Source organism: Bdellovibrionota bacterium (assembly GCA_040386775.1).
Classification (GTDB): Bacteria; Bdellovibrionota; Bdellovibrionia; order Bdellovibrionales; family JAEYZS01; genus JAEYZS01.
On the sequence record JAZKEU010000011.1, the window covers coordinates 18,556 to 133,898 of the forward strand.

Here is a 115,343-nt window from a genome sequence, read left to right on the forward strand (position 1 = left end):
CCTGGTCTAATTGAATTGGGAAAATGGAAAATCCCTGCGATCTTTGCTGTCTGCGCCTTTATGTTCGTAGGATTTATTTTACCTTTGGGTGGGATTTTAATTTCGGCTTTAAGCAAAGTCCAAGGTGAATTTGGTTTAGCTAATTTTACATTAGAAAATTTCCGTAGAACTTTATTTGATGTCCAAGAAACAGGAAGAGCTTTTTCTAATTCTTTAATCCTGGGAATCAGCGCTGCGACCATTGCATGTTTACTTGGAGTTTTCCTGTCCTACATCCAAACAAAAACAAAATTAAAAGGAAGAAATCTTTTAGATGTGATTGCTTCCGTTCCTTACGCAACTCCTGGAACAGTTGTGGCTCTCGCGTTAATCTTGGCTTTTAGCAATGGCATTATGGGAGTCGGCCCAAGCTTATACAACACTCTCGGCATGCTCGCTCTTGCCTATATTGTTAAGTACTTAAGCTTTGCCATGAAGACCACGGCCGATGGCTATAGACAAATTGATGATGTCTTAGATGAGGCCGCAAGAGTTTCTGGTGCAGGCTGGGGCAAGACTATGACCACCATTTGGCTTCCTCTTATGAAAGCACCTATGGTAGCGGCATGGTTTTTAATTTTTATGCCGGTAGTGAGTGAGTTAACAATGACGATTCTTCTTACAGGTCCTGGGTTAGAAACAATAGGGACAGTAATTTTCCAGTTGCAAGAATACGCGGATGCAAGTGGCGGTGGCGCTTCGGTGCTAGCGATCATGGTTGTAGTGATGGTGATTTTAATTAATTGGATCGTAAAGAAAATATCTAAGGGAAGGTATAGTTTATGAGTCAGGTAAAATTTGAAGGTATTCAAAAACAATATGATAACAACGTCACCGTGGTTGAAGATTTTAATCTCATCATCCAAGACGGAGAATTTGTTTCTTTCTTAGGCCCATCAGGCTGCGGAAAGACTACAACTCTGAGAATGCTTGCAGGCTTAGAAAAAAATACCGGCGGAAAAATCTACCTCGGAGATGATCTTGTTTCGGACCCACAGAATGGGTTCTTTCTTCCCCCAGAAAAACGTCACATCGGAATGGTTTTTCAATCCTACGCTGTTTGGCCACACATGAATGTTTTTGATAACGTCGCCTACCCACTTAAGATTCAGAAAAAATCAAAAGCCGAAATCGAAGAGCGCACTTTAAAAATGCTAGAGCTTGTGGAAATGAAAGGCCTAGAAAAAAGAATGCCCAACCAATTGAGCGGTGGTCAGCAACAGCGCGTAGCCTTGGCGCGCGGCTTGGTGATGCAACCCAAAGTATTATTGTTGGATGAGCCACTTTCGAATTTGGATGCAAAATTAAGAGAAAAAATGAGAAAAGACATCCGTGATATTCAAAAAAAATTAAAACTCACCGTTGTTTATGTGACTCACGATCAAATCGAAGCCAACACCATGAGCGATAGAATCGTCATTATGAAATCAGGAAAAATCCTACAAGTAGGAACCCCCGCCGAGATCAAATCAAAGCCTGCCAATGATTTTGTGAGAGAGTTCATTCAGTAGATCAGTTCGCTGATAGTAGTTAACGGCCATTTTTCACTGATTATCAAGTCAGCGTCTATTTGAAAATATCTTGATTGTAAAAGCAGGGTTTAAGGGGCAATATAGCTATGCCCTTCTAGGGCAAGTCCGTTTTCAATTCCTTCAAAATACAGCGGGAGCGTCTTTCTCGTTGGTGATCGATACAATTCGCTCTCAGAATTATAGATTCCAAAATGGAGTTGAGGGCGACATAGAAATCCATTATTAGCAGTTCTTGCTATAACCTGACCACGTTTTACATTCTGGTTTTGTTTTATAATTGCTTCAACGTGCACGTATTGAGCGACAGTTCCGTCGCTAGATTTGATTTTGATATTATGGGCTAACTCAGAGTATTTACTATTGCAACCTCCGCCTTTATTGGGCGCCCATATTTCTATTACTTTTCCATCTTCAACCGAAATGACGTCGCTACCAAAAGGGACATCAAAATCCCAAGAGTATTCATTTCCAGGTTCTGAATGCGAGGCTTTTCCAAAAGTACCTTGAGACACAAAGAAAGCTGTTCCTGAGTTTAAAGGAATTGAAATTTTTTTGTAAGCGCTGCTATCTGTATTCAAATAAGGATTCACGGTTGAACAACCCGTCAATAGAATCAGAGCCGAGTAAAGGAGCTTCATAATTCAATCTTTACGCTGAGAACCAGATTTGTCCATCAAAAGGAATAATTTTAAGCAAATAAATAGCTCAAAAATCATGACTTCATGACGGAGTTCCAAATACTCGCTCTGTAACAAGTTTATGATGTTGAAAGCACAAAAGTCTTAAATTCTGAACAGTGGTTTCACCATTAAATGCCATAGGCTTTATGTGATCGTATTGGATTAAATGCTTTGAATTGCATCTTCTCTTTGTTTTCTGATCAGTGAAAGTACAACAGCCTTTATCTCTCATGTATACTTCTTGCTTGATAGTTCCTGGAATATAACGATTAACTGGTTTACATATTTTTCGATTCTTGGAATCTGAAATTTCTTTGGATAAAGTTCCAACAACATTTTTATTTATCTTTTGAGCTTCCACTTCTTTTTTTAATTCCACTTGTTGCGAGGTAGAAGCTCTGCGTTGTGATGGGTCTTTCTTCTTAATTACCATATCGCACATAAGTTCTAAGAGTTTGTTCAAGTCTCCTTCTGGGTTTTGATGAGAGAGTAAATTTTTAACTTGGTCTATTTTATCTTTAAGATCCTTTTTTATAGTGAGTTTAAGCTCCGTATATTCTTCGCTGATTATTCTCTCCTTTGATCTTGTGATTATAGGCTCAGGTGAGAGCTTGATAAGTTCTAACTCACATTCTCTCGTCGATTTATTCTCTATCTTTTGTACGAGCTCTTTCTTTTCTGAAAGATTTAAGGGCTTTTCATCTTTATAAGCTTGTCTGATAAAGCTTTGAATCTTGGCTGCATTGGAAAGGCTCAAAGAACCTTCTTTGATTTTAGCTTCAACTTCAGGAAGATCACGAATTAATCTCATAGCACATATTCTTCTTTGGGCTTGGGACTCAGAGTATTTGAGTTCTCTTAAACAATATTCAAAAATACTTGAAAAACCCATTTCCAAATGAAGTTTTCTATTTTCTATCTCCCTTAAATGATGGAGTATCTCGGTAGTTATTTTTCTTTCTTCACTAGAAAGTCTTTTGGCATTTTCTAGTAAATTTTGATTTGAAAAATGTTTTAAGTTCATGTGTATCTCCTTTAATGAAAAGAACATACCACGATATTTAAAACTTAAAGATTTGAGAAATTTAAAAATTGAAAAGCATATTCATAAAACGATATTAGACACACATAAAGGCTTTCTATTAATCACAACGAAGATAACATTAAAAACAGAAGAAAATATAAAAATAACTAAATGCAATTCATTTAATCCATCAATAAACTCGTCAACTTTATTCTAAAAAAATGTTTTTAAATAACGCACAAGCGACACATAAAGGTGCAGGGTACTTTTTGGGTTTTGACGCAGCGACAGTACGAAAAACTAAGGGGTACTTTTTCTTTTAGCACTTGCGAAACACAAGTAGGTGGCGCTTTTAACACTTTTAACGACTTTCTCAAATCTTGCGAAGACTAATTTTTTGCATACTTTTAGAATAATTTGTCTCAATTTGAGACTGATGCTTTTCTCCATTAAAAACCTACCGATAAGAAAGTATGTCTCAAAATCAAACTACAAAAAATATTAAGAAGAAAAATGTTTTAATTATTTTTTTACTATCAAGCGCAGCCTTTGCTCAGATTGCTCTTTTTCAGAACTGCGGGAATATGAAAACAGCAACCAGTAGCGTAGGCTCTTCCGGCACCCCTGATCCTGTAACTACATATGCCTGGCAACTGAGTGCATGGACTTCTTGCTCTTCACCGTCATGCGTACAACAAACAAGAACAGCAACATGTATGAAGACCGAGGACGGCATAACTTCTGTTGAACCTAATTCATTGCTTTGCGGAACTCAAAACCAATCCTTATCACAATCTTGTGGAGTTACAGTTGCTGCTTGTAATACAACACCAGGAACTTGCACAAATTCTGGTTCACCGGTCTGTGTGAATGGAAGGTTAATGCAAGCGAGAACATGTTCTCCTGTAGGATCTATTTGTTCTGGCGGTTGTCCAACTTTAGATACCGGATCCTGCGGAACTCCGACAACCAACGGAAACTTATTTGTTCCCGCCGTCACAGCAGGAACTACGGATATCACTTTACACCCGCAAAGCTCTACAATTTTAAATCAACCAACCAATGTTGTATTCGGTATACCTTTCCCTAAAGGGTTTGTGGCAAGCACGGCAAATATTCGCGTACTCAATTCTGCAAACTCAGAAGTTCCATCTTTTGTGACGGCAATTAATTATTGGAGAAATTTCCAGACGCCTGCTACAACGATTTCATTAAAATCAGTGCAAATTGGTATCACTTACACATTCACAGATAGAAATCCTGTAACGATGAGAGTCCAATGGGGAACCGCCAGAGCAAACACCATCACTTCGACTTTCTCTGCAGCCAGCACGTGGGTTCCAATTTCAAATGGCGTAAATCCATCGGAATACCCTGCCTCAGGAAACGTTCAAGAACCAAGGGTGTACGTTACGCATTCACCAAGTTGGTTGAGCCAATCATTATTGAAAACCAGAACTACTGCTTTGAACGAAGTTTCCTCTTACAATTGGTTTGATACAGAATTTTCAGACTTCTCTACGCAAGCAGCAAATGCCACCGCTCATCAAACAACTTCTGAACCATGGCTGTATGATAGAGCTCAAACACTTTACTTTATGTATTTCAGAAGCGGAAGTGTTGACTGGTTAAGACGCGGTCATAGAGCTTCGCAATTCTATAAAGCCAATATCAATTCCAGTGGTGGCTTTGTCTTGGGCGGTGATTCTAAATACGTTTACGGACAATCCATGCTCTACGATATGATGATCACAGGAGACACCAGTTTAATTCCCGTGATCGAGAGAACCAGATTGCCACACAACGGTTGGCCAACGACATTCTCTGCAAGCACAGGATTTTGGACAGAGAGAAACCAAGCCTATGCAATGTTAGCAGCGCTTGCAGCATTCGATGCGACAGGTTTGGCAACAGATGCCACAAGAGCAACAGCACTTTTCAATAACGTTTTCAACATGCAACAAAATCCTGGAAATGGCTGGACAAGAATCGGTTGCCCTTTGCACACCAGAAATCAGCACGATCCTAGTGAACCCATTCCTGATGTGATGTGCTCTCCTTGGATGGGCGCATTGATCGCTGATGCTGTGTGGAGATACTACATTTTGTCTCTTGATAATAACGCTCTTATTTATTTAGCCGACTACGGCGATTATATCCACAACTACGGCCTCGTGACGGAAGGTGGATTAAGAATTCCATACTATGCATCTTCATATCTAGGTAACACTGGCTCCGGAGAAATTGATCACGCCTGCGATGTTATGGGTGCAACAGTGAAGGCTTACTGGGCGAAAGAAGCCTTGGGTAGAAACTCTGCGACAATGGCCACCGACGCCTCAGCTCTTCTGACATCTTGCCAAGCAAACTTAAGCTCATCTAGCATTAGTCCTGCCAGAAAATACAGCTGGTGGTTTGGTACAAATTCGGACTTTGGCTGGTTATTATCTAATCTTCCATAATTGTCTTTGGCAGCCTCGGGATTATTCGATATGAGTAATTCCAATGTCTTTTACACTCACAGAATGCCAACAAAATGCAATGGAACTTTTAAATAAGTCAGAGAATATTTTTCTCACTGGCGTAGCTGGTTCAGGAAAATCTTTTTTGCTTCAGCATTTTCTAAAAGACAAAAATTCTAAAACTCATCCCGTCGTTGCCAGCACCGGGGCCGCCGCAGTCCTCGTTAAAGGCGTTACCTTTCATAGTTTCTTTGGTCTTGGCATTTTAGAAGGCGGCCCAGAAAAAACAATCCAGCGAGCTTTAAAAGACGGAAGACTTAAGAAAAGAATCAACACCGTCGACACCATTATCATTGATGAAATCAGCATGATTCCTGGCGTAGCATTCGAGGTGGCAGAAAATATCTGCAGAGAAGTTAGAAAATCTCAAGTTCCTTGGGGTGGAATCAGAATCATTGCTGTCGGAGACTTTGGACAACTCCCGCCCGTCAGCATTGGTGGAAAAGAAAAAGACTGGGCTTTTCAGAATCACACTTGGGAAAATAGCAACTTTCAAGTGGCCTATCTCAAAACTATCATGAGATCGACAGATGAAAAATTCTTGAGAGTTTTAAACTTTATTAGAAATGGCCAAGTGAATTTTGAAGTGAATGAATTCTTAAATTCTAAAATCAAAAAACCTACAGATGATTTTACCGGAACAATTTTATTCTCTCACCGAAACTCTGTAGAAGATTATAACCTCACAAAACTTTCAAACTTAAAGGGTGATCTTCTGACTTTCAAGACTGCATACTCTGGCTCTTCAAAGTTTTTGGAAGCCATCAAGAAAGCCTCTCCCGTACCGGAAGTTCTCCAATTGAAAATCGGCGCCCTAGTCATGATCAGAAAAAATGATCCTCAAGGGGCATACGTGAATGGAACTCTAGGTACGGTAAAATCCGCAAAAGAGGGCGAACTCCGTGTAGAAATGCTCAATGGAAATACCGCAAAACTCGAACCCGAAACATTTTCTTATATGAACGCCGAAGGCGAAGTGGTTGCCGCTGCCGAAAATTTTCCAGTGAACCTTGCCTGGGCGACGACAATCCATAAATCTCAAGGAATTACACTCGACGCAGCAACAATTGATTTATCAAGGGTCTTCGAGGCCGGCCAGGCCTACGTGGCTCTTTCAAGAGTCAAATCCTCCGACGCGCTCTTTTTGTCCGGATGGAATCCAAATGCCATCAGGGCGAGCGCCGAAGTAAAAAACTTCCACTCTCAAATTCTAAAAGATCTTTAATTGTACTTTTTAATTATACTTTGAAAAACAATCCAAATCAGAAACCTGATTCACATAAGAATTTATACTGGCTGCATTTGTAAATCCTGTATCTGAGAATATACAAATTAAGGTCGGAGTTTTAAAAGCATAGATCATTTCTTGAACAGATCCGCTCGGGGCAGTCCATGTGCCTCTAAAAAACTTTCTAGTTCCATAGGTTACAGTGCTATCAAACTCAACATTTCCAAAATTTGTAGCGCCCATATGGGAACCTGGAGATGCACAGCTGTTGTTTGAGTACATAAGTTGGTTACTGACATGTGAAATTCTTGTTTCACTCGTTTGAGTAAATTGATAAAAATGTCTCAAGGAAGCTGCTGCTGCGTAAACAGAACATCTTCCCATGATCCATCCGCCTTCAAGCACCGACAGGTCTTCAAGACTCACATCCCCATCACCACCAGTGTCATTCCCCGTACCATTGTTAGAAGAATTGTTTGAGGTTCTCGCTGCTCCACCGCAGTTTACAAAGAGTAAGTTTGTCGTGAGCATCATACTAAAAATCACAAATAAACCAATATGCTTATAACTCAACTTCTTCAAACCAACCTCCTCAATATATACAGTGTCTCAGATATATACATATCGGGTGAAAAGTGAACGAACTTGATACTAAAAATACGAGCCAAATACCTATGCAGTGTTGTCAAATTACTGCACTCTGCTGTTGATTATTAATTGATTGGCAAGACATCTAAATCTTTAGGTCGAATTTTTCTGACTTCTTCTGGAATGCTTTTAACGATGGCTTCACCTAGAGCCTCAATAAGATTATTCTTATAGTGTTCGCGTCGATATATTAACCCCACCTCCCTTGCAGGGATCGGACGCTCAAAAGGAATGAGTTGTGTGTGATCTCCGATCGTATTCGATGCAAGCTCTGGCAGAAGCGTATACCCACCATAAGATTCCACAAGATTCTTGAGAGTTTCCAAACTCCCACTTTCAAATTTAAATTTCCGATTTTCATCTTTAAAATTTTTAGAGGAGCAAATATCTAGAACTTGATGTCTCATGCAATGTCCCTCTGCCAAGAGCCAAATGTCTTCCCGTCTTAAAGCAGAGTATTTGATCTTTTTAGATTGAGCATAAGGATGAGATTTCTTACAGAGAAGCGAAAAGGTCTCGTAGTACAGAGGCAACTCAAACATTTTTGGTGTTTTAGTTGGTGTTGCTAAAATTCCTACGTCAATTTCATCATTGTCTAGCGCTGCTATAATTTGATCTGTTTGCAGCTCCATGATTTTCAAATTGAGCTGAGGAAATTTCTTTTCTAAAACTGGTAAAAGCTTTGGAAGTAAATAAGGAGCAATTGTGGGAATCACTCCTAAAAGCAATTCCCCTTTGATTACGCCTTTTTCATTGGTTTGAATTATTCCTTCGATTTTTTTGACTTCAAAAAGAATGGATTGGATTTGTTCTACTAATTTTTCTCCGACCTCGGTGAGTAGAATCGGTTTCTTGGAGCGATCAAATATTATAATACCCAAATCCTCTTCCATTTTTTGGATCTGCATACTGAGTGTCGGTTGAGTCACAAAACAGGCTTCGGCGGCCTTAGCAAAATGCCCAAATTTGTGCACCGCCATCACATATTCCATCTGCGTTATAGAGAAGGTCAATTTGGTATTCATAAGTCCTCCGAATCACTAGTAATTTTGACACTCTATCATAATAGATAAAATCTATCAACTTTAATTAATTATCGATTTCACAATGCCAGGCAGATACCGTAAAGTAAGTACTTATACAAAGGACTTTCCTAAAAGTCTTAACCAACACCCGGAGGAATACATGTCTACAATTATCAATAGCCAAATCCCAGCGTTTAAAGCTCAAGCTTATCACAAAGGTGATTTCGTAACTGTTACAGAAAAAGATTTAAAAGGAAAATGGTCTATCTTTTTCTTCTACCCTGCTGACTTCACATTCGTTTGCCCAACTGAATTGGGTGACATGGCAGATAAATACGCTGAATTCCAAAAGATGGGCGTAGAAATTTACAGCGTAAGTACAGACACTCATTTCACGCACAAAGCATGGCATGACACTTCAGAAACAATCAAAAAAATTAAATACCCAATGCTAGCAGATCCAACAGCTCACTTAGCAAAAGCTTTCGGCGTGTACATTGAGGACGCAGGTTTGGCTTATCGCGGAACATTCCTTGTAAACCCAGAAGGACAAATTAAAGTTGCAGAACTTCATGACAACGGAATCGGAAGAAATGCGGATGAATTACTTCGCAAGACCCAAGCGGCACAATTCATTGCAAAGAACCCAAGTGAAGTTTGCCCAGCAAAATGGACTCCAGGAGCAAAAACACTGAAGCCAGGATTAGACCTAGTAGGCAAAATTTAAACAGCCGATAACAAGGCCGACCGAAATCATTTTAAAAATGAATTTCATCGGCCTCGTTAGCTAGGAAATCAGGCCAACTTTAGAACCGTCTCTTTAAATTTTCGGCTGTTTATATTAACTATTTTCGCGGAGGCTCTTATGTTAGACCAAGATTTAAAAGACCAACTCAAAACAGTATTTGCTCCGCTAGAAAATAACGTAGAACTTGTTTACAGTGAGTCCGAAGCGGATCAAAATGAATTGGTAGAAATGCTTAACGGCATTGCAGAAACCAATGCTAAAATTATCGCAAAATCATCTGGTCAAAAAACAAAGTCTCCAGAATTTCATATTGAATACAAAAATAAGCATACAGGAATTACTTTTAAAGCAATCCCCGGTGGACATGAATTCACCTCTCTTATCCTTGCGATCTTAAATGCAGACGGTAAAGGAAAGTTGCCGGAAGAATTTATCGCCAACAGAATCAAGAGATTAAAAAAACCAATTCACATAAAAACCTATATGTCACTGGAGTGCGAGAACTGCCCCGATGTGGTTCAAACTCTGAATCAAATTGCACTTATTCATGGTGATTTTAAACATGACATTATCGATGGTGGATACCACCAAGACGAAGTGAAATCCCTCAGCATTCAAGGTGTGCCTAGCTTGATCGTCGACGGAAATTTAATTCACTCAGGTAGAATTAAACTTATCGATTTATTAGAAAAATTAGAAGAAACCTTTGGCGTGGATGAATCCAAAGCCAAAAGCGAAGTCTTGAAAAAAGATTTAGGAAAATTCGATGTTGTTGTTATCGGCGGTGGCCCCGCAGGTGCTTCAGCCGCGATCTACACCGTTAGAAAAGGTCTCAAGACTGCCATGATCACCGAGAAAATCGGCGGTCAAGTTTCCGAGACAAAAGGAATCGAAAACCTAACTTCTGTCATATACACCGAGGGACCTCAACTTGCCGCTCAACTCACTCAGCACGTCGCTGCATATCCAATTGAACTTTTAGAAAACAGAAGAGTAAAAAGTATCGGACAAGGTGCTGATAAAAAAATTGAACTAGAGAGTGGCGAATACTTAACCGCAAATTCCATCATCGTTACAACAGGAGCAAAGTGGCGCGAGCTCGGTGTTCCTGGTGAGAAAGAATTCATGGGCAAAGGCGTCGCCTACTGCCCGCATTGCGATGGACCATTCTACAAAGGTAAAAAAGTTGCCGTTGTGGGCGGAGGAAATTCTGGTGTGGAAGCTGCAATAGATTTAGCCGGAATCGTGAAAGAGGTGGTGCTCTTTGAATACAACGATACATTAAAAGCAGATCAAATTTTGGTAGATAAGTTAAAATCACTTCCCAATGTTTCAATCATCACCAGTGCTCAAACAAAAGAGATCGCCGGCGACGGAAAAAAAGTAACATCGCTGAATTATATAAATAGGAAAACAGAAAAATTAGAAGAAATGCCTTTAGACGGGGTGTTCATTCAAATCGGGCTAGTGCCGAACAGCCAATTTTTGAAAGATACTGTGGAACTTACCAAGTTTGGTGAAATTGTAGTGGATGGAAAAGGAAGAACCTCTGTCAAAGGCATCTATGCCGCAGGAGACGTAACAACGACTCCATACAAACAAATCATCATCGCCATGGGCGAAGGTGCAAAAGCTGCCCTCGCCGCATTCGAAGACAGAATGTATGCTCATTGATTTAGTTTAAATCCACCTTTTGATTATCGCCAGCAGAATAGCTTTTGCCGGTGATCACAGATTTTGCAAGATTTAAAACATAAGCAACCGCAGATGGTGTATCCCAATATTGCGCATGATGAGCATCTACTTTGAGTAAAGTTAATTTAGGATCATCTAAACCTTCAACAAACCAAGCTTTGTAAGCAGGCTTCCAAAATTTTTCTTTGATAGCTTTATCATCTACAAAGCTCCCGGTTCCACAAATCGAAACATAGCTATGCCCATTGGGATTTGCATACGCCAGATTCACTTCACTGCTGGAATCCAAATCATTTTTGATTCCTGAATCTTTACTTGTAAAAAACCAAAGCGTGCCATCAAATTCATCTTCTTGAGTCGTCATAGGCCTTGAATGCAAATGTCCTTCTGGATTTGTAGTACAGAGCATAGCAAACTTAATGTCTTTGATGAGTTCTCCAACTTTTTTGATCGATTGTTCTGGCGATAAATCAGTATTCTTCATAGGTACTCCTTTAAAGCACCATTATCTTTTCAATTGGTATGATTTTCTATAACAATGAGAGAAAGTGACTAAATCTACAAAGTAGCTTTAAACAAAAGCAAAAAAGTGCATAAGATATTTATTGAACTGGACCTAAATCCCTAAGAGACCAGGAACTGCCTGCATTTTACCTGCATTTAAAAAAGAGAACTTTAACTATATTTATTAATATTTCAAATGGCCGATAAGAAAAGCATGGACGCTTTCAAAAAATTATCCAGTCACAATTCCCTAAATATTAATGAGCTCATAAAATATGCTCGTCAATATTCTAATTTTTATAAGGAACTCCATAAAAATCTTCCCGATATCGCTCCCCTCGAAATATTTCCACTCACACCAAGTGAAAAGTTTTGGGAATCGAACAAGTCCACCAAAAATACGTTACTCACGGGTCCACAGGATGATGGAATTTTACTTCGCAGTGGAGGCACGACTGGCAATCCAAAATTTTCTGTATATTCCAAACTCGAATGGGAAATATGCACGCAACTCGCCGGTGAAAAATTTGGCTTAAGCCATATTGAGAGCAAGGACCGTGTGGCCAATCTATTTTTTGCTGGCGGTCTATACGGCTCATATCTTTTTGCTACTAGAATTTTAGAGCTATGTCCTATTGACGTGGTTCATTTGCCTATCGCCGGACACACTTCGAATCAAGAAATGGGTGAAATTCTAGAACAATTTAAACCCAATGTTTTAATGGGAGTACCTGGTACGATCATTGGTTTGGCTGATCACCTTCGAAAAAACAAAATGGATGGTTCCTACATCAAAAAAATATTTTTTGCCGGAGATTTTTTCTTTAGTGATCAAGAAAATTTGGTTAAATCTATTTTTAAAAATGCAGCAATTTATCCGATCAGTTATGCAAGCTCTGACGCCGGACTGATTGGTTATCATGATAAAACTTGCGGTAAAGACGAATACAGATCCATTGATGATTACATTCACGTCGAAATACTGGATGAGCATACCCTAAAAAATATTGATGTCCCTGGCAAAGAAGGAATTATCGTCATTACCAATTTATTCAGAAAATTGATGCCTATCATTCGTTATCCAGCTGGGGACCGTGGGATGTGGGTGGAAAACACCACAGGCAAAGACCGCAAATTTAAGCTGCTAGGTCGCAGTGATGAAGCGGCAAGAGCAGGTGGCATAAAATTTTATGTCAGTGAAGTTCGAAACCTTTTAAATACATATAAAAATAAAATTCAATTCGTCGATTTTCAGATGATCCTCGAACACAAAAATCTTAAAGACCACCTCACGATAAAGATAGCGACACTTTCCGCACCAAAGACTCATGAAAAATATGAAAAAGAAATCATCAGTCAACTCATAAACTCAAGGCCAAAAACAGAAATATTAGAGGCCCAAAATATTTGTATTCTTATAGAGTGGGTGCTGCCTGAGCATTTAATTACCAGCCTAAAAACCGGTAAAATTAAACGAGTCATTGATCAGAGAGAATAGTATTTATGAATAAAAAACTGGAACAATTAAAATATATTATTCTTCCTGGGAAATTTCCGAATGATCCTATTGCACAGGATTTGCACAATAAATCTTTTTTGTACTGGAAAAATTTTTGGAATAAAATTTTTGAAGAAAAAAAATTAAATCACCAAGTACTCGCAGACAATCTTTGGCGCCAAGACCTTATTGGGCTTATTATTAACGACAATGAAATTGTAGGACAGATTTTTTATTCTTTTTTTAATCTCAAAAGCCTCACCTCTAACAATCACTCCTACTTGATCAATAACTATACGGAAGATTTTTTTGCCAGGCTCAAAGAACAAGGCATTACTAATTTTATGACTATGGAATCCATCGGAATAGCTCCGCACTGGCGCAAAAACCAATCTGGAGTTCCTATGTCGGCAGTCATATTCAGTTTAGCCTGTGAACACTTGAAGCAATTTGAGAATGAAGTTTTAATTGGTGCTGCAAGAAAAAATTCTGTGGTACCCTCCGTACTCAAACAGCTGGGTGCAGAGGCATTGATCACCGATATTGATCTCTATGACGAGCCAGCCGAACTTATTGCTATTTTTAGAAAGAATATCAAAGTTTACCCTGATTCGGCAGTACCACTTCTCTCCAAAAAACTATGGAATCAAAGACAAGATTTATCTCAAGACACGCCAATGCTAAAAGTGAAGAAAAAGAGTGCGGCTTAAATTTTTTGTATCGAGTTTAATATTTGAGTATAGAGCATTGCACTTTGCCTTAAGCTATCGCGAAAAGCTTGTAACTCTTCTCTCGTGAGTCCCATTAACAATTTGAGACCTTCTTCATAGTGCCCGACATCTTCTTCTGAATGAATTCTCAAGAATCTTCCAGCTTGTTCCCCATGGGTTTCTGCCACGATCTTATAAGCTCTCGCTGCTTCTTGAGAAGCAATGCCTTCCAACAAAAATGCATAACCCAATTGAGCTGCCGGACTAACGTGCTCTATAAAGTAATATTGATTTTGATAAAATACTTTTGTTTCTGGAAGTTCTACAAAACTCTTAATAGATAGACCCATGTGCTTTAAATCATCTAAAGCCAATAAATCATGTGCAGATTCACCATTAAGAAACCCTAAGGCTTGATACTGCCTTTCTCGATTTTTCACTCCCCAATGCGCAGCCATTAAAGCAATAAAACACGTAGTGTGTCTCACATAATAGTATGTTTGAGCTAGCCATTGACTGTAGTGGTTCTTATCATTCCAGGGGAATTGATGAAATATCTTGCCTACGGCTTTTACCGTTTGGCCCAGTTCATTTATAGTCGATTGCAAGTCGTTTTCTACTGACTTCATGGATATTATGTTTTAACTAAGGAACCGTGTTCTGGAATTTTAAAAGTATGTAAAAATCCACCAACAGAACCATCGATACGATACAAACGACACATTAGCGCCGATTGCATTTTGATCCATATTTTTTTGTTCGAAAAAATTTCTTCTGCGTAATGAACAGGGAAATTTGGCGTGTATACACCGCTGATTTCTCCTGAAAGAATTTGAGACACGGTTTCAGAAATTCTTTTAAAAACGAAACTATCTCTCGTAAACAGATCCATCCACGTAAAGCAAAAAATTTCGCTAAACGAGTAACTCATATATCTATACAATTCCAGAGATCTGAATATCTGAATAGAGGCAGCATCGTAGACCTCAATCATATCTTTTTCATCAATTTTATCAAAAAGATCATCAGGAGGTAGCAATCCCATACTTCTCATGGAGAACCATGCATACTTACGGTTGTCGCCGATGAGATCAATTTTACTTGCAGAGGCTTCCATCAGCTGGGTGGAGTAAGTTTTCATAACCGTTAGAATCTCGAGTTGTTTCTCTAGACTCAATGAAAGAAACTTTTCAACACCGATGGTATTATAAGATTCAATTTGTATATTGTATGCCGAAACCATATTCGAAAGTTCTACACAGTAATTTAGAAAAATCGGAAGAGTTTCTGTAGATACTCTTCCTTTTGGTACCTTTATAGACATATTGATTTCCATAAAGTTTCTCCTTCAAGTGAAATATTTATTTAGTTTTTTTACTAAAAATACTTCTTTTAAAAAAATCTAAATGTATCGCAGTCATTACGCTGTAAAATTCCTTAGGTGAAATTTTATAAATTTCAACGATTTTCCTAAGTGCTTCCAAAGGCGGAGATGATACTCCTCTTTCCCAATTTGCGACAAATTGCGAACTGTAATCTAGCTCTTTGGCAACTTGAACTTGGGTTAATTTACGTTGAATACGTTTCTGGCGCAAAAAAATTCCTAACTCTGTAAATGATATATTATCCATGGGCCAATATTACCACGATTCTAATATTTATCAATTGTCATAATTCTAACATGGAAGAAATACCTTATATGTACTCTACAAGATAGAAATAGCATTTTTGTTTAAATCTGAGTATTTTTAATATTATACAAATTTTATTAAAACAAAACTGTCCATTATTTTTACAGTTCTAAATACATCCTTCGTGCCAGAGAGTTAATTTTTAATTAATCTACATAATCTAAGTTCTTATGAAAGGATTCTTTTAGATAAAAAAGTGGACCGATAGAAAGAACTATTGTCAAAATACCAACAAAAAGCCCTGCCATCATTATTCCCTGATTTGCCTTGAGATAAACAAACAACATGGAAAGTGGAATGAGTGTGGCTCTACCAAAATTAGTAATTGCCGTCGTGGCTGTAGCGCGAATGTTTGTGCCAAATTGCTCTGCTGCAACTTGAACAAATATTGCCCAGTAGCCACTCGCAATTCCCATGTAGACACAAAAAATATAAAACATACGACTAGAAATATCTTTTAAGAAAAAATAACCAATAATTCCAGAAGAAGAGAGTATCATAAAAATAATTAAGGCTTTTATTCTGCTTTTTAAAACCTGACTGACCAATGCACTCAAGAATCCACCAACTATAACTCCAATATAACAATAAAAAATAGATTCTCCAGCAACTATATCTTTACTGATACCTAAACTCGAAGTGAATTCCGGGGATAACGTTATCAATATTCCCATGATGTACCAGAGCTGAATTGCCACAAGAATGCAGGCCAAAAATTTATAGAATCTTTCTTTGTGCGTAAAGAGAGACAAAATATCTCCACGCCGAGCTGGTGATTGCTCTACTTTTTTAAAAAGCTCTGATTCTAAAATTTTTACTCTGAGTAAGAGCAAGGAAATCCCCATCACCCCACCAATAATATACGCCGTACGCCAATCAAAATGCTTTGCAATCGGCCACGCCAAAAGAGCGCCAGACATTCCAATCGTCGCAATTGCCATAGTACCATAACTTCTTTTTTCTTTAGGTAAGAGTTCTGAAACAAGCGTAATACCAATTCCCAATTCTCCAGCAAGCCCAAACCCTGCGATAAATCGTAAAATCGCGTAAGAAGTTACGTCCTGAACAAAAGCATTTAAAAACGTTGCCAGAGAGTACATCAAGATAGAACCTAACAATACTTTGAGACGCCCTTTTTTATCGGCCCAAACTCCAAAAAAAACTCCACCCAGTAACATTCCTGCCATCTGAATATTCAAAAGCAAAAGACCTTGATCTAAAATCTCTGCTTCATTTAAGCCTAAGTCTTTTAAACTGGGCACTCTCACGACACTGAATAATATTAGATCGTATATGTCGACAAAGTAACCCAAGGCCGCCACAGCAATTGTTAAAATAACTTTATAATCTTTTTTTGTTTCCATAATATTATGCTAAATTTGATTGCATCCTATGTCTAGCTACAAAATGAATTTAAATTTAACAATTGTTATTGAATATCCGATAAAATAAACATGAGTAAGGCTTTAAAAATTCAACCTCCACAGGTGTCGTCTTCAATCGAAGGAATACTATCTCCCCAAGAACTTATCCACTTTGTACGAAAGCATTCTCCGTTCTATAAAAGTTTGTATCAAGATCTTCCTGACATTCTCCAACTCAAAGATCTTCCTCTTACCCCACAAGATGCTTTTTGGACTGCTAATACTCTGCCCAATAGCAAAGTTCTGACCTCAAACCTGACCAATGGACTAGTTCTCCGCAGTGGTGGGACGACAGGAAATCCTAAATTCTCCGCCTTCACACACGCAGAGTGGAAAATCTATACTGAAACAACGGGAGAAGGATTTGCGAAAGGCGCAATTGATTCCGGAGACGTCCTTGCGAATCTCTTTCCTGTTGGAAATATGTATGGATCATTTATCTTCACGACAAGATATCTAGAATCCTGCCCTACAAATGTTGTTCAACTCCCTATTGCATCCCACATAGAGCTTTCAGAAATTCCACAAATTCTCCAAGAATTCCAAGCCAATGCAATTGCAAGTGTTCCAACCACACTTATGAATTTTGCAGAGCATATTAAGAAAAATTCTCTGGACTTCAATTTCCATCAAATTAAAAAAATATTTTTTGCAGGCGAGCCTCTTTTTGAGGATCAGAGAAAAAGATTAAAAGAAATTTTTCCTGATGCTCAAGTATTTTCTATAGGCTATGCCAGTGTCGATGCCGGAATGTTAGGCTACGCGGATCGTACATGCAAAGTTAATGAGCACCGTGTTTTCAGTCAACATACTGTCATAGAAATTATTGATGAAAAGACTCATGAAGTTATAGAAAAAGAAAATCAAGAAGGCTTAATTGTTGTCACCAACCTTTATAGAAAACTTATGCCTATTGTTCGATACCCTGTTGGAGACAGAGGAATGTGGGTCGAGAAAAAAGGAAATCCAGACCGAAAATTCAAATTGCTAGGAAGATCCGAAGAGGCCGCTTGCGTTGGGGGCGTTAAATTTTATGTTCATGATGTGAGAACTTTATTAGAAGCTTACCGGGAAAAACTTCAGATTGTTGATTTCCAACTGCTGACGCTACATCAGAGCAAGAGAGATTGTCTTGTTATCAAAATAGCAAGCCGCCTGCCCTCTCAAAAGCTGCACCAACATTCTCAAGAAATTATAAATGAACTCATACGCGTCCGCCCACTTTATACTGAAATAATTCAAGAAGGAGGGATCGAACCTCTCCAAATAGAATGGATTACTCCAGATCAATTAGAGATTAATCCAAGAACAGGAAAGTTGCGTAGAGTATCTGACAAACGAATTTAAATTAAGGACAAGGTTACGGCCATGATTAAAAATACAAATCATTTGAAATACATTATAATTTCAGGAAAATTTCCAGAGGATCAGAGCTTGCACGCTTTACACAATAAAGCTTTTCTCTATTGGAAAAATTTTTGGAACAATATTTTTAAAGAAAATGGAACGGATGACACCGTTAATGCTGATCATTTCTGGAGACAAGATCTCGTCACACTTCTTATGGATGGAGACGAGATCGCAGGACAACATCTTTACAGTTTCTTCCATCTCAAAAGCCTTGCTTCCAAAAATCATAGCTACTTTGTCGAAGGTTTTAACGAAGAATACTTTGTACAACTCAATCAGCGCAAAGGATCTACGGTGATGTCTGTAGAATATCTTGCTGTAGCTCCTGACTGGAGAAAAAAGAACTGCGGAGTCTCTCTGGGTACAGTGCTGATTGGATTGGCTTGCCAGCATCAGAAGCTTCATAATATAAGCGTATTAACGGCTCCTTCCCGTGTCGATGTCAAGGTAGACAGGATGGTGGCAGAACATGGTGGCGAAGTGATTGTAGGTGGCTTAGAAATGCACAATACACCTGTTAGTCTAATGGCTATCTTCAGAGAAAAAACTAAGGTTCATGATGATTTGAGTATCAGCTCATTAATTGATAGGCTCTGGAATGAACGCACAGATTATACTTCTGTCAAAGAAAAGCAAAAAATTGCAGCTTAAGCCTAGTGATAAGGAATTATGGATATAAAAACTGAACTCCACATGTTGATAGAAAAAGTTGGAAATGAATTTGAAAATTTCCCTTGGGAAGATAAAAAGGCTTATGGTCATTGGCTGGCTCAAACTTATTATTTTGTAAGGCACACAACTTGTTTTTTAGCTTTGACCGCCAGTCGCTGGGGAGTTAAAAATCGGACTCAGCAGTATCGAGCCCTTAAACATTTAAAAGAAGAATCTTCCCATGACTTGTTACTTTTGAATGATCTTGAAGCAATAAAAGACTCTATCAATAACCATACGGAAAGACCAGAAACCCAAGCCTTCTATCAAACACAATATTATTGGATCGAGCACGAAACTCCTGCCGCACACTGGGGATACGCTTATCTCTTAGAGGGTTTGGCTTCCAAAAAAGCTCTGATGGCATACAATAGAATCATTAAAGCACACGGAAACAGTACGGCTTCATTCTTAAAGACCCACGCTGAAGAAGACTCAACCCATTTTGAGGAAGGCCTAAAGAATTTGGAGCATCTTAATAAATATGAAATGGATTGTTTTAGAGATTGTCTGAGGCAGGCGGCAATGCTTTATCTCCAGATTTTATCTGGATACAAAACGAAATCTTAAGTACTAGATTTTTCTGAACCGTAATTTACAATTTCAAAAACGTTTATAAAACCTGCTCGAGAGCCGTCTGCTCTATTCAATGGAGCCATAAGTCTGTGCTTCATTTCTATCCAGTGCTTAGAAACTGAGAATTTTTCTTTTACGATATGATTAGGCATATTCGTCAGATAGACGTCGTTACCTTTTCCAGATAATACCTCATTTGAAGCGTTCAGCATTCTTTGCCCAACAAAACTATCTCTTTCAAAGAGTTCCATCCACGGAAAACAAAACAATTCGCTAAACGAATAGCTAATGTGATTGTACAATTCAAAGCTACGAAACAGCTGAAGCGAGCTCACATCATAAATTTCAATGATATCTGTAGGAGAAATTTTATCGAATAAATCTTTTGAAGGAACAAATCCCAATCCAGTCAAGGAGGACCATGCATGAAGACGACCATCGCTGCGCATTTCTATTTTTTTCAAAGAAGCTTCGGTAAGTTGCTGGAGATAACTCTTTAAAGAATTTAGAATTTCGAATTGTTGGCTTAAATCTAAAGAAATGAATTTATTAATTCCAACTGAATTGTATGGTACCATCTTGATGTTGTAAGCGGTTGTGATAAGCGCCAATTCTTCGCAGAATCTCATGAATATTGGCAAGGTTTGTTCGAAAAGATAGAGTCCGTTTTTCTTATGATTTAAATCTAATTCCATTTTATTTAAATTCCTTTTAAGCTAGTCATATTACTTGTTTTTATTTTTAGACTTTTTAGAAAAAATATTTCTCTTCCAATAATCTTGTTGAATCTCATTTATCGTATGAGAGAAATCTCTTAAATTAATGCTATACATGTCTATAACTTGTCTTAGAACTTCCAATGGCGGCGAAGACACCCCTCGCTCCCAATTCGCAATAAATTGAGACGTATAGCCCAAGGACTTTGCCACTTGAACTTGAGTTAACTTCTTACTCAATCTCTTTTCTCTAAGATACTTACCTAATTCTAAAAATGATGTTTGATCCATCCGGCCAATATACAGAAACCTTAGATCTTATAGCAAATGTCAGTATTTAGACATGAAATAAATACCCAAAAATCACTAAATATAGACAAAAACTTCGAAGGATTTCCTTTGCTGGTTAAAACAACATCACAACTCACCGTAACAGAGGATGCGGTAGCAGCATCTTGAGCAAAAATAACTCGGCGGAAAGTCGTCGAGAAGAACCGCCGAATCGAAATCTTTACAACTATAACTATTTATTCAATAGTTTCGATGGAAGCCTCTAAAACCATTTTTGCGGAATCTTTACTGCAATTATCTGAAGATTTTCTAGGCTTACATTGAGCGCTGACAATAATTCCTTGAATAGAAAAACCATCTAATGATTTTTGCATGGATTCACAATAATTATCACTTGTCCATGTTTTGCTAGTACACAATCTCTTTGGAGTAGATTTAAAATGTGCCGAAGTATTTTTCTGTACCGCTAACGAGTATAGCAAACTATAAAGAGAACCATCTGAAGTGTAAGAAGTTAATATTTGTACTTGAGGAGATGATAGTGCTCTCAGTGCATTGCTATGGCGTCCAATTTCATGTGGAAGCTCTTCATACTTTACAGTTGAAGCTACACCTTCAACTCGAGTTGAGGTTTTGCAAGTAAGATAGCCGGGCTTAGAAGTTAAATCAGGTTCCCCTACAATAAATGAATCAACAACTCTACATAAAGTGTACCCCGATTCTTTGCATAACTTCAGAGCTTCCTTAATAGAGAGGGCAAAGCCTCTTTGGCAACGCGAAACATGAGGCATAGATGGTACAGGAAGTATATAAGACGAGACAGAAGCATCGAAATATTTATTTTTACTAGAATCTACTTTGAGTAAGTTGGAGATATTGTAACTAGAATCATCAAAAAGTCTTGAATAGTTATTTGGCCCAAAAGCTTTCAACTCTTCCTTATAAAAACCAAATGCAACTCCTAAAAGTTCATGAATGGCTAAAGCTTGCCTATCGAATTTTGACAAATTATCCCAAGCAGCTTCATTGACACGAATCAAAAACTTTGAAGGATCATTTACAGCCTCTTTACTAACCCCTTTGATATAGAGCGGTTGATCTGTGAATTCTATAACAATTTTTTTGATAACTTCTTCAACCTCGCCATCCGCGATAGTAGTTAATTTGTTCACTGTACTTGAACCATCTTCTGCTCTACCAATTATATTCAGGCGTGCCCATCCCAAATGAACTGCCTCTGCGAATTCTTGTTCTTTTGTATCTCCCCCACCTCTATCTTTTTCTGCAAAGGCAGAAAATCCTGTGCATGCAATTAAAATTGCAGTTATTAAATTTTTCATTTTGTTCTCCTTTTATTTTTTTTAATAATTTTATTTGTTGTTTCTAATTTAGTAATTGGAAATAGCGATACGGAAATTTGATATACATGTTCGGAGGCAATATTTTTTCTTTGGAAAAATGCCGCTAAATTGTGTCGAAATTCAGTTATAAGTTCTTTTGCTTTCTTAAGGTCTTTGGCATTTCCACAGACCATCATGGAAGTATGATCTCGTTCGGTCCTTGGAAGATCTTCTAAGGCTTTCATGGATTTTTCTAGAATTTGCATTTGATATTTTCTCATGGCAGCCGAAGAAAAATCGGAATCGAGAGTATTGGAGTTAAATCTTGATTTATCTAACCACTGTCCGTTGGGCGCAATTTCTAAAAGTTCCAATCTACATAATCTTTCCGCGGCCGCGCGCACTTGATTTACGCTAATATCTAAAGTTTTAGCGATCCAAGTGAAATCTGGATTGAAATTTTTAATTCGCGTGAGCTCCAGAATAGCATCATGATACCAATCAGAAGTGGCTGCAAATAGATCTTGAGTAAATTCTGCATACAACTCGTTAGTGGATTTTTGAGATATGTAATTCTGCAATTCATCAGGTGAGAGACTGAGTTTAGTTCCTAATTTTTTGATTGTTTTTTCGGTTATAGGTCGTTTTTGAGAAATTATGGAAGAAAGGGTCGCGGGATCAATATCAAGTTGTTTTGCGAAAGATCTTAATGAATAGCTCGGGTTTCTCTCGCATCTCTTAATGAGTTCTGATTGTAGCATTAACCGAAAATTGATTTTGTTTTCCATATGGGCGAGAAGATAATGGAAGAGAAGAATTTATTAAAGAAAATTTGCAACAAGGTGTTGCAAATTGAAGTGCAACGGTCATTTTTACAGTATTTTAGAAGAAATATTCCTTTAGATCATCATCAGTACTGTAGATGTAATGGGCCGATACTTTGAACACGCTTTTTTTAAAGGATTAATTCTGTTTTGTAACGCAAGTTACTTTGGAAAAAACAAAGAAGTGTTTGATGATCAGAACAATTTCAATTTTCTATTTTAACTACCTGAGATTATATGCGATTTAACGAATTAAACCTTCGAATCAGCTTTGATATTTAACAAAAATCCGGCTTATATCTAGCGAGTTCTGAAGCCAAAAATTTTAATTTTGAATTGGCTTTCGATGCAAAACGAATTTTTCAAATCGCCACATTAAGCGAGATTTCTTTGCCATCAAAAAAACAAGAATTCCATATGGTTTTGATAAAGCAAAGCCACGAACAGAAATTCTGCTCTATTGAAAAATTTCACTTGCGGCAAATTCTCTTTACATCAACTCAGTAAATTTATAAACAAACAATCAGTGGACCGTGAAATAAAAGCATCGGGTACTCGCCCGAAAGAGAGACGACACTCGCCGGGGCTCATCGGTAAATTTTAAGGAAGAGACGGATATTCATCGAACGGCCACTCGAGAAACGAAGGCCAGAAGACTCGAGCGGAACGCCACGACTTGATAGCGTGAGGTTATCTACCATAGAGCTGTGCAAAAGTGATAAGTCCCTATATGGGCAGAAGTAGCGCAGTGGGCACTTGGCGGCAGACAAGTAAAAAAATTAGTAAAAGATTTCGTTGGGATTTGTACCGAAGAAAAAACAGATTTGCACTGCAAACCTGTCCAGATATTTTGTTATGCTAAGCATGCAATGTCGAGCATGCTTTTTTCGTCAAACAAGGGATATGGGGTGAGCCCCTCACATTAGACAGTGCCTTAAATAGTTATTGAACAAGACGGTTGGCCTAACTGCGGAACCTTGATAGAAGGATTTCCGTTATGAAGGACAATTATGGAAATATTTACGCCACCACAAGTTAAAGAGAAAAGACCACCAGGAAGGCAACCAAAGCACTCGCAAGAGTTTATGATAATGGTTGCTAGGAAATGCATTGATGAGGGAATGACTTATCGAGAAGCCTCCACAATATTTGGAGTATCTCACGGATCGGTCTATCAATTTATTCAAAAATATAAGCACGATAAATTCAAAACCAAAAGAAATGCTAGAACGAGTAAGTATAAAAAGGAAGTTGAAGAATATCGTCATACGGCTCAAGTGAAGGAATTAAAGCATGAGATAGCAGAGCTTTATTTAGAAAACTTGATGTTAAAAAAAGCTCTGAAACACTCTCTGTCAGCATCCAAACGAAATAAATCTTTAAAGACGTTGTTCCAAAGAAAAAATTTAAAGTTGAAATAAGTAAGAAGAGAGCCAGAAGATCAGGAACCTCAAATCCAAAGATCATAAGTTTTTTATCTAGACTCTTACTTACCGAAGTACTTTTTAACTCCATTTTCAATTCACCATACTTCTTAAGAAGCTCACTAAACTTGGCGCTAAAAATCCGATAATTGCTCCAATGATTGCCAAAGTGAGATGTCCTTTGGCGTTTGGAGATCCCGCAACAAATGATAAGCCCGCAAACACTAGACCTATTGTGTGAAATTCCACCACGAATATAAGCTTTGGCGGCTTTGTCTTTCATAAAGACAGTTGCATCTAATAAAGTGCCAGCCATTCCTAGGGCAATGGCAAACCATATAATTGCAAATATAAACTTAATAACTCCGATCATAAAGCTCTCCTCATAGATAAATTTAGTTCTATGAAGACAGGTCAAAAGCGAGTGGCTTTGCCAGTTTCTTCTAAGCTGGCAATTTCAGATTGAAAATGCCATTTCAAAAGAAGCATTTGAGAAGCAAAAAAGAAGCAAACTCACGAAATTTGCTGAAATTTCAGGAAATAATTGAAGCTTATCTGCTTTGCTCGGTTATGTGTTTTCAAGTGTTTAGACTGCTTAGTCTTTTTGATTTCGCTTGCAATATCAGGTCAGAAAAATGGGGCGATCGACGGGGCTCGAACCCGCGACAACCGGAATCACAATCCGGGGCTCTACCAACTGAGCTACGACCGCCACAAAAGAAAATTTACCAGTTTGGTGAATTGGTAATCTTACTGCGCAATAAGCGCAATGAATACGGAGACAAAATAAATATAGCTTTTAAGGTTTCTTTTCAACCTCTTTTTAAGCCACGAGAGGACCTATAGATAGCTTACAAAGCCTTTAAATGCCCAAAGATCAGTCATTACCTTATTTTATTCCCGGCTCAGGTCTTCTGATTCTTGAATCTATTGTTCCCTTTAATATTCCAGAAGCATGCTTTCAGCTATACGCTGCTTGCTACAAACTCATTTAAAATAAAAGTTTTGTAGCTTCTGGTACTTTTTTTGTATAGCTCTCTTAAATTCTTAAGATATTCTTCTTTTAGCCTGACCTTTTTAACTAAATTCATCTCTCTTTCGGGTACTTTTAATTTGAAGCAGTTCGCGTAAATTTTCCAAGCGCAATTGAAATATATCTTTAAAAAAGACTTTTTTTGTAAGCAGTGAGGATGATTCTTACGCCAAAACAGCGTAATGATTTTTTAATGCAATAAAATTAGTTTTAACAACGGCATGCCGATTGCACTAAAAAAATAAAATAATTTCAAAAAAGAAGATATTTTTTTGCGATAAACTTAAAAAAAGGTAAATTTCACATGTGCAAAGTCAATTACTATAAGTCATTACTTTTAACTGCCCTAACAGTTTTTGGATATTCTAAATCTCATGCGCAGAGCGCTTGTTTGAAAATTTTTAGTGATAATCAAGTATCGAGTACGGCAAAAACCGGAAAGTTGGATAGTATTTTTTCTTCTTCGGATATTCGTATGTTGGGGCGACTGTCAACGGTGTCAAATAATGATAGAAGATTAGATAACTATTGGATTCATCGCCTAGAGACTGTTAATGCAATGGATCGTGTGTTACTTGACCCTAAACCCTGGTTTAAGCTCGGCCATCAGTCTGTTGTTGTGTCTAGGTTAGAAAAATTAATTGAAGCAGACCCCAGTTTTTTAAAGCTTATTGAAGAGAGTGGATCTTACGTGCTTTCTTATTTAAAACTAGAAGAGGGAAAGAAAGGAAACGATCAATTATTTTCGGAAGGGAAAGAAATTTTATTATTTCTTTCGGAGGTAGCTGGAGCTCTTGATTTCACAAAGCCCACCATCCAAGATGATTTAAATAGGGCCTATGGTTTGGCTAATGCTTTAAGAAACGAGTCTCGTAATTTTTCACATCCTACGGATAGGGAACTCGCTATATTGAATTTCTTCGAAAATATTAAAAGCAAAAAAGATGACCTTATTCTGAGAGAGACTGACATGAAGTTAGTCCTAAGAGCACAACTTTATTATAAAGAATCGTCATTGGGTCAATATATTGAGAGACTTGTTGATCGCAGGCAAAGCAGGAAGTGGGTTTCATTAAGAGACAATAACTCCAAGTCCCTCGAGCAAAGAGTTAAGGATTTAGTTATCAATATTGGATGGAAATGGAGTTCTGAGTCTAATATTTTATACGCTTTTTACAAAGGAGACCATGGAATTGGTATACCTGTAGTTTTTAGCAAATCTTCTTCGCTGCAATATAAAGACTTTATACCTCTAATGCAAACAAGAGATCTCTTTGGAGGAGGTTTCAAGTCCTTGCCTGGAAATTATGCTTACACTGCTATTGAGCTTACTTTAGAATCAAGGTTTTTTGATTTACCAATAAGTGTTTCCGGAGTTATCCGCCACAAAAAAGGTAGAGATGCTAAAGGTAGATTTACATCTATTCCTTACTTAGAAATAGAATCTGTTGGCAAATCCGCTGTATCAACACTATCCGCTCACCAGGCTATTGCGGAATATGGTAAATGGTATCAAAAGGAATTGATTAAGGAAATGAATAGGAAGGCGGATAGAGAAAAAGACAGAGAATCCCATCGGCTTGCAATGATTGTTACTGAAGCTATAATTCGCAGTATGGGGCCACCCGTACAAGCCCGTAGTAGGACTCCTGAAGATAGAGCAGTAAATGATTTCCTTGTAGAAGCCGCTAGAAAATACCCAGCTGCCACAGTAGATGAAATTGCAGATTATCAAGCAAGAAATGAAGCAGCTAATGCCGAGAGAAGACGAGCCAAAATAGAAAGTGAGCAGCAAAGAGCAGAAGCTTCTCATTCAGGAAGAGAAAGTAACTCAAACTCTATGTACAGAGGTGTAGTTTCAGATCCAGATGTAATGAATGCTCATGATGCTGCTCTGCAAAGGGCAAACGAAAGCAATAGAGATATGAGTATTCTAGATTCTGATATTGATTAGTAAGCACTTGCTAATCACTGTATAGGTAAGGTCAAAAAACCTTCCCTTTTTTTATTCCAGTTTAGAAGACATCAAGACAACATGAATGGCGGATACCACCCCTCACCTTAGACAAAGTAACACCATAATTTCTGTATATGCGAGGGAGCCCCTATTCTTCTAACTCTGTATGCTTCAAAGTCAAATCAATAGACTCAAGCTTTATATGCTCTTCCCGATCCTGGAACCCAAGTTCCTTGAGCTTTCTGACCGACGGGAGCACCCTTGTATCCAATGAACTCATAGAATCATTGTAGGACTTTACGGCACCCTCAAGGTTGGCGCCCAGTTTTGATAAATGCTTAAGCCATGGAGTCAATCGATCGTAGAATTCCTTTGCCTGATTGATCATCCCTTGCGCATTTTCTGTAATTTGATTTTGGCTCCAACCGTAAGCAATCGCCTTAAGCAATGCCACAAGAGTCGTTGGAGTTGCGATGATGATTTTTTCTTTTAGCGCATCTTCTATAATTGATTTATCGATTTCAACCGCTGCGCCCAAAAGTGCTTCGTTAGGAATAAACAATACCGCAAATTCTGCAGAATGTTCGAATTGTTCCCAATAACTTTTCTTGGAAAGGTCTTGAACTCTTGTTCTTAGGTTTCTAGCGTGTCTTTCTAGAGCCTTCTTTTTTTCTTCTGGAGTTGGAGCATCTACAGCATCAAGGAATGCATCGAGAACTGCCTTGGAATCCACCACCACCACACGATTATTAGGAAGTCTAACGATCAGATCAGGCTTCTGCAAATTCTTTTCCCCGTCTCTTACAGCCACTTGTTCGTCAAAATCACAGAACTGATTCATGCCCGCAAGTTCCACCACACGTTTCAACTGGATCTCACCCCAACTGCCACGAACTTCGGGACGTCTTAGTGCTTTTGAAAGTGAGCTCGCCTCTTCTTTTAATTTTTCACTCGTGATTGTCACTTGAGTCAATTGTTGAGCGATCTTTCCAAACTGCTCGTTTCTTTCTTTTTCTACCGTCGTTAAATCTGTTTGAAGTTTCGAGAGCGTGTCCTTCATTGGGTTTAAAAGTTTTTGAAATTCCAAAACCTTTTCATTCAATGTCCCATTGGCTTCCGTAGTCTTTTTGTCCAATCTCTCTGTCGCTAGATTTAAAAAGTTTTTGGACTGGCTCTCTAAGGTTTCAGATGCTAGCCCTTTAAAAATCTTTTCCATTTGGTTTTGTGTATCCTGGAAGAAAGATTTTTGCTCTGCCAAACGCTTGTCCGTTTCTTGAACTCGGAGCTCTTTCTCAGTTTTTTCCCTAGCCAATTCCGACTTCACTTTAAAAAGATAAGCGCCAAGAGCAAAACTCACTACCCACCCTAATAGTCCAATAATGCTTTCCATGTTTTACCTATTCCGTCTTTTTTGCGTCATCGGATTCTTTGCCGCGAGTTTTCAAAGCTTCTTTTTGGATTTGGATCTTTGCCAATAACCCTTTTAGATTTGCCACGTATCTGTGAGATCTAATCTGAGTCGTGGATGGCAAATATACTTTTTCTAAAGTTTTTGTAAGCGTGCTTTCCGCAATGTTCAGTTTCTTTTGTTCTAATTCAATTTGCGCCTTCAATACGGCAGCTCTGATCATATTGTCGCCATAAGAACCTTCAAGCGCGCTCTTCGCATAAATGTAAGCCTTATCCACGCTCCCAGTATCAAAAAGTGCCTTTGCATAGTAATAGTTGAACGCAAACTCTGTTCTGTAAATTTTTACGAGATCACCAAAGATTTTTAACGCTTCTTCGTTCATTCCCGCCTTCACCAAACAAAAACCTCTCTCCATCTGAGCACCACGAGGAGTCTTGAGAGGAGATTTTTCTGAAATCTTTTTGTAGTCTTCTGCACAAGACGCAAAGTTTTGGCGAGATGATGTGCCCTCCTCTAGATTCTCAAAAGCACTTCCCAAATTGTAGTAGAGTTCAGCTCTAGTAAACTCAGAAGAATCAATCTCGGTCCCTGCGGCCCAAGTGGCAACGCTTTCTTTTACCTTCTCAATTCTCTTCTTAAGTGCTTCTGGATCTTTTTCTGAAAGAGCCATCGCCCATTGGCTAGCTAAAATATCTTTTGGATTTTCATCGATAAGTTTTGCGAGAACTTCCGCGGCTTCTTTTGGCTTATTGTCATTTTCAAAAATTTTATAATCTGCAATCAAAGAAAGTTTCTTGGCCTCAGGACTTGTTTGCTTTAAGAGCGTGATCTTGGTGTTGGCAGGTTCGTCTCTATCGAGTTGCCATTGAGCAAGTCTAAGGACGTCTTTTTCTAGCGCCATACCTTTTTCAACTTTAGACACCACCATCTCGATTGGATTGTCTTTTTGTGCTAGCTGTGCACCTAACCAATTTGAAACTGCCGTTTCGGTTCTATAACCTACAAATCTTCCAATCTCATTCAATGTCGAGGTTGTTAGAACTGTCGTTGGGTATCCACCGATTTTGAATTTTTCTTTTAGGTCCCAAGAAATATCTGAATCCACATCCAAGATCAATTTCACAACGCCCTTGGCCTGATCTTGGAACTTTTTGTTTTGCCATACGTTTTCATCTAGCATGTTGCATGCTGGGCACCACTGAGCCGAGAACACAATCAGCAGAGGCTGGTTTTTCTTTTTCGCTTCAGCAATTGCAAATTGATCACGGTTTTTCACAAATCCCGGAGGAGCACTGAGTTCTGCCTTAGGAACATACAAAATATTTGAAGAAACTCTTTTCTTCATGGCCTTCTTGTAACCTCTCGGCGCGCTCACTAGCACATCTAATTTTTCAAACTTACAGAAACTTTCTTTATCATCACAGATGTAAGCATTGATTTTATACATCCCCGACTCTTCAAACTGACATTGCATGAATTCTGGCTTAAGAGTTTGAGGCTTAACAAGGTTGCAATTGTTGTTGGCCTTAAGGTTGAAGTGATGACCTTCTATGGGACGAATATCAATCATCTCGTTCACTACATATTTATTGAGCATGGGTTTTAAGAGCGACTCCCCTGGAGCTTTTCCCCACATGGTTTTTTTGTCTGTCACTACGGCTCCTGATGCTTTTTCTAAGCTATTTTGCTCCTGCGCATATGTCTGTGAGTTTATTAAAGTCATCCCAACTAACAATACCATTAAAACTAAAATTCTCATGTCATCCCCAATTCGATTGATCGAACATCTTTTTCTTGTTGTTCTTTTCTCTTAACTACTTGTTGAAGTTCTTTTAATTTCGAAAACTTCAAAAATACCGAATACGCTGCTCCCACCGAAATAATAAATCCCGGAAGGCCATCTAAAAATCCTAATTTCCAAACATAAGTCTCTAAAAATTTTGAAATCGGCTTCAAAAGAAGTTTCACTAGAGAAAATTTCTTTCCACGATCATACAAATCCTGCGCACCCAAAGAGGAATAGCGATTGTTCGCATCCACTTGGTGTTTTAAATCTCTAAATACATAATGCAAAAGATTGTTCTGAAATGTGCCGATATTTTCACATTCAATTTTTTCGTGAACGTGACCGCCGCCCCATTTTGCTTTCTTGCGATTAAAAAATCTCAATTGCCTGTCAGGGTACCAACCACCGTGCTTGATCCATCTGCCCAGATGAAAGCTGAGTCTTGGCATTCTGTAGCCGTCTTGGATGGGAGTTGTATCAAATGTTTGCAAAATTTCTTGGGAGAGTCCGAGGGAGAGGGCTTCGTCTGCATCCAACGCCAATATCCAATCGTTTTTTGCAATATCCGTAGCTCTTTGTTTTTGATCTCTGAATCCTAAGAACTTTTGCACGTGAACTTTTGCCCCTAGGGAAGATGCGATCTCTCTTGTTTTGTCCTTGCTCTCCGAATCTAAAACAATGACTTCATCGGCCCACGGAACGCTCTCTATGCAACGAGCAATATTTTCTTCTTCGTTGAGAGTGATAATCACAAGAGTTATTGGTCTTTTTTCCATCTGCTCGGAGCTTACGAACCTTAGGTTATTTTGTCCATCATGGAAGGCTATTTCGCATCGCCCAATTTAAAGGTTTGTTTCGTAAAAGCTATGGCCTTTTCGTATAGCTTGAAGTTAAATCTTGAAAGTGTCTGCTCAATTGGATTTCGCAGCTGCGAAACAAAAGTAGACTAACATCTTTCGACTTGTTTCGACCTTTTGGAGGCCCTTATGAAATTACTGGTTTTTCGCGCTATTTTTGCCGTTGCTTTAATGTTCTCTTTTTCTACTGCGAATGCTTACTACTCAACTATGGATACTGGGAAAATCGTTCCTACAGGAAAATATAGAGCCATCGTAGGTCCGCAATTCATCACCACTGGTGGGAACGAAGGCACTAATCTGTCTGGTAGATTCGATGCCGGAATCGGTGAAAGCACAACGATGAGAGGCTTAATCGGCGTGGGCGAAGATGAATTCCTTTATGGCGGTCTTTTTGCGAAATGGATTCCATATCCTGATTTTGAAAATCAACCAGCGCTGGGCTTTATTTTTGGTGGAACTTATGCGAGAGAAGAAGTTGCCGATGAGACCGAAGATGTACTCAGCCTAAGATTCGCTCCTCTAGTGAGTAAAGAATTTGAAACTGACATTGGTGTGCTTACACCTTACGCTTCTTTACCGATCAGCGTGGCTTTTGTGGATGGAGACACCATCTATCCAGTACAACTTGCCGGTGGAACAGAATTTAAACCTTATAACTGGGAAAACGTAAGCTTCATGGGCGAAGTTGGACTGAAACTCAATAAAGCTTTTTCTTATATTTCACTCGCAGTTGTATTTGAATTTGCGGACGATTAAGAATGACGAAATCAGTAATGAAGTTTTTTATTCTTGCAACCTTAATACTCACCTCCTCTATCAGCTTTGCCATTCCTAAAACTGGCGCAAAGTATGCCATCCTCTGCCGTAAAGCCGAAAGCTTTGATCAGGCCGTTGCAAAAATCAATACGATCACTACAGATCCTCAATGGCCCATTGATTTAGCCGTCGAAAAAACTGGCGGAACTGCGCACAACATTTCGGTGAACCCAAAGCAAGTAAAGTACGACATGGCAAACTTCAAAATTTCGGAATCAGAAGAAGATGTGAAAGTTGGAAAGACTTCAAAGAAGACAAAGTTTTATCAGGCTTGCGTACCGATTGAGTTTGATTGAAGACTTGTAGAGAGACTGTCGCCCATCGTGGTTGACAGTCTCAGTGCGATAGCTCTTAGGATTAATTCACATCTTTGTAGTCAGCGTCGATGACATCATCGCCATCCTTCTTCGCTGCTGCAGGCTCTTGTTGTCCGCCACCCGTTGGGTCTCCGCCGCCTTGACCTGAAGAACCTTTATAGATTTCTCCAGAAATTTGGTGAGACACTTGCGTGAGTTTTTCGTACTCCGAAGTTAAGGCCGCAACATCGTCTGACTCTAAGGCTGTCTTCGCTTGAGTAATCGCATCATTGCCAGTTTTTGCTAAGTCTGCATTGAGTTTATCTTTGTTGTCCTTAAGCATCTTTTCTGTTTGATAAATTAAAGAATCCAAATTGTTTCTTAGAGTGACAACTTCTTTTCTCTTTTTATCTTCCTCAGCATTGGCTTCCGCATCGTCTACCATTTTCTTGATATCCGCTTCTGAAAGATTTGATTTTGCAGTGATCTTGATGGCTTGTTCTTTTCCCGTTCCAAGATCTTTTGCTGTCACGTGCATGATACCGTTGGCATCAATGTCGAAGGCCACTTCAATTTGTGGAGTTCCACGTGGAGCCGGCGGGATTCCCACGAGCTCAAAGCGCCCGAGGGCTTTATTGTCTTTTGCAAATTCTCTTTCACCTTGCAGAACATGGATATCAACCGATGGTTGGCTATCAGCAGCTGTTGAGAACACCTGAGATTTCTTAGTTGGGATTGTTGTGTTTCTTTCGATGAGTTTTGTCATTACGCCACCCATTGTTTCAATACCCAATGAAAGTGGAGTTACGTCGAGCAACAACACATCTTTCACATCACCAGCTAATACTCCACCTTGAACTGCTGCGCCTACGGCAACAACTTCATCGGGGTTTACTGAGCGGTTTGGTTCACGTTTGAAGAAATCTTTTACTGCTTTTTGGATTGCTGGAATTCTTGTTGAACCACCCACCAATACAACTTCATCAATTTGTTCTACGGATAGACCAGAATCTTTTACCGCTTTTTTGCACGGCTCGATTGATCTTCTCACAAGGTCTTCTGTCATTTGGTCAAATTTTGCACGTGTAAGCTTCACTTGTAAATGCTTTGGACCTGTTTGATCTGCCGTGATGAACGGGAGATTGATTTCTGTTTCTTGAGTTGTTGAAAGTTCGATCTTTGCTTTTTCTGCGCCTTCTTTTAGACGTTGAAGTGCCATTTTATCTTTGGATAAATCAACACCGTTGGTTTTTTTGAAGTCTTCCACCAACCAATCTAAGATAACGTTATCGAAGTCATCGCCACCAAGGTGCGTGTCCCCGTTTGTTGATTTTACTTCTACGACATTATCGCCAACTTCAAGGATGGAAATATCGAACGTCCCACCACCGAAGTCATAGACTGCGATTTTTTGGTCTTTCTTTTTATCCATTCCGTAAGCAAGTGCCGCAGCAGTTGGTTCGTTGATAATACGTTTCACATCAAGGCCCGCAATTCTGCCGGCATCTTTTGTGGCTTGTCTTTGAGAATCGTTAAAGTAAGCAGGAACCGTGATCACCGCCTCTGTCACTTCGTGACCGAGATAATTTTCTGCAGTTTGCTTTAGTTTTTGCAAAATAAAGGCACCGATCTGTTCGGGCGAATATTCTTCACCGCGAATGTCGAATGCGACGCCGCCGCCTTTTTCTTTTACTTTATAAGGAATTCTTTTTTGCTCGTGAGTTGTTTCGCCAAAAATTCTACCAATGAATCTTTTTGAAGAGAAAATTGTATTTTCTGGATTCGTGACAGCTTGTCTTTTTGCAACCTGACCGACCAGTTTTTCGCCGTCCTTTGTGAAGGCCACGATGGAAGGAGTTGTTCTTCCGCCCTCTTCGTTTGTTAGAACTTTGGCTTCACCGTTTTCCATGACGGCAACACAAGAGTTTGTTGTACCTAAATCTATACCAATAATTTTTCCCATTCTATCCTCCGAAAATTCGCTTCCTGTTTTTTTCTCTGTTAGAGTTGCTGGAAGCGGTCATTATTTTAATCATTATTTACTTCAGTAACTACATTCATAATTTGAGTTGCTTTAAGTTTCCGTCAAGGGCACTCAAATCAGGAGAAAAACCCCTTCTTTTTGTCAAAGATCTTTTCTCCGCGTATCTCAGCGATTTCCCTTAGCTTTTGTTCTTCTTCGGGTTTTAGCTTTTTTGGAATATCAATTTTAACTTCATAATATATATGGCCACGAGCTGCTGATCTGAGTGATGGAAGGCCTTTTTTTGAAAGCTCAATTTGAGATCCTCCTTGAGTTCCCGGTGGAATTTTCAAGGGTTCTTTGCCCTCGAGAGTTTTGACTTCCACTTCGGTTCCGAGGATGGCTTGGCTGTAAGAGATTTTGATTTCTGAATATAAGTTTTGGGCTTCGCGCTCAAAGTTTGCGTGATTTGCTACGCGGATTTCGACATAGAGATCGCCTTGGGGACCGCTTCCGTAACCGCCTTCACCTTCGCCGCTGACTCTGAGGCGAGTTCCGTTATCGACGCCGGCTGGGACTTTGACTTTGAGTTTTCGGCGAGCCATTACGCGGCCTTGACTGTTACAAGATGCGCAGGGCTTTTTGATTTTTTTGCCCGAGCCTCTGCAAGTTGGGCAGGTCGTTGCCATCTGGAAGAACCCTTGGGATCTCACCACCTGACCTCGGCCAGCGCAGGTGCCGCAAGTTTCCATGCCGAACTTGGGATCGGCGCCCGTGCCTGAACAAGGTTTGCAATTGTCTTCTGTTTCGAAGGTGATTTCTTTTTCTATGCCTTCTAGAACATCTTCAAGTTTTACTTCAAGTAAATATCGTAAGTCCGAGCCCCTGCGATTGGAACTCTTTTGACCTTGTCTTTGCTGACCACCGAAGAAGTCGCCAAAGATATCACCAAAACTTTCAAAGATATCGTTGATGTCCGTAAAGCCTTGGCCACCGAAACCACCGCCGCCTCCACCTTGGAAAGCTCGGTGTCCGTAGGTATCGTACTGTTGTCTTTTTTGTGGGTTCGAGAGAATTTCGTAAGCACTTGCCGCTTCTTTGAATTTGTCTTCAGCTTCTTTGTTTCCAGGGTTTTTGTCAGGATGATATTGCATCGCGAGCTTGCGATAAGCTTTCTTAATAACGTCCTGGTCGGCGCTTTTCTCCACGCCTAATACTTCGTAAAAATCTCTCATATGATGCGCCTAATTTGGGGGGTGACATCAATTTCGTCAAGCCCGGAGATGAAGATAGATAAAGAATATTTGCCGTGTTTTTAGGCAGATTGATTTTTGAGCGCCTTCTCCAAATCAAAAGTCACCTGAAGATTCATCCAAAGCTTTGAGAGTATCAGCTGACTTTGAATTTACTTTTTCTATTTTGAACATCTTTAAACTCTGGTTCTTTTTCAAAACCATTTGGATAGAGAATGATGTCTGGAGCAATTCCCATAAAGGAAGCCAGTCTTAAGGCAACCCTAGAGCCGACATCTCGGCGATCATTTTCGATGGCACTTAAATTTGCCTGAGATATGCCACAGGTAAAAGCCATAATATCTTGAGGCACATTAAAGTTAGCTCTCCAAGATTTAATTAATTGCCCCGTCGTCATCTTAACGTCAAAGACTTCTAAAGGTTTTTTATTTTTTTTATTCATTTGTCTCTCGATGGTCATCTAACCATACCTTTCAATTATGACATATCATTTTTGATATGTCAATTTCATTATTTGTTAATTGGGTATAGAAGCAATTTAGAAGCGAGGCTCAATTAAGATTAAACCTAATACAGCTAATGATTAATCCGAATAACGAATTAATTGTCTAAATTTCGTCAGAATTTTGATTTACAGCAGATGGCAACCCTGCTTTCCGTGCGCCGCCTGTGATTAATTTATGATGTTGAAAACAGAGTAATCGCAAATTCTGCACCGAGGTCTCTCCGCCCAATGACAGCGGATACTTATGATCATACTGGAGTAAATGTTGAGAGGTGCATTTCCGCTTGGACTTGGGATCCGTAAACGTGCAACAGCCTTTGTCCCGCACATAGACTTCTCGCTTGACGATCGCTGGGATTGAGCGAGATTTTTTTGATGCAACTACTCTTGTCTGACAAGAATCGGTGCGTTGATTTTTCGACTCTGCCTTTTGATTCTTTATTTTATTTTCAGGGTCTAACTTTTGCAATCCTAATTGAGTGAGATACTTTAGCAATTCATTGTAGCTCATATTGGGATTCTTATGAGATAGAAAGTTTTTTAGACGATCTAGTTGATTTTTAAGGTCTTCATCTATTACTAATTTCAATTCAATTTTTTCTTCATTAATTTGTCGAATTTTTTCTTGAGGAATAGATTCTGGATTTAGCTTAACCATGGCCTTCTCAATTTCGAATAAAGATTTATTTTCCATGGATTCAACAAAAGTTAGCTTCTCTTCTTTGGTTTTAATTTTAGGAGAAGAATTGTGCTGTGATTTATTTTGTGTAGGTACAGGACTCTGCACTTTGTTTTGAGCATTGAGAAATCTTTGAATTTTCGCTGCGCCGGCCAGGCTTAAGGAGCCCTTTAAAATTTTATTTTCAACCTCAGGAACAGATTTTAGCAACCTCATCGCGTTGATTCTTCTGTAGGCGGCATCCTCACCATAACTCAATTCCTTAACTGTATATTCAAACAAGCTCGAATACCCGATTTCAAGATGCAACTTGCGGTTTTCAATTTCCTTGAGATGATGAAGAATTTCAGTAGTTATTTTTCTTTCTTCAAGAGATAATTTTTTGATATTTTGAAGCAAATTGTCGTTAGAAACATTTTTTAGATTCACCAAATTTCTCCTTACATTTTGATGTTCACATCAAGCGATTAAGCTGGATATTATGTATCGAAAAAAATGATTTTTGTCTCTGAAAATGAGAAATAATTTTTGTTTTTGGTGGGGAGAATCAATTCGAAATTCGGATTAAATTAGAATGTGACTACTATCGCATTTATGAAACTGAATGTATAATCAAGAACCAAACCAACTTTAATTATTAACGTTATTTTTTCCTGGCTTTAAGAATAATAGGTAAAGTGCGAAATACAAATTGATGATGGGTATTAATGCAAGAAAGTAAAACCAGCTAGGAGAACCTGTATCTTTATAACGTTTCGTTGCAGGAATATACAATAAGATCAAATTTATCATCATCATAATCGCTACAATTACTTTATCTAACTGTGGTAAAATTAATTTAAAAAGAAAAATGATAATAAGCTGGACGATCATCAATATGACAGTTGCCTTTAGATAATCCTATCGTCCAATTATTCTTTCTTTAGAAAAAAATATTTTTTTAGTTTCATAGCCAGGCCCTTTAAGATTAAAAGTTGTCCAATATATTTTTTCTTGTTTTCATAGTTTAAGTTTTTTATTACTTCTCTTCTAGAGAGAAATGAAATTAAAGCAAAGGTAATAGGCAATATCACATGCCATAAAGCCTATTTTGTTAAATCTAAATAAAGTCTATACGTAGTAATTAAAAACATCACTACAGCTAAATATGAGACGATAGTGAATAGAATATTCTGTCCTTTTTTAGAAGGATCATCAGAGTATTTCTTAACCTCTCGTCTCAAATAAAAAAATGCAAAGAGAGAGAATATTTCGACAATTATGACACTCGCATCCAATTACTGCCCTCCGCATGTAACAGATTGCCCTGCAAAGTCTAGTAAAGCACCACTTACACCACCGATTCCAGAAGAAATTATATCATTTGATAGATTATTTAAAGTTGCTGCTCCCGGCGCTCTCCCTATTACTCCAAACGGTACCTGTAAATAATTTGCTGCTCCAATTCCTAGCGCTCCTCCACCAGCTCCTGCCATAGCTGATGCTATTATACTAGAGTAATTTAATTGAGCAACGCTTGACCCAGATGCAATTTGGTTAGCAGCGCTTGATACCGCACCGATTATTGCTCCAGCAGCAATTCCCGCACCCATTGTAGTACCAGAAACTGCGCCAGCACCTGCCCCAATAGCAGCACCTTGCCATGTACCGCTAACAGCATAGCCAGACGCACCTCCAATTAAGGCACCTATTACGGCTCCAGCAAATTTTCCATCGGGATCAATAAAATTCACAGGGTCGTTAAAAGTATATCCCATCAAGTTCGTATCGCCGCCGCTGAATCTAATTGGATCCTTACTTGTCCATCTTCCTATTTCTGGATCATACGTTCTCGCGCCGAACTTCACTAGTCTTGTGTCTTCGTCGTAGATTCCGCCGGCGAAGCCGAAGGGTTGGTAGCCGGGGTTTGTGTCGGTGATTACTCTTCCGAATTCATCGTGTTCCATTTTTTGCATCACTGTTCCGTCGGATTCTCGCAGGACTAATCTCACTGATCCTAGGTGATCTGTGACAATTCGGTATTTCACGTTCGCATTGTCTACAAAATAATCTGGAGAGTGAGCTTTGCTTGCATATACGAATCTCTTTGTGACTATGCCTGATGTATTGATTTCTCCAATCAATCTATTATTCACGTCGTAAGCAAATCTTTTTTGCAAGACGCTATTCACTTTTCTTCCAATTCTTCTACCGAGAGCATCCATCTCGTAATTGATTGTCTTTGTCGGAGTCACAGCGCCCGTCATATTCCCGTATACATCATAACTGTATGACGTTGTTGCGATTCCAGTTCTGGATAACATTTCGCCATTCGCATTGTATGTGTAAGTTAAACTTTTGTACGCCAGCAATCTATCCTGATCATCATAGACTGCTGTGATGGGCGATCCATCAGCTCCGCCATTTCTGTTGGAGTTTTCATCATAACTGTATGTAGAGGCTACGATACCGTTCTTCTTTGTAAGCTCAAGCCTTCCGGTATTGTCGTACTCATATTCAAAAACCGTAGTCACTCCATCTAGAGTTTCTGTTTTCTTTGTGATTCTACCAAGTAAATCTCTTTCAAATGAGAGGCTGTAGACTGCATTAGAATTTCTATTGAGACTGTATGCAGAAAGCTCTCCGTATGTTGGATCGTATGTTCTCTCATCATTAATACTTCCAAGTGTTGTCGTAGACAATTGGCCATTTGGAGCACTGTAAGTTAAAGACAAATCTCCGGCTTGCGATAGATACTCATCGTTATCGTAGGTGTAGTTGATATTGATGGAGTTTGATGCGCTTAAGTACTCAGCGTTGAGTTGTGAGTTTTGTGATGTTCCTAGAGAGAAATTATAAATGGTGCTTGTCGGAGAAATTCTAACACTTTGTCCTGACAAAACTCCACCACTGTAACTCAACTCCACTCTAGAATTATCTGGAGCAATTACTTTTGTTGGTAAACTTATGTTATTTGAAAGTTGCCCATACTCGTAAGTATATACACCATTCGGAGCAGTGACACTCTCAAGCCGTCCAGAAGATGCACCATAATTATAATCGAGAGCTTGCCCATCAGGTCTTGTCACCGAAGTTAATTGATTATCGATATTATAACCATACAATGTGCTCACCTGAGGAATTGATGAAAGCACTGGAGGATTGTAATGAGAGACTTTTTCATTAGCACCGATTGTCATAGTGTGAGCGGGTCTTGATGGCGGCGTGATTGATGTTAAATTCCTATTGCCATCATAGGTGTAGTTGATCTCTCTTAAATCCGGCAGTCTGATTTTGATAAGTCTTTCGGTGGCATCATAGACGTAATTTGTAGATTGATTGAGAGCGTTTGTTACGGTCTTTAGAACCTTCGTAATCATGTTGTAAGTGAAAGTTGTCGTACGAGTGCCTTGAGTGATTTGCGTGAGCTTTTCGTCTGTATAAGTCATCTCGACAGGATTGAGATTTCCCTGCCTGATGCTGATAGGACGTTGATAATCGTCGATTACTGATTCTGTTGTTTTGCCGAGTTGTGTTGTTGTTACCGTGGTTTTGGTTGAGCCTGTGTATACTGATGTTACAGGAAATTGAGACTGGTATCCTACGGTTTGAGTTCTCGTCCATGTATTGATTGAGAATGGATCGCTAGGATTAGTGAGAGTAATGTTGTTATTGAAATTTTTTACTCTTTGACCCAACATTTGCTCAACTGTACTAGACACATGGTTTGAAGTACCACCAAATCTTGTGTTGTTGATCGTATAGTTTACCAATTGGCTTGATCCATTATGTGAGTATTTCTGAGATGTATTGCCAGAATATTCTGACAAATATTTTGATCCGTCGGCTCTTAATTCTTCTTGCTTAGAGTAATTATCATAGCTATCGACAGACATAAGATCTTGGCGATTCATCCCTGTTGCTGACGACACAACAAAAGACCCATTTGGATTAGATGTCTTTGCTAGATTTATTTGCCTTCCACCAGAGTGAGCATCATTAGTAAGGTTTCCGTAATTATCATATGTAAAAGAACTTAAAAAATTCCCAGGTTTTTTGAAACTTGCAAGAAGGCCACCAGCTCCGTAATAAGTCATCGTTTGGACCTGGAACTTTGGATCTCTGACCGTTGCGAGATAGCCATCAGAGTTCAAAGTTACGTTCGTGACTCTACCATTTGGTGATACTATAAAACTAAATTTATCGAAAGTTCTATGGAAGGTTGTGGTTCTTTGGAATGGCTCTACAATGTAAGCCAGACGTTCTTGAGAATCATAGTAGAAAGAATAAAGATTCTGTCCTGTAAGACCAAGTTTTATTTCAACGATTTTTCCTGTAGAATCAAAGATATAAACTCTTGATCCGTCTTCTTCTGCGACTCGATAAAAATTTCCAGGAAGAGTTTCTGCCGTTACAGATCGCTCGGTTCCATTGGGTTTATAAAGAGTTTTCGAACTTGCATCGTAAAAATACCAAATTGACGGAACCCAAGCTCCAAGACCCAGTTTTTTGTTTTTGAGAGAGCCTATGTGTAATTCTGTGGTTGTATCATATGAAAAATCAGATCCAACTTCTGTAACTACTGTCTTATAGGGCACAGTAGTCCAAACCTCATTCCCAAAGCTGCTTAGACCATTAGTGAGATAAGTTGCAACTTGATTTAACCCTGTACCATACGTAGAAGTATGGATGACACTATTTTGATCATTCATTATCTTTAGCGTATAACCAGTTACACTAGAATGGATTTGTGAGCGAGTAATTGGAACTTTTATTTTATAATCTTCTAATCTACCAGGTACTCTATTTGAAAAATAATTTAACTTGAATGAAGATCCAACAATATTAATTTCTTCTCCTAAGGTTTCACTACCTACCTGAATAATTGAACCACATTTATTTACAGGCTGCTGAATAGCCGGTGCACTTTTAGTAGAAGTAAAATTTGCTCCACATCCGCTTGTTACAGCTACCCCTAGAGCATGTGTTACAGTCGAACTACCACAATATATAGCTGCTCTGCTATTTGAATTACATACACCTGCTTGAACATGATTTGAAACAATAAAACTAAAAGAAAATACAATTGCCCATTTAAGCATCAATAACTCCTTAATCAAAAATATGAATCCGTTTATTTAACGGACAAAGCTTACTTTTATTGAATTTATAAAAATTAAAATAAACAAATTTAGTTGAAAGTCGTGAGAAATATCTTTAACGCAAGACGAACATGATGCATTTATTGTTTAAATAGTAAACACATCAAAATAATTATGTATTTTTTGATAAATTTAGCTTTAGTTTTACTCTTTAATATTAAGTTCTTTTTTTAATTCTTCGAGGCGAGTTTTTGCGCGACTTATATGAGGACTATCTGGATTGTTTTCTATAAATGATTTGAGCGTAGTATAGCCTAGAGTTGCTCTACCGACTCGGGACCATAACCTTGATGCAAGAGTGGGAAGAAAGTCAGGACCTCCATTCTTATAAGCTGCCATAAGTAGGTCTGCTGCCCGTCCTGGCTTCTGTAATTCCATGAGATAGTGATAAGACGCTCGATAATTTAAGATCCAATTATTGGGGAATTGCTCTAGGCCTTTATCATAAATAATTTTAGCACCTTCTCTATCGTCAACAACTACACTTAAAACTGTTGCCCCAACTTCATATACCGCTTCAAATCTTGGTGAAATATCCGTAATAAAATCCATCATCTGAAAAACCCATCCCTTGTGACAGCGCGATGGTTTTAATTTAGCAGATAACGCCTCATCAACTCCGATTCCAGGATTATAAGATCGCTCCATATTTTCATTTTCACAATAATCCATATTCTGAATAGTATTAAGCCAAAAAGTATCTGCCATAGTATTCTTATGACCAAAATGAAAACTCTGTACTATTTTTATTGGATATATTTTAAATCCAGCTTTTCGTTCTACCTGAAATCCATTACCAATAATAATAAAGATTATTCCTAAAAATATAAGAAAAGCGCCTCTCATATTTTTATTATGATCTTTTTATAAAGTTAATGTCAAAGAAAGGTACTTAAAAAATAAAAAGCCCATCTATGAGAAGATGGGCTTTTTATTTATTTCATATCTTAAAGATATTAGATACCAGAAGTATCGTTTAATAATTGTTTGTTTTGAGTAATAGACCAAGTATCTACTGCTTGACCACCAATGTCCGCCGAAGCACATGTTGTGTAAGAACTCGTTGCACCAGCTGTGCTTGAGTTAGCAGCAGCACATCCAACAGGAGCAGCCACAAATGTAGCATTTTCAAACCAGCCACCAGTTGTATCGTTACCTGTTTCAAGAGGTTTATTACCAAATCCGTTAACACCACCGCAAGCAGCTATTGCAACGTTGGTTGTAATACAAGCATCTGCATTTGGAACGTTGTTAAAGTTAACTAACTGAGCTCCTTGATATACAGCTAATGCATTATCTGCAGCTGTTATTCTATAAGTTAATCTACCAGTTGGTCTAAATCCGATGGCAACGAAATTTCCTAAATGGCCATTGAACTCTGAAGATGAAGATGAAGATGATTGGTAATAAGCGCCCAAAATTGATCTTGCTTCACTCTGTCTCGACTTCCTTTGGAAAGATTGATAGTTCGGGATTGCAATTGCCGCTAAGATACCGATGATCGCGACGACGATCATTAGTTCGATTAGCGAGAAACCACTTTGGTTTGACTTTTTCATGTGACGTTCTCCTTGTTATTTGTTGTTTTTTTGTAAAACAGCCTGAAGCTCTCGTTAATTCAAGAGCTAAAATATTTTTTTCCTTAACAATATCTTAATTCTAGAGACACTATTGGTTTTCCGCAATTGAATTTTAAATGGGTCCTAAGTTGATTCGCACCATATTAAGACCAGACCTTCGTCTGGCTTTTTTATGTTTCATAATGATACAGAATTTATTTAATATTTTCTGTGGCAAAAAAGAACTTGTTCCACATCTAGAGTTTTGATTCCATCAATTTTTTGATTATCCATAGAAATCAAACAAGGTTCAAATGACGGAGTGGTTTTACAAAAATCAATCAAAGATTTCAAATCGGAAATTTTTGTCTTCGCAGACTTGACCTCAATGGCATACTTCTCACCGCCAGGCCCAAGAGCTACAAAATCCACTTCTTTATCTCTGTCTTTCCAATAATAAAGTTCCCACCCTGCTTCAATAAGCCGTGCACCAATCGTATTCTCAAAATATCGCCCAAATTTCTCACTAGAAATTCTTTCTGTGATTGGCCTCTCAAAACATCTCATCAATGCATTATCATGAACGATAATTTTGGGAGGTGTTTTCTTTGTACGTAAGATTTTAGTAGAATACTTTTGAATGCCTGTAACCAAGAACGCATCCTCTAAAAGTTTTAAATAGTGCTGAAGCGTTACAACGCTGCCCTTACCCTCGAGCTGACCTTGCAACTTTGTTAAACTGATAATCTCAGAAGGGTGCCCCACGGCAACTCTAAAAACCTGTCTCAGCAATGCTGGCTGATCGACCGGATGCAATTGCAAAAGATCTCTACCAATAGCAGGCTCTATAATAGAATCTCTAACGTACGAACCCCATCTCTCTACATCAGAAATAAATTTCATCGACCCCGGATAACAGCCATACTCAACGTAGTCTTTCAACGACATATCAAATACTTTATTAGCTTCTTGATAATTCCAATGTTCCGCGCGAATTAATTCGAAGCGGCCGGCCAAAGTTTCCTTCAAACCTTTTTCCATAAGCAAAGCTGATGAACCTGTGACGATAACTTTGAGTTGGTATTTGTCTCGATCCCAGAGTTTTTTTAAAACCTCGCTCCAGTTAAAGATTTTCTGAATCTCATCTATGGCTAGAATTTTTGATTTTGTTTTATTCGCCTTCTCCCACCACTCCTCAATGACAGTTGCATTCATGGGAGTTGGAGAATCGGCAGATTCATAAATTGCATCGGCCTTCAATGAAGCCTTTAAAGCCGTTGTTTTGCCTATCTGCCTTGGGCCGATAACAACTTGAATTAACGGAGCTTTTTCAGCAAGTCGGGATGAAATAACGCTTTTCAGGTACCTATTTTCGTTCATATATCAATATGTTAGGTCATTTTTTACAATTTGTAAAGTACATTTAACAAATTGTAAAATCCTTATCACTCATCGTCCGCAGCTTCTTCGTCACCTGGAGCACTTAACCCATACTTATCACATCGATATCTCATCGATCTAAACGTAATTCCAAGGAGCTTCGAGGCTTTTTTCTTTACGCCGTTCGCCTTGTGAATGGCCTTTACCAATAATTCTTTTTCCATTTGGCCGATGATTTTTTCTAACTCAATACCTTCATCGCTGATTTCGATCTCGTAGCTGGATGCTAATTTTCTTCCTGATGGTGTGTTCACAAATGGTGGCAAGCTCTCGGGCAAGATCGTTGAACCTGCTTCTAGAGCAACCGTTCTCTCAATGATGTTTTCTAATTCTCTTACGTTACCTGGGTAATCGTATTTTTTTAAAACCTTCATTGCCTCATCTGAAATTCCGCTCACCGGTTTTCCAAAACGTGTCGAGTACTTTTGCAAGAAGTGCTTTGCGAGCAACGTAACGTCATCCGTTCTCTCTCTCAAAGGAGGTACGCGGAGTAAAATAACATTCAATCTATAATAAAGATCTTCTCTGAAGGCGCCGATTTTGATCATGTCCTCTAAATCTCTATTTGTCGCGGCGATGATTCTCACCTCGATCTTTTGATCATCAGTAGCCCCCACACGTCTGATCACTCTTTCCTGAATCGCTCTCAAAAGTTTTACCTGAATGGTCAGCGGCAACTCACCCACCTCATCCAAGAACAGCGTTCCACCATCGGCAACTTCAAATAAACCTACCTTATCTTGAATCGCTCCCGTGAAGGATCCTTTTTTGTGACCGAACATTTCGGATTCCATTAAGTTCTCAGGTATCGCTCCGCAGTTGATCGTCACAAAAGGTTTGTTCTTCAGTGGACCGTTCACGTGAATGGCCTTGGCGACCATCTCTTTACCCGTACCACTTTCCCCCGTGATCAAAACGTTTGTTGGAGTTTGTGATACACGCTTGATCAATTCATAGATGTGATGCATTTTTTCGGAATTCCCTACCAAACTCTGGAAGGAATATTCTTTCTGCATTTCTTTTTTTAAAGTTCTGTTTTCTACCTCTAAGTTTTTAGATCTTAGAGCGTTACTAATAACAATTCTAACTTCATCAATTTTGAAGGGCTTTGTGATGTAGTCATAGGCTCCGAGCTTCATCGCCTCAACAGCGCTCTCTGTAGTTCCGAAAGCCGTGATGATCATGAATACGAGGTCAGGATAGTTGTCCTTTACGTGCTTCAGTAATTCCATCCCTGTCACATTGGGCATTTGCATATCTGAAATGACCATGTCGAAGGATTTCTTTTTTAGAAGCTCAATTGCTTTTGCTCCGTCCTCTGCAGTAGTTACTTCATAGCCTTCTTTCTTGAGCATGATCTCAAGAAATTCTCTTATAGACTCTTCGTCATCTACTGCTAATATTCTAGGTTTCATATCTATGACTCCCGTGCTTCAAATTTGGTAGCGATTTCTCGCTACAGCTAAAGTTTAAATCTTATAATAAATTCTGTTCCGCCGTCATTTCCGTTTTGGCTCACTTTGGATTCTACATCCACTTGCGCATTGTGAGATTCTAAAATCTTATGCACAATCGCCAAACCCAATCCTGTTCCTCTGGGTTTTGTTGTAAAGAATGGCTCAAACATTTTTATTCGAATCTTTTCTTCCATCCCTACGCCGTTGTCTTTTATTCTCACCTCAATAAAATTTTCTTTCAATTCCACTGATACCTTAAGTTGTGGAGATTCTACTTTTTCCATCGCGTGACAAGCGTTTATCATTATATTTAAAAACACTTGTTTTAGTTTGTCACGATTAGCTTGAATGGGCTTTGTAGATTGAATGTTAAGGTCTAGTAGAGGCGTCACTATGGCCTTATTCAGCTGCAAGAGTTCTAAGCAATCCTTCACAAGCTTCGAAATATCGACCTTATCGTCCATAGGAAGGTTGGGTCTCACGAACTCTAAAAATTCTGAGATCAGGTTATTGAGGCGATCCGTTTCTTTTAAAGTAATGGCGATAAGCTTTTTTTGTTCATCGTCGATCTGTTCAAAACTCGTAGCGAGCAATTGTACACTGCCGCTCATGCTTGCTAAAGGATTTCTGATCTCATGAGCGATACCCGCTGCCAATTGGCCGACGGCTGCTAATTTTTCTTGGTTCTTTAGGCGGTCTTCGATTTTTCTTCTTTCAGTGACGTCTTGGATGAGAAGCAAGTAACCCGCCTCTAACTCTGCCAAATTTAATCTTGAAATTAGAATCTCCAAGTGCCTTCGGTCATCACCGATATCGTATTGGATTTCTTTTGTGATCACTTGTTTTTTTGAAAGATCCTCTTTCAATGAATGCAGATCCACCACGGAATGAATATCAAACTTTGTATCTATGCTTTTACCTAATATATCGTGGCCCAAGATATCCTTGAGGGCTTGGTTGGATTGAATCACCGTAAAGTTTTGATCTAAAGTCATTAAACCTGTTTTTATATTGTCCACAATCAAGTTATTGATATTTTTTAACTCTTTAAGATCTTTTTCTTTAGCCTTCAATTGCGTCGCTAAACCACCACTTAGCAAGGCCACCACAAAGAACGCCAAGTTGTTCATCAGAAACATAAAAATTTTAGAATTACTTCCCATAGATGTGTCTACAAACAACACCGCACTAAATAAGAACGCGCAGAACACAGAAATAGTAAGGGCGCCTCTCAATTGGAAAGACAAAGCCGTTATAAAAATTAAATATAAATAGAAAAATAAATAAAGAGAATTTTGTAAACTGGTTTTATAAAGAATCAAAGAAATGATCACCGCATCGAGTGGGAGCAGAACCCTGAGGGCCTTCTCATTTAGTTTTTCCTTGTCCACTCCGATGTATAAAAAAATCGCACTCACCATAAGAGCCAAAGACAACAAACAATAAAGTGGTATTAAAAAATCAAAATTAATAAATAACGGATATCTCAGTTGGTAAATAACCGTGAATACCAAAAGGAAAAAGTACAATGCTAATCTTGAAAGTTGAGGCAAGCTAATCATTATGCCCCCGCCGCGCCAGCAAGATTGAAGATCGGAAGATACATCGCAACCACGATGACCGCGATGATACCACCAAGCACAACCATCATGACTGGCTCAATCATACTTGTTAAAGCCGTTACCGCATAATCCACTTCTTCCTCGTAGAAATCTGCAATCTTACCCAGCATTGTATCGAGGGCACCGGTTTGCTCTCCCACACCAATCATTTGCACCATCATATCCGGAACAAAAGGATCTTGAGCTAGAGGAATAACAATACTTTTACCTTGGGCAATAACTTCTTTGGCTCTCAAGAATGTGGCTTCAAGAACGGCATTGCCCACAACTTTTGCGGAAATATCCAAACCATCCAAAATAGGAACACCACAAGAAATCATTGTAGAAAAAGTTCTGGTAAATCTAGCAATGGCATTTTTTTGGATAAGAGAACCTACCAGTGGCATGCGAATAAAAATCGCATCACAAGTTGCGCGTCCCTTTTCCGAGCGATAATAAACAAAGAAAGAATAAATTGTTCCAAACAACGTACCAAAAACGAGATACCAGTAATCCACCAAAAAGTGACTGAGGTTTACGACCTGTTGAGTAAGCCATGGAATGTCTTGGCCAGAACTTTTAAATAATTCTTCAAATTTAGGAATAACAAACGCTAAAATCACATAAATCACCAGCGCAGCGACGCCCAAAATCCCTGCTGGATAAAAAAGAGCTCCCGTGACCTTACCTCTAATTTTTATTGATTTTTCAATGTAGGCTGCAAGTCTTTCTAAAATAACATCAAGAGAACCGGATTCTTCGCCGGCTTTGAGTAAGTTCACGTAAAGCTTATCGAATATTCTCGAATGCTGAGCTATGGAATCTCCAAGTTTTTTACCACCTTCGATGTCTTCTTTGATTTTTTTTAAGCTGGCTCCCAAATAAACATTGCTCGTGGAATTGGATAGAATTTCTAAGCTCTGAACAATGGGAATCCCGGAGTTGACCAGCGTAGCAAATTGTCTGGTAAAAATTTGAAGGTCCTTGCCGCTCACTCTGGTTTTTAGATTATCTAATCCACTAAAGTAATTTTTTTTACTGTTTGCCATGCTCATCTTGGTAGGAATCAGACGTTGAGCTCTTAACTTAATACGTGCTTCTGTATCGGAGGCTGCTTCGATTGAGCCTCTCGTAATTCTGCCATCTACAGATTTTGCCTGATACACGTATTTTGGCACTGAACCTTCCTAAAGAGCCTATAGCCCAGCTTTTCTTAGCATGTTGTTTAAGTCATCAGGATCAGGACTCGCTTCAAATCCCACTTTCATATCAATTTTACGACGAATCATTAAATTCATCAGACATTGATTCATGGTAATCATGCCGGAGGTTGCTTGCCCCACTTGCATCATCCCGTGAAGTTGATAATACTTCCCTTCACGAATCAAAGCTTTAATACCGGAAGTTGGAATCAATAATTCATAAGCCAAAACCAATTTTCCATCTAGGCCCGGAAGCAATTGCTGACTGAGAATACATTGCAAGACGGAACTCAATTGGTTCAGCGTGATTTCTCTTCGGCCTTCATCAAACATCGCCACGATACGACTGATGGTATCGGGCGCAGAATTCGTATGAAGAGTCGCAAACACCAAGTGACCCGTCTCTGAAACCTTCAACGCCATCTCGGCAGTTTCTCGATCTCTCATCTCACCCACTAGACAGTAATCAGGATCTTGACGAAGAACATACTTCATAGCGGTTTCAAAATTTTCTGTATCCAAACCCACTTCTCTTTGGTTTACGATACACTTTTTGTGATTGTGAACATATTCGATAGGATCTTCGATGGTGACAATGTGCGATTGTTTTTCTTCGTTCACTTTATCCAGAAGTGATGCAATCGTTGTCGACTTACCAGAACCTGTTGCGCCCGTAACCAAAATCAATCCGTTTGCCTTATTGGTAATCTCTTGAATGATATTGGGTAATCCTAGCTTTGAGAAATGCGGAATCTCCTCTGGAATTCTTCTCACCGCAGCCGAAACCACACCACGCTGTCTAAAAACGTTCACACGGAAACGGCCCAGTCCCGTCACACCAAAACCAAAATCCACTTCGTTTCTATTTTCGAATAACTTTCTATGTTTTTCAGTCATCAGCGAGAGACAAATGTTACTCGCTTGCTGTGGAGTTAATGGCTCTGAAGATCTCTGAAATAAATTTCCATTGATTCTCACCATCGGAGGCGAACCTGCCACAATGTGCAAGTCTGTTGCGTTGTCTTTTACGACCATTTCCAATAGTTCTTTTATGCTCTTCATGTTAGCTCTACTTCTGGGCGCCTTGTGGACGCCACTGCTGTTCAAGTTTTCCGTTTAGTCCTTGGCAGTTACTCCCAAGACCTCATCAATTGTTGTAATTCCAGCTTTAACTTTATTCAGTGCGGCTCTCCTCAATGATTTCATTCCGTTTCTAATGGCGCATTCTTTTAAAAGTAACGGATCTACTTTTTTGAAGATTAAAGATTTTAATTCATCATTGAATTGCAAAATTTCATAGATCGAAATACGACCCGAGTAACCGGTTTCGTTACAGCGCTCGCATCCATCACCCTTCATCACTTGGAAAGTTCCAAGCTCGTCCTCTCTGAATCCCATATCCAAAAGTGCTTGGTTATCGACGTGAATTGAATTTTTGCAATACGTACAAATCTTTTTCACGAGTCTTTGTGCAACGACAAGATTCACCGCCGATGTGACCAGAAAAGGTTCGATTCCCATATTGATCAAACGGTTGATGGTAGCAGGAGCATCGTTGGTGTGTAGAGTGCTGACCACCAAGTGACCCGTAAGCGCGGCCTTGAAGGCTATCTCTGCTGTTTCGTAGTCACGAATCTCCCCCACCATAATGATATCCGGGTCTTGACGAAGGAAAGATCTCAATGTGGTTGCAAATGTTAAATCAATATCTTTGTTCATTTGAACTTGGTTGATACCTTCCAAGTTGAATTCCACCGGGTCTTCGGCTGTAGAAATATTTACGTCCGGTTGATTCAATTCGGCAAGAGCAGAATAAATTGTTGTGGTCTTACCTGAACCCGTTGGACCCGTGATCAAAAGAATTCCGTTGGGTTGGTAAAGTGCTTTTTGGAATTTGACCAAATCATCATCCTCAAATCCTAATTTTTTAAGATCGAGCTGAAGGTTGGATTTATCTAAAATCCTCATCACCACTTTTTCACCGAAGAGTGTAGGTAGAATGCTCACCCGAAAATCGACTTCTTTATTGTCTTTAGTTTTGATTTTTAAACGACCATCTTGCGGACGTCTTTTTTCCGAAATATCAAGCTTACTCATCACCTTGATACGAGAAGCAATCGCACCGGCCATCCCTGACGGTGGTTGGATTTGCTCATAGAGAGATCCATCGATTCTCATTCTGACTCTGAAGTTTTTTTCGTAAGGTTCAATGTGAATATCTGAGGCTTTTCTTTTTACGGCTTCGGCTAAAATTACGTTTACAAATTTCACAACCGGAGACTCATCCGCATCCCCGTCGATAATTACGGATTTTGTTCCCACTTCGATATCTACCGAAGTTGTTTCTTTTTCCATGTCGGTCATGATGGATTCAAATTTTGTTTTTGAACTGTAATACCGATCGATGGCCAATTCAATAGAGTGCTCTGGTGCAACCACTGCTGTGATTTTGCATCTAGTGATATGGAATAAGTCGTCTTTGATGTACACGTTGCTAGGATCTGCCATGGCCAATACGAGAGTGTCTCCAGATTTGTTTACCGGAATGACTTTGTATTTTTCGCAAATCTTTTTTGGAACAAGTTTAATGGCGTCGGGATCAATTTGGAATGCATCAAGATCAACAGAAGGAATGTTGTACTGTCTCGCCAAAAAATCTGCGAGCTGTTTGTCATCGATGTATCCAAGCTTAACCAGTGAAGACGAAAGTCTTCCGCCGTTACTCTTTTGTTCTTTCTTAGCTTTTTCCAATTGATCGATGCCGATCAAATTTTCATTAACTAAAAGTTCACCAAGTCCCTTTGCCAAGTGTCCCCCACCCAATTCTCTAAAGACCTAAAAAGTTATCTTTTTTGGGTCATATCAATAGATTACAGTGGTGTGACGATTTTTGTAACTAGGCTGACGTCCAGATTGTATATATAGAGAGCCGGAATTTTTTTTGGGTTACATTTGGAATTCATCGAGAATGGTTTGAATTTTATTTTTGTCATATGCGACTTGATCCAAATTGGTTTTCAAAAGCTGCTTGTACTCATCAAAATCAGTCTTTAGTCCAGTCACCTTAAGTACCCAATTCAGATCATAAAAGCCAAAGGCCTCATAACCGCGCACGACTCTCGCCCCAATGTCTTGCGCGATTCTCAAGAACGGAGTCTCTGGCGGCACATCAACGAGGTCGATAACCAAGCCACCTTTTTTTAAAAAATTAAAATAGTAAATTTCATTCGGAAAATCTTCAGAGTCCAAAACCGAAAAAGTATTGATCACCAGTCCGTGGGTTCCCGGAAGGATAGTTACATCTACTCTTTTGGTGTATTCAAATTGAACATTATAAAAAATTTCCTTAAAATCTTTGATTAAATTTAGCGCACTTTCATCATCCTTGCTGGTGATGTTGATTTTTGAGAATCCAAGTTTTATCAAAGCTGCAATGGAGGCTCTCGCCAAACCACAAGTCCCTATAACAAAACCTTTATCCATGACATCGAGATTTTTTACGGTGTGAGTGAGGAATTCAAAAAGAGAATCTCTAAACAAAATTTCTGGCCAGTAGCCTTTTTTTTCATCAAACATAAGACTGTCGACGGCTTTTAGATTTTCTAATTCTCTTAGATTATTTTTAATATTCAAAGAAACTTGATCAATATTTTTCGGATGAAACCTTATGGAGAGTTTTTGAGCTGTGGCCTCCGCGATTTTTTCTTTGAGGTTAGCATCTGTGGCCTCGATAAAAGTGAATTGATTTTGAATTCCTTTAGAATTGAGATATTGGCTCAAAACTTCCAACCTTGGAGTTTTTAAAGGACCAATTTCACACCATTTCAATTCTTCCATCTTTTCCCCTTTTTAGGTGCGCTGTCGCTTTAGCAATTCATTGGTTCTAAGAAATCTAATGTTGTTGCTATATCGTGTTTGATTTGTGCCTTGAGTGCATCAATGTTTGGAAATTTGATTTCTGCACGGATGAATTGTTCAAAATAAATTTCGATCTCTTCACCATAAATATCTTTGTTGAAATTCAGGATATGAGTTTCAACTTTTAAAGGTCTATTTTTCCCATCACTGTCCACAAAAGTAGGATTGTAGCCCACGTTCGTCACTGACTTATAGATTTCACCTCTCACACTTGTGTAGGTCGCATAAACTCCAGCCTTTGGAAAGACTTCGGCCTTCGTAGATAAATTTGCCGTTGGAAATCCCAGGAGTCTCCCTCTCTGATCTCCTTTTTCCACTAATCCTGAAACATAAAAAGATCTGCCTAACATTTTGCGAGCCACATCGACATGACCTTCTTTGATCGACTTTCTAATTTCTGAACTCGAAATAACAAGGCCATCCATTTTGACTGGATGAACAATTTCCAAATCCAGTCCATGCATCTCACAGAGTCTTTCTAAGATCGAAAGTGTTCCCTGTCTATTTGCACCAAAAGCAAAATCATATCCCACCACCAAGGCAATTGGTGAAAGAGGTTTAATGATATAATCGCTTAAAAATTTTTCTGGTGTGAGTTGCGAAAGATCTCTAGAAAAAGGTTCCAATATCAAAAGGTTCACGCCCATTTTTGCGAGTTCCCTTTCTTGATCTTTGTGCTCAAAAAGTTGCACGTGGTGGAGTTCGGGTCTAAGAATTCTGCGCGGATGAGGATTGAAAGTTACGACTACAGATTGCGCTTTCAACTCACGCGCTTTACTCGTGGCCTTTGAAATAATTTCACGATGGCCAAAATGAAGCCCATCAAAATTCCCAATGGTAACGACTGACTTGGTAACCTGTGCCTTAAGCCTTGCAATTCCGTGTGCGACTTCCATAAAACTCCATTGATAGAACCATTGATTTAAATCATATAAGATAGTATATCATTACGCCTAGTGTCTATTATCAAAATACTAAAGAAAATCGAGCATTTCCTCACCACTTACCTAAAGTGGGCATGGGGCGCAAGAGCCTTTTGGTTAAGGGCACTCCTTTGCTGGGCGATTGGCTTAGCTTTTCTATGGACGGACTACGGTTCAAACTTTGATTATAGATTCCAAGTTCGCGGAAATGTCTCCAAGCCCAATGACATCGCGTTAATCTTGATCAACGAAATGGATTGGAAAAAATTAAGGAATGTCCAGGTCGACACTTTCGAATCTTTACGCTCCCTTTACGTGAACGAAACTCTCACCGATAATTACTATTGGGATGAAGAACTCTGGGCTCACCTCCTAAGAAAAATTCTAGAGTACGAACCCAACAAAATTGGCGTTACATTTTTCTTTGGTAGCAACCTTGGAAACGTAAAGATCTCTAAAAAAAATTCTGAATTATTTGAAAATCCAAAAATTTATTGGCCCGCAAGAATTTCTTCTGAAGGACAAATTCAATTTCCGATTTTCACCAGACATCGTGAAACAGGTTTAATCAACCTCTATCCTGATATGGATGGTATTGTTAGAACCTTTGAAACCTCAATTGCCGAAATTCCAAGCTTTGGTTACGTACTTTCAGATCAAAAAAGAGACATCAAAACCTATTCAAAAAAATATTTTATAAATTATCAGGCAGCACCCGAGAAAACTCCATCCTACAAAGCCATTGATCTGCTGACTGGAAAAATAAAATTGGAAGATTTGAGAGGGAAAACCATAATTATTGGTACAAAAGACTCGAAAGAACATCTTTACCCAACGCCAATGGGTTTTATGACAAAATCCGAATTGTTTGCGCAAGTTGTAGATAATTTTAACAATGAACGCTTTCCCAGAAAATTCCCAATTCAGTTCTATGCCTTTTATCTCGCGATCATTTTAATTTTAACTTTATTGATCATCTTTGAGTATCCCCAAAACTATGCCCTGGCATTCTTGATTTCTTTGGGCGCCATCATTGCCGGATTTTCGACATGGCTATTTGATACTTACTATGTATGGGCACCCATATTTGCAGCCTTGATTCAGATTGTTGGAACCTACATTATCTTTATTGGTTTCAAACTTGCACAAAACGAAAGAAAAACTTGGAGACTCGAGCAGGAAAAGAGCTATCTCTTTGAGCTTGAGCAACTCAAAAACAATTTCATCAGCCTGATCAGTCATGATTTAAAAACTCCGATTGCAAAGATCCAAGGCATTACAACAAGACTCATGCAATCCAATGGCCCTTTCAATAAAGATCTTGAGACCATTCAAAACTCAAGTCAGGATCTCTATAGATACATTCAATCGATTTTACAGATCACTCGAGTAGAATCTTCGGATTTTAAGATTAGAAAAGAGGCGGCCGATATCAACCTGATCATCGAAAAGGCCGTAGAACAATTAAAGCCTTTAGCTTTTGAAAAGAACATCAAACTGAATGTTCAACTCGAACCTATGTTCTCTATTGAAATTGATACAGCGCTAATTCACGAAGTGATTGCGAATTTGATAGAAAATGCTATTAAATATACTCCAAAAGACGGAACCGTAGAGATTTCTTCAGTCGAAGCCGATGATTACGTGAGATTTTCAGTTCGTGACAACGGCGCTGGAATTCCAAAAGAAGAATTAGATTCTGTTTGGGAAAAGTTTTACCGCGGAAGAAATCATAATCTCACGACGCAGGGAACCGGTCTTGGGCTTTACTTGGTGAAATACTTTATAGAACTTCACAGAGGAAAGGTTTTTTTGGAAAGCCAAACTTCTACAAATGAGCTTGGTCAAGGAACAGGAACAAATATTGGATTCATTCTTCCTTTTTCTGCGAATGAAAAAATTTGAATTTTACGGAGCAAATAATGGAAAATTTGAAATTAAAAGTATTGATCGTAGATGACGAAGTTGAACTTCGAAAATCTGTGCGAGCTTTTCTAGAAAACATGTCGGAGTTCCAATTCGAACTCGATGAAGCCGAGAACGGAAAGATCGCGCTTGACAAAATCTTAGCCGACACTTGGGACATTGTTCTGATGGACGTAAGAATGCCAGAGATGAATGGCATCGAAGCGCTGAAAGCCATCAAAGAACACGATCCAAGAATTTTTGTACTCCTAATGACTGCACACAGTAACTTGGCCGACGCGGTGGAAGCTATTAAGCACGGGGCTTACGATTACGTTCCAAAGCCAGTTCATCCTGAAAAACTAAAAGAAGTTATCACCAAAGCAATTGATGCAAGAGAGATGGTATCTACACTTGCGATTTCAAATCCTATTTTTGACGATGATATCGATAGCGAATTCGTAGGTAGAAATCAAAAGATGAAAGAGATCTTTGATCTGATCTATAGACTTTGCAAAGTAGACACTACGGTTCTTGTCCGCGGCGAAAATGGAACGGGGAAAGAGCTTGTGGCTAGAGCGATTCATTACAATTCTCCTCGCAAAGAAGGTCCTTTTGTTGCAATCAACTGCGGAGCTATTCCTGAAAACTTAATGGAATCAGAATTATTCGGTCATGAAAAAGGTGCCTTCACCGGTGCAAGTGAAAGAAAAATTGGCAAATTCCAATTGGCAAACCAAGGAACAATATTTTTGGATGAGATCGCAGAGCTGAGACCTGACATGCAAGTCAAACTCTTGAGAGTTCTTCAGGAGAGAAGTTTTGTTCCCGTCGGTAGCAACAGAGAAGTCAAAACCAACGCTAGAATCATTGCCGCTACGAATAGAAACCTAGAAAAGATGATCGAAGAAGGAACATTCAGAGAGGATTTATTCTATCGCCTGAATGTTATGCCAATCTTCTTGCCACCTCTCAGAGAACGTATTGATGACATTCCGGAGCTTGTAGAAAGTTTTATCAAAAAATTTGATAGACAACACAAGAGAGAAATCCGAGCGATTTCTAATCAAGCTTTACAAATTCTAAGAAACTACCCATGGCCTGGAAATATCCGTGAGCTTGAAAACGTGATTGAACATGCTTTCGTCATCGAAAATACAGAGACCATTCAGTCACCGAGTCTTCCGCAACATGTGCGAGATAGATCTCAAGCTATGGTGAAAGTGGATTTCAATAAAGAATATTCTGCTCCAATGGATTTTGAAATTTTCAAAGAAAAAATGGAAAAAGAATTTATCGAAAGCGCCCTCAAAGCCAACCACGGTAAAATCAATCAAACCGTGGCCCACGCTAACATCCCGAAGAACACCCTTCTTCGCAAAATTAAAAAATACGGCATCAATGTAAAAGATTTCTCTGACTAACCGCGGATGGGCGACAGTCTTTCCGCTGCCTCGATAACTGCCTGGCTTGAAATGGACTTCATGCACTCGTGAGTTCCGATGGGGCATTTCTGGTGACCGTGCTTTCCGCAAGGTCTGCATTTTAACTCTTTATTCTCTACCACAATTGCTTTTTCCTGCCAGGGTTCATAACCTAATGACAAAACTGTTGGACCAAACACTGCAACCGTAGGAAGTTCTGCGACACTTCCCATATGCATTGATCCACTATCATTAGAGAGCAAAAGTTTTCCGGTACTCATCAGTGTTAGCAACTCAAAAAGTGAAGTGTTCCCTGCTAGATTAATGGATCCCGGAACTTCATTTGAGATTTCTGTGCAAAGATCTCTCTCGTCCGGAGAGCCAATAAAAACAATGGGATTTTTGGCAGACAAATTCTGAGCCGCTTTTTTAAAACCGTCCGGCGTCCATCTCTTCGTATTCCAAACCGAACCTGGAGCGATGAAGATAGCTTTATTGAGAATATTGAATTTTTTAATGGTGTTACTGTATTTAGGATGACCGAGGATTCTATTCCTTAATCCCATCTGAGCTATATCTGGAATCTTTTTGCTACTTAAGTAATTAGCAATGGCTGCTTTTGAACCCGCATCAATGACTGCGAGTAAACTCAGCTGCCTCAATGCATCTGGAAGATCCATGTTTCTTTGGGTAAATTTTGTAAATAAAAATGGATTCCACCAATCCTTAAAACCAATTTTCTCTTTGGCTTTAATTTGCATCGTCATAAATGCAGATCTGTAAGATTCGTGCGGACAAAGCAGCAAATCGTAGGAATTCTTTTTTAAACTTTTAAAAGTCTCAGAAAATTCTTCTTTGTTCTTTTTATTGAGCTCTATCACGATGTCAGCAAGCTTGAGTTCTCTAAAAATCTCGCCCACACCTTTACGGCAAAGCAATGTCACTTCAGAATTTTGATAAAGTGATTTCAATCTCAATAACGTTGGTATTGAGAGCAATACATCACCTAAAAATGCAGTCTGAATAACTAAAATTTTCATTTTTTACCAAGGTACCGGGTTGCCTTTTTATGGAACAATTTCTTTTAGGGAGCCTATGATTGTTCCTATTTTAATTTTTGATTCTATGCGAACTACAAATTTTCTGTCGTCGTCAGTCAGCCAGAAAAATACATCTCCCATGGGCTTAAAGACGCCATCAATAGCAAGCTCAGGCTTTACAACTACAGTTTTGATTTCGCCCAGGTCTGTTTTGATCGTTTCACGTCTCAAAACATGACCTTTAATTACCATATTCTTTTTATTATCAGCCATTCTAAACTGAATGACTTTTCCAGGAGTTAGAGTGAAAGTTCTTAAATAAAAAATAGAACTGAATATATTCTGAGCGTAAGGCTCAATAGCCCACTCTAAGTTTTTTTCCTCAACCCCATGCTTCTTTGTGATTTTCTTTTCCCAAAAGAACGCTTTCATTTTTTTCCAGTCAAAATAAGATCTCACTGTACGAAGTTGTTTTGTCTCTTTCACATCGATAGCCATGTTGTAGGGAAGTAGCGTTTCATAGTCTAAGAATGTCTCTGCTTTATCGTCTACGGCATAAACATTAGAAAAAAAGCTATTGGACTTACCAGAGACCTTAAAATGATAGCTCTTCCTACCATTTACTTCCTTGAATGGAAGAACCTCAACCGTCATATCACCAGCGACCACATTGAAATAAGAAAGCTTAATTGTAACTTTCTCTCCCGGTCTAAATGGATCTACGACGGGACGTCTCCCGTCAAAACCTTCACTGTCTTCGATCGCTGGTAATTTCTTTTTTAATTTTTTAGGTTTTTCAGCTTTTTCAGTTTTCTTAGACTCTTCTTTTTTGACTTCTGGTTCAACTGGCTTTGGAGTTCCCAGCTTTGCAAACATATCGTCTTTTTTGACTTCAGGCTTTTTTTCAACAATGGATTTTAAAACTGGTGCCGTTGTTGGCTCTGGGGGCTGCTCTGCTTCTTTGACTTGCAAAGTTTTATCGTAGTCCTCAATTTTTAAAAGATTGTCTGAATTATCAACTTCTAAAACTTTTGAAGCACAAGAATTCAAAAGAGTAAGAGAAACTATGGAGGCCAATGTAAATTTAGAGAAATTTAAAAAGTTCATCTAGTCTTTCCATCTCCTGTGAACCCACAGCCACTGCTCCGGATGCAAGCGAATGATTTTTTCGAGGGCATCGTTATACTTTTGAGTCATGACCTTTATATTCTGCTCTCTATCTACATTAACTTCAAGTTCAATTGGGTCGAGCACATCTATGGCAATCTTCCCGTCATCTCGACGAAAGTTATAGAGAGGAATCACGGGCATTTGCGTTTTCATTGCAAAAGCTGCAAGTCCGGCCGCAGTCCATGCCTTTTTACCAAAAAAATCCACCTGAATGCCGTGAGGTCTTCCCATGTGCTGATCCATCACAAAAACCACGGCCTCGTTGTTCTTTAATGCCCTAAAGATATCAAAAGGATTTTTTCTATCAGCAATGAATTTGATTCCATTTTTGTCTCTAAGATCATTTACAAATTTGTCGATATGCACATCTTTAATGCGCTTAAGAGTAGCATTCACCTTGTAACCAAAACCCGTAAATCCCACAAGAGCAAAATCAATGGCACCCATGTGCAAAGTCATGAGGAGAGCGCCCTTACCTTTTTGCAGTTGGTTACGGATGATGTGCTCGTTATGGATATCAAAATACTTTGAATGCATCTCTGGCTTGTAATTGTAGATAATCATGTATTCAAAAAAAGAAAGACAAAGGTGTTGAACGCTCTGTCTGCCCACAGAAATTTTCTTTTCCATTGCCCAATCCGGAAAGGCCACCGAAATGTTCTGGATCACAAGCTTTCTTCTCAGGCGAATAACATCAAACCAAATTATGCCGAGAATTTGGGCGCAAAAAAATTGCGATCTTTTTGAAAGACCAGAAAAAACTCCACTCAACGGAATCAAAATAAAATTAATGAAGTACTTCATAAAAAAACTTATCCATTGAACGTTGGTTAACGAATTTTAACTTCGCCACTAAAAAGTTAAGTTGCTCTGAAAACTTTTGAAGCTTTACGGCATCTTTTTCTGTGGTGAGTAAAATTCCATTTTCAGACTCTGCTTTAATTCTTAAAATATCAGATTCCTTATAAGCATGATGATCTTTAAAGGCATAGTGTTTTTTTATTGAGAGATTTGGATAATTCTTTTTGATCAAATCTTCAAAGGTTTTAGGTTTTCCAATTCCTGAAACCAAGGTGACATCTCTAAATTGAGTCTGAATTTTTTGATTCGACTTTAAATCGTAAAAGCTATCGATTTGAGATTCAAACTCTGCTACGGGATATTTCTTTAGAACTTCCCTGATTTTATTTAATTCTTCAGTTGAGCAAAGATTAGTTTTCGTTAGAAAAACAAAATCTGCTCGCTTTAAGTAAGAAAAAGAATTTCTTGCTCGTCCTACGGGTGGGTAATTGTAATTTTGAAATTTTTCCGTGGCATCTATCACCACCACGTCGATATCTTTCTTGAGTTTTAAGTGTTGGAAAGCATCGTCTGCAATAATAAGATCAAATATTGCTTCTTTCTCTATTTGCTCGCATCCTTCAACTCTATTCTCGCACACATACACTGGAACTTCAGGATGATTTTTAGCAAGTAGTACCGGCTCATCACCAAACACACTTGCTGCCTTTGGATCTGCTGGATTGACCTTAAAGAATCCTGAAGTTGTGCGCCCATAACCGCGACTCAATACCGCAATTTTTTTATCTTTCTTTAAATTTTCTAAAAGAAAATCTACCGTTGGAGTTTTACCGGTGCCTCCAAATGTCAGGTTCCCTACAGATAAAACTTTCGTTTTCACTTTATAAGAAGGTAAAATTTTATATTTGTAGAGTGTTTCTCTTATGTATACAAAAAATCCATACAAAAGAGATAGCGGATAAAACACCATCATATTTCTTTTCCTAAGAACTTCAGCACGCTCTCGGCGACTCTTTTATTGGCGCCTTTTGAACCTAATTTTGTTTTGAGTTCTTTGAGATTTGCCACTTCCGCATCATAGACAGCTGGATTTGAAAGAACTCGGTACGCTTCCGCGGCGATATTTTGACCTGTAGCTTCTTCTTGAAAAAATTCTTTGGAAATCATTTTGTCTGGAATCAAATTCGACATGCCAAAAAACTTAGGCCTCTTCATAATGAACTGGCCAAAGAACACCGTGAGTTTCTTCATGATGTACATAATCACCATGGGCTTTTCCATCAAACCCACCGTCAATGTTGCAGTCCCCGATGCACAGATCACATAATCGGCCATGGAAACCATTTCAAAAGGATCTCTTTGAACAAAGATCAAAGGAATACTGAGTTTAGGAATTTTTTCTTTCACTTGATCAATGGTTTTATTGGGAGCCACAAAAAGCATAACCGAAAGATTCGGAATTTTTTGTCTTAAGATCTCTGCTGCCTCTAACTGCACAGGTAAATGATGATTCAATTCAAAGTTCCGACTTCCAGGCATTAGTCCCAAAACTTTTTGATCTGCCTTGATTCCATAGCGCTGCTTTAAATCTGTTTGATATTTTTTATCGAAGAGTTCAGGACGAATATCATCCAAAAGAGGATGGCCCACAAACTCCACATCAACACCATATTTTTTGTAGAAATCCACTTCAAATGGAAAAAGAACCAAAACTTTATCGATATATTTTTTAATAAAATGAACTCGGCCCGTTCTCCATGCCCAAATTTGCGGAGAGATGTAGTAGAATATTTTAAATCCCGCTTTTTTTAATTTCTTTGCAATACGCAAATTGAAGTCTGGATAATCTAAAAGCAAAACACAATCTGGTTTTCTCTTTTTTGCTTCATCAATCAGTTTGTGAAATACGTACCAAATTTTATCAAAAACTCCCAAAACCTCTTGGATTCCCATCACTGCAAGCTCTTCGGACTTTCCGAAACGCTCAAAACCCATCTCTTCCATTTTTTGACTGCCAATACCAAAAGCATTGACCTCATAGCCCATATCTTTCCAGGATTTTAATAATTTTTCTGCATAGTGAGTACTTGATGCCTCAGCAGCAATGATCAGGATGTTTAGCTTCTTTGACTGGTCATTTTTTTGGACCATTAGATGGCAATCCCTCTTTCTGACTTTTTGATGAAGTTTACAAAGTAATCTATTTCAAGACACTTCTCGCATTCAGTTTCAATTCTCTTCACGCGATCCTCTACTGTTCCCTCACCTTTCGTAATGATACGAATGGCCTTGTTGATTTCTGTGATGGATTTATCTGTAATGCCTTTTCTTTCTAATCCGATTTTATTTGTCGCCCTTACGACGGCAAAATTGCCTTGAGCAATACAGTAGGGAACAATGTCTTTGTTGATAGAGCTAAAGCCTGCGATGAAAGCATGGCTTCCGATTACAGCAAATTGGCTCACTCCACTCATTCCGCCAATAGTTACGTGATCTTGAATCGTCACGTGACCCGCAAGTTGACAGCAATTCGCAAGAACGTTGTCATTTCCAACAATGCAATCATGTCCAAAGTGTGCATAAGCCATGACAAGGTTTCTATCTCCGAGCTTTGTTACGCCACCACCTTGAACTGTACCTAGATTTAATGTTGTGTACTCTCTGATATGATTGTTGTTTCCAATAACAAGTTTTGTTTTTTCGTTTTTATATTTTTTATCTTGAGGAACTCCACCTAGGACTGCGCCTGTGTAAATGTGGTTACCTTCGCCGATTTCTACAACACCGAATTCACAGCCGATGACGACGTTATTTTCGAGAATTGTATTCTTACCTATTTTTACTTGTCCATTGATAATGCAATAAGGTCCCACCGTTACCGAAGGATCAATGATTGCTTCTTTTGAAATTATACTTGTTGGGTGAAACATAGCTCTTGGTCCTTTACGGCATCATCTGCGCAAAAATTTCTGCTTCAGCCTTGAGCTCCCCATCACAATAAACCTTGCAGTCGAACGTGTAAAATACGCTCTTTACTTTTATACATTTACATTTCAATTCCAGAACATCACCAGGAACAATCGGTTTTCGAAATCTCGCCCCATCGATTCCTAGAATGAAGAACTTCCACTTTTCTGCAGTGCCACTAGGATGAGGTCTATAAGCCATCATCCCGCAAGCCTGAGCCATGGATTCGATAACAAGCACACCTGGCATAATCGGCATCTCAGGAAAATGTCCTTGAAAATATGGTTCATTGAACGTTACGTTCTTTTGCGCCACGATTTCATCGCCAAGTCCCCTAGCATCGCCTCTTTTTAAATCCAATACTTTATCCACCAACAGAAATGGAAATCTGTGGGGTAAAGTATTGAATACATCTTTATAGCTGAGCTGTTTTTTATTGATATCAAACATCCTTAGTCGTCCTTAGAAATTATTTTTCAAAAGCCTTTACGACTTGCTCTGTAATATCCAATTCTTTCTGAGCCCAAAGAACACCGTTCTCTCTTTTTTCTAAGATCACTGTGTAATTGTCTTTTTTAGCCATGTCTTCGATTACTGTTTGAAGTTTCTTTAAAATTGGCTCTGTCAGTTTTCTCTCTTGATCTTGAATTTCTTTTTGATTCTTTTGCACTGTCTGTTGGAATTCCATCATGCTGGTTTGGAATTCTTTTTGCTTCTTAGCTCTTACGTCTTCAGAAAGAACCATGGCTTTTTTCTCAAGCTCTTCACCCATTTTTTTAAGATCCGCTTCTTTGGATTGAAGGCTTTTCTTTCTTTTTTCAAACTCAGCTTCTAGGTCTTTCTTTGCTTTTTGACCAGCTTTAGTTGTTTGAATTGCTTTTTGCATATCTACGTAACCGATTTTTACATCGGCATTTGCTTTAGCACCAACTAGTGCAACAGCGATGACCGCTAATAATACTTTCATATAAATACTCCTTTTTAAGTTAATCATATACTCAAATTTATTTAGAAAGGCGCTCCGATAGAGAATTCAAAGTTGGTTGCTCTATCATCATCTCTACGATCGATTGGGAAACCCCATTCAAATCTTAGAGGACCAATTGGCGAGAACCATCTAAATCCAAAACCATAATCACTCAAGAAATCTGCAGGATTTAAACTGTCTTGAGCATCCCCGATATCGTAGAAAACAACACCTTTAATGCCGGCTTCTGAAATCAATGGAAATTCGATCTCTGTATTGAGGAAAAGCTGTTGCTCACCACCAAATGGAACATCCTTATTATTGATATCTTTAACTCTCTTACCTACTCTTGAATACTGATAACCTCTTAAGTTATTCGCACCACCCAGTAAGAACAATTCCGTATATGGAATCTTGCGACCCTCAGGTGCAGTGATGATTCCGTAAGAAATATTATTTCTCCAGACTAGATCCCAGATTACTTTCTTATAATATCTAAATGTTGTCGTCGTCAGCGTGTACTCTTTGTCACCGCCAACGCCTGCGTATTCCACGGAAGCATTCGAGTAAATACCATCTGTTGGTGACAATCTATCATCACGCTTATCGTATTCTATAGTGAATGTGAGAGAGCTTGTTCTACCGTTCACAGTGTCTACTGGATAAATAGTAGCATCTGTCGAAGGATCCAATTCCACATCTGTAACGTCGTTCTTATATCTTAAGAATCCACGTAAGTATGGCGCAAGCGGGTGACCCAATCTAATTGCGCCACCTTTTTTTGTTTGTTTGTAAACATCCGTTACTGTTCTTTGAAGTCTATATAAATCACCACCCACGCTCCAATCCGAATCTAAGAAATGTGGTTCCGTGAAGTTCACGTTGAAGATCGATTCCTTGTCCGAGTATCTCACATCAAATCCAAGTCTTTGACCACGACCGAACAAATTCGATTGTTGAACGTTACCTTGAAAGGTTGTCTTAGAATAAGAGCTATAGCCCGCACCGATTTGAATGCTGCCCGTATTTCTCTCTGTTACGTTGATCTCAAGGTCCATCACATCGGGATTGTTTTCCGGAGTTTTTGGATTGAGCGTGATTTCATCGAAGAATCCTAAACGACGAATGTTCGCAAGCGATTCTCTCTTCTTCGTTTCGTTATACAATTCACCTTCGAGGACTTCTAATTCTCTACGAACAACTTTATCGCGCGTTCTAGAGTTCCCCACCACGTTGAAGTTCCCAAAATAGACTTTGTTCCCTTTTTCGAATCTGAAAATGATATCTACTTTACGTTCTTTTTCTCTGACTGTCGTTAACGGAATGATATTTGCGTAAGCGTACCCAAGATCGCCATACTTAGCTTGAAGTTTATTGATATCTTCTTGAAGAGTTTGTGCTACGAAAGTAGTTTCTTCATCGATCTTGATGGTTTCTGAAAGCTCAATATTGGTGTAAAGAAGATCGCCTTGGAATTCAATATCCCCGACATCAAATTGCTCACCCTCTTCAATACGAATGGTAATGTAGATTCCTTTTTTATCCGGGCTCACCGTCACTTGAGGTTTTGAAATCTTAACTTGCACGTAGCCTTTGTTGAAATATAAGAAGCTTAATATCTGTTGGTCACGATCAAAGATTTCTTGTTTATAGGCGCCAGAACCGCTCATAAAACTAAAAAGACCTTGCTCCTTCGTCTGAAGCATATTTTTAAGCTCAGTATCAGATAGTTTTCTGTTGCCGATGAAGTTGATTCTCTTTACTTTTACTTTATCATTTTCTTCGATATCAAAAACGAGTCTTACACGGTCTTCATCTTTGCCGATTTGCTCAAACTTGTAAGAAACCTTTGCTAAGAAAAAACCTTTGTCCTCATAAAGCTTATTTAGTTTTTCTTGAGCCTTTTGAATCGTCGAGATATCTAGAATTTGATAAGGCTTAAGTTCTACTGCTTCTTTAAGGTCCGTCTCTTCGAGCTCATCATTCCCACGATAAATGATTTCTACAACGGATGGTTTTTCAACGATTTTATATGTGAGCTTGATGCCCGCGCCCGTATCCTGTCTATCCACTTGAACATCATAAAAATAGCCGAGCTTAAAGATCGAGGTGATGTCTTCTCTGACAACCTCATCTGAGAATCCATCTCCGATTTTTGATTTCAAACGGTTTAAGATAGCATCTTTTTCTATCTTCTTATTTCCGACGATAACGATTTCTGAGATTCTACGGCCGCTTGTTACCGGAGTTTTTACGGCTTTAGTTTTTTTAGATACCGTTTTTTTTGCGGTCGGCTCTTTTGTCGTAACTTTTTCTGTAGGTTTAGTTGTAGCTGGAGCATTGGAAATAGGAGGGGTTGTTGCCGGAGTAGCAGGAGATTCCGCAGCAGAGTTTTGAGCCCAACTCAAATCAGCTAGTGACAGCGAAAATGACAACAAAGCGATGCTGAAAATAATTGTGGCTTTATAATAGTTGTGTAGTCTCATTATATTTTAATTTGCCCTTATAATTCAAAGCGTTAGACTCCCTTGAATCTTTAGATATGTCAACTATGAACAGCTAGACCAATGCTTCTCTATTTGGCGCGGTCTATCAAATCCATTGACCATCTTTCAGCTGAACTATTTTTGGAAATCTACGAGCGAAATCTCTATCATGACTGACAACTATTAGTGTGAGGCCAAGTTTTTCTTTTAATTCAAAAAATAATTCCTGAATTTTCAAGCCATTCACAGAATCTAAGTTGCCCGTGGGCTCATCTGCTAATAAAAGCGCAGGGCTCATTACAAGTGCGCGCGCTGTCGCAACTCTTTGCTGCTCCCCGCCGCTCATTTCATGAGGATAGTGACTCATTCTGTGGCTCAAGCCTAAAAATGTGAGTAATTTTTTAGCAAGATTTTCGCTTTCTTTTTGTGAGAGGCCTGCAATTTGACACGGCATCATAATGTTTTCAAGTGCTGTGAACTCATTCATCAGATGATGGAATTGAAAAACAAATCCCATACTTTTATTTCTAAAAGAGCTCAATTCATCATCAGATCTATCGAGTAAAGATTTTCCATCAAAAAATAATGAACCTGATGTTGGACGATCCAAAGTTCCCAAGATCTGTAGCAGCGTGCTCTTTCCTGCGCCTGAAGAACCCATAATGCACATGGCATCGCCTTTATAAACTTTAAGGTCAACGCCCTTAAGAACTTCTAAGCTTCTTCCACCTTGAATGAAAGTTTTCGTTAGGCCCTTGGCCTCCAAAAGAGGAAGTGTACTTGTAGGTTTTAATAATCTATTCATATTTAAGTCCTTCGACAGGCTTAAGTTTTGCGCCTCTTAATGCAGGCAAAATTGAGGATACAAAACATATCAGCACAGTCACAATAAAAATCGCACTTAAATCACCAATTCTAATATCGATAGGCAGATGATCAAATTTGTAAACATCACCTGGAACGTCCACGAGATCTGTGTAGCGCACAATCATAGCCAAAATAATTCCAAATATAATTCCTAAGAATGAACTCACAATTCCCATAAGAGTTCCCTGCAAGACAAAGAGTTGTACCAAGAAACTTGGGGATGCACCCAGAGTTTTGAGAATAGAAATATCTCCAAATTTTCTTAAGACACTGACAAAAACCGAACTGCTCACATTGAAGCTTGCAACGATCACGATGAATAAGACCACGATAAAGATAACTACTTTTTCTAATTCAACTGCCGAGAAGAAATTGTAATTCAATTCTCTCCAGTCTCTGACGCGGTAATCGGCTCCTAACTCCTGAGCAACTTTTTTAGAAAGCTTTGGAACTTCGTTAACGTCTTTGAATTTTAAATAGGCGCCAACGTATTCATCGCCAGTTTTTAAAAGGGTTTGTACCGCTTTATCAGAGGTCAGAATTACTTTTTCATTATAATCGTACTTTCCAAAATCCAAAATTCCAGTCAGCACAAATTTTTGCACAACAGGATTGAAGCTTTGAATTTTTTCGGTGGAAGGCTTGGGCACAACCACTTGAAAGGTATCGCCCACTTTGATCTTTAATTTTTTTGCGATCTCTTTTCCGACCACCGCTTCATAGAGGTCATCTTTTTTGCCTATGCTGAATTTTCCTTCGATCACACGTTTATCTGGATGGATGACTCCAAGAGCTGTGGACTTTTGAATTCCGTGGATTACAATTCCTAAAATTTCACCTTTGTTAACGATGATTCCCTGAGGACTGATGAAAGGTGTCAGTTTTTGGTATGCCGGGGTGATCTTTTTCATTTTGGCGTCGAGTTCTTCGGGATCAAAATTCTTTTCACGATAGATCACAAGCATATGGCCCGTGAGATCCGTAATAGAATCTTGAATGAGCTTTTGCACTCCGCTCACCACAGACATTGTAAGGACAAGGCAGGTCACACCCAAAATCACTCCAAGACTTGATAAGTACACCGTCATTCTCAAAGTTTTATTTTGAGCTTTCATGTATCTTAATAGAATTTGAAGTTTCAGTTTCATTCTTAAGCTTTCACGACTTTGGTTTGCTATCTATGGTTTTAAGAACTTGAGACTTCAATTGTTCCTCAATAAAAGGCTGGATGTCACCATCCATTACATCGGCCACCTGACTGGTCTCGTGACCGGTGCGGTGATCCTTGGCCAATTGATACGGGTGCATCACGTAGGACCTGATCTGGCTTCCCCACTCGTTGGCTTTCTTTACGGAGTTCATTTTGTTTTTCTCTGCTTCTCGCTTTTGCATTTCGAGCTCATAAAGTGCGGCCTTTAACATCTTCATGGCTTTCTCACGGTTTTGAAGCTGAGATCGCTGATTCTGACACTGAACCACCGCGCCCGTCGGAATGTGCGTCAGTCTTACCGCTGAATCTGTTTTGTTCACGTGCTGTCCACCAGCACCGCCCGCTCTGTAGGTTTCAATTCTTAAATCTTCAGTTTTAATTTCAATGTTGATATCATCGTCCACTTCGGGCCAAGCAAATACCGCGGCAAAGCTTGTGTGTCTGCGAGCATTCGAATCAAATGGACTGATGCGCACAAGTCTATGCACGCCCGCTTCTGCTTTTAAAAAGCCAAAGGCATAAGGACCTTCAATATGCAGAGTAACAGATTTGATTCCCGCTCCATCACCATCGGTTTGTTCCAAGATATCTGTTTTGAAACCTTGTTTATCCGCGTACATCAAATACATTCTCATCAGCATCGAGGCCCAATCGCAAGCCTCCGTTCCGCCAGCGCCTGAGTTGATGGATAAGAATGTTGAATTTGCATCCATCGGATCTTTCAACATCGTTTTGATTTCCATTTCCTTTGAAATTGGAACGAGATTTTGCGCTTCAGTCTTCACTTCATTGTAAGTGTCATCATCACCGGCTTCTACGGCCATCTCTAACATCACAAGTGCATCTTGGATTCGCTGATCCAAAGCTTTCCAATCACCAACAGTTTTGGTGACGACGCTTTTTTCTTTATTGATTTTTTGAAGTTCGGAAGGTTTTTCCCAAACGGAAGGATCTTGAGATTTGGCCTCTAGTTCAATGAGGCGTTTTTCTTTAATACTGATTTCAAAGATACCTCCAGAGATCTTTATTCTTCTCTGCGAGTTCGTTCAATTGTTTGCGTACTTCATGTGCATCGAATGCCATAGCTGTCTCCGTATGGCCTAAGACTGCTCTAATTAAGTAAGTTTGTCAAAAAAAGTATCTTCATACTCATGTTATTTGATTTCGCCAAATTACGATTTAAAAACATCGAAAAGACGGCTAAAGCAGCTGCATTAAGGATTCTTCAAGCTCCTGTACCAAAAAGCGGAATTATTGTTTAAAAACTATTTGAACTATTTTAATGCTGCCATCAGTGAATTTTCCAATTCAAGACTTTTTTGATCTATCTTTTCAATAAGCTTCTTTAAGTCGTTATAAAGAGCCGCACGTTCTTCATCCGAAGAATTTTGCAACACTTTGTAGAATTCACTATCGGGTAGAGAAGCAATTAAGAATGATCCTGAATAAATAGCCGCAACTCCAGAAAGTACATAAGATACGGCAGCAGAGTAACCAATAAAATCATTTTTATGTCTACTTACAGAATATCTAAATGCAATAATGGAAATAATAGCTAATGCAGCGACTCCCACGAAGTGGTTTGGACGAGCTATAAAACCTCCGGTTTTATAGAATTTTTCAATCAATACGACTTTGTTATTAGCCTTCTCTCTTACATTTTGCAGCTGGCTTAACCGCTTTTGTTTTTCACCCACAGACATGGATTCAATCGGCTTTTCCATACTTTTACTAAATTCTTCTAAATTTTGGTTCAACTGAGAGCCTGCTATTGCAAAATTATTATTTGCATATGCTAAATTGCCCATCAGCATGGATACTACCAGCATTGCACTAAACACTTTTTTCATAAAAATCTCCATAGATTAAACGTTCAAGATTTGATCTGCATCAATCGGAGTTGCAAATTTGTTGCCAAAAATTGCACTTTGACCTGGATACAATTAGGATGCCTGGATTTGACCTGTAAGAATCAATTGATTTTGAATAAAACAAAAATAGTATAAAAAATTCGGCTATTGGCTATTTAAAGAGATCACCAAGATTAAAACATTTCAGTATAATCAACATATTTATCAGAATGCTAAAACGCATGTAGTGACAATTTTTGTTATGCAGGTTGGTTTAAGTTGGCGATGTTCTCGCTGATGAATAATATTCACTCTGTGATCAATAGTTCTACTACCTTTTGATTGTTTCAATCTAGGATTTCAAAAGCTTCTCAAAAAGAATATCTTGAAGATCAAACATAATTTTGGCTTCGCGCTCATTAGTCTCATGGTCATAACCCAATAGGTGCAGAATCCCATGAATTAACATATAACCAATTTCATGATTAAGGCTCAACTTATGTTCTTTGGCCTGCTTCTTTAAGACAGGTAAACACAACACAAGTTCTCCTAAAGAACTTTCTTCGATGGGTTCAAAGCTCAAAATATCAGTATGTTTATTTTTGCCACGAAATTGTGAGTTGAGTTTCTTCATTTTCGCAGAAGTCACAAACACAACGATAAGATCTTTTTCTAGTTGAGAAATTTTTCGACCAAGAATTTTTTGAGATTTTAAATTCTTAATGACCAGCTTTGTCCAATCCTGAACAAACTTCTTAGGAATTTTATCTTTAGTGTAATTGATAATTTCAATTTGCATAATTATTTCTTTTTAATCTTTTCAAAACTGGTATTTCTAGGATGGAACGGTAACTAACTACCAAGAAACCAGTTCTCGGAACAATATCCGATTTTCGTTATAATTACAAACTCTATGGCAATTAAACCAACTCTTCCATGGCCCGTCTTTTTGCATAATTATCCTAAAAAACAATTTTAACATTGAGGATGTCGTAAGGAATAAAAACTCAACTTAAAGTTAATCTTTAACACTTACATTCTATTACACTATACCGTATAGTGTAATAGATAAAGGCTTATATGATCCGCAGTTTTGAAAATAAGATAGCTAGGGATATTTGGGAAACAGACCAATCCAAATCACTCCCTAGAGAGCTTTGGCTTAGAGCTAAGGCCCTATTAACTATAATGCACGCGACTTCACAGCTTGATGATTTAATAATTAGAGGGCAACCCCCTAATATTCGCTTGCATAAACTAAAAGGGGATAAGAAGGACCTCTGGAGTGTTACTATCAAACTCCCTTGGTGCATTACCTTTAAATTTAAAAATGGAGAGTTTTCAAATATAAAAATTGAAAATTATCACAGAGGATTAAGATATGATTAAAAATCCAAAACCAATGCATCCTGGACAAGTTTTAAATGAAGTTTACTTACGCGAGTTAGGATTCAATCAGTCCGAGTTTGCTTTAAAATGTAAATGCTCACCTAGAAAAATCAATGAAATTGTAAATGGCAAACGCGCAATCTCTCCAGAATTTGCCCTCACTTTAGAAAAAATTCTAGGCACAACTGCTGAAATGTGGGTACGAATTCAGGCAGAATACGATCTGTGGCTGGCTCGCCAAAAAGCTGCTTAATCCTTACCGATGCCGCCGAGATTTTTGGGATAATCAACGCGCTGATGATGGATGCCCATTAAAACTCTGACGAAGCAGTTTTCAATGATCGATAGATCTCTTAGAGTCAAATTACATTCATCTAGCTGTCCATCCATAAACTTTCTTTGAATGATGGTTTTTACAAGATTTCTGATTCTCATCGGATGAGGTTCATCGAGAACTCTCGCCGCCGCTTCAATACTGTCTGCTAACATACAGAGTGCCGATTCTTTAAACTGAGGCTTTGGACCCGGATATCTGAATTCCTCTTCAGAAACCTCGTGGAGATTTTCATCTTGATTCTCAATAGCGCGATTATAAAAAAACGAAATCAGCGTTGTCCCATGATGCTGTTGAATCACATCAATGATGGGCTTACCCAGCTTGTGTTTAAAACCCAATTCCACTCCGTCCTTAACGTGCGCAATCAAAATCGTCTTACTCATATGCGGAGACAAGTGATCGTGGGGATTGTGGCCAGGTCTTTGATTTTCAATAAAGTAGTTTGAGTGCTCAGTCTTTCCGATATCGTGATAGTATGCTGCCACTCTACAAAGGAGTGCATTTGAGCCGATGGTTTCAGCCGCTGTCTCAACCATGCTCCCTACCACGAGAGAGTGATGGTAAGTTCCGAGTGCATTCACGCTCATGTCTTTTAAAAGAGGATGATTTAAATTTGAAAGTTCCAAAAGCTTAACGTCTGTGGTGCAATTGAAAACCGTTTCTAGCAATGGAACCAACGTCATCGCCACAAAGGCTGAGAATACACCAGAAACAAATCCCGCTAGAGCATTCCAGAAAACTTGTTGTCCAATGGGAATGCCTTGATCAAGCTGGGAAGATAAGAATGTTACCAATATCGTCACAACCATGTTCACAAGGCCAACTCTTAGCCCCGCCATGTAGATATCGTTTCTCTTTTTACAAGAGTAAACACCTCGTGCTGCCGCGATACCACCTACAGACACAAAAATAAAATACGGGAAGCTCATATCCATCATAAACCCAAGAGCCGCACTCAAGAACACCGTGAAAAGCCAAACCACCTCTCCAGAATATACAAGTAAGCCTACAAGCATCGGACCCGCTGCTACTGGAAGAAGGTATTTGTAAGCAGAAGTTGGAATCGATCCAAATTTATCCTGCATCGTCTCAACAAATAAGAACAGTACAAATTTTGCTATGATCACAATTACAAGAGCGACCGTCCCCATGATAGAAAGATCTTTAGGGGAAACTTTAATTTTATTGAGAGAAAATCTTCTTACATAAGAAAAGAATACCAAAATAATACTCACAAAGAACAATGCCAGAATTACCGCTTCAAAATCTTGCTGCCCCTCGGAATCTCTCTTAGAAATCTCATCAAGCACCCGAACATGGGAAGGCTGAAGCACAGCTCCCTCACTCACCACCGTTTGATTTTTTGCAATGCTCACGACCACCGCAGGAATTGCTTCCCTTGCTTTTTGTTTTCTATTAGCACTTTCTTGTTTGTTCGGAGTTAAATTGGGAACCACAAGTTTTTGTGTAAGCTTTATGATATTGTCTTTATCGCGATCATTTAGGAACTGGCTACCACGAATGTTATCTATAGTGATCGAATTTTTTGCTTCAAAAAGCTGCTTCAGATCTTTTAATTGGACAGGAAACTCCTCGCCTCCACCGCCACTTTCCACAACGCGAACAATAATTTGTTTAAGCTCGGTTTCTTCAAATTGATTCAGGTCGTGAATGATTTTTTGAGAAGCGATTCTATCAAGCAAACGAATAATGACATTTTCGTAGAGGACGCTGAATCTCTTCTCAGCCAACCCTTCAAAAAGCTTTAAGGGAACTTCATTTGTTCCTAACAACTGATCAAAACGATCTTTATAAACTAAGAATTCTTTAATTCTTTCGTCTTTTTTAATTTCATCTTGGGGCCATGCCTGGCTGCCGAGGATCTTTCTCATTTCACGGAAAGACTTATAAACACCTTGAATCACCGGCTCGTAAGAATTGAGATCGTAATCATAAACTGGGGGAACTGCATCTTCAGCGTTCTTCTTGCGAATCGTGGTTTCAACTTCATCTACAAACTCAAAAGAGAGTGGAGATTTGATATCACTACTGGCAACATCGTTTTGCTTATACCCAGTGTATGCAAAATCAAAATTGGAAGTGATTAAAAGTGAAAGTAAAAGAGAAAAAACAATAACTAAAAATAATCTTCTTAAACGAAATTTTTCCTCAATGATAAAAAGCACACGTCCAATCCAAGTCTTTTCGATTCCAAGAGAATTCACATAGTCCAAAAATTTATTGGAGTGATCCTCATACTGAGAACGAATACTAGAATTTTCGTTTTTAGAATTTTTCAAAAGAGGCACTGATATTCCCTTAAGTTGCTTATTTTAGAATGTTTTTTCTAGAGCTATATTTAACCTAATCTTACCTCATTCTCAATACGCACAACACATATAAGACGTAGAGCGTTGTTCTCTATTGACAATAGTCCTACAAACATCGACAAAGGTTTGTCGTTAAAACCGACACAAAGTCTGCTAGAGGTAACCGCCATGAATACACCACCAACTGAACTCAAAACCTTCGAGGCCATAGTCCAAGTCATGAAAACTCTCAGATCCCCCACAGGCTGTCCCTGGGATCAAGAGCAAACGCACAAAAGTATCGCACCTTGCGCCCTCGAAGAAGTTTGTGAGCTAATCGAAGCCATCGAAACTGAGAACGAAGAAAATTTAATCGAAGAATTGGGCGACGTTTTGCTCCAGGTTGTTTTCCATGCAGAGATGGCAAGACAAGAAAAAAGATTTGATATCTACGATGTCATCGAAAAACTGAATCAAAAATTAATCTCCCGACATCCACATGTTTTTTCGGACAAAGCCGTAAAGTCTACCGAAGACGCTCTTAAAAGCTGGAACGATATAAAAGCGAAAGAGAAGAAAACCACTCCTGAAACCGATGGGTTTGGCGTCCCCATTCATCTCCCCGCTTTACAGCGAGCTGATAAAATCGGAAAGAAAACTAAAAAATTAAAATTCGATTGGGAAAAAGTCGGCCAAGTCATGGCCAGCGTAGAAAGCGAAGTTCAAGAATTTAAAGAAGCCATTGAATCTGGGAAAATCGAAAACATGCAAGATGAATTTGGCGATGTTCTCTTCACGCTGGTGCAAGTCGCAAGACACTTAGGGATCGACTCCGAGCAAGCTCTTCGCGGTACCAACCAGAAGGTCGAAAATCGCTGGATCCGCATGAAACAAGCTGCAAAAAAACAAGGCCAAGACTTTGAAAAATTAGAGCAGCGTGATCTAGAAAAACTTTGGAAAGAGGTCAAAAAAGATGAAAAATAGTATTTTACTCCTAATTTTATTATCATTCACCGCTTGCGCAACATATGAAAAAGACAGTGATGCCATTTCCTGGAAAAAAAGTGAACGTTGTGACGGACTAAGAACCGAGTTTGCCAATCTTGAGCTTTATTTGATGAATTTGACCAACAAAGGAAACGACTACACCGTGAATTGCATGGTGAAAAAAGATTCCTCTTCAATCAAAAAGTATAAAAAGGAACTTGAAAAGTTTAGAGAATTCCAAGGCACAGATGCCATGACATCTTGGGGGTACAACCTCCATCACTGCACCGAAACCAGATATGATTCAAGTCAAGCCTTCGCAAAACTTTATACTCGTGGAAGCGGTGACGTTTTGGAGAATATCTACAAAATGTATTATACTTGTTCTGGGAAAGAACCAGCTTCTAAAGAGGACATACTTGCCGGAAGATTTCCTCCGGAACTTGAAGAGATGGCCCGTTTTCAAAGTAAAAGAATTCAGTATTTTAAATAGTTTGGGTTAACAGCCGGCTAGTATACCTAATTATTTTAGATATCGACTCTCTTCGCAGGATGGGATTCTATCCAATCACTCAGATCTTTAAAAAAACCATTGTACTCCGCTCGAAGCATTTCTTTTTTATTATAAGCACCTGAAATGGGCAAAAATTTGACTGGATCTGCCACATAGATTCGAATTTTTGGATGCTTTGCACTCAGGGCAATTTTTAGTAATTGTGGATACCATTCTTTGAGTTCTAAAGCTTTACCAAAGAGCCCATCTAGAACCCACCAGCCACCATCAGCCTTTTTTACAACAGTCGCCACATGAAGCTCCCATATTTCTTTTTGATATTGCATTTCGCCCAATACAAAAATCTTACGAATATCTTTCGGGGAAACACCTCGACGTAATAATTCAAGATGCGCCAGGGTAGCTCTGCCAAAACAAAACCCTAGCATACTATTCTTTCCAGAATATTTTCTAATTCCCTGATCGCCTGCGATAGGATGTTGAATCAAAAAACCATTCAAATCTTGAGCCTGAGATTCTGTTAGGCCACTCTTAGATCTTTTTGATACTTTTTGAAGATCCGACAAAAGCTCTTCATTTTTACGTCGGAATACCTTATCCCTAGTGGCGGTAGATTTGAGCTTCCCAAGCTCAACCTCAAACTCTTTGAGCAAATTTGTATGTAAATTCTGTCCACCCGACTCAGGGATTTGCGGATAACTAGAGAGATCGGCCCCAATCGAAAAACAACTCCAAAACATAAATAAAACAAAGATATAACGTTTCGTGTTCATGAAATCTTTATAATTCTAAGCTTAGAGTTTGAAAAGAATTTTGTATAAGAATTAATAAACCCTGCAATAGTAACAATGCTAAACTAAGGAGTATTAGAATGAAAAAAACAATTGCCGCAATAGCGATCCTTGCATCAACTCAAGCTCATGCACTTGCCCCACCGGGACCAACCATACCAAAACAAAAGGTTTGTCTGAAGTCTTACAAACTAGATGATAAGTCTGTCCAAGTAGGAAGCTGCGATAGTTCTTACAATAACCAAAGTGAGAATTTACCATTAAAAGAAAACGGATGTGCTAAAAATCAAGTTGCCTTAACTGTAGATGAAAATACTATCCAAGCTTGCTTGCCTGCTGGTGCAGTTCAATTGTAAAAAGAGTTTATGTTTATGGGTGATCAATCTATTTTTTGGCCATACGATGAAGTCCGAATGAAGGGCGACACCCAAGACTTAAATAAATTCTATCTGACTTGTCCTTGGTTGAGTTTTCAATTCAAAATCGAAAGCCCATTAAATCTCGAGCTTAGATCTGTCATAAAAAAATTAGAATCTGAAATGATCGACCAAGAATGTTTCCAGGTTTTGAATCAGGTATTTTCACAAATTTCAGATTATCCTGTGGCTTACTGTCTACCCCGAAAAGAAAATTTCGGTACCGACACTCACGAACTTCAAGAAAAAAAATTAAACCTAGAAAACCCGCAAAAATCGTTTGAGGATTTATTTCCACACTACAAATCATTTGCTCAAAACCAACTTCCAGCCGAATGGTCCTGGGATGTCGAACAGACTCTCGAGTTCACGAAAACGAAGGGAGGCTATGATCCTCTCAGTTTATTTTCCGTATTGAGACGTTTTCATCTATTGAATGACTTAGAATTCAATGAAACAGGAAAACTTTTCCAACACTTAACAGATTTATCCAATGATCCTGAAAAATTAAAAAAATCCACAGCTCTTGTATTGCGGCAAAATCACTATGTCACAACAAGATGCAAAGAGGTTTTATCCGCCGCAATTCCTATCGCCCAATCAGTAAAAAAAGAAATTGAAGAATTCATCGAAGCGGAGGCTGGGCACGATAGAATCATCATGAAAGGTCTAAAGACTCTCAACCCAAATCCTGAGAACATCGCCGTTTTAGAAGCGTCTACGGTCTTAATGGATTTATTTAAATTTATCGCTCAAAGAAATCTCTTGGCCTTCAGCGCAGTGGTGGATGTTTTTGAACGCACCTCTTATCGAGAAGAAGATCCACTGGCCTCCATTCTAAAAAAAGAAGGAATGCACGAAGCCAGCCGAATGGTGGATATCCACCGAGAAATTAATGATAAAGGCGATCACGAAAACGTCGCGCTAAAATTTTTATCTGCCATGAAACCAGTAAGTAGAGAATATGCAATAGAGACCCTGCGAGTCGCAGAATTGAATACACTGGTCGTACACCAAAATTCAAAAATGATCTTGGAAGCTATAAAAAAATAGCCTGTATTATAAGTAGTTTAGGCAGGCAGCTTGAACACAGATTAGACACCCCGAGGAATAATTTCCAACCTCACTTTAATCTCGGCATTTTTGGTATAATGATGCCAATGAAAACAGTGCTCTTTACTATTCTCATTTTAATTCTAGCCTTATCAAGCCAGTCCTATGCTGACGGTTCTAAGTCTTGCGCTTCACTCTTTCAAGAAGATCTTATAATGGCAAAAGAATCTCAAGTTTTTGCTTTTGCCACAAATTATAGAATGGAGGACATCGAGCCTAATTTGCATAAATTAGAATTGTATGAAGGTGGCTCTAAAAAAGAAGTCCACGTGGGCGATTTTGTCTCCATTACCTTTAAAGAATCTATTGTTGCAGATATGCCCACCACGACAGGTTCCGTAGAAGGCTACATGTTGGGAACAAGAAAAATGATTGATCCCGAGTCCGGAGAAGCTCAGCTTTATTATTTTATTCTAAACCCTAAATTCAACAAGGGTGGAATTAAATCTGCGGATGCCATCTTCGCCTTCACCCTGGAAAATGTCGAACCCTTTGATTCTAAAGTCAGAAAAGATATGAATTATAGATCTAGAAGCAAGATCAACTAAGACTTAGATTTAATTCCAAGACGACCCAAGATTTTCTTCTGAAGATTTGCAAATACCAATTCGTATTCTTCTGTCTTAAGCATAGACGTCATTCCAAAATAAACTGCTACACTCGCACCGATGGTGATCATTAGAGAAATCAATTTTACAGCAAAAGTCTCTCCAAAGTACGCAAGCAAGAGATCATAGCCTTGGATCACAACCATCATGACAACTCCCGCCGCTGAAAATTTCATGACACTTTTGATTAACTTCCAAAGCATCAAATCACCGATCAACATTTTAAAGCCAATCAAGAGCAAGATAAAATTCAATCCAGATGAAATCATACTGGAGGCAGCAAGGCCATTGATCCCGTAGGACTCCATTAAGTATTGAGCCGCAAAGTAATGCACCACCAAACAAATCGATGAAACGATTGCGGGATAGTAAGTATTTTTAATCGCATAAAAACTCGGCGCAATCACGCGGATCCCCCCGAAAGACAAAATCCCCACGGAATAAATCATAAGAATGCTCGAAGTGTTCATCAAATCATAAGTCGTGAACTTCCCTCTAAAAAAAAGCACATCAACAATTGGACGAGCCAAACACCAAACGCCAATGGCACAGGGAACGCTCACGTAGAAAATCATGCGCAGATACTTGTTCGCAGTCTCTACCATCTCTTTCTTCTCATCCTTGCTCCAGTGAGTCGCAAGTGTTGGAAGCAGAGCTGTCCCCAAACTCACCGCAAAAAGCGACAGAGGTAGCTCCAATACGCGGTCAGCCCAGTAGATCCAAGAGTTCGCCCCTTCCTCAAGAGAAGATGCAAATCTCGTATTGATGATAAGCCCAATCTGCATCACTCCAAGACCCAATAAGCCTGGAAGCATGTTCCTAAAAACTTTTAAAACATCAGAATCAAAAATATTTATTGAAAACTTAGGAAGACATTTTAACTTTATCAATTCAGGAATCAGAATCGCCATCTGCAAAAATCCACCAATACTCACACCCCACGCCAGCGATGTGCTCGAAAAATGCAATGGCATATAGGCTGGAAGCAAGGTCGAAATGATCATAGCTACGTTGAATAGGACCGGAGCAAAAGCCGCTAGGGCAAATTTCTTAAAGGCATTAAGAATCGCCATGTAGTACGCGTACACACAAATAAAAAAGCAGAACACAAACATGATCTGAGCCATTTGAACAGTGAGCTCAAACTTTCCTTCGATCGCTAAATAAGCTTCTTCGCCAGCGATGAAATGCACTAGTTGTTCTGAAAAAATAATCCCAAGAGCCGTCAACACAATCAAAATCAAACTCAAAAGGGAGAAGACCCCGCAGGCGAGCTTAAAATCCTTTCCTTCAGCTTTGGATTTGGGATTGGTCATGAGTTCGATAAAGATAGGTATAAAGCTTACAGAGAGGGCACCTTCCCCAAAAAGCCGTCTCAGCATGTTAGGAATTCTAAAGGCCACAAGCCACGCATCAGTCACCGTCCGTGAGAAAAAAGCGCCTAATATCGCATCCCTAAGAAGCCCTAGCAGCCTACTCGAAAAGGTCCCTAAAGCCATATAACTGGCCGATCTGACTATGGTTCTTTCGACCCGGGCCTCTGTAATGGTATTGTGCTTCTGATTATCTTGCATGGCGTATAGAGCTATGGTAGAAACTTTCCTTCGATAAAGCAAGACACTATTTGGAGGTTTCACAGTGGCTACGCATAAGTCATCAGAAAAAAGAGCTCGTCAGGACATTAAAAAATCAGCTAACAACCAAAAGACGTTAAGCAGTGTTCGTACAGCAGAAAAAAAACTTAGAACAGCAATCGCTTCTAAAGACGCTAAAACTGCCGCAGAACTTTTAAAGAAATTTTCTAGCACAATTGATAAAGCTTCTTCAAAAGGCGTTATTCCTGCTAAGACTGCTTCAAGAAAAATATCAAGAGTTTCTACTCAGATTTCTTCACTCTCTTCTAAGTAGTAAGTAGATCAAAGTTTTAAGATTCGAAATAAAGAGCCGACCACAAGGCTGATTTCGAATCTTAAAACTTTTCGAATAATTTCTGAGCAATGTCATCTTTTCTTTGTGAAATAAAGTCTCTTACTTTTCTTCTATCTTCAAAAGTAATATTTGTGAACTCAACACCCACTCGGGCTGTCTTACCTTTTTTGATTTGGTATCTGACTTGAGCCCGAGTCATCACTACGTGACCACCGGGAATAACAAACGAGATAACCATATTGGCTAAACTTTTAAGAGCCACCGAGGTTTCAAAGAGCATCCCTCTTTCACCCAATTCAAAAGAAGCTTCGACAAAATAATTCCCCTGAATCATCACGCCCACTTGAGCCTCAAATGTTCTTCTGGGATATTTTCTATTTTCGATTCCGCCGACTCTTGTTTTTAGCATATTTGATCTATCGGAAGGTATAGACATGCAGACAAGTCCTGTATCGTCTTGATACAGGACTCTTAGAAATCAATTAGATACAGTTGGCAATAAAATTTGATTGTTTAAAATTCCTTGAAAATCCAACCATTTTTTTGAACTGGAAATTTCACCGGAATTCATATCGGGCTTTGTGCAATAGCGGGTATAAAAAACGCGATGACTGATATTTGCATAATCATAATCTTTTCCGTTACCAATAAAGAAACTGATGCAAGCGATGGCGTTCTTACCGTTATCCCATTCAATTTCTAAGTCTTCTAGGAGAAAACTATCTTTATCTAGTTTGTTAATTTCAAATCTATTAGTATCAACCTCTTTACCGCCATATTTGACCTTCAAATTATAACACGGCTTAGACTCATGACCCATCGGTCCTTCAGATATTGATTCAAGAATTGTAAGATCTCGGTGACATGTCGCATCCATCGATACAAAAGACACTTCATGACCTGTGGTAGTCCCTATTTTTAGTACTCTACCATCTAAAGACAACAGCTGGGATCCAGCCATAGCAAATTGAGGGATTATAAATAAAACAGTAAGAAGGATTATACTTTTAAATTTCATTTTCTAGTTCCTTTCTTCACATGAGATAGGTAAATCTGTTTTAGCGTTAGTCATAGAATAGACAGCAAAAGTCTTAGCAGTTCCATGTATAGTTCTAGATTGAATTGATGAAATTTCGATAGCAGTACCAAAAGCATTTAGAGTAACAGTCGGCTGAAGAACTTTTGTTTTATCGGGGTTAAAACAACGAGGTCTAGAAACAACAAGACTTCCTTTTGATTTTTGGCCATTGTAATTACAGCTCAAATTTTTGTTTATCAAAGAGTTTGCAAGCTCCACATCACCTGCGTAAGTCCCTTGCTGGCAGGCCCATACTGGCGTGGATGCCATAATTATTGCGATTAAAAATGTTTTCATAGATTCTTCTCCTTCTTTAAAGCCTTTGCTTATATTATAGGTTTTTATAATTATCATATTTATTATTAATTTTAATAAATTTTAATTAAGGATCATACATTGAAATTATTATTTATACTGTAAGATATTGAAATTGCTTAATAATAATTTGATTTATTATTTTTACAATCGATGTTATTATTAATAAATAATGCATTCAAAAAAAATTTTGAAAGATAGATGAAAAAAAATACTTCTACCGTAAAAATTCAAAATCCTTCCGTAGAAATTCAAATTCTAGAAGCATATTCTCGCCTCCAATACAAAAAAGGAGCAAACGATGTTGTTCTGCAAGACTTAGCAGATGAAGTCGGCGTGGCCTTTGGAACAGTAAGATATCATTTTAATGAAAATGGAAAAGATGTAGGACAAGAAGCTGTGCTGCACGTACTTAAAACAGCCTATGCTTATATTGATGAACATTTATTTAAGGCTCGCTCGACAAAAAACTTTAATCCCATAAAATCTTACATCCAAATCATGTTCAATTGGGTTCGAGAATTTCCTGCCGAAAGCAGTTTGATAATACACTACTATTATCTTTGCTCTACCCAGTTAGAGCAAATCATTCCAAATCAAATTTTTTTGGAAAGAGCACGCCTGAGAATCGAAGCACTTATCCACGAATCCGTTGGTCGAAAAATATATACTTCTCCAAATGATGTTTCATCTCTTGCCTTACAAATTCACATGACACTATTGGGCGCCTGTATGGTAGTAGGCACCCAAAGAAATGATAAAGAATTCGACCTTCAAGTTAAGCTTTGCCAAGACATCATAGATCAAATTTTAATGAAGGTTTAATCGGAATTGGCCAAACCCAGCCTACGCTCCAATGATTTTTTAAACTGCACACCATTCAAGATTAAGATGTATTCAGTATTATTAGTTTCCGGTACATATATAGATTCTTGAAGACTAAATCCGTATCGCTTTTGGTAAAGCTTTAAATGTGCCTGACTAGTTGCGTGCACAATAAAAGTAGCATCTGGATACCGAGTTAAATAATAATCATAGAGAAAGAGCTCAATCGCCTTTAATGAACGATCTCGAACCTGTGAAGAACCTTCTAAAGATAACTTTCCAAGCTCGAATACGGGAGCATAAGGATCTACTTTTCTCATTTGCTTAATAGTATCGATAAACTTTACAAAAATTCCTCTCGAATTAAAAATGGCTTCAAAAGGTAAAGTGGGCGAGATCTCTGTATACCAAGGCATAAAGAAAAAATCATCGACTCTTTTAGGAGTTCCATCGAAAACTCGTATGGTACCTACAACTTCATTCAATCTCGATTGCGAGTAATCCGCAAAAACCAATCCATATGACTGTCTCCACTCTGACAACCCTTCTTCAACTTTCTTTCCTTGGTTTATAGTTTCTCTTTTTATTTTGCCTTCATAATTTTTGTAAACATTTGCAAAGAAGCGCTGATCTGCCCCCGGCAACCCCATTGTTTTGTTAACAGCAAAATACGGGAGATCATTAAAAGGATTAATCTGAAAGGTTGTGGCCTTACCTAATGCTCGCAATCTCCAATAAGTTTTTTCGAAGCTAGAAATATTTTCTGGTCTATCGACCACCCAAGCTATGTGTAAATCAGGCTTTGAAACACCATCCCCCATCAATAAATTTCTGAATATATTACTTCTCTCCTCTGTGGTTAGAGCTTCTTTGCTGCTGATCCTTAAGCGCTCACTTTGAAGATCAAATGCTTTATCAAACTCAACAAATCTATTTTTCTGTTTAAATATAAACAGAATACTTTCGTGCTCTCTGTGAATACTTTCAATGGTCCGAGTTAGGTCAAAATCGGTATGATAATCATTATTTGAGTTTAAAATGTAGGGAGATTTTTTAACTTCTAAAAGAATCGATTTTTTTGATTTTCCAAGCAAAATACTAGCCAAAATATATTTAGTAAAATCAAATTCATTTTTTATAGATTGATAATTTTGAAACTCAGGATTTTTATAAGGAAATTGGTTATTACTTATTTTAATATTATATTGTCTTTCCAAGTACCGCAGAAAAATAAAGGCATCATCATTTCTCCAATTGGTTGCAACTTTAGCTTCTTGCAAAGCCCATATCAAACTCACAATATCTGTATTTTGTTTAATTAATTTTACAGCATAATATTCAAGCTGTTCAAAAGACTCTATATGTTCGGGCTTCAGAACATTTTCTTGATTCAACCCAAACAAAGCACGACAACTCGGTGTCGAAGCCCACAAAGGACAAAAAAAGGCAGTCAGTGTTAATAAAATCAACACTTTGACATGAATATATCTAATGACTAGCCCACACATAACTTACAAATCCTTACAGACTTATAAATATGCAAACCTCATACTCAAATAGCGAGGCTCATAAGCGTATCAACGAGGAAGTTTTGAGAGGCGACAGATGAACTCTTAAGATTACGATCAGTCTCCAAAAGCTTTTGGTAGGCCTTTGTAAGCTTATTGTACGGCCAGTCTTTTGAGTTTTGGACGTATTGATTTACGAAGTACGGAGGAACTCCAACATAGGAACTTAGTGCTGGGCCGTTCATTCTTTTTTGAAGTGCTTCTTGAGTGAGAAGTAAAATTCTCATATGTCTTGTGATCATGGCAAGAATTCCGACTTCGCTCTCCCCTTGATCTAACAAATATTTTTGAATTTTAAGAGCTTTTTCAGTTTGTTTTGCGGCGATAGCATTTGTTAGCTCAAAAACTGAATCCATTCTGTATTTTGATACTACAGCTTCGATATCAGAGATTTCGATTTCTTTTTTCTCACCGATAAAAAGTGAAAGTTTATTAATTTCGTTATTGAGATCGATCAAGCGATTTCCAACTAAATTCTGAAGTGCGAGCGCCACCGTAGGTGCGATATTTTTTCCATAGGCTCTTGTAATACGGTCAATCCAGCTTGGAATGTAACGATCAGAAACTTCTGGGAATTCGATTACAGTCATTTTTTTAAAAAGGTCCTTAAAGATTTTCTTTCTTTGATCAACACTTTCAAATACCGCTACAAAAATGGTAGTGTCGATAGGAATAGAAACATACTCTGCGATTTTTTCTAATTCAGCGGACTTTAAAAGATGTGCGTCCTTTAAGATCACCAATCTTTTTTGTCCCATCATCGGAAGTGTTTCTAGAGCAGCGCCAAGATCTTCGACGTCAAGCTCTCCACCGTAAAAATTATCTAAGTTAAAATCTGCTAGTGAATCTTCAAATACTTTTGCTTTGATTCTTTTCAGAGCGTCTTCTGCTAGAAAGACTTCTTCTCCGTAAAATAAATAGAATGGATGAGTATCACCCTTCTCTACGTGCTTTACAAATTGATCAAAGTTCCATGAAGCCATCTTTAAAAGTTCTCCGTCATACGCTCATAAGCCTCGGCCATCATATCATTTGCAACTTGCTGAATGTTTTGAATCTTAGCACTTTGATTGTAAAGAGGATTGGCCGTGTTCAGCACTTCTTTGGTGATCACAGGTGCAGGGTAACGTTTTTCACCTTGCACGCCACCTTCCCAGAGAACCGCCATATCAGAGCTGCGAACAAGTTTAATTGTTGCTTCCACTAAAATACGATATTCTTTGGATAACACTGTTCCTACAGGAAGAGTTCCGAAACCATCTGTTTTGTTTGATATCTCTGTACCCAAAACATAATCAATCTTTGTGATCTCACCCATCAAGATGGCTTGCGATTCTTCTTTGGAAGTCACATGAGCTAAGCTTGATTTTTCCACTTCCATAATCATAGATTGAGTGAAAAAATTTTCAATAGTCACCTCTTGAGTTTTATTGGTGAAAACTGGCACAGCAATCAAATGATAGCCACCAGGAATACGTCTTTCTGGTGAACCAAAACGGTAGGCACACGAGCTAACAAGGCTTCCACAAAGCACCAAGAATATTAGAACGACTAAAGTTTTTTTCATTCTGGAATAATTTCCTTTATAAAAATAAAACATTAAAGACTTGCTTACTCAAGGAAAAGTTATAAAAATCAAGACCGGCTTCAGGCCAACAAAGGTGAAGATGTTTTCATTCCTAAAAAGAAGTCAGGCGCGTACACAAAATGAGCAACAACTGCCACTGGTTATGACACCAGGTCCTGTACTCGTTCCTAAAGCTATCATGGAAGCCATTGCCCTCCCCATCATTCACCACAGAACTGAAGCCTTTGAGAAAGATCTTGGCTGGGTACTCGAAAACTTACCAAAAATTTTTAAAACCAAAGAACGCGCATATATTCACAACTCCACAGGCTCTGGAGCGATGGAATCCGCATTGGTGAACACAGTTTCTCCAGGTGAAACTGTGTTGAGCATTGTCTGTGGAAAATTTGGCGAACGTTTCGGGGAAATTGCAAAAAGCTACGGCATGAACGTTATCACTCACAACGTAGAGTGGGGAAAATCTTTTAAAACTTCAGACATCGAAAAATTATTGCAGCAGCATCCAGAAATTAAAGCCATCACTTGCCAAGCTTGCGAAACCAGCACAGCAGTTCTGAATCCCATTCAGGAATTGGGTAAAGTTGTCGCCAAGACCAATGCAATTTTGATTGTGGACGCAATTACCGCTCTTGGCGCTACAAATCTTGATATGGATGCTTGGAATCTAGACGTGGTTGTTGGCGGATCACAAAAAGCATTTATGCTTCCTACTGGAATTGCTTTTATAGCCTTCTCTAAAAAAGCATGGGCTCGGGTGGAAACTTCAAAGTCACCAAGATATTATTGGGACATCCGCTTAGAGAAAAAAGCCAACGAGAAAAATCAAACATATTTTAGCTCTCCGGTAACTCACATCAGAGCCCTAAAGACTGCTCTCGAAATTATTTTCAAAGTCGGAGCCAATCAATTTATTGAAAGACATTTGATGATTGCAGAGGCACTCAGACAAGCCGGAACAGCGATGGGCTTACAAGTGTATGCAGAAAACCCAAGCTCTACAGTGACGGCATTCAAACTTCCTGACAATATCAACGGTGAAAAAGTTCAAAAGATCATGGAAGACAAACACAGAATTACAATCGCTGGTGGCCAAGATCATTTGAAAGGAAAAATCATTCGCATTGGCCATATGGGAGCCATTGAAAAAGAGCATATGGTGCTCACTTTAGAAAAATTAGCTCTCACTCTCAAAGAGCTGGGCATGAACATCGATTCAGGGAAAGCTACAGCCATCCTCAATGAAAAGTTAAAACATCTTAAACCCCTCCCACATATCCAAACACACTCGGAGGTATAAAGATGAAACCAAAACTTCTCGTCACAGATAGATTCTCCATCGAAGCTGAAGCACATTTAAAAGCTCACTTTGAAGTTTCAAGATCTGAGATTCATAATCCCACAAAAGAAGAATTGGAAGGCGTAAAAGCTCTTATCATCAGATCGCGTACAAAAATCACAAAAGAATTCTTAGAGACAGCTCCAGATTTACAACTGATAGTTACTAGCACCAGTGGGTATGACCACATTGATTTCGAAGAAACCATAAAAAGAAATATCAAAGTTTCCTATACACCAGAAGCCAACGCACAAAGCACTGCCGAGCTCACAATCTTACTTATGCTCTCGTGCGCAAGAGAAATAAATCTCACAAATCAAATGATGAGAAACGCAAATTGGAAACGCAATGAGATAAAAGCTTTCGAGCTCTCAGGGAAAACTTTAGGCATCGTGGGACTCGGAAGAGTAGGTTCAAGAGTTTCAAAAATCGCAAATGCTATGAACATGAAAGTTTACGCCTATGATCCTTACAAAGAAGACGAAGAGTTTCAAAAATTAAATGTACTAAGACTCGGCTACACTGAGATCTTAAGAATGTGCAATGTTGTGACTTATCATGTGCCGTCCACAAAAGAGACTTACCAAATGCTCAATCGAAGACTCTTTGAAGATTCTCTTCCCGGGATGATTGTGATCAATGCCTCTCGTGGTGATGTGATCAACGAACAAGATATTCTCTATGGACTAGAAACAGGAATGATCGAGCGCGCTGGCCTTGATGTCTTCGTCAAAGAACCACTGCCTAAGGATTCACCACTCATTACGCATCCCAAAGTTGTAACGACACCTCACATCGGGGCAACGACGGACGAAGCCTTTTTGGCATCTAGCATAATGGCTGCCGACAGATGCATCGAGTATTTTACATCTAAAAAACTATCTGATGAGCTTCCAGCACAAGCTCCATGGTGGAAGTATCAATTCCGTAGAAATTCTTAAAACTCAGGTTGAATCATTTCATCTTGTTCGATAGTTTTTATTAGCACCGCTTAAAATTCTAACGAAAAGGACAAATTCAAATGTCAGGTATAGTCGTGGTCGGCGCCCAATGGGGCGATGAGGGCAAGGGTAAAGTTGTTGATGTATTCTCTGCACAAGCAGATTTTGTAGTTCGCTATCAAGGCGGAGCAAACGCAGGACACACTTTAGTTGTTAACGGCAAAAAAACAGTTCTCCATCTTATTCCATCAGGAATTCTACATCCAAAAGTGACCTGTATTATTGCTTCAGGTGTAGTGATCGATATCGAATCCCTGCTTAACGAAATCAGAGCCTTGAAGGTTTCAGGATTTATTTCTAGAGAAGGACAACTTCTGATCTCTGATTCTGCGACAATCATTCTTCCTTATCATAAAGAACTCGATAAAGCGCGCGAAGAGGCTTTGGGAAATGAAAAGATCGGAACAACTGGAAAAGGCATCGGCCCTGCGTACGAAGACAGAGCTGCAAGAAGAGCGATTCTTTTCCAAGACATCTTCGATAAGAAAACTTTAAAAGTAAAAATCGAAAAATCATTGGAAGAGAAAAACTACTTACTCGAAAAGTATGGTAAAAAACCAGTTGATGCAGAGGAAGTTTATAAGCTTGCTACAAAATGCGCGGAAGAACTCGCTCCGTTCAGATGCAGTGATGCATCTACCGTAATTTACAACGCTATGCGTTCAAGAAAGCGTGTTCTTTTTGAAGGTGCTCAAGGAACTCTTTTAGATCTTCTTCATGGAACATATCCATTTGTAACTTCTTCATCGACGGTAGCAGGATCAGCTTGTATCGGAGCCGGCATTGGTCCAACAGATATTTCTAAAGTGATCGGCATTATGAAGGCCTACAACACGCGCGTAGGCTCTGGTCCTTTCCCGACGGAACTTGATAACGAAATCGGTGAAAAGATTCGGGAGAACGGCGCTGAATTCGGCGCAACTACAGGTCGCATGAGACGCTGTGGTTGGTTGGATTTAGTAGCTCTTAAATATGCGATTCGTATCAATGGAATTTCATCTCTAGCTCTTATGAAAATCGATGTGCTCGATGACTTTGAAGAAATAAAAATTTGCACGCACTATGAAATCGACGGCAAAAAAGCGGATCATTTGCCTTCGACGCTCGAGGGGCTTGCTGATTTAAAACCTGTGTACAAAACTTTCAAAGGTTGGAATCAAAAATTAACAGAGATCAGATCCGTAAAAGAACTTCCTAAAGAAGTGGCTGATTATGTGCAGTTTATAGGCACGGAAATTGGAATTCCAATCGATGTGATCTCGGTTGGCCCAGATCGTGAGCAAACTCTGTGGATCAAACCGTTATTTACGGATTAATTTATAAATTAGTCGTCAATAATTATTGACTCGAGTTTGGTAATTACATAATTTGTTTTTTCTCTGAATTTAAACGTTTGGACAAAATGGGCCAATAGCTCAGCTGGTAGAGCATATCCCTTTTAAGGATAGGGTCGCAGGTTCGAATCCTGCTTGGCTCACCATTTTTTCTCAAACGAATTCTCCAGATGTTCCCATCGTCTAGTGGCCTAGGACACCTCCCTTTCACGGAGGATACAGGGGTTCAAATCCCCTTGGGAACGCCAATCATCACGGCCCTCATTTAATTTGATTTGAGCTAAAACACGAAATGGCTTTCGCAAGTCATATCACTGATCAAGACGCAGGGTTTTTCACCAGCCTGTTAATAATATTTGTTTTGTATTTTAATTAAAATTATTTAAAATAAAGCTTCCCCATTAAAAACCATAATAAGTGAATGGTAATAGGATATATATGACAAGGTTGTTTTTTCTTTTTTTATGTTTTAACTTTTCCACTTGGGCTTTAGCTCAAGAAGAATCTAAATCCACACAAGAGGCCGGTACATCCAGCCCTCCAATTGAAGATCTCAGCGCTCTTTCCTTAGAAGATCTTATGAAGATTGAGGTGGCTCTTCCCTCAAAAAAGAAACAATCTCAGCAATCAGCCGCAGCCATTCTATCTGTCGTTACGAGAGAGGATATTGAGCTTTATGGAATGAGAGACTTATCAGAAATTCTAAGACTTGTGCCTGGTTTTGAGTTCGGGCTGGATACCCTTGCGATTGTGGGACTTGGATCTCGCGGAGTTTGGGTTCATGAAGGTAAAGCCTTGATTATGATTAATGGAATAATGGTAAATGAACAAGGGTTTGGAAACGTAAACATTTTAGGTGCATTTCCCGCAGCCATGATTGAAAAGGTAGAAATCATCCGAGGTCCAGGCAGCGCTGTTTACGGCGGCGTTGCCGAAGCTAACGTTATCAATATCATTACTCGCTCCGGAAAAGATTTAAGCGGAGGCGTAGTGAATGCAGAAGCTGGTCTTATGGTAGATGAATTTACAAAAAATGGAAATATAGCTTACGGCAAGCTCACGGATACCGTGGAGTATTCATTCCATTTAGGAAGATCAATAAGACCTTTTTCTAGTAAACAGTGGAAGGACTTTTTTGGAGCCTCGATGGATTTTAATCAAGCCAATATGGGACGTGATTGGCAGCATTTAATTACAGAAATGAAATACAAGGAAAACTTAGTTCTTCGTTACAACAAAGTTTCCATGGATATTATAGCCAAGAGTGGAATTGGTATAGCGAATGATCCTTTCAATAGCATTTACCCTGATCGACTGAATGTCGATAATAATGCAATTGATCTTCAGTATACGATAGCGCCCAGCTCTAAATTGAATTTGGCTACAACACTTACGTACATAGAGGTCGGGTTCAGCGGGTCGCCTAAAAACAAAGTTAGAAATTACAAGGGAGAAGTAAGAGCGAGCTATGATCTCTCTGAAGATTCTCAACTATCTGCGGGTACCGGCTACATTATGGATTGGGCGAGGAGCATCTACGGCGATGGAAGTCCGGGACTCCACACCTCTCCAGGTTTAGATAAATATAGTGTCGGTAATGAGTCTCATTATGCTTTTTTGCAGTGGATCCAATCCATGGATAAATTCAATTTTACTGTAGGCGGGCGTTATGAGAATACAATTTTTGGAGACGCCGTTGCTCCACGAGTTGGCATTACCTATACCAATGAGGCTTTCAATTCTAAGCTTCTTTATGGGGGATCTTACCGTGTTCCATTCACCCTGCAAGCCTTTGGTAATGCTAACGCTACAAATCCTAGTGATTTTCGCCCTGAAAAATCAGAAACTTGGGAGTATGAAATTAGTTATCTTTTCCAAAGAAATCTTTCTGCGAAATTGAATATTTTTTATCTTGAAATAAAAGATGTCATCACTTTTGATAACACACAATTTTTATACTTAAACCAAGGAAAAGTTGCAAATGAAGGTATTGAAGGCGAAGTTCAATATCGTTTGTCTAATATCGGTGGCTTCTTTAACTTCTCTTATGTTAGGCCGCGTTCAGAAACTTCTTCTGGATACGTAACTAATGACAAAGAACATTTCCTTGGCTTACCCCACTATAAACTAAATCTTGGTGGGTATTGGATTTGGGGAAAGTTTCAATTAGGCCCAACATTAACTTATCTATCTACTCGCTACGGTCAAACGGCAGTTTCGGCGAATAGCGGTGGCGCTGACCTAAGTTATAAATCTTATGATGCGATTTTATTGACCAATGTCACTTTGAATTGGCATGGGCTCGGCAAAGATACTGATGTTAGACTCAGTGTAAATAATCTTTTTGACGAAGATTATTTACTAATACAACCTTTTTATAGTGGACACGCACCTATGCCTGCATTCGACAGAGAAGTTCTTCTTAGTCTAGAAGCACGCTTATAAGCGATCAATATCACTACAAGATTGGATTCCAAAGGCCTTCATAGATCTCGTTCATAAAGTTGACTTGGCTCAGACCATCAAACCTAGAGTACCCAAAGAGCTCTCTGACATATGTCCAATTTTTCTGCTCTACGTGAGCATTGTCGTTTTTCTGATAAGGTCTTCGTCTTACAAAGTTTACTCTGTTCTTATGATTAAAAAAGCAAGAGTGAAGATCGTGGTTTAAAAATTCATTTCCGTTATCTGATGCAAAACCTTTCACCTCAAATGGCAGAGCCAATTCAATCGATTTAATTGCACTAATACGATTTCACGCAGGCTTTCTACCCTTAACCTTAAAATCTTCATTTAAAAGCCTTATGGCGTGTTTTCTAGAGATATCGCAAACTTCCCTTTCGGTATCATTTTCAATGAGGCAACTCGGGCAAGAGAAGATTTGATTCTTTGGCACGTTAAATGAATATCTTAGTCAGAGAATCAATGTTTTTTGTGGATGTGAAGATAATGGCGATATGATTGTGTTTGTTTGTCTAAAAACTTTACGAGTGATTGACAGATTGACAGATTGACAGATTGACAGATTGACAGATTGACAGATTGACAGATTCAAATCTTACCATTTTGGTTAGGTTTGAGTAAAGCCTATTTGAACAATAGTGTTGGGCTACAGTTGCTGTGCTAATTCGACTGAGAAATTGTCGTGTTTATTTTTAATGTCTACGGAGGTAGATCCCCTATATGAAAATTAATAATTTTGTGCTTTTCTTTTTGATAATTTTTTCCGTTGTTGCAAAAGCCGATGATCCCAAATCTCTTGATGCGGCGATGCGCAGCCGTTGGATTCAAATAGAGTACTTACTAAAAAATCCGCGACTGCAATTAGAGAAGCGAAAAGATCTTACTCGTGAATTAGCTGAAGAATATATATCTGACCAACGGTGGCAAGAGGCCATTTGGATTTTAAGAGAAAATGGTAATACAGAGCAAGCCGAAATTTTAGAGCGAAGACTAGCAGAGAAAATGACGCAAGGTCAGATTGAGGTTATTCATAAATTCGAGGGTAGCAAGGAAGCGGCTCGTATAGTGCGTATTCAAGGGACGAATATTTACGGCATTATCAAATTAAACTCGAGTTATTTCGGGTTCGAGATCGCAGCATATAAGCTTGATAGAATTCTCAAACTAAATTTGGTTCCATTCACCATTGAGCGCATTCTACCAGATGGCAGGCGCGGCTCTATCCAATATTTTATTCGAGATGCTGTAGAAGCACGGGAATCATTGGGCGTTGTTGGCTTTCCGAGCAAAGAACAAAAAAAGCAAACTGAGTTTAGATATTATGGCTATCCAACGTCACAAAAGAATATGTGGCTTTTGGACTATCTTATTGTAAATCTTGATAGGCACGGGCGCAATTGGCTTTGGCATCTTGGGGAACAGCATTTAAGGCCTGTTGCTATTGATCATGGGATTTCGTTTGGCCGAGGTGCTTCGGAAAAGGGAGTCAACTTTGAATATGAAAATTTACCAGATAGCGAGATGGTCCAAAATTTGAAACAACTGTCTCTTGAAAAATTACGTAATGAATTTACAAACCTGATAGGTGCAGATAACGTCACGAAACTTTTTAAAAGAAAAATACAAGTGGTTAGAGCCGCAAACTCAATGTCCCCTTTTTCTTGTCAGAGTTTGTTTCTTTAACTGGAATGAGCCTCGTTGATCAGACACTGTAGCCCCATAGTTTTTGCGTGGGTAAAGAAAAACCATGGGATGAACATCAAGCATTAAACAAACTCATCTCTTCTGTTCAAAATACAAAAGATCAATGAACACTGCAGAGGCCATGACCAATGTTTTTTCATGCTCGTTTAAAGTTGGTGAAGTGAACTCTACCATGAATTTGTCTTTGTCCGTAAAGCTTTCCAAGAATACGCCGCTCCACTTTTTCTGTACTAGAGCCAACTCTCTTCCCTGATGTATGAACTTGAAGGTCCAAATTTTCCAGATTGGTGATGAAACTTCCATGATTGTCATGCCCTTGGCATTTTCTATATCAAAGCGTTTTGTCAAAATCGAAAATCTCTTTTGAATGGCCCCAAGCATTTGCCCTTGAGCATCTCTAATCTCAATGCGCTCAAAAAACCACCGGAAAGGGTGATGCCCAATCAATGCGAGTTGACGGTCTGGAGTGAAAAAATGCACATCAAATTTGCGCCAGTGTCCAGGTACTGACGAAGAATTAATCCTAAAATACCTTTTTGTTGTTCAGCAGCGTATCCGATGATCACTTGGTCTTTATTCATAATTTGATATTTGTTTCTAGTTTCGAAACCAAACCATTCACCAAGCTCGTGCACTTGAGTAACAAGGACAGTCCGTAGGTTCGCTAAGTCAAAAGAGGCCATAATATTTTACTCCCTCCACTATACTCACTTCTTTTACATTGAGAATTTATTTCGTTGCTAATCTATTTTTTGATTTATTAAATTCTGAAATGTAAAGTTTCATTTGATAATTAAGCAGTCTCTTTAAAATTTCTTTTTCTGAAACTTTAAAGATTTTAGAGACTAGAACTAATGTATCAAAGCTAGGACCAGACACTCCTCTTTCCCAGTTACAAATAAACTGAGGTGTTGTACCAAGCTGTCTTCCTAATTCGCTCTGACTTATTTTACGCTTTTTTCTTAATGATCTAAGATATAGACCAAATTCTTTTGAGTATGGCACTGTAGATTTTTTAGATTTTGCCATGCAACCCTCCACTTATATTTGCGCGCATATATAACCTAAATAATGGCTATTTTATTATCAAGCAGTTATTATTCATATTATTGACTTAATATTTCTGTTGCACTAAAGATGAGCATATGAGTCCGACATATCAAGATAAACATACAGAATATACTTCTAGATTTAAACAATGTGCTTTATCAATTAGTGCTATCTTTGAAAAAAACGGATTTAAAGTAATACCATTTAAAAGAGACGACCTGCCAATATTTTCATCTTTGAGCTCAAAAAAACAAGCCGAGGCAATACATTATATTGAGCTTTATTATTCTATCTTACAACAATCAGAAATAAAAAAATCATCAGAAAAAAATAATAATGCAGACTCTCTGTGGGAAGCTTTGGTTTATCTACAATGGCATCAGCCATCTGATTTTTTTAGCTATCTAAGACCTGATGACAAAATTGAAATCTATAATACTCAAAGTATTCAAATTTGGCGGAATTTTAATGTGATGAAAATATGCTCATACTCCATAGAGGAAATGCATTGTTATACTTGGCCCGAAAGATACTCAAGATCTGAAGAAGATACAGATAAAATTATGTCCACCATTCAAAAAGTATTGTCTCACAAAGAACGTAAGGTTTTTAGAGAAGCCATAGCAAATCATACGGTTATCGAGCGTTTCTCAGAGAAGCAATTCATTTTAGAAGCAAGCCACGAATACTTCTGCCCTCTCGTCGACAGACAAGGACTTGTATCAGGATTTATTGTTACCTCTAAAGTAGATGTTGTGGGATCAAATCTAAACAAAAAAAGTGCTCGATCAAAATCCCACTTACATGAGGTTTCTATTTAAGCCGCGTTCTTACCGTTTTTTGCACCATACTTCTCTGTAATTTTTTTTAAAATATCTCCATACAGACAGGAGTATTGGTACATAGTCTCACCAACCAACTGATTTTCTTCAGGTGTAAAGTCGCTAATGCTCTTAAAAGCTTTTTCCAAATGGCCTTCGTCCTCTTGAGCGTGGACTTTAAGAAAACTAGTTGCTTTAGGGCCAAACTCACTCAAACACACTTCATACATCTGAGGCACATTCTTAACAGCAAAACCTTCCAAAGCTAAAACCCATCCAAACATTCCAACAGGATTATCAAAGCCGAACCAATAATAAAGGCTCTGATGAAAAGCCTTTGCTTGTGGCAATACCTCTTGCGCAGACATGTCTAGACCAAAGCTTTTAATATCATTTTCTAAAAGCTTTTCGTGCCCCTTTTCTTCAGCAGCATGACTTATAAATCTGTTGCTGTATTTCGTCTTATCTCTAGGCATTTTACCGCCGGTCATTGCCAAAATTCTTGTTGAGTTATAGGCATACTCATAAGATTGAACAAGCCAGCTTACATAAGCATCTTTATTCGTCCATGGAAAATTGCTGCGTATCTCAGACAACTCAATTTGCAATTTATCATACAAATTTCTTAAATCTTCATTCGTTCTTATTTTCATAAATCCCCCTCTATGCTATTTTTAGTTTTTTATTCTCATCAATAGAAATATCGTTTCTCCCATCCCAAAGCTGATCTATTAGTTTTTGTGTTTTCAATTCAGGATGAGTTTGCAAAGTACTTCTATCTGTTATTATTAATGTACAAGGATGGCCAAATTTATTGATTTCGCCGAAAGGTTTAAACCCGAATCGATAGCACATTTGGTCTACATGAATCTTACTGCGCGCAGTTCCCAACACAGCCTGGGCCACACTGTTCTCAAATATCTTCATACTCAAGCCAAGCAACACATCACCTAAAGAAACATCCAAAAAAGATTTGCGGAACTCTGGATGAACAGTCAGATATTCAATAGACATGATTAATTCACCATCAAAGTTATTTTTAAAGATATCCTTTGGAAAATCAGAAATATAAGAATGGCTCGAATAAGCCTGTTGATTCTTGTTAAAGAAAGTACAGCATATCAATCCAACAACGCTATTCTCTATAGTTAAAGGACATACTAAATCTTGTCTTAGAAAACTATCTGAGTTTAAATTCTCTTTAACATCTAATATCTCTGTCCACATCTGTCTCCAATGTTTATAAGTTTTTTCATAAAGCTCATGATGTATGCCTGGATTAATTAATTTTCCAGGCAATATATTCCAAGACAGATTTGAAAGAATTTTTTTTTGATTCATAAACGTTATTTATTTAATCATCAGGTCTCAGAAAATGATTAAACAATTTTAGTTTTGTTATAAAAAACAGACAATAGTATTGCATTAGACTTGAGGTAGAGTTTATTTTCAGTGCTTGGACATGGAGTGCAGCCGCAGTAAGACTGTGCCTACAATCTATTTATGCTTAGCGTCAAGCGGAAAAATGTCGAACACGTAATAAGATCTTAAAATTCCTTGGAAATACTTAAAATAAGTGCCATAAAAGATCTTCAATTTTACATAAAGGATAGAGTCATGAAAAACGTAACAGAATTTTGGAACGTCAATTTGTTTAAAGGTCTTCAAGCTAAGGAAGCTTTAGCAGCTGAAGGAAAATCTGCTGAAGAAATCCAAACTAGCATTGGTGAAACTTTTAAAATGGAAGGCGACAAATTAAAGCACTTCATAAATGCGATCGATGTTGCTAGCCAAAACAAAGACAAACTTCACAGAGTTCTCGTTGTAACTTATGCTGAAGGTGAAGCACCTGCTCCAAAATCCGTAAAAGTTGAAGAACATCACTACGTACCTGCTTTCATCAAAGAAGCTCCACCAGCTGCTGATAAGAAAGATGAAAAAAGCGCTAAAGGTGGCAGACCACAACGCGGTGGTGGTGGCGGAGCTGGTGGCGATAGAAAAGGTCCAAAATCTTCTCCATGGGGATTAACTCCAGAAGAAATCGCAGCTAAAAAAGGCGGCGGAAAAAACAAAAAAGCTTAATTGTTTTTTGCTCTGAAATGAAAAGAAAGCTCGCTGTAAGGCGGGCTTTTTTTGTTTTAAATATGTAAATTCCTTCATCATTATTATTGCCCTTGATAAAGAGCCCTTTCTCACTAGAATCTTATAAAGAGGTAAACATGATTAAAATTATTCTGGTCAGCATAGTGTGTTCGAGTTTAGCGTTTCTAAATCCTTCTATGGCCACAGCAAGCCTTATGACAGTTCAAGATGTCACTCAAAGAGACGGAAGACTTTCCCAAGAAATAATTGATAAAATTGAAACTCCCGAAGTTCAAAAAAAATTGGCAGAATTTGGAATTTCTGCGCAAGAAGCCAAACAAAGAGTTGCCGCATTAAGTGATAGCGAAATCCGAGACATGTTGAATTCAAAAACACAGCAAGCCGGCGGAGATGTCATAGCTATCAGCCTCACGACTGTGCTTTTAATTGTTATTATTGTCTTACTACTTCGTTAATTTATTTCTCAGAGGAAATTTGAAAAAAAATGTTTTAACCTTTACAGTCTCCTTGCTTTTAGGAGGCTGTGCCAGTTCACCAAAAATTACACAGTATCTCGGTGCTTCACGACCTGAAAAAGAAATTATCTTAGATATAGAATTTGTTCCCCAAGGTGAAAAACTATGCGGACCCGCTGTACTGAAGATGGCCTCTAAAAAGCATTTACCTCATACACCGTTTGAAACTTACAAGGAATTCGCTTTCCACGAAAAGGCAGAGGGTTCTTTTAAGTCGGATATGATTTCTTCTACTCGCCGCCTTGGACTTGCGCCCTACCGTATCCCCAATCTAGAAATTATGTTTCAGGAAATTGATCAAGGTCGCCCCGTAATGGTTTTTCAAAACCTCGGTCTGTCTTGGTATCCGAAGTGGCACTATGCACTTTTGATTGGATACGACTCCTTCAGAAATATTGTATATCTACATTCAGGATTTACAGAAAAATTAAAAATGAATTTTGGTCTATTCACAAGAACCTGGAGACGTGGCGAGTATTGGAGCTATGTGGTTGTTCCTCCCCAAACCATTCCCGCTCATGTTTCCATAGAAGAAGCTTTAGACAATGCTGTAGTATTTGAAAACATAAAAAATAAAGATGCCGCTAAAATTATTTACACTCGCATCGCCGAAAAATGGCCTTTGCGATTTGAGCCTCATCTAGGACTTGCAAATTTGTGGTACGAAAGTAAAAATCTAAAAGCTGCCATCAAAGAAATTCAAGTGGCTCTAAAAATCGCTCCCAATCACCCTGCTTTATTATATAACTTAGCAGTTCTTTACTACGAAACTGGCGAATTGAAAAAAGCGCAAATTTTGAAAAATAAAACTCTCGCCGCAGCTCCCAATGATCAAAGGGAGACTTATCTCAAGAAGTTTAAATTTTAATTGGGGATTATTCGAATTTAAGATAAGGTCTTAATATGCTTTGGGCAAAAAAACCGACAACAAAAGAATTGGATGAGGCTTGTAAGAATACAATGTGTTCGCACATTGGGATGGAATTTACGGAAATCGGTGATGATTATCTTATCGCAAAGATGCCCGTGGATCATAGAACCATTCAACCTGCCGGTCTCCTTCATGGTGGAGCCTCGGTAGCTCTTGCGGAAAGCTTAGGAAGCATTGCCTCGCTTCTTTGTTTAAAATCAAAAGACAAGATGCCCGTGGGGATTGAAATTAATGCCAATCATCTCAAGGCTACTACCTCAGGCTTTGTTCATGGCAAAGTCACGGCAATTCGTCGCGGACAGAGCCTCCATGTTTGGAATATAGAAATCAAGAATGACCAAGGCGATATCACTTGTGTGAGTCGACTCACCTGCATGATCGTGGATCGTAAATAATCTTTTACTTATTTGAAAATCTCTAAAACTTTAACCGTATTATCTACCGAAGTAGAATCAATATAGCCAATACCACCGACATTTTCATTTACGAATTTTTTTATGCTGCTGTCATCTGGTAAAATTTTTGGTGGACGTCCATTTCCTGTGAAAATTAAATTGGACCAATAGATATTCATTGCAGTCGCATCTTTGTTTGCAATTTTTAAATAGAATTCTTTACGAATTTCTTTTCCTTCGGATTGATCAATTGGTTTTGCGCTATTGCCATTAGAAAATTTTTCTTTGGCACCCAAAAATATTGATTTAATTTCCGCACGAGCGGTTTCACGCTCCCAAACCGTTGTGTTGTTGGAATTTATGATAACTACAATATCTGCCATGGCTTGAAGGCTTAATGTGATGCATACACTGAAGATTAAAAATAATTTTTTCACAAAAATTCCTTATAATTAGAAAATAATATCCATTGCTACAGTGTATGTATTGGCTCCATAGCTTTTTAGAGAATCCTCGTAATTCTGCTGTGTTCTCATGTACTCACCTTTCAACGCTAGTGATGGTGTAGCCTTATAATTTACTCCCAACATAAAAGAATGTTGATCTTTTTTCGTACTGGTACTGACCGAAGGATCTGGAAACATATAAGCTAGACCATTCAAACTTCCTTGCCATGCAAACGTAAGGTAAGGCGTTAATTTTGGTGAAATATGATAACCGAGACTAGCGTATGCTCCTGTGAAAGAGCGAACATATCCTCCTCCCTCAACCAAAGCCCTGGTTGCTTCTGTAGCAAAAAAGAACTTCTCAAAATCTACGCTACCGCCACTCGAAACAACATGAAATGTTCCAAAATCAATTAGCGTGACTGTTGGTGGACCAGACGGCCCTGTAGAATAAGTCGTCAGAGTCCCATCTGCATTTGTTCCTATATAAGTAATATGAAACTTCATATTATCTCCGGATAATAAAAACTCTACTCCTCGAGTGTTTTGAGCAGCCCCATAAACCTTTCCATTCACTTGATCAATTGAAACGTCACCTGCTCCTCCGAATATTTGCGCTTGGAAGCGATAATCTCCAATAGCGGTACTGTATAGAAGTGAAGCACCATTGAAAGACTTAACAGGAAAGGTTTCGTAAACTTCTGCTGGCAACCGTACCCATAGGTAAGTGAAGCCCACATCAATTTGTTCGGAATACAAAAATATAGGATTAATTTGGCGGCCTACGCGTATTGAAAAATCATCAGTGTATTTGTAAGTTACAAAAATCCAGTCCGCCGAAAGTTCATATGAGCCTTCGTCATTACCTTTGGCTAGTAACTGCCCTGCAAATCTGAACTCATCACCACCTAAATCTGAACTCAAATTAAGGCCTAATCGACTTTCAGGATCTAAAGTAATGTATCGGTCCGTATTGCCAATAGCGCCTAGAGTATAAGGCGAAGTTGATTGTGAGCCCACAATGTCTGCAAAACCATAAATGCGTAAATCTGAAGCTTGAATTACAGCCATTGGTGTAAGTGTCAGTAGGTAAAATAACACCATCAGTAGAGATCTAGAATACTGCACAGAACCTCCATTAAATTATATTTGTTAATACTAATAATAGTAAGTCCAATCCTCCTAGAAAAACAAGATTCAAACATCATTATTTTGCCCAGACTAGTTATTAAAAATAATTTAACAAATTGAATTTAAAGCAAAACTAGCCGATAAAAATGTATATGAAGCGCTTCAAAATTAAAATTTCATCTTTTTTACCAAAGCTAGTTCGGAATCTACATTATTTTGGATTTGTAATTGTCTGTTTTTTAATCTATCAGACCCATAAAACGTCTCAAGTTTCAGAAACGATCTTGAAAGAATCTATACAGCAACAAAAAGAATTAAGAAATATCTCATGGCTAAACTTACTGACTCAAAGAGTGACCATACTAGCCTTTAGTCCAATGGTGACTAAGGACCCCAATGCTTACGATCAAGCAGAACGGATTGTTGAAAACCTACCTTTGTTATTAAAAGTTAAAAATGAGAATGATCCTGACTTCGCCATAGATAAGATGTTTATCTCGCAGGCTGATTTAGTTTTTAGCCAAATAAAACAAATTTCTGAATCAGGAAGATCCAATATCGACAATCAAAAAGAACTGGTATCTTTACTGCAAAAAACAGAAGAACTCGGAACGGAGCTGAATGACCAAGAGTCTACAAGGTGGTTCGATCTGCTCGCCAAGAACACACATTTGTTGGAAGACCTTACCCAAAGAAAAAAACAAAACTACTTGAGTTATGGTCTATTCCTATTTTATCTCATATTTTTGGGATGGTTGAATATTCGAAAACAAGCTGCTGAGCAGAAATTGTTAGAGAGCCAAATCAACGAAAACACAGAAAGATTGCGCTCAGAAAGCTTACAACTAGAAAAAGATGCTGCTGAGAAAGCAAACCTCGCAAAATCTGCCTTTTTAGCAAACATGTCTCACGAATTACGAACTCCTATGCATGGAATTTTAAGCTTTGCTAGATTTGGACAACAAAAGTTTAATCTTGTTCCCCAAGAAAAACTCAAATCTTATTTTGATGAAATTCATGATAGTGGATCTCGACTTATGAATCTTCTCAATGATCTTTTGGATTTAGCTAAATTGGAAGCCGGAAAAATTGAATATACGATGAAAGAAACATCTCTTCTACCAGTGGTTTCTTCAGTTACAGTTGAAATGAGTGCCTTTGCGCAAGAAAAAGAATTGAAACTTGAAGTTGTAAACAATATTAAAGAAGAAGATAAGGCAACATTTGATGATACACGGATTATGCAGGTGGTAAGAAATCTTCTTTCAAATGCTATTAAGTTCTCTCAAAAAAATTCTGTGGTTCAAATAGTACTCAACAAAACTTCCGAGAATATTGTCTGTGAAGTTATCAATACAGGCATTGGAATTCCAAACTCAGAACTCAATTCCATTTTTGATAAATTCGCTCAAAGCAGTAAAACAAAAAATGGTGCTGGCGGCACGGGTCTTGGTTTAGCCATTTGCAAAGAAATAATAGAACAGCATAAAGGTAAAATATGGGCAGAAAATCTACACTCTGGTCAAACTAAATTTGTTTTTAGATTGCCAAGAACAACCCAGCAGTTTTAAATATTGCAATTGTACAACTAAGGATTCTTATGAACTTAAAGCAAAAAGTACTGATCGTAGATGATGAAGCCCGAAATCAACGCATTATTTCTGAGGTTTTAGAAGGGTTAGTCGACTTTAAAGTAGCCTCTAGCGGCGAAGAGGCTTTAAAAATTTGCGAAGAATATGTGCCAGACCTTGTCCTTTTGGACATCATGATGCCTGGGATTAATGGATATGAGGTTTGTAAACTCATTAAAGCCAATCCAAAAACAAAACTCACAAAAGTGATTTTAGTATCTGGTAAAGCCATGATTGAGGAGAGAATCAAAGGTTACGATGAAGGCGCCGACGATTACATGACAAAGCCTTTTATTCCGGAAGAGCTTTTAGCAAAATCTAAAGTTTTTTTACGCCTCACAGCTATAGAAAAAGAATTAGTAGAATTCAATGCAAGCCTCGATGAAAAAGTTAAGCAAAAAACTCAACAACTACTTGAGACCGAAGGAAAGCTAATAACATCTGCCAAAATGTCTGCTTTAGGAGAAATGGCGGGGGGCATCGCCCATGAGATCAATACTCCACTAGGCACAATAGGATTATTGGCAGGACAGGTTGATGGGCTTGTACTTGAAGATCCAATTGATGTAGTTAGCATTTCTAATATGCTAAATATAATCAAAGAAACTGTTACTCGAATCGGTTTGATAATACATAGCTTAAGAACATTTTCTAGAGATGGGAGTGTTGATGATTTTGATTCAGTTCCAGTTAAAAAAATTATTGATAGCACATTAATGCTTTGTAACGAGAAGTTAAAACAAAACGGCATAGAATTCCAAATGGAAGAGATTCCTCAAGACTTAAAAATTGAATGCCAACAAGTGCCTATTTCTCAAGTACTAATTAATCTGATTAATAACGCCTGCGATGCAATAGAGCTTCAAAAAGAAAAATGGATTCGATTATCCATAGAAGACAAAGGAGATACCATTGCTCTTTCTATAACAGACAGTGGTAATGGTATTTCTAAAGAGATCGCTGAAAAAATATTTCAACCTTTTTTTACAACCAAAGAAATTGGTAAGGGAACTGGCCTTGGCTTAAGTATTTCTAAAGGAATTATAAATTCTCATAAAGGTAATTTAGCTATCGATCCAGATTGCAAAAATACTCGGTTTATTCTTCAACTTCCAAAGTTAAGGCCCTCAAAATGAGTGAACCCAAAAAGATTTCCATCTTATTCGTAGATGATGAAATGGATTTTCGAAATGCCTTGGCCTCTTCATTCAGTAGAAAAGGTTATAATGTTTTAACTGCACCTAATGGCAAAAAAGCTTTTGAAATTATTCGCTCACAACATATCGATGTCGTAGTCTCAGATATTCGAATGCCTCAAGGCGATGGAATCGAACTCCTTGATCGTACCAAAGAAGAGCATCACGAAACGCCAATCATTTTATTGGTGACCGGATTTGCAGATATTTCTACTGAGGATGCTCACCATAAGGGCGCAGAGGCTTTATTCAGCAAACCTTTCGATATAAATACACTTTTAGATGCTGTTGAAAGGCTATTGACTCCCCCAGAACAACGATGGGCGTCTTCCTCATATGTTCAATTGGGTAAAGAAATCCAGGTTGAACTACAGTACAATAATTTTTCTACAGCAATAGAATCACATGCCGTAAGTATTGGTCGTGGGGGAATGTTCATTAACATCGAATCGCACTTTCCCAATATCAATGACCAAGTTAACTTTAAACTTACTTTTAAAGACAACGGAGTTCCTCTCAACGGGGTTGGAATTGTGAGATGGATTCGTACCCAAAACAATAGGAAGTATTCTTCTGGCTTTGGACTTGAGTTTATATTCTTAAATGAATCTGAGAGAAAAATGATTATTGAATATATCAACTCAAGAAAAAAACTTAAGCCATTCATTCCCAATAATTAGATTATGCTGATGGTTTTTTTATAAGACTAATCAGGGCTTGAAAGGCTTGTTTATCAATTTCAAAAACTTTGTTTGTCTGCATCTTACTGATCGCCTCTTGGGCTGTAAGAATTTTTTGATCTGGATAGCTTCTAATGGCATAATTGCAAAAAACATTTGCAACATTAACTATTTTTGAAAATGGATGAAGTTTCGAATGGTCTACAGAACGAGGATAACCATTTCCGACGGCACTTTCATGATGTTCATATGCCACGGCCACAGATTCACTGGGAGCATTTTTAAGACTGTCCAATATCTCTTTTCCTCTAACTGTATGACTTTCATATAACTTTACTTCTTCAGCAGTAAATTGAAACCTTTGTTTTTCTAATAGACTCTTTGGAAGTTCTTTTTTCCCGATATCATGAAATAGGCCTGCGAAAGCCAACTTAAATAGTATAGCACCACTTTCCCAGCCCATTTTCTTAGCTATTAAAACTGACATTGCAGAGACCCCTAAGCTATGAGCATAAAGAAAGTCTGTGTGATCATTCAACCCCATTAGGATACTTCCCGTTTCATCATCCTCAGCAATGATATTTAAACTGGATTGAAGAAAATCTTTAGCATGCTGGCAAGAGGTTTGATCAAAACTCGGAGAAAATATTTGCTGCGATAACAGCTCTCCTGTGTATTTTAAAAATCGATTTTTCTTTTCAGCGTTAATATTGCTATTGCCTGCAAGAGCCTTGGTGATCTGAACCGTAAACCCCACGAATGATGGAAAGTCTTCTTTCGTGACATATAAATATGCAATACCCTTATCTTTAAATAGATTAATTTTTTCTTCGGGAATTTTCCCACCTTTGTGAGCAATTTTTATGTATTTGTCGTTATTTAGTTTAATAAAAACAGGACACGAAGTTTCTTTTTGAGAGACAAAATCTTCGATCGGTACTTTAAAAAAGTCAACCTCAGGCGGCTTTACTTCTTCTTTATTTTCTGCAGGCTTTAAAACACCCAATATTTTTTCAATTTTTTCTTTTAACTCTGTATCACTAAAAGGTTTTGATAAGAAATCATCAGCACCAAGCTCATCAGCCCTTTTCATTTCTAATAGATGAGAAAATCCTGTCATAAGAATAACGGGACAAGGTTTAGTTTGCTTAATCCACTCTAAGAGATCTACGCCCGTAAAAAATGGCATTTGGATATCTGAAATGACCAAGTCTACATCTTGAATGGATAATATAGATTTAGCAACCTTACCGTTTTCAGCGGCTGTTACACTATAATTTCTAGCTAGAATTGCACTTAAAGCATCTCTAAAAGATTTATCATCTTCTACAATAAGTATTCTCGGTTTCATAAAATTTTCTCCAGCTTAAACAAAAATGATATAACAATATCGTAAGTTTTACTAGAGAATTTAAGTCATCAGCGCAGCATCAAGGTCTATAAATAAAAATAATTAATATATGACTATGTCACAAAACAGGACAGTCTAGAATCCAATATTAATAATTGGCGAGACTACGAAAAGACCTTTGTGGTGGAAATTAACAAGACCGATTTGAATTCCATGAAGATCTGTAGCTTCATTGATCAGGCCCAACTGTAAACCATAAACTACACGCGCTTTATTGTAAATGCCTGCTTGCACACCGTAGATCGCTGTTTGCTCTGTGAGGTTCACCAATGCCAGATCTAAGCCTACAACTTTTGAAGTGGCTTTGTTCATGTTCACGATACCTGCGAATTGCAGTCCATAAACGCTAGTTTTGTTGTTATTCCAGTTAGCAATACCCGCGAACTGTGTACCAATAGCAGTCACTGTCCCATCCGTTTTATTGAACCCTCCGGACAGAGCAATACCTGTGAAGTCCTGAGCCGTAATGTTACCAATCACACCTAAATCTATGCCGTAAACATCTCTATGAGATCCCCATAGCGCACTAAATCTTAAACCTGTGATGGAGAAGTCTTTTGTTGGAAATTGAACTGGAGGAACTATCCCCACCGCAACAGGTGAAACCGCTGCTTGTGCGTTAGAAAGAGTGAATAATACGAAAGCTACTACTGTGATAAAGATATTTTTTGTCATGTCTCATTCTTGCATCAGCGTTTTTTGAATGCAAACCTTAGCAAGACATAAGTCTAGCTATGAGGAAACTTTACGCTTTAAGGATTCAATGAACTAGAGCCATTCGTAGAACTAGCAGGAATTCTCTTGTCTGAGTTTTTAAGAGTTTCGCAGAAATTAGCGTACCCCAACCTGCATGCAGATTTTGTGTAATATTCAACATAGGTAGAACTTAAATTATAATCCGTCTTCATATCTACAAGTTTTGCACAAGCATCACCATTTCCTGAGACACAATTCATATGAAGGTTATTCACTTGCTTGGTTTTTTCCTTGGCCAAGGCTTGCTCTTTTGATTCCTGCTCCACTTGTGTTTTGATTTTCATTGACTGCTCAATCGCCGCATCACTAATAAATAACCGCAGAGTTAGCACCATACCAACTGTAACTAGTGCCGAACCACCAAAAACCCTAATATGATGTCCTCTTTTTAACTTTTCAACCACATGATCTTCATGGGCGTCTGCTAAGAACAATTTATGATTGGATGCGCATTTTATTTCTCCAAAAACTTCGAATTCACTTTCCGTTAAATTTTCTGCTTTAGTCTTTTTTTGAGAAAGTTGAGCGGCAAAAGAATAGCCATCTCTTGCTTCTTTATGGCAAATTTTTCCATCGCCATTTTTATCTAGTAGCGCTTTCAAATTTTTAAAGCTTCTGCTATTGAAATCGATAATGCGATTTGCAAAATGTGTAAGGCCTTCGGCTTTTATTTTTTTTGCTTCCGCATTTTGAGTTCTAAAATCACCAGTAACATAAATTGGACAGCCCGCGCGTATTTCTCTTTCGACAACTCTGTATCTCTGTGAAAACAATCCATAGAATCTACCTTTTGGAGGAAAATTTGGAATTGTTGTCGGAATGAGCGTTTCTAAAAAATGATTTTGTTCAAGGCTTTTTAGCGAGGTCCACAATCTTGCACTGCGCGCTTCAATCTCCATTTCACTTGTTGAGGCATCCACCATCGCAAGTCCCGTTGGATCTATAAGATAGAATGGCTTAGCGTGTGTATGAGAAAACACAGAAACCCAAACTCTTTTTTTATGCTTTCCCGATCCTTTTGATTCTTCTCTTTCCAGTGAAAAATGATAATAAACAAGCTCGTGCCCCTGCGGAGTGACGAAGCCTTTCTCTGAAGGCCAAGCAAAACCTTGAATTTCCACTAAGCCTTGTGGTGCTGATGCAATTTTTGATTTAGGAGTGTCTTGTATTTGTCGAACGCGCTTTTGTCTTTTCAATGCCTGCATAATAAAGAATGAGCCAAAACCCAAACACAATACTATAGCTTTAATGTAATCTACCGACATATTTTAACCCAAAGTTAAGACTAGTGTTAGAGTTTTAAGCGCCTTTTCCAAATTTCGGCATATTCATCTCGAGTGATGGTTTAATTTTTTCAGACTCTTCCACGTTAAAAAAATCTTGTCTTTGATAGTTCAAAAGTTTTGCGACAAACACGTCTGGAAATTGATCGATACGCGTATTGAAGTTTGTTACAGCTTCGTTATAAGCTTCTCTTCTATCTGCGAGCATACTTTCCAGATTTGAAACTCTAGATTGAAGTTGCACAAAATTTTGATTTGCCTTTAATTCAGGGTAAGCTTCACCAATTGCGATAATGCCTTTGAGGGCAAAACTCATTTCTTGCGAAGCCTTGATTTTATCTGTGACTGAATTTGCTTCACCGTAATGTTTACGTGCTTCTGCGATTTTTTCTAATAAACCAGCTTCGTATTTCGCATATTGCTCGATCACTTGGATCAATTGAGGGATTTCATCAAATCGTTGTTTTAAAATCACATCAATATTTGACCATGCTCTTTCAACTTGATTTCTGAGGCTGATCATTCCGTTATAGATATTGATCCCCATCGAGAAAAATACAATTCCGACAATTAAAACAAATATTAAAGCACCGAACGACATCATGATGAACCCCCGACATCTATATTATCGGGTGGCTAAACTAAAAATATTAACAACTATCTAGAATGTATGAATGTTATTCAGAATTTGGGACCTTGCCGATTGGGTTTTGATTCTTCTTTGTTTGAATTTGGGACACTTATATGTTTTTATATCCTTGTATACTTATAAAGCAGGATCAAAAAACAAGGAATTTTTATGCATAAGATTTTAGCCATCATATTTGTTAGCTTAGTGAACTTCGGCTGCCAGACTTCAAACAAAGTCATACTAGCGACTAACAACAGAGAAGATAAATCAACTGTTGAGTCGACAGGTAAGAAATTTGCGATTTCTACTCAAGGACGTTACGCAAGTATCGCGGCCAAAGACATCTTTACTCAAGGTGGAAATATTATTGATGCTGCTGTCGCCGCCTCTTTTGTGATCTCCGTTGAACGTCCTCAATCGACAGGAATTGGTGGTGGTGGCTTCATGGTATTTAGACAAAAAGATGGGAAATCTTTCGCGATAGATTTTAGAGAACGCGCTCCCCTTAAGGCCACAAGGAATATGTACATTCGAAATGGAAAAGGAGACACGCAAATTTCTCAAGAAGGGATCTTGGCTTCAGCAACTCCAGGATTGGTTGCAGGCCTTATCGAAATTCATAAAAAATTTGGATCCTTACCACTGAAAGCAGTAATGCAACCTTCAATTGATCTCGCTGAAAAAGGATTTCCTGTTTACCCTTATCTTTCAGAGGCACTTCAAGACACCATGGAAGTTCTTAAAAAAGATGCGGAGGCAAAAAAAATATTCTTAGATGCCAACGGCAATCCTTGGCCCTTGGGACATATCTTAGTTCAAAAAGATTTGGCCCAGACTCTTCGCTTGATTTCAGAGAATGGTTCTAAAGAATTTTATCAAGGATCGACGGCTAAAAAAATCACAAGTTTTTTTGCAAAAGAAAAAGGACTTATCACCCAAAAAGATTTAAGTGCCTATAAAGTTAAGTGGAGAAAACCTGTTCAGGGAAAATTTCATGATTACGATGTCATTTCAATGCCTCCTCCTAGTTCAGGAGGAATTCACGTCATTCAATTTTTAAGCTTCTTAGAAAAAGATGAACTAAAAAAGAAAGGTATCCTCTCTACAGAGTCCATTCACTTGGCGGCGTCTTCACTGCAATCTGCTTTTGCAGATCGCGCAAAGTATCCGGGAGATCCAGATTTTGTAAAAGTCCCTACCGAGGAATTGATTTCTCCAAAGTATAACGAGCAAAGAAGAAAAGAAGTAACGCTCGATAAAGCTAGAAAAGCTGATCAAGTGAACTTTGGTGTCCCAAGTTACAATGAATCCACCGAAACTACTCACCTCTCTATTATGGATGAAGAAGGGAATGCGGTGAGCACAACTCAAACTATCAATGGCTGGTTCGGATCTGCACAAGTGGTTCCTGGAACTGGAATTGTAATGAATAATGAGATGGACGACTTTTCTATTCAACCTGGAGTTGCAAATTTATTTGGCGCCATTGGTGGAACATCCAATGCCATTGCTCCCAAGAAAACTCCTTTGAGCAGTATGTCTCCTACAATCATAGTAAAAGATGGAAAAGCAGTTATGAGTTTAGGCGCCCCCGGTGGAACCCGAATCATCAGCTGTGTTGCTCAAACTATTTTGAACTATGTCGAGTACGGTTTGTCTCTCAAAGACTCTGTCTCTATGATCAGGTATCACCATCAATGGAAGCCCGATGTGCTTACGATTGATCCTCCAGGACCAAGTTCGAAAGTTTTAGCTGACCTTCAGAAGATGGGATACGACATAAAGCTTGAACATGTGCCCTGTCATGTGATGGCGGTGTCAAAAGAGGATGGAATTTTACGTGCCGTCGCAGATCCTCGTGATATTGGTGTCGGATTGGCTCAATAATTCTGAAAATAATTCAGAAAATTATTTGAATTTTATAATTAGGACGTGCTAGCTTCCCGTTATGAAAAAAGACACCCAAGAAAACAATCACGAGAAGCTAAACAAAATAACCGAAAAATCTGCTGGAAAACTTTTAAAGTTTTTAGATGTAATCGAGAGAGCGGGGAATGCTCTTCCTCATCCTGCGATTTTATTCTTGCTACTGACTGGAATTACAATTCTACTTTCTTGGATCGCGTTCAACTCTGGAATGTCAGCAATTCATCCGATTAAAAAAGAAGCTATCAATACAGTAAATCTTTTTTCTATTGATGGCCTACATCACATCATTACAGATATGGTAAAGAACTTTGCAGGATTTGCTCCGTTGGGAAGCGTTCTCGTTGCGATGCTTGGATTTAGCTTGGCTGAAAAGAGCGGCTTGATTTCTACTATCCTTAGAGTTTTGGTTTTAAAAGCTCCAAAAAAATTAATTGTACCTGCTGTACTACTAGGCGGAGTTCTTTCACACACTGCTGGTGACGTAGGCTACATCATTTTGATTCCTCTTTCTGGCATGGTTTTCCATAGCGTTGGCTGGAATCCTCTTGCAGGTATTGCTTGTGCCTTTGCCGGTGTTTCTGGTGGTTTTGCTGCAAACTTATTATTAAGTACGGCAGATCCCATGCTTTCTGGTATCACACAAGAGGCGGCAAAGATCATTGACCCAAGCTATACTGTATCACCACTTTCAAACTGGTACTTTATGGCAAGTTCGTCATTTTTGATCGTGATCATTGGAACTCTTGTAACAAATAAAATCACAATTCCTTATCTTGGAGAGTACACAGGTGATGCCGAGAAAACTCCACTTGTGAAACTCACCAAACTTGAAAAGAAAGGCCTTCTCTACGCTGGAATTGTATTTGCAATTCTAACTTCTATTCTTTTATTAGGATTGGTACCAGCAGAAGGGTTTTTAAGAGAAAAAGAAACTTTTAGTGTTCTTAACTCACCCGTTTTAAAAGGTGTTGTTGCGATCATTTTCTTTATGGGATCTCTCACGGGACTTGCTTATGGGTTTGCTTCCAAAACATTCAGAAGTCAAAGTGATGTTGTAAATGCTATGCAAGAGGCAATGGCAACACTTGCTCCTTACCTAGTTCTTGTATTCTTTGCTTCGCAATTCATTTCGTTCTTTAACTTCTCAAATATGGGAATGGTAATGGCTGTTCATGGATCTGATTACTTAAAGGATCTAGGACTTGGTTCATTTACATTGATGATTAGCTTTATCTTCTTCACTTGCTTGCTTGATCTTGTGATTGGAAGTGCTTCTGCCAAGTGGGCCTTGATGGCGCCGATCTTTGTTCCAATGTTCATGCTTTTAGGATTTGCACCCGAATTGACTCAAGCTTCCTATAGAGTAGCAGACTCCGTGGTGAATATTATTTCTCCACTGATGTCTTACTTCCCTCTCATCTTGGCTTTTGTAAATAAATTCAATAAAAACGCAAAAGTAGGAACTCTTCTTGCGATGATGCTTCCCTACACTATTGCATTTACCATTTTCTGGTCAGCGATGATTTTTGTATGGATGACATTCGAGCTTCCACTCGGCCCTGTTGGAAATCTCTGGTACAAGCTTCCAACTCCGTAAAATTAAATCGAAAAGGTTATAAAACCTTTTCGATATCTTTGCCAAGATCCTCAGGCTTTGCTTGAGGAGCAAATCTTTCTATAACTTTTCCATTTTTATCTACTAGGAATTTTGTGAAGTTCCATTTGATGGCTTCAGTTCCTAAAATTCCTTTTTCTTCTTTCTTTAAATATTGGTAAAGAGGATGAGCTTCATCACCATTCACCTCTACTTTTTGAAACATAGGAAAAGAAACATCATAAGTTAAGCTACAAAAATTTTTTATCTCTTCTGCATCACCGGGCTCTTGTGCGCCAAATTGATTGCATGGGAATCCCAATACTTCAAAACCCTTGTCTTTATACTTACGATAAATTTCTTCGAGGCCTTTATACTGTGGTGTAAAACCGCACTTGCTTGCGACATTCACGATGAGTAACGCTTTTCCTTGAAATTTTTCCAGAGGAATATCTTCTCCATTTAGACCTTTTGCATGAAACGAATACACAGTTTTTTGTTCTGACATAAATTCTCCATCTCAGTTCTGTTATAGCGCTAAGGCTTTTTGACACCAAGTTTTTTTGGCATCGCTTGCATTAGCAAACCTCGCAATTAATCAACACTAAGAAATAGGGTTCTTAGTTTTAACTGGAGGATATATGAAAAGAGTTTTATTGGCAATTCTTGCGGTACTTATCTCGGTTTCAGCATTTGCTGATCCTGGTGATAGGGATGGCAGACGTGATCGCAGAGAAGATAGACGTGATGATAGAAGAGATGACAGACGCGACGATCGAAGAGAAGATAGACGTGATGATAGAAGAGATGACAGACGCGACGATCGAAGAGATGACAGACGTGATGATAGAAGAGACCATCGCCCACCGCATCACGGCGGAGGATTCTTCCCAGGAAATCCAGGACACGGCGGCGGATGGGGACCAGGCCCAGTTCCATACTATAGAGAAAACATAATCACTTGTGAAAGCAACAGCAGCAGACCAAATATTTGCTACACAGGATTATACCAAGTGCAAAGAATCGATCTGTTAAGACAACATTCGAGAGCTCCATGCATTGCGGGAGCAACTTACCAAGTGAGAGGCAACTCAATCATGGTTATCGGTGGTTGCAGAGCAACATTCCGCGTAGTTGGTAGATAATCTTAAAAATTTAGCCACGAACATCAGCTTGTGTTATGTTTCCATCTTGGCCTGAGGTCAGACAAAGGTTAAAGATGAAGCAAACACAAGTTGTTGTTGTCGGCGCAGGCTTTGCGGGCATCAACGCAGTAAAAATTCTAAAAAATAATCAAGACGTTCATATTACTCTCATTGACCGAAGAAATTATCATTTGTTCCAACCGCTACTGTATCAAGTAGCCACGGCAGGACTTTCTCCTGCGGACATCGCTACGCCAATTCGTTCCGTATTTTCTGATCAAAAAAATGTTACTGTATATCTAGGTAATGTTGAACGCGTCGATTTAAAAAATAAAACCATTTATGGTAGCGATAAGCCTCTCTCTTATGATTATCTCATTCTAGCTTGCGGCGCTAAGCACAGTTATTTTGGCCATAATGAATGGGAAGAGTTTTCTCCAGGCCTTAAAACTTTAGAGCAAGCTACCGAGATCAGAAGAAGAATTTTGCTCGCATTTGAAGATGCGGAAAAAGAAACGGATATAGAAAAACAAAAACAACTTCTTACTTTTGTCATTGTTGGTGGCGGACCCACAGGAGTTGAACTTGCTGGAGCCATAGCTGAGATCAGTCGCTATACTTTAGAAAAAGATTTTAGAAATATTGATCCTGCAAGAACTCGCGTGATTCTTATTGAAGCCGGCAATCGAGTCTTGGCTGCATTTTCAGAAAAAATGTCAAAACGCGCCGCTCGAGATTTGGAACAACTTGGTGTTCAGATATGGACATCGTCTCGCGTTTCAAAAGTGAATGCAGAAAGCGTTGAACTTGGAAGCGAAGTGATCAGAGCAAAAACCATTCTTTGGGCAGCTGGAGTTTTGCCTTCGAGCTTAGGAAAAACCTTGGGCACTCCCCTTGATCCTCAAGGTCGCGTGATGGTGGAAAAAGATTTGTCTTTACCTAATTATCCAGAAGTTTTTGTTTTAGGTGATCAGGCTCATTTTGATGAAAAAGGAAAGCCCTTGCCAGGTCTTGCGCCAGTTGCCATACAACAAGGCAAACATGCAGCAAAAAATATTATAAGAAAACTACAAAATAAACCTACAGAACCTTTCCGTTACTTAGATAAAGGAATTACTGCAACCATTGGCCGTAAAAAGGCTGTTCTTCAGGTGAACAATATCCAATTTGGCGGATTCTTTGCCTGGGCAGCTTGGCTCTTTATTCATATTTATTATTTAATAGGTTTCAAGAATCGCTTTATTGTTTTTTTCCAATGGGCGTGGTCTTATATGACTTTAAAGCGCGGCGCCCGATTGATAGTTGACAAGGAATGGAGATCCACAAAATGAATTTCAAATGGA

The 115,343-nt window shown here is 38.6% G+C and carries 111 protein-coding genes, 3 tRNA genes and 1 pseudogene (1 of these 115 running past the window's edge); 46 read left to right on the forward strand and 69 right to left on the reverse strand.

Annotated elements, in window-relative coordinates; all coding sequences use genetic code 11:
- Both V4596_05855 and V4596_05860 read left to right on the forward strand, forming a co-directional pair.
- Positions 1-825: ABC transporter permease subunit (locus tag V4596_05855; GenBank protein ID MES2768655.1), on the forward strand; the 825-nt coding region annotated here is incomplete at its 5' end.
- Positions 822-1,544: pseudogene (locus V4596_05860) on the forward strand (ABC transporter ATP-binding protein). The gene V4596_05855 and the pseudogene V4596_05860, both read left to right, overlap by 4 nt.
- Before the next feature lie 95 nt (positions 1,545-1,639).
- On the opposite strand, the gene V4596_05865 reads toward V4596_05860, so the two are convergent.
- A complete protein-coding gene (locus tag V4596_05865) occupies positions 1,640-2,209 on the reverse strand; it encodes a M23 family metallopeptidase (GenBank protein ID MES2768656.1) in 570 nt (189 codons plus the stop codon).
- A gap of 82 nt (positions 2,210-2,291) precedes the next feature.
- Entirely contained in the window at positions 2,292-3,275 is a 984-nt protein-coding gene (locus V4596_05870) for an HNH endonuclease signature motif containing protein (GenBank protein MES2768657.1), read from the reverse strand.
- 473 nt (positions 3,276-3,748) lie between these two features.
- On the opposite strand from V4596_05870, the gene V4596_05875 reads away from it, so the two are divergent.
- Positions 3,749-5,737: a hypothetical protein gene (locus V4596_05875; protein MES2768658.1), complete on the forward strand. Its 1,989-nt coding sequence runs from the start codon at positions 3,749-3,751 to the stop codon at positions 5,735-5,737.
- Positions 5,738-5,780: 43 nt separating this feature from the next.
- Positions 5,781-7,022 carry a DEAD/DEAH box helicase gene (locus V4596_05880; protein ID MES2768659.1) on the forward strand — a complete coding sequence of 414 codons (1,242 nt, stop codon included), beginning with the start codon at positions 5,781-5,783 and terminating at the stop codon, positions 7,020-7,022.
- 9 nt (positions 7,023-7,031) lie between these two features.
- On the opposite strand, the gene V4596_05885 is transcribed toward V4596_05880, so the two are convergent.
- Complete coding sequence (locus V4596_05885; protein ID MES2768660.1) at positions 7,032-7,607, reverse strand: hypothetical protein; 576 nt, start codon at positions 7,605-7,607, stop codon at positions 7,032-7,034.
- 131 nt (positions 7,608-7,738) lie between these two features.
- The gene (locus V4596_05890) at positions 7,739-8,698 is read right to left on the reverse strand and encodes a LysR substrate-binding domain-containing protein (GenBank protein ID MES2768661.1); all 960 of its coding nucleotides are present in this window, start codon (positions 8,696-8,698) and stop codon (positions 7,739-7,741) included.
- A 160-nt stretch (positions 8,699-8,858) separates the two neighbouring features.
- Here V4596_05890 and ahpC point away from each other — a divergent pair, with 160 nt between their 5' ends.
- Positions 8,859-9,425: an alkyl hydroperoxide reductase subunit C gene (gene ahpC / locus V4596_05895; protein ID MES2768662.1), complete on the forward strand. Its 567-nt coding sequence runs from the start codon at positions 8,859-8,861 to the stop codon at positions 9,423-9,425.
- Positions 9,426-9,563: 138 nt separating this feature from the next.
- A complete protein-coding gene (gene ahpF, locus V4596_05900; GenBank protein ID MES2768663.1) occupies positions 9,564-11,120 on the forward strand; it encodes an alkyl hydroperoxide reductase subunit F in 1,557 nt (518 codons plus the stop codon).
- Between the two features lies 1 nt (position 11,121).
- Here the strand turns inward: ahpF and V4596_05905 are convergent, their stop codons facing one another.
- Positions 11,122-11,625 carry a pyridoxamine 5'-phosphate oxidase family protein gene (locus V4596_05905; protein ID MES2768664.1) on the reverse strand — a complete coding sequence of 168 codons (504 nt, stop codon included), beginning with the start codon at positions 11,623-11,625 and terminating at the stop codon, positions 11,122-11,124.
- A gap of 216 nt (positions 11,626-11,841) precedes the next feature.
- Here V4596_05905 and V4596_05910 point away from each other — a divergent pair, with 216 nt between their 5' ends.
- Entirely contained in the window at positions 11,842-13,143 is a 1,302-nt protein-coding gene (locus V4596_05910; protein MES2768665.1) for a hypothetical protein, read from the forward strand.
- Positions 13,144-13,148: 5 nt separating this feature from the next.
- Complete coding sequence (locus V4596_05915) at positions 13,149-13,853, forward strand: hypothetical protein (GenBank protein MES2768666.1); 705 nt, start codon at positions 13,149-13,151, stop codon at positions 13,851-13,853.
- Here the strand turns inward: V4596_05915 and V4596_05920 are convergent.
- The 4 genes from V4596_05920 to V4596_05935 all read right to left on the reverse strand — a co-directional run bounded on the left by V4596_05920 (position 13,850) and on the right by V4596_05935 (position 16,908).
- Positions 13,850-14,482 carry an iron-containing redox enzyme family protein gene (locus V4596_05920; GenBank protein ID MES2768667.1) on the reverse strand — a complete coding sequence of 211 codons (633 nt, stop codon included), beginning with the start codon at positions 14,480-14,482 and terminating at the stop codon, positions 13,850-13,852. The two genes, V4596_05915 and V4596_05920, sit on opposite strands and share 4 nt — an antisense overlap.
- Positions 14,483-14,487: 5 nt before the next feature.
- A complete protein-coding gene (locus tag V4596_05925; GenBank protein ID MES2768668.1) occupies positions 14,488-15,189 on the reverse strand; it encodes a hypothetical protein in 702 nt (233 codons plus the stop codon).
- A 25-nt stretch (positions 15,190-15,214) separates the two neighbouring features.
- A complete protein-coding gene (locus V4596_05930; GenBank protein ID MES2768669.1) occupies positions 15,215-15,484 on the reverse strand; it encodes a helix-turn-helix transcriptional regulator in 270 nt (89 codons plus the stop codon).
- A 206-nt stretch (positions 15,485-15,690) separates the two neighbouring features.
- Positions 15,691-16,908: an MFS transporter gene (locus V4596_05935; GenBank protein MES2768670.1), complete on the reverse strand. Its 1,218-nt coding sequence runs from the start codon at positions 16,906-16,908 to the stop codon at positions 15,691-15,693.
- 90 nt (positions 16,909-16,998) lie between these two features.
- Here V4596_05935 and V4596_05940 point away from each other — a divergent pair, with 90 nt between their 5' ends.
- Genes V4596_05940 through V4596_05950 form a run of 3 tightly spaced genes read left to right on the forward strand, consistent with a single transcriptional unit; the run spans position 16,999 to position 19,659 of the window.
- Positions 16,999-18,315: an AMP-binding protein gene (locus V4596_05940; protein MES2768671.1), complete on the forward strand. Its 1,317-nt coding sequence runs from the start codon at positions 16,999-17,001 to the stop codon at positions 18,313-18,315.
- 21 nt (positions 18,316-18,336) lie between these two features.
- A complete protein-coding gene (locus V4596_05945) occupies positions 18,337-19,029 on the forward strand; it encodes a hypothetical protein (GenBank protein MES2768672.1) in 693 nt (230 codons plus the stop codon).
- 18 nt (positions 19,030-19,047) lie between these two features.
- Positions 19,048-19,659: an iron-containing redox enzyme family protein gene (locus V4596_05950; GenBank protein ID MES2768673.1), complete on the forward strand. Its 612-nt coding sequence runs from the start codon at positions 19,048-19,050 to the stop codon at positions 19,657-19,659.
- Here V4596_05950 and V4596_05955 read toward each other — a convergent pair.
- The 4 genes from V4596_05955 to V4596_05970 all read right to left on the reverse strand — a co-directional run bounded on the left by V4596_05955 (position 19,656) and on the right by V4596_05970 (position 22,773).
- Positions 19,656-20,360 (reverse strand): hypothetical protein, encoded by a 705-nt coding sequence (locus tag V4596_05955; protein ID MES2768674.1) that lies wholly within the window; start codon positions 20,358-20,360, stop codon positions 19,656-19,658. The genes V4596_05950 and V4596_05955 overlap by 4 nt on opposite strands.
- Positions 20,361-20,390: 30 nt before the next feature.
- Positions 20,391-20,672, reverse strand: coding sequence for a helix-turn-helix transcriptional regulator (locus tag V4596_05960; protein MES2768675.1), 282 nt, complete (start codon positions 20,670-20,672; stop codon positions 20,391-20,393).
- A 236-nt stretch (positions 20,673-20,908) separates the two neighbouring features.
- On the reverse strand, positions 20,909-22,012 hold the full coding sequence (locus V4596_05965; protein MES2768676.1) for a hypothetical protein: 1,104 nt from the start codon (positions 22,010-22,012) through the stop codon (positions 20,909-20,911).
- Entirely contained in the window at positions 22,009-22,773 is a 765-nt protein-coding gene (locus V4596_05970; protein ID MES2768677.1) for a TIGR02147 family protein, read from the reverse strand. The genes V4596_05965 and V4596_05970 overlap by 4 nt, the downstream gene beginning before the upstream one ends.
- Before the next feature lie 1,073 nt (positions 22,774-23,846).
- Here V4596_05970 and V4596_05975 point away from each other — a divergent pair.
- The gene (locus tag V4596_05975; protein MES2768678.1) at positions 23,847-24,257 is read left to right on the forward strand and encodes a helix-turn-helix domain-containing protein; all 411 of its coding nucleotides are present in this window, start codon (positions 23,847-23,849) and stop codon (positions 24,255-24,257) included.
- A gap of 96 nt (positions 24,258-24,353) precedes the next feature.
- Here the strand turns inward: V4596_05975 and V4596_05980 are convergent, their stop codons facing one another.
- Together V4596_05980 and V4596_05985 are read right to left on the reverse strand one after the other, a co-directional pair.
- Positions 24,354-24,509 carry a hypothetical protein gene (locus tag V4596_05980; protein ID MES2768679.1) on the reverse strand — a complete coding sequence of 52 codons (156 nt, stop codon included), beginning with the start codon at positions 24,507-24,509 and terminating at the stop codon, positions 24,354-24,356.
- A gap of 387 nt (positions 24,510-24,896) precedes the next feature.
- Positions 24,897-24,972 (reverse strand) — tRNA-His (locus tag V4596_05985).
- A gap of 712 nt (positions 24,973-25,684) precedes the next feature.
- On the opposite strand from V4596_05985, the gene V4596_05990 reads away from it, so the two are divergent.
- Entirely contained in the window at positions 25,685-27,247 is a 1,563-nt protein-coding gene (locus tag V4596_05990) for a hypothetical protein (GenBank protein ID MES2768680.1), read from the forward strand.
- 151 nt (positions 27,248-27,398) lie between these two features.
- On the opposite strand, the gene rmuC is transcribed toward V4596_05990, so the two are convergent.
- From rmuC to V4596_06005, 3 genes are read right to left on the reverse strand one after another with little or no spacing between them, the layout of a single operon-like run.
- Complete coding sequence (rmuC, locus tag V4596_05995; GenBank protein ID MES2768681.1) at positions 27,399-28,640, reverse strand: DNA recombination protein RmuC; 1,242 nt, start codon at positions 28,638-28,640, stop codon at positions 27,399-27,401.
- A gap of 7 nt (positions 28,641-28,647) precedes the next feature.
- Positions 28,648-30,420, reverse strand: a complete 1,773-nt coding sequence (locus V4596_06000; GenBank protein ID MES2768682.1) for a thioredoxin family protein — start codon at positions 30,418-30,420, stop codon at positions 28,648-28,650.
- A complete protein-coding gene (locus tag V4596_06005; protein ID MES2768683.1) occupies positions 30,417-31,223 on the reverse strand; it encodes a glycosyltransferase family 2 protein in 807 nt (268 codons plus the stop codon). The genes V4596_06000 and V4596_06005 overlap by 4 nt, the downstream gene beginning before the upstream one ends.
- Positions 31,224-31,433: 210 nt before the next feature.
- Between V4596_06005 and V4596_06010 the strand changes: the two genes are divergently transcribed.
- Both V4596_06010 and V4596_06015 read left to right on the forward strand, forming a co-directional pair.
- Positions 31,434-32,063 (forward strand): hypothetical protein, encoded by a 630-nt coding sequence (locus V4596_06010; GenBank protein MES2768684.1) that lies wholly within the window; start codon positions 31,434-31,436, stop codon positions 32,061-32,063.
- 17 nt (positions 32,064-32,080) lie between these two features.
- Positions 32,081-32,419, forward strand: a complete 339-nt coding sequence (locus V4596_06015; GenBank protein ID MES2768685.1) for a hypothetical protein — start codon at positions 32,081-32,083, stop codon at positions 32,417-32,419.
- A 61-nt stretch (positions 32,420-32,480) separates the two neighbouring features.
- On the opposite strand, the gene dnaK is transcribed toward V4596_06015, so the two are convergent.
- From dnaK to V4596_06090, 15 genes are all read right to left on the reverse strand, one after another.
- Positions 32,481-34,382, reverse strand: a complete 1,902-nt coding sequence (dnaK, locus tag V4596_06020; protein ID MES2768686.1) for a molecular chaperone DnaK — start codon at positions 34,380-34,382, stop codon at positions 32,481-32,483.
- Positions 34,383-34,519: 137 nt separating this feature from the next.
- Positions 34,520-35,617, reverse strand: a complete 1,098-nt coding sequence (gene dnaJ / locus V4596_06025; protein MES2768687.1) for a molecular chaperone DnaJ — start codon at positions 35,615-35,617, stop codon at positions 34,520-34,522.
- A 154-nt stretch (positions 35,618-35,771) separates the two neighbouring features.
- Entirely contained in the window at positions 35,772-36,077 is a 306-nt protein-coding gene (locus V4596_06030; protein MES2768688.1) for a helix-turn-helix transcriptional regulator, read from the reverse strand.
- A gap of 166 nt (positions 36,078-36,243) precedes the next feature.
- Positions 36,244-37,248: an HNH endonuclease signature motif containing protein gene (locus tag V4596_06035; GenBank protein MES2768689.1), complete on the reverse strand. Its 1,005-nt coding sequence runs from the start codon at positions 37,246-37,248 to the stop codon at positions 36,244-36,246.
- Positions 37,249-38,096: 848 nt separating this feature from the next.
- Positions 38,097-41,900, reverse strand: coding sequence for an RHS repeat-associated core domain-containing protein (locus tag V4596_06040; protein ID MES2768690.1), 3,804 nt, complete (start codon positions 41,898-41,900; stop codon positions 38,097-38,099).
- Positions 41,901-42,104: 204 nt separating this feature from the next.
- Positions 42,105-42,806, reverse strand: coding sequence for a hypothetical protein (locus tag V4596_06045; protein MES2768691.1), 702 nt, complete (start codon positions 42,804-42,806; stop codon positions 42,105-42,107).
- Positions 42,807-42,916: 110 nt separating this feature from the next.
- Complete coding sequence (locus tag V4596_06050) at positions 42,917-43,519, reverse strand: prepilin-type N-terminal cleavage/methylation domain-containing protein (GenBank protein ID MES2768692.1); 603 nt, start codon at positions 43,517-43,519, stop codon at positions 42,917-42,919.
- Between the two features lie 219 nt (positions 43,520-43,738).
- Complete coding sequence (locus V4596_06055) at positions 43,739-44,899, reverse strand: ATP-binding protein (GenBank protein ID MES2768693.1); 1,161 nt, start codon at positions 44,897-44,899, stop codon at positions 43,739-43,741.
- A gap of 65 nt (positions 44,900-44,964) precedes the next feature.
- A complete protein-coding gene (locus tag V4596_06060; GenBank protein ID MES2768694.1) occupies positions 44,965-46,374 on the reverse strand; it encodes a sigma-54 dependent transcriptional regulator in 1,410 nt (469 codons plus the stop codon).
- Positions 46,375-46,421: 47 nt separating this feature from the next.
- Positions 46,422-47,978, reverse strand: coding sequence for an ATP-binding protein (locus tag V4596_06065; GenBank protein MES2768695.1), 1,557 nt, complete (start codon positions 47,976-47,978; stop codon positions 46,422-46,424).
- A complete protein-coding gene (locus V4596_06070) occupies positions 47,978-49,195 on the reverse strand; it encodes a type II secretion system F family protein (protein MES2768696.1) in 1,218 nt (405 codons plus the stop codon). The genes V4596_06065 and V4596_06070 overlap by 1 nt, the downstream gene beginning before the upstream one ends.
- A gap of 18 nt (positions 49,196-49,213) precedes the next feature.
- The gene (locus V4596_06075; protein MES2768697.1) at positions 49,214-50,281 is read right to left on the reverse strand and encodes a PilT/PilU family type 4a pilus ATPase; all 1,068 of its coding nucleotides are present in this window, start codon (positions 50,279-50,281) and stop codon (positions 49,214-49,216) included.
- A 54-nt stretch (positions 50,282-50,335) separates the two neighbouring features.
- Positions 50,336-52,027, reverse strand: coding sequence for a type IV-A pilus assembly ATPase PilB (gene pilB / locus V4596_06080; GenBank protein MES2768698.1), 1,692 nt, complete (start codon positions 52,025-52,027; stop codon positions 50,336-50,338).
- 138 nt (positions 52,028-52,165) lie between these two features.
- Complete coding sequence (locus V4596_06085; GenBank protein MES2768699.1) at positions 52,166-53,056, reverse strand: hypothetical protein; 891 nt, start codon at positions 53,054-53,056, stop codon at positions 52,166-52,168.
- A gap of 29 nt (positions 53,057-53,085) precedes the next feature.
- Positions 53,086-54,033: a bifunctional riboflavin kinase/FAD synthetase gene (locus V4596_06090; GenBank protein MES2768700.1), complete on the reverse strand. Its 948-nt coding sequence runs from the start codon at positions 54,031-54,033 to the stop codon at positions 53,086-53,088.
- A 60-nt stretch (positions 54,034-54,093) separates the two neighbouring features.
- Between V4596_06090 and V4596_06095 the strand changes: the two genes are divergently transcribed.
- On the forward strand, positions 54,094-55,965 hold the full coding sequence (locus tag V4596_06095) for an ATP-binding protein (protein ID MES2768701.1): 1,872 nt from the start codon (positions 54,094-54,096) through the stop codon (positions 55,963-55,965).
- Positions 55,966-55,982: 17 nt separating this feature from the next.
- Positions 55,983-57,389 carry a sigma-54 dependent transcriptional regulator gene (locus V4596_06100; protein ID MES2768702.1) on the forward strand — a complete coding sequence of 469 codons (1,407 nt, stop codon included), beginning with the start codon at positions 55,983-55,985 and terminating at the stop codon, positions 57,387-57,389.
- Here the strand turns inward: V4596_06100 and V4596_06105 are convergent.
- The 14 genes from V4596_06105 to ybeY all read right to left on the reverse strand — a co-directional run bounded on the left by V4596_06105 (position 57,386) and on the right by ybeY (position 71,546).
- Positions 57,386-58,429, reverse strand: a complete 1,044-nt coding sequence (locus V4596_06105) for a glycosyltransferase family 9 protein (GenBank protein ID MES2768703.1) — start codon at positions 58,427-58,429, stop codon at positions 57,386-57,388. The genes V4596_06100 and V4596_06105 overlap by 4 nt on opposite strands.
- A 27-nt stretch (positions 58,430-58,456) precedes the next feature.
- Positions 58,457-59,536, reverse strand: a complete 1,080-nt coding sequence (locus tag V4596_06110; protein MES2768704.1) for a DUF3108 domain-containing protein — start codon at positions 59,534-59,536, stop codon at positions 58,457-58,459.
- Positions 59,537-60,403 (reverse strand): lysophospholipid acyltransferase family protein, encoded by an 867-nt coding sequence (locus V4596_06115; GenBank protein ID MES2768705.1) that lies wholly within the window; start codon positions 60,401-60,403, stop codon positions 59,537-59,539.
- Positions 60,387-61,373, reverse strand: coding sequence for a tetraacyldisaccharide 4'-kinase (gene lpxK, locus V4596_06120; protein ID MES2768706.1), 987 nt, complete (start codon positions 61,371-61,373; stop codon positions 60,387-60,389). The genes V4596_06115 and lpxK overlap by 17 nt, the downstream gene beginning before the upstream one ends.
- On the reverse strand, positions 61,370-62,551 hold the full coding sequence (gene lpxB / locus V4596_06125) for a lipid-A-disaccharide synthase (protein MES2768707.1): 1,182 nt from the start codon (positions 62,549-62,551) through the stop codon (positions 61,370-61,372). The genes lpxK and lpxB overlap by 4 nt, the downstream gene beginning before the upstream one ends.
- Positions 62,551-63,330, reverse strand: a complete 780-nt coding sequence (lpxA, locus tag V4596_06130) for an acyl-ACP--UDP-N-acetylglucosamine O-acyltransferase (protein ID MES2768708.1) — start codon at positions 63,328-63,330, stop codon at positions 62,551-62,553. Before lpxA ends, lpxB begins: the two co-directional genes overlap by 1 nt.
- A 13-nt stretch (positions 63,331-63,343) precedes the next feature.
- Positions 63,344-63,817, reverse strand: coding sequence for a 3-hydroxyacyl-ACP dehydratase FabZ (gene fabZ, locus V4596_06135; protein MES2768709.1), 474 nt, complete (start codon positions 63,815-63,817; stop codon positions 63,344-63,346).
- A gap of 19 nt (positions 63,818-63,836) precedes the next feature.
- Entirely contained in the window at positions 63,837-64,334 is a 498-nt protein-coding gene (locus V4596_06140; protein MES2768710.1) for an OmpH family outer membrane protein, read from the reverse strand.
- 41 nt (positions 64,335-64,375) lie between these two features.
- Positions 64,376-66,820: an outer membrane protein assembly factor BamA gene (gene bamA, locus V4596_06145; protein MES2768711.1), complete on the reverse strand. Its 2,445-nt coding sequence runs from the start codon at positions 66,818-66,820 to the stop codon at positions 64,376-64,378.
- A gap of 106 nt (positions 66,821-66,926) precedes the next feature.
- Positions 66,927-67,625, reverse strand: coding sequence for an ABC transporter ATP-binding protein (locus V4596_06150; protein MES2768712.1), 699 nt, complete (start codon positions 67,623-67,625; stop codon positions 66,927-66,929).
- The gene (locus V4596_06155) at positions 67,618-68,835 is read right to left on the reverse strand and encodes an ABC transporter permease (GenBank protein MES2768713.1); all 1,218 of its coding nucleotides are present in this window, start codon (positions 68,833-68,835) and stop codon (positions 67,618-67,620) included. The genes V4596_06150 and V4596_06155 overlap by 8 nt, the downstream gene beginning before the upstream one ends.
- 10 nt (positions 68,836-68,845) lie before the next feature.
- A protein-coding gene (prfB, locus tag V4596_06160; protein ID MES2768714.1) for a peptide chain release factor 2 occupies positions 68,846-69,980 on the reverse strand; the annotation gives its coding sequence in 2 pieces (ribosomal slippage) (positions 68,846-69,913 and positions 69,915-69,980; 1,134 coding nt in all).
- 191 nt (positions 69,981-70,171) lie between these two features.
- A complete protein-coding gene (locus tag V4596_06165; protein ID MES2768715.1) occupies positions 70,172-70,747 on the reverse strand; it encodes a hypothetical protein in 576 nt (191 codons plus the stop codon).
- Positions 70,748-71,099: 352 nt separating this feature from the next.
- Positions 71,100-71,546, reverse strand: coding sequence for an rRNA maturation RNase YbeY (gene ybeY / locus V4596_06170; GenBank protein MES2768716.1), 447 nt, complete (start codon positions 71,544-71,546; stop codon positions 71,100-71,102).
- A 281-nt stretch (positions 71,547-71,827) separates the two neighbouring features.
- Here ybeY and V4596_06175 point away from each other — a divergent pair, with 281 nt between their 5' ends.
- Positions 71,828-72,136 (forward strand): type II toxin-antitoxin system RelE/ParE family toxin, encoded by a 309-nt coding sequence (locus V4596_06175; GenBank protein ID MES2768717.1) that lies wholly within the window; start codon positions 71,828-71,830, stop codon positions 72,134-72,136.
- Complete coding sequence (locus tag V4596_06180; protein MES2768718.1) at positions 72,129-72,389, forward strand: HigA family addiction module antitoxin; 261 nt, start codon at positions 72,129-72,131, stop codon at positions 72,387-72,389. Before V4596_06175 ends, V4596_06180 begins: the two co-directional genes overlap by 8 nt.
- Here V4596_06180 and V4596_06185 read toward each other — a convergent pair.
- Positions 72,386-74,782, reverse strand: a complete 2,397-nt coding sequence (locus V4596_06185) for an HDIG domain-containing metalloprotein (protein MES2768719.1) — start codon at positions 74,780-74,782, stop codon at positions 72,386-72,388. The genes V4596_06180 and V4596_06185 overlap by 4 nt on opposite strands.
- A 189-nt stretch (positions 74,783-74,971) precedes the next feature.
- Between V4596_06185 and mazG the strand changes: the two genes are divergently transcribed.
- Positions 74,972-75,766 carry a nucleoside triphosphate pyrophosphohydrolase gene (mazG, locus tag V4596_06190; protein MES2768720.1) on the forward strand — a complete coding sequence of 265 codons (795 nt, stop codon included), beginning with the start codon at positions 74,972-74,974 and terminating at the stop codon, positions 75,764-75,766.
- Positions 75,756-76,262 carry a hypothetical protein gene (locus V4596_06195; GenBank protein MES2768721.1) on the forward strand — a complete coding sequence of 169 codons (507 nt, stop codon included), beginning with the start codon at positions 75,756-75,758 and terminating at the stop codon, positions 76,260-76,262. The genes mazG and V4596_06195 overlap by 11 nt, the downstream gene beginning before the upstream one ends.
- 35 nt (positions 76,263-76,297) lie before the next feature.
- Here V4596_06195 and V4596_06200 read toward each other — a convergent pair whose 3' ends face one another.
- Complete coding sequence (locus V4596_06200; protein ID MES2768722.1) at positions 76,298-77,056, reverse strand: hypothetical protein; 759 nt, start codon at positions 77,054-77,056, stop codon at positions 76,298-76,300.
- A gap of 98 nt (positions 77,057-77,154) precedes the next feature.
- On the opposite strand from V4596_06200, the gene V4596_06205 reads away from it, so the two are divergent.
- From V4596_06205 to V4596_06215, 3 genes are all read left to right on the forward strand, one after another.
- Complete coding sequence (locus tag V4596_06205) at positions 77,155-77,430, forward strand: hypothetical protein (protein ID MES2768723.1); 276 nt, start codon at positions 77,155-77,157, stop codon at positions 77,428-77,430.
- A 9-nt stretch (positions 77,431-77,439) separates the two neighbouring features.
- Positions 77,440-78,543, forward strand: coding sequence for a hypothetical protein (locus V4596_06210; GenBank protein MES2768724.1), 1,104 nt, complete (start codon positions 77,440-77,442; stop codon positions 78,541-78,543).
- Between the two features lie 107 nt (positions 78,544-78,650).
- Positions 78,651-79,151, forward strand: a complete 501-nt coding sequence (locus V4596_06215) for a hypothetical protein (GenBank protein ID MES2768725.1) — start codon at positions 78,651-78,653, stop codon at positions 79,149-79,151.
- Here V4596_06215 and murJ read toward each other — a convergent pair.
- Positions 79,148-80,785, reverse strand: coding sequence for a murein biosynthesis integral membrane protein MurJ (murJ, locus tag V4596_06220; GenBank protein ID MES2768726.1), 1,638 nt, complete (start codon positions 80,783-80,785; stop codon positions 79,148-79,150). The two genes, V4596_06215 and murJ, sit on opposite strands and share 4 nt — an antisense overlap.
- 64 nt (positions 80,786-80,849) lie before the next feature.
- Between murJ and rpsT the strand changes: the two genes are divergently transcribed.
- Positions 80,850-81,119 carry a 30S ribosomal protein S20 gene (gene rpsT, locus V4596_06225; GenBank protein ID MES2768727.1) on the forward strand — a complete coding sequence of 90 codons (270 nt, stop codon included), beginning with the start codon at positions 80,850-80,852 and terminating at the stop codon, positions 81,117-81,119.
- Positions 81,120-81,180: 61 nt separating this feature from the next.
- Here rpsT and V4596_06230 read toward each other — a convergent pair whose 3' ends face one another.
- From V4596_06230 to V4596_06240, 3 genes are all read right to left on the reverse strand, one after another.
- A complete protein-coding gene (locus V4596_06230) occupies positions 81,181-81,549 on the reverse strand; it encodes a PilZ domain-containing protein (GenBank protein MES2768728.1) in 369 nt (122 codons plus the stop codon).
- Between the two features lie 69 nt (positions 81,550-81,618).
- Complete coding sequence (locus V4596_06235) at positions 81,619-82,158, reverse strand: hypothetical protein (protein ID MES2768729.1); 540 nt, start codon at positions 82,156-82,158, stop codon at positions 81,619-81,621.
- Positions 82,159-82,161: 3 nt separating this feature from the next.
- Positions 82,162-82,515 carry a hypothetical protein gene (locus tag V4596_06240; GenBank protein MES2768730.1) on the reverse strand — a complete coding sequence of 118 codons (354 nt, stop codon included), beginning with the start codon at positions 82,513-82,515 and terminating at the stop codon, positions 82,162-82,164.
- Positions 82,516-82,734: 219 nt separating this feature from the next.
- Between V4596_06240 and V4596_06245 the strand changes: the two genes are divergently transcribed.
- Positions 82,735-83,358, forward strand: coding sequence for a TetR/AcrR family transcriptional regulator (locus tag V4596_06245; GenBank protein MES2768731.1), 624 nt, complete (start codon positions 82,735-82,737; stop codon positions 83,356-83,358).
- On the opposite strand, the gene V4596_06250 is transcribed toward V4596_06245, so the two are convergent.
- The 3 genes from V4596_06250 to lptE form a co-directional block, all read right to left on the reverse strand.
- Positions 83,355-84,830 carry a hypothetical protein gene (locus V4596_06250; GenBank protein MES2768732.1) on the reverse strand — a complete coding sequence of 492 codons (1,476 nt, stop codon included), beginning with the start codon at positions 84,828-84,830 and terminating at the stop codon, positions 83,355-83,357. The genes V4596_06245 and V4596_06250 overlap by 4 nt on opposite strands.
- Before the next feature lie 80 nt (positions 84,831-84,910).
- Positions 84,911-85,909: a DNA polymerase III subunit delta gene (holA, locus tag V4596_06255; GenBank protein MES2768733.1), complete on the reverse strand. Its 999-nt coding sequence runs from the start codon at positions 85,907-85,909 to the stop codon at positions 84,911-84,913.
- A 2-nt stretch (positions 85,910-85,911) separates the two neighbouring features.
- A complete protein-coding gene (gene lptE, locus V4596_06260) occupies positions 85,912-86,493 on the reverse strand; it encodes an LPS assembly lipoprotein LptE (GenBank protein ID MES2768734.1) in 582 nt (193 codons plus the stop codon).
- A gap of 100 nt (positions 86,494-86,593) precedes the next feature.
- On the opposite strand from lptE, the gene V4596_06265 reads away from it, so the two are divergent.
- From V4596_06265 to V4596_06290, 6 genes are all read left to right on the forward strand, one after another.
- Positions 86,594-87,811 carry an alanine--glyoxylate aminotransferase family protein gene (locus V4596_06265; GenBank protein MES2768735.1) on the forward strand — a complete coding sequence of 406 codons (1,218 nt, stop codon included), beginning with the start codon at positions 86,594-86,596 and terminating at the stop codon, positions 87,809-87,811.
- Between the two features lie 2 nt (positions 87,812-87,813).
- Positions 87,814-88,791: a hydroxyacid dehydrogenase gene (locus V4596_06270; GenBank protein MES2768736.1), complete on the forward strand. Its 978-nt coding sequence runs from the start codon at positions 87,814-87,816 to the stop codon at positions 88,789-88,791.
- Between the two features lie 80 nt (positions 88,792-88,871).
- On the forward strand, positions 88,872-90,167 hold the full coding sequence (locus V4596_06275) for an adenylosuccinate synthase (protein ID MES2768737.1): 1,296 nt from the start codon (positions 88,872-88,874) through the stop codon (positions 90,165-90,167).
- Between the two features lie 88 nt (positions 90,168-90,255).
- Positions 90,256-90,331 (forward strand) — tRNA-Lys (locus V4596_06280).
- 26 nt (positions 90,332-90,357) lie between these two features.
- Positions 90,358-90,433, forward strand: a tRNA-Glu gene (locus V4596_06285).
- 190 nt (positions 90,434-90,623) lie between these two features.
- Positions 90,624-92,630 carry a TonB-dependent receptor plug domain-containing protein gene (locus V4596_06290; protein MES2768738.1) on the forward strand — a complete coding sequence of 669 codons (2,007 nt, stop codon included), beginning with the start codon at positions 90,624-90,626 and terminating at the stop codon, positions 92,628-92,630.
- A 13-nt stretch (positions 92,631-92,643) separates the two neighbouring features.
- Here V4596_06290 and V4596_06295 read toward each other — a convergent pair whose 3' ends face one another.
- The gene (locus tag V4596_06295) at positions 92,644-92,892 is read right to left on the reverse strand and encodes a hypothetical protein (protein ID MES2768739.1); all 249 of its coding nucleotides are present in this window, start codon (positions 92,890-92,892) and stop codon (positions 92,644-92,646) included.
- A 476-nt stretch (positions 92,893-93,368) separates the two neighbouring features.
- Here V4596_06295 and V4596_06300 point away from each other — a divergent pair, with 476 nt between their 5' ends.
- Entirely contained in the window at positions 93,369-94,331 is a 963-nt protein-coding gene (locus V4596_06300; GenBank protein ID MES2768740.1) for a hypothetical protein, read from the forward strand.
- 93 nt (positions 94,332-94,424) lie between these two features.
- On the opposite strand, the gene V4596_06305 is transcribed toward V4596_06300, so the two are convergent.
- Genes V4596_06305 through V4596_06315 form a run of 3 tightly spaced genes read right to left on the reverse strand, consistent with a single transcriptional unit; the run spans position 94,425 to position 95,381 of the window.
- The gene (locus V4596_06305) at positions 94,425-94,799 is read right to left on the reverse strand and encodes a phospholipid scramblase-related protein (protein ID MES2768741.1); all 375 of its coding nucleotides are present in this window, start codon (positions 94,797-94,799) and stop codon (positions 94,425-94,427) included.
- Positions 94,796-95,035 carry a phospholipid scramblase-related protein gene (locus V4596_06310; GenBank protein ID MES2768742.1) on the reverse strand — a complete coding sequence of 80 codons (240 nt, stop codon included), beginning with the start codon at positions 95,033-95,035 and terminating at the stop codon, positions 94,796-94,798. The genes V4596_06305 and V4596_06310 overlap by 4 nt, the downstream gene beginning before the upstream one ends.
- Before the next feature lie 46 nt (positions 95,036-95,081).
- Complete coding sequence (locus V4596_06315; GenBank protein MES2768743.1) at positions 95,082-95,381, reverse strand: helix-turn-helix transcriptional regulator; 300 nt, start codon at positions 95,379-95,381, stop codon at positions 95,082-95,084.
- A gap of 116 nt (positions 95,382-95,497) precedes the next feature.
- Here V4596_06315 and V4596_06320 point away from each other — a divergent pair, with 116 nt between their 5' ends.
- A complete protein-coding gene (locus V4596_06320) occupies positions 95,498-96,223 on the forward strand; it encodes a hypothetical protein (GenBank protein ID MES2768744.1) in 726 nt (241 codons plus the stop codon).
- Here V4596_06320 and V4596_06325 read toward each other — a convergent pair.
- On the reverse strand, positions 96,220-96,876 hold the full coding sequence (locus V4596_06325; protein MES2768745.1) for an iron-containing redox enzyme family protein: 657 nt from the start codon (positions 96,874-96,876) through the stop codon (positions 96,220-96,222). The genes V4596_06320 and V4596_06325 overlap by 4 nt on opposite strands.
- 10 nt (positions 96,877-96,886) lie before the next feature.
- Entirely contained in the window at positions 96,887-97,564 is a 678-nt protein-coding gene (locus tag V4596_06330) for a hypothetical protein (protein MES2768746.1), read from the reverse strand.
- Between the two features lie 276 nt (positions 97,565-97,840).
- Here V4596_06330 and V4596_06335 point away from each other — a divergent pair, with 276 nt between their 5' ends.
- From V4596_06335 to V4596_06350, 4 genes are all read left to right on the forward strand, one after another.
- Complete coding sequence (locus tag V4596_06335) at positions 97,841-98,305, forward strand: hypothetical protein (GenBank protein MES2768747.1); 465 nt, start codon at positions 97,841-97,843, stop codon at positions 98,303-98,305.
- Positions 98,306-98,442: 137 nt separating this feature from the next.
- Positions 98,443-98,781, forward strand: a complete 339-nt coding sequence (locus V4596_06340; GenBank protein MES2768748.1) for a PA2779 family protein — start codon at positions 98,443-98,445, stop codon at positions 98,779-98,781.
- A 19-nt stretch (positions 98,782-98,800) separates the two neighbouring features.
- Entirely contained in the window at positions 98,801-99,709 is a 909-nt protein-coding gene (locus V4596_06345; protein MES2768749.1) for a PA2778 family cysteine peptidase, read from the forward strand.
- Between the two features lie 35 nt (positions 99,710-99,744).
- On the forward strand, positions 99,745-100,167 hold the full coding sequence (locus V4596_06350; GenBank protein MES2768750.1) for a hotdog fold thioesterase: 423 nt from the start codon (positions 99,745-99,747) through the stop codon (positions 100,165-100,167).
- Positions 100,168-100,175: 8 nt separating this feature from the next.
- Here the strand turns inward: V4596_06350 and V4596_06355 are convergent, their stop codons facing one another.
- Positions 100,176-100,604: a phosphate ABC transporter substrate-binding protein gene (locus tag V4596_06355; GenBank protein MES2768751.1), complete on the reverse strand. Its 429-nt coding sequence runs from the start codon at positions 100,602-100,604 to the stop codon at positions 100,176-100,178.
- A gap of 15 nt (positions 100,605-100,619) precedes the next feature.
- The gene (locus V4596_06360; GenBank protein MES2768752.1) at positions 100,620-101,741 is read right to left on the reverse strand and encodes a hypothetical protein; all 1,122 of its coding nucleotides are present in this window, start codon (positions 101,739-101,741) and stop codon (positions 100,620-100,622) included.
- A gap of 155 nt (positions 101,742-101,896) precedes the next feature.
- Here V4596_06360 and V4596_06365 point away from each other — a divergent pair, with 155 nt between their 5' ends.
- From V4596_06365 to V4596_06375, 3 genes are read left to right on the forward strand one after another with little or no spacing between them, the layout of a single operon-like run.
- A complete protein-coding gene (locus V4596_06365) occupies positions 101,897-103,315 on the forward strand; it encodes an ATP-binding protein (GenBank protein MES2768753.1) in 1,419 nt (472 codons plus the stop codon).
- 29 nt (positions 103,316-103,344) lie between these two features.
- Entirely contained in the window at positions 103,345-104,511 is a 1,167-nt protein-coding gene (locus tag V4596_06370) for a response regulator (GenBank protein MES2768754.1), read from the forward strand.
- Positions 104,508-105,251 (forward strand): response regulator, encoded by a 744-nt coding sequence (locus V4596_06375; protein ID MES2768755.1) that lies wholly within the window; start codon positions 104,508-104,510, stop codon positions 105,249-105,251. The genes V4596_06370 and V4596_06375 overlap by 4 nt, the downstream gene beginning before the upstream one ends.
- Position 105,252: 1 nt before the next feature.
- Here V4596_06375 and V4596_06380 read toward each other — a convergent pair whose 3' ends face one another.
- The 4 genes from V4596_06380 to V4596_06395 all read right to left on the reverse strand — a co-directional run bounded on the left by V4596_06380 (position 105,253) and on the right by V4596_06395 (position 109,305).
- Positions 105,253-106,602, reverse strand: a complete 1,350-nt coding sequence (locus V4596_06380) for an HD domain-containing phosphohydrolase (GenBank protein MES2768756.1) — start codon at positions 106,600-106,602, stop codon at positions 105,253-105,255.
- A gap of 135 nt (positions 106,603-106,737) precedes the next feature.
- A complete protein-coding gene (locus V4596_06385; protein ID MES2768757.1) occupies positions 106,738-107,337 on the reverse strand; it encodes a hypothetical protein in 600 nt (199 codons plus the stop codon).
- 77 nt (positions 107,338-107,414) lie between these two features.
- A complete protein-coding gene (locus V4596_06390) occupies positions 107,415-108,683 on the reverse strand; it encodes a hypothetical protein (protein MES2768758.1) in 1,269 nt (422 codons plus the stop codon).
- 34 nt (positions 108,684-108,717) lie between these two features.
- A complete protein-coding gene (locus tag V4596_06395) occupies positions 108,718-109,305 on the reverse strand; it encodes a LemA family protein (protein ID MES2768759.1) in 588 nt (195 codons plus the stop codon).
- Between the two features lie 195 nt (positions 109,306-109,500).
- Between V4596_06395 and ggt the strand changes: the two genes are divergently transcribed.
- Together ggt and V4596_06405 are read left to right on the forward strand one after the other, a co-directional pair.
- On the forward strand, positions 109,501-111,219 hold the full coding sequence (ggt, locus tag V4596_06400; protein ID MES2768760.1) for a gamma-glutamyltransferase: 1,719 nt from the start codon (positions 109,501-109,503) through the stop codon (positions 111,217-111,219).
- Between the two features lie 61 nt (positions 111,220-111,280).
- Positions 111,281-112,858, forward strand: coding sequence for an AbgT family transporter (locus V4596_06405; protein ID MES2768761.1), 1,578 nt, complete (start codon positions 111,281-111,283; stop codon positions 112,856-112,858).
- 16 nt (positions 112,859-112,874) lie between these two features.
- Here the strand turns inward: V4596_06405 and V4596_06410 are convergent, their stop codons facing one another.
- Positions 112,875-113,363 (reverse strand): glutathione peroxidase, encoded by a 489-nt coding sequence (locus V4596_06410; GenBank protein MES2768762.1) that lies wholly within the window; start codon positions 113,361-113,363, stop codon positions 112,875-112,877.
- Between the two features lie 133 nt (positions 113,364-113,496).
- Here V4596_06410 and V4596_06415 point away from each other — a divergent pair, with 133 nt between their 5' ends.
- The 3 genes from V4596_06415 to V4596_06425 form a co-directional block, all read left to right on the forward strand.
- Positions 113,497-114,000: a DUF3011 domain-containing protein gene (locus tag V4596_06415; GenBank protein MES2768763.1), complete on the forward strand. Its 504-nt coding sequence runs from the start codon at positions 113,497-113,499 to the stop codon at positions 113,998-114,000.
- A 74-nt stretch (positions 114,001-114,074) separates the two neighbouring features.
- On the forward strand, positions 114,075-115,331 hold the full coding sequence (locus tag V4596_06420) for an NAD(P)/FAD-dependent oxidoreductase (GenBank protein MES2768764.1): 1,257 nt from the start codon (positions 114,075-114,077) through the stop codon (positions 115,329-115,331).
- A protein-coding gene (locus V4596_06425; protein ID MES2768765.1) for an AI-2E family transporter crosses the window boundary here: on the forward strand, positions 115,328-115,343 show its 5' portion. Its footprint extends 1,058 nt past the window's final position; the window shows 16 of its 1,074 coding nt (coding positions 1-16); it begins with the start codon at positions 115,328-115,330; its stop codon lies beyond the right edge, outside the window. Before V4596_06420 ends, V4596_06425 begins: the two co-directional genes overlap by 4 nt.

What these genes read in the sequence shown, in the direction of transcription:
- V4596_05865 (MES2768656.1), bottom strand. Translation starts at nt 2,209, where the DNA reads ATGAAGCTCCTTTACTCGGCTCTGATTCTATTGACGGGTTGTTCAACC.
- V4596_05870 (MES2768657.1), bottom strand. Translation starts at nt 3,275, where the DNA reads ATGAACTTAAAACATTTTTCAAATCAAAATTTACTAGAAAATGCCAAA.
- V4596_05875 (MES2768658.1), top strand. Translation starts at nt 3,749, where the DNA reads ATGTCTCAAAATCAAACTACAAAAAATATTAAGAAGAAAAATGTTTTA.
- V4596_05880 (MES2768659.1), top strand. Translation starts at nt 5,781, where the DNA reads ATGTCTTTTACACTCACAGAATGCCAACAAAATGCAATGGAACTTTTA.
- V4596_05890 (MES2768661.1), bottom strand. Translation starts at nt 8,698, where the DNA reads ATGAATACCAAATTGACCTTCTCTATAACGCAGATGGAATATGTGATG.
- ahpC (MES2768662.1), top strand. Translation starts at nt 8,859, where the DNA reads ATGTCTACAATTATCAATAGCCAAATCCCAGCGTTTAAAGCTCAAGCT.
- ahpF (MES2768663.1), top strand. Translation starts at nt 9,564, where the DNA reads ATGTTAGACCAAGATTTAAAAGACCAACTCAAAACAGTATTTGCTCCG.
- V4596_05905 (MES2768664.1), bottom strand. Translation starts at nt 11,625, where the DNA reads ATGAAGAATACTGATTTATCGCCAGAACAATCGATCAAAAAAGTTGGA.
- V4596_05910 (MES2768665.1), top strand. Translation starts at nt 11,842, where the DNA reads ATGGCCGATAAGAAAAGCATGGACGCTTTCAAAAAATTATCCAGTCAC.
- V4596_05915 (MES2768666.1), top strand. Translation starts at nt 13,149, where the DNA reads ATGAATAAAAAACTGGAACAATTAAAATATATTATTCTTCCTGGGAAA.
- V4596_05920 (MES2768667.1), bottom strand. Translation starts at nt 14,482, where the DNA reads ATGAAGTCAGTAGAAAACGACTTGCAATCGACTATAAATGAACTGGGC.
- V4596_05925 (MES2768668.1), bottom strand. Translation starts at nt 15,189, where the DNA reads ATGGAAATCAATATGTCTATAAAGGTACCAAAAGGAAGAGTATCTACA.
- V4596_05930 (MES2768669.1), bottom strand. Translation starts at nt 15,484, where the DNA reads ATGGATAATATATCATTTACAGAGTTAGGAATTTTTTTGCGCCAGAAA.
- V4596_05935 (MES2768670.1), bottom strand. Translation starts at nt 16,908, where the DNA reads ATGGAAACAAAAAAAGATTATAAAGTTATTTTAACAATTGCTGTGGCG.
- V4596_05940 (MES2768671.1), top strand. Translation starts at nt 16,999, where the DNA reads ATGAGTAAGGCTTTAAAAATTCAACCTCCACAGGTGTCGTCTTCAATC.
- V4596_05945 (MES2768672.1), top strand. Translation starts at nt 18,337, where the DNA reads ATGATTAAAAATACAAATCATTTGAAATACATTATAATTTCAGGAAAA.
- V4596_05950 (MES2768673.1), top strand. Translation starts at nt 19,048, where the DNA reads ATGGATATAAAAACTGAACTCCACATGTTGATAGAAAAAGTTGGAAAT.
- V4596_05955 (MES2768674.1), bottom strand. Translation starts at nt 20,360, where the DNA reads ATGGAATTAGATTTAAATCATAAGAAAAACGGACTCTATCTTTTCGAA.
- V4596_05960 (MES2768675.1), bottom strand. Translation starts at nt 20,672, where the DNA reads ATGGATCAAACATCATTTTTAGAATTAGGTAAGTATCTTAGAGAAAAG.
- V4596_05965 (MES2768676.1), bottom strand. Translation starts at nt 22,012, where the DNA reads ATGAAAAATTTAATAACTGCAATTTTAATTGCATGCACAGGATTTTCT.
- V4596_05970 (MES2768677.1), bottom strand. Translation starts at nt 22,773, where the DNA reads ATGCTACAATCAGAACTCATTAAGAGATGCGAGAGAAACCCGAGCTAT.
- V4596_05975 (MES2768678.1), top strand. Translation starts at nt 23,847, where the DNA reads ATGGAAATATTTACGCCACCACAAGTTAAAGAGAAAAGACCACCAGGA.
- rmuC (MES2768681.1), bottom strand. Translation starts at nt 28,640, where the DNA reads ATGGAAAGCATTATTGGACTATTAGGGTGGGTAGTGAGTTTTGCTCTT.
- V4596_06000 (MES2768682.1), bottom strand. Translation starts at nt 30,420, where the DNA reads ATGAGAATTTTAGTTTTAATGGTATTGTTAGTTGGGATGACTTTAATA.
- V4596_06005 (MES2768683.1), bottom strand. Translation starts at nt 31,223, where the DNA reads ATGGAAAAAAGACCAATAACTCTTGTGATTATCACTCTCAACGAAGAA.
- V4596_06010 (MES2768684.1), top strand. Translation starts at nt 31,434, where the DNA reads ATGAAATTACTGGTTTTTCGCGCTATTTTTGCCGTTGCTTTAATGTTC.
- V4596_06015 (MES2768685.1), top strand. Translation starts at nt 32,081, where the DNA reads ATGAAGTTTTTTATTCTTGCAACCTTAATACTCACCTCCTCTATCAGC.
- dnaK (MES2768686.1), bottom strand. Translation starts at nt 34,382, where the DNA reads ATGGGAAAAATTATTGGTATAGATTTAGGTACAACAAACTCTTGTGTT.
- dnaJ (MES2768687.1), bottom strand. Translation starts at nt 35,617, where the DNA reads ATGAGAGATTTTTACGAAGTATTAGGCGTGGAGAAAAGCGCCGACCAG.
- V4596_06030 (MES2768688.1), bottom strand. Translation starts at nt 36,077, where the DNA reads ATGAATAAAAAAAATAAAAAACCTTTAGAAGTCTTTGACGTTAAGATG.
- V4596_06040 (MES2768690.1), bottom strand. Translation starts at nt 41,900, where the DNA reads ATGCTTAAATGGGCAATTGTATTTTCTTTTAGTTTTATTGTTTCAAAT.
- V4596_06045 (MES2768691.1), bottom strand. Translation starts at nt 42,806, where the DNA reads ATGAGAGGCGCTTTTCTTATATTTTTAGGAATAATCTTTATTATTATT.
- V4596_06050 (MES2768692.1), bottom strand. Translation starts at nt 43,519, where the DNA reads ATGAAAAAGTCAAACCAAAGTGGTTTCTCGCTAATCGAACTAATGATC.
- V4596_06055 (MES2768693.1), bottom strand. Translation starts at nt 44,899, where the DNA reads ATGAACGAAAATAGGTACCTGAAAAGCGTTATTTCATCCCGACTTGCT.
- V4596_06060 (MES2768694.1), bottom strand. Translation starts at nt 46,374, where the DNA reads ATGAAACCTAGAATATTAGCAGTAGATGACGAAGAGTCTATAAGAGAA.
- V4596_06065 (MES2768695.1), bottom strand. Translation starts at nt 47,978, where the DNA reads ATGATTAGCTTGCCTCAACTTTCAAGATTAGCATTGTACTTTTTCCTT.
- V4596_06075 (MES2768697.1), bottom strand. Translation starts at nt 50,281, where the DNA reads ATGAAGAGCATAAAAGAACTATTGGAAATGGTCGTAAAAGACAACGCA.
- V4596_06085 (MES2768699.1), bottom strand. Translation starts at nt 53,056, where the DNA reads ATGGAAGAATTGAAATGGTGTGAAATTGGTCCTTTAAAAACTCCAAGG.
- V4596_06090 (MES2768700.1), bottom strand. Translation starts at nt 54,033, where the DNA reads ATGGAAGTCGCACACGGAATTGCAAGGCTTAAGGCACAGGTTACCAAG.
- V4596_06100 (MES2768702.1), top strand. Translation starts at nt 55,983, where the DNA reads ATGGAAAATTTGAAATTAAAAGTATTGATCGTAGATGACGAAGTTGAA.
- V4596_06105 (MES2768703.1), bottom strand. Translation starts at nt 58,429, where the DNA reads ATGAAAATTTTAGTTATTCAGACTGCATTTTTAGGTGATGTATTGCTC.
- V4596_06110 (MES2768704.1), bottom strand. Translation starts at nt 59,536, where the DNA reads ATGAACTTTTTAAATTTCTCTAAATTTACATTGGCCTCCATAGTTTCT.
- V4596_06115 (MES2768705.1), bottom strand. Translation starts at nt 60,403, where the DNA reads ATGAAGTACTTCATTAATTTTATTTTGATTCCGTTGAGTGGAGTTTTT.
- lpxK (MES2768706.1), bottom strand. Translation starts at nt 61,373, where the DNA reads ATGATGGTGTTTTATCCGCTATCTCTTTTGTATGGATTTTTTGTATAC.
- lpxB (MES2768707.1), bottom strand. Translation starts at nt 62,551, where the DNA reads ATGGTCCAAAAAAATGACCAGTCAAAGAAGCTAAACATCCTGATCATT.
- lpxA (MES2768708.1), bottom strand. Translation starts at nt 63,330, where the DNA reads ATGTTTCACCCAACAAGTATAATTTCAAAAGAAGCAATCATTGATCCT.
- fabZ (MES2768709.1), bottom strand. Translation starts at nt 63,817, where the DNA reads ATGTTTGATATCAATAAAAAACAGCTCAGCTATAAAGATGTATTCAAT.
- V4596_06140 (MES2768710.1), bottom strand. Translation starts at nt 64,334, where the DNA reads ATGAAAGTATTATTAGCGGTCATCGCTGTTGCACTAGTTGGTGCTAAA.
- bamA (MES2768711.1), bottom strand. Translation starts at nt 66,820, where the DNA reads ATGAGACTACACAACTATTATAAAGCCACAATTATTTTCAGCATCGCT.
- V4596_06150 (MES2768712.1), bottom strand. Translation starts at nt 67,625, where the DNA reads ATGAATAGATTATTAAAACCTACAAGTACACTTCCTCTTTTGGAGGCC.
- V4596_06155 (MES2768713.1), bottom strand. Translation starts at nt 68,835, where the DNA reads ATGAAACTGAAACTTCAAATTCTATTAAGATACATGAAAGCTCAAAAT.
- V4596_06165 (MES2768715.1), bottom strand. Translation starts at nt 70,747, where the DNA reads ATGAAAAAAGTGTTTAGTGCAATGCTGGTAGTATCCATGCTGATGGGC.
- ybeY (MES2768716.1), bottom strand. Translation starts at nt 71,546, where the DNA reads ATGCAAATTGAAATTATCAATTACACTAAAGATAAAATTCCTAAGAAG.
- V4596_06175 (MES2768717.1), top strand. Translation starts at nt 71,828, where the DNA reads ATGATCCGCAGTTTTGAAAATAAGATAGCTAGGGATATTTGGGAAACA.
- V4596_06180 (MES2768718.1), top strand. Translation starts at nt 72,129, where the DNA reads ATGATTAAAAATCCAAAACCAATGCATCCTGGACAAGTTTTAAATGAA.
- mazG (MES2768720.1), top strand. Translation starts at nt 74,972, where the DNA reads ATGAATACACCACCAACTGAACTCAAAACCTTCGAGGCCATAGTCCAA.
- V4596_06195 (MES2768721.1), top strand. Translation starts at nt 75,756, where the DNA reads ATGAAAAATAGTATTTTACTCCTAATTTTATTATCATTCACCGCTTGC.
- V4596_06200 (MES2768722.1), bottom strand. Translation starts at nt 77,056, where the DNA reads ATGAACACGAAACGTTATATCTTTGTTTTATTTATGTTTTGGAGTTGT.
- V4596_06205 (MES2768723.1), top strand. Translation starts at nt 77,155, where the DNA reads ATGAAAAAAACAATTGCCGCAATAGCGATCCTTGCATCAACTCAAGCT.
- V4596_06210 (MES2768724.1), top strand. Translation starts at nt 77,440, where the DNA reads ATGTTTATGGGTGATCAATCTATTTTTTGGCCATACGATGAAGTCCGA.
- V4596_06215 (MES2768725.1), top strand. Translation starts at nt 78,651, where the DNA reads ATGAAAACAGTGCTCTTTACTATTCTCATTTTAATTCTAGCCTTATCA.
- murJ (MES2768726.1), bottom strand. Translation starts at nt 80,785, where the DNA reads ATGCAAGATAATCAGAAGCACAATACCATTACAGAGGCCCGGGTCGAA.
- V4596_06230 (MES2768728.1), bottom strand. Translation starts at nt 81,549, where the DNA reads ATGCTAAAAACAAGAGTCGGCGGAATCGAAAATAGAAAATATCCCAGA.
- V4596_06235 (MES2768729.1), bottom strand. Translation starts at nt 82,158, where the DNA reads ATGAAATTTAAAAGTATAATCCTTCTTACTGTTTTATTTATAATCCCT.
- V4596_06240 (MES2768730.1), bottom strand. Translation starts at nt 82,515, where the DNA reads ATGAAAACATTTTTAATCGCAATAATTATGGCATCCACGCCAGTATGG.
- V4596_06245 (MES2768731.1), top strand. Translation starts at nt 82,735, where the DNA reads ATGAAAAAAAATACTTCTACCGTAAAAATTCAAAATCCTTCCGTAGAA.
- holA (MES2768733.1), bottom strand. Translation starts at nt 85,909, where the DNA reads ATGGCTTCATGGAACTTTGATCAATTTGTAAAGCACGTAGAGAAGGGT.
- lptE (MES2768734.1), bottom strand. Translation starts at nt 86,493, where the DNA reads ATGAAAAAAACTTTAGTCGTTCTAATATTCTTGGTGCTTTGTGGAAGC.
- V4596_06265 (MES2768735.1), top strand. Translation starts at nt 86,594, where the DNA reads ATGTTTTCATTCCTAAAAAGAAGTCAGGCGCGTACACAAAATGAGCAA.
- V4596_06270 (MES2768736.1), top strand. Translation starts at nt 87,814, where the DNA reads ATGAAACCAAAACTTCTCGTCACAGATAGATTCTCCATCGAAGCTGAA.
- V4596_06275 (MES2768737.1), top strand. Translation starts at nt 88,872, where the DNA reads ATGTCAGGTATAGTCGTGGTCGGCGCCCAATGGGGCGATGAGGGCAAG.
- V4596_06290 (MES2768738.1), top strand. Translation starts at nt 90,624, where the DNA reads ATGACAAGGTTGTTTTTTCTTTTTTTATGTTTTAACTTTTCCACTTGG.
- V4596_06300 (MES2768740.1), top strand. Translation starts at nt 93,369, where the DNA reads ATGAAAATTAATAATTTTGTGCTTTTCTTTTTGATAATTTTTTCCGTT.
- V4596_06310 (MES2768742.1), bottom strand. Translation starts at nt 95,035, where the DNA reads ATGGCCTCTTTTGACTTAGCGAACCTACGGACTGTCCTTGTTACTCAA.
- V4596_06315 (MES2768743.1), bottom strand. Translation starts at nt 95,381, where the DNA reads ATGGCAAAATCTAAAAAATCTACAGTGCCATACTCAAAAGAATTTGGT.
- V4596_06320 (MES2768744.1), top strand. Translation starts at nt 95,498, where the DNA reads ATGAGTCCGACATATCAAGATAAACATACAGAATATACTTCTAGATTT.
- V4596_06325 (MES2768745.1), bottom strand. Translation starts at nt 96,876, where the DNA reads ATGAAAATAAGAACGAATGAAGATTTAAGAAATTTGTATGATAAATTG.
- V4596_06330 (MES2768746.1), bottom strand. Translation starts at nt 97,564, where the DNA reads ATGAATCAAAAAAAAATTCTTTCAAATCTGTCTTGGAATATATTGCCT.
- V4596_06335 (MES2768747.1), top strand. Translation starts at nt 97,841, where the DNA reads ATGAAAAACGTAACAGAATTTTGGAACGTCAATTTGTTTAAAGGTCTT.
- V4596_06340 (MES2768748.1), top strand. Translation starts at nt 98,443, where the DNA reads ATGATTAAAATTATTCTGGTCAGCATAGTGTGTTCGAGTTTAGCGTTT.
- V4596_06350 (MES2768750.1), top strand. Translation starts at nt 99,745, where the DNA reads ATGCTTTGGGCAAAAAAACCGACAACAAAAGAATTGGATGAGGCTTGT.
- V4596_06365 (MES2768753.1), top strand. Translation starts at nt 101,897, where the DNA reads ATGAAGCGCTTCAAAATTAAAATTTCATCTTTTTTACCAAAGCTAGTT.
- V4596_06370 (MES2768754.1), top strand. Translation starts at nt 103,345, where the DNA reads ATGAACTTAAAGCAAAAAGTACTGATCGTAGATGATGAAGCCCGAAAT.
- V4596_06375 (MES2768755.1), top strand. Translation starts at nt 104,508, where the DNA reads ATGAGTGAACCCAAAAAGATTTCCATCTTATTCGTAGATGATGAAATG.
- V4596_06380 (MES2768756.1), bottom strand. Translation starts at nt 106,602, where the DNA reads ATGAAACCGAGAATACTTATTGTAGAAGATGATAAATCTTTTAGAGAT.
- V4596_06385 (MES2768757.1), bottom strand. Translation starts at nt 107,337, where the DNA reads ATGACAAAAAATATCTTTATCACAGTAGTAGCTTTCGTATTATTCACT.
- V4596_06390 (MES2768758.1), bottom strand. Translation starts at nt 108,683, where the DNA reads ATGTCGGTAGATTACATTAAAGCTATAGTATTGTGTTTGGGTTTTGGC.
- V4596_06395 (MES2768759.1), bottom strand. Translation starts at nt 109,305, where the DNA reads ATGATGTCGTTCGGTGCTTTAATATTTGTTTTAATTGTCGGAATTGTA.
- ggt (MES2768760.1), top strand. Translation starts at nt 109,501, where the DNA reads ATGCATAAGATTTTAGCCATCATATTTGTTAGCTTAGTGAACTTCGGC.
- V4596_06405 (MES2768761.1), top strand. Translation starts at nt 111,281, where the DNA reads ATGAAAAAAGACACCCAAGAAAACAATCACGAGAAGCTAAACAAAATA.
- V4596_06410 (MES2768762.1), bottom strand. Translation starts at nt 113,363, where the DNA reads ATGTCAGAACAAAAAACTGTGTATTCGTTTCATGCAAAAGGTCTAAAT.
- V4596_06415 (MES2768763.1), top strand. Translation starts at nt 113,497, where the DNA reads ATGAAAAGAGTTTTATTGGCAATTCTTGCGGTACTTATCTCGGTTTCA.
- V4596_06420 (MES2768764.1), top strand. Translation starts at nt 114,075, where the DNA reads ATGAAGCAAACACAAGTTGTTGTTGTCGGCGCAGGCTTTGCGGGCATC.